Below are 111684 nucleotides of genomic sequence, written 5' to 3' on the forward strand. Positions count from 1 at the left end.
GGCGCGCAGGACTGGCGCCGCGCGCGCCGCACCGCGCGGCTGGGGATGAGCCTCGCGCTCGGCTTCTCGCTGCTGGTGGGTGCGCTGCTGTGGATGCTGCGCGAGCCGCTGGTGGCGTTCTCGTCCGCCGACCCGGCGGTGCAGGCGGTCGCGCTCGGGCTGGTGGTATGGCTGCTGCTCTACCAGTGCTTCGACGCCCTGCAGACCGTCGCCGCCCACGCCCTGCGCGGCTACAAGGTCACGCTGCTGCCGATGCTGGTGCACAGCCTGTGCTTCTGGGGCATCGGGCTGGCGGGCGGCTACTGGCTCAGCTTCCACGCCCCCTGGCGCGCCAGCGCGCCGACGGTGGCCGGCTTCTGGGAAGCCTGCGTCCTGGCGACGCTGGCCGCCACCCTGCTCTTCGGCGCCCTGCTGCGCGCGGTCTCCCGCCGCCACGTGCGCGAAGCAACCGTGCAGGAGCGCCGCGAGGCGCGAATGCGGCGGCGGTGATTGCGACGTGCGTCGAGTGCCGAGCCGCCGTGTTCGCGGCTGGCGCCGCGCCTGCATGGGAGAATCCTGACGCGCGGGGGGACGATTTGGCGACAATGGAGCTTGGTGACTTCCCCCGGCATCCCCTGGAAAGAACGATGACCAAGCACACTCCCCTGTCCGATCTGCGCAAGAGCTACGAACAAGGCACGCTGGAAGAGCACGACTCGGCGAGCGAGCCCTCGAGGCAGTTCGAGGCCTGGCTGTCGCAGGCGCTCGAGCGCGGGCTGCCCGAACCCAACGCGATGACCGTGGCCACCGTCGGCGAGGATGGCCGGCCGTCGACCCGGCCGGTGCTGATCAAGGGCTGCGACGCGCGCGGCATCGTGTGGTACTCGAACTATCACAGCCGCAAAGGGCGCGAGCTCGAGGTACACCCCTTCGCCGCGCTGCAGTTCCACTGGGTGGAGATGGAGCGCGTGGTGCGCATCGAGGGCCGCGTCGAGAAGGTGTCGGCGGAGGAGTCCGACGCGTACTTCGCCAGCCGTCCGCTCGCCCACCGCATCGGCGCCTGGGCCTCGCCGCAGAGCGAGGTCATCGACGGGCGCACCACGATCGTCTCGCGCGCCGCCGAGTACGGCCTCAAGTTCGGTCTCAACCCGCCGCGCCCGCCGCACTGGGGCGGCTACCGCCTCGTGCCGGACTACTGGGAGTTCTGGCAGGGCCGCAGTTCGCGCCTGCACGACCGCATCGCCTACCGCCTGCAGGCCGACGGCAGCTGGACGCGGCAACGCCTGGCACCGTAGCAGGACATCGGAGCGTGTCGTGGAAGGGCGCGAGCCGCGATCGGGCCTGGCAAGCACGGTGCGGGGATCGGATGCAGTATCGCGACTTGCGTCGCTCCCACGGGCCAGCCGAAGCCGAGTCGCTTCCCGCAGGCGCGACGCGAGTCGCGATCACGGCGGATGAGCCAGCGCGGCGCGGGGTGCGGGCGCTGTATCGCGACTTGCGTCGCTCCTACCGGCCAGCCGAAGCCGCGTCGCTTCCCGCAGGCGCGACGCGAGTCGCGATCACGGCGGATGAGCCGGCGCGGCGCGGAATCCGGGCGCGGCGCACTCAAGCGGCGGGCAGATCCTCCACGACCACCACATGCAGATACCGCGGCCCGTGCGCGCCGAGCACCAGGCTGCCCTCGATGTCGGTGGTGCCGCTCGCGCCGGTGATGATGTTGACGTTGCGCGGCGGGCGCTGGCCGGCGGTGGCCTTCGCGTAGTCGTCGAGGTAGGCGAGCACCGTGCTTGCGCGCACCATCACCAGGTGGTGCAGGGGCAGGAAGTTGGCGAGGATCGGCGTCTCGGCATCCGAATGGAAGACCAGCGAGCCGGTCTCGGCGATGCCCCAGCGCGCGCAGCCCACCGCCAGGGTCTCGTCGGGCGCGACGCGCTCGTGCAACTCGAAGCCCGACCAGTCGAGCGCCTGCAGCACCGCCGCCGGCTGCAGCGCGATCGCCGCGGGCAGGCCGCGCGCCTCGAGATAGCGCGCCACCGCGGCCGGCAGCTCGCGCGCGTCGGCGATGCGCTCGGCGGTGGCCGCGACCTTGGGGGTGACGAGGCGCGCGATGAAGGCCTCCACCAGGTCGTCGGCGAGCAGGCCGGGGCGGATCGCCGGCAGGTCCTCGAGCAGGGCGTCGGCCTCGCGGCGCAGCGCAGCGGGGTCGACCGTGCGGTGACCGAGGCCGCCGCGCACGGCGTTGAGAATGGCTTCGCGCGCGCTCATCGTGCGTTCTCCTGATCCTTGACCATCTCCATGAAGGTGCGCTTCGCCGGCGCGGGGAACTCGCGGTACGCGGTCCACGCGCCCAGCCCCGGCATGCCGCGCACGAGCCCGCCGCGGCTGAAGAGCCGCATCACCCGCACGGCGATCGCCGTGCCCAGGCGGTAGAGCCGCGGGTGGCTGGCGACGAAGGTGTGGATGCCCAGGCCGAAGCGCACCACCGCGGGCTCCAGCCCCTCGCGCCACGAGCGGTCGCGCCAGCCGCGCAGCAGCGTGGGCAGCGGGATCGCCACCGGGCACACCTCCTGGCACTTGCCGTTCATCGTGCACGCGTGCGGCAGGTCGCGGGACTTCTCCAGGCCGTCGAACACCGGCGTCAGCACCGCGCCCATCGGGCCCGGGTAGGTACCGCCATAGACGTGACCGCCGAGCTGGCGGAACACCACGCAGTGGTTCATGCAGGCGCCGCAGCGGATGCAGCGCAGCATCTCCTTCATGCCCTCGCGCAGCATGCGGCTGCGGCCGTTGTCGACCAGCACGATGTGGAATTCTTCCGGCCCGTCGCGATCGCCCGCCTGCTTCGGCCCGCAATGGAAGGTGGTGTATTGGGTGACGTCCGCGCCGGTGGCCGAGCGCACCAGCAGGCGCAGCATGGCGATGGCGTGGCCCATGCTGGGGACGAGCTTCTCGATGCCCGCGGTGACGATATGCACCCGCGGCGGCGTGGTGGTGAGCTCGGCGTTGCCCTCGTTGGTGACGGTGCAGGTGGCGCCGGTGTCGGCGAGCAGGAAGTTGGCGCCCGAGATGGCGACGTCGGCCGACAGGAACTTGTCGCGCAGCTCGCGCCGGGCGCTGTCGACCATGGCCTCGATGGTCTCCTCCTGGTGCGGCGCGCGGTGCAGGCGCTTGAACATTTCCGAGACCTGCTCGCGCGTGCGGTGCATCGACGGCCACACGATGTGCGAGGGGCGATCGCCGCCGAGCTGCACGATGTGCTCGGCGAGGTCGGTCTCGACGCGCTCGATGCCGGCTTCATCCAGGGCGTGCGGCAGGCCGATCTCCTCGCCCAGCATCGACTTGACGCGCGTCACGCGCTTCGCGCCCGCCTCCTTGCACAGGCGCACGACGATCTGCGAGGCCTCCTCGGCGGTCGCGGCCCAGTACACCTTGGCGCCCGAGGCAATGGCGTTGCGCTCGAACTCGAGCAGGTAGTGGTCGAGGTTGGCGATCACGTGATCCTTGATGCGCTTGCCGCGCTCGCGCGCCGCCTCGAACTGCGGGAACTGGCTCATCGCCAGCGCGCGCTTGCGCTCGGCGGTGCCGGTGGTACGGTCGATGGCGATCTTGAGCGTGGGGTCGGCGAGCGCACGCTCGGCGCGCGCCTTGAAGGAGAGCGTGGCCTCTTCCATGACTCAGCCCTCCTCGCCGATGGCCGGACCGCCGCCCATGCCGGCGAGCACCTCGGCGGCGTGGAAGGCGCGCACGCTCGAGCCCTTGCGCTTGAGCTTGCCGGCCATGTTCATCAGGCAGCCAAGGTCACCGCCGAGCAGCAGCTGCGCGCCGCTGCGCTCGATGGCCTCGGCCTTCTCGCCGACGACCGCGTTGGAGATCGCCGCGTACTTGACACAGAAGGTGCCGCCGAAGCCGCAGCACACGTCGTTGCCTTCGAGCGGCTTCAGGGTGAGCCCGGCGACCTGACCGAGCAGCGCACGCGGCTGGTCGTGCACGCCGAGCTCGCGCAGGCCCGAGCAGCTGTCGTGGTAGGTGAAGCTGGTGTCGAGCTTCACGTCGGGGGGGGCGTAGCCCATCACGTCGACCAGGAAGCTCATCAGCTCGAAGCTGCGCTCGCCCAGGCGGCGTGCGCGCTCGGCCCAGGCCGGGTCGTCGGCGAGCGCCTCGGCGTAGTGCACCTTGGTCATGCCGATACAGGAGCCCGAGGGCGCGACCACGTAGTCGTAGCCCTCGAAGGTCTCGATGAAATGGCGTGCCAGCGTGGCCGCGTGCGCGGTATCGCCGCTGTTGAAGGCGGGCTGGCCGCAGCAGGTCTGCGCTTGCGGGATCTCGACCCGGCAGCCGGCGTCGCGCAGCAGCTTGAGCGCGGCGAAGCCGACGCTGGGGCGCATCGCGTCCACCAGGCAGGTGGCGAACAGCGCGACGCGCGGCGAGACCGGGCGCGAATCGGAGCGCGAATCGGAGCGCGAGACGCTTGGGGGTGCGTTCATGGGGGTCTTCCTCCAGGTTGTCCGGGCGATCGTCCGCGGGCGTTCGGCGCACCGCAAAGGGGCCAGGCCCCGGCAGCACCGCCTCCTCGCCACGTCGGACAGAATACGATTGTTTTTCGTGGTGCGGCGCGGATTCGGGACCGGTCTACGGGCAAACCCTGAAGGGCCCCGGCGTCACGCCTGCAAGGCCGTCGCGACCTCCAGCGGAGGGTGGTTTCTGCATGTCCGGCTTGCATTCGGCACGCTACTGCGCCGATCATCGCGTGCGCTTTTCCATCCAGAGACAACATGAACACCCAAGCCATCGAACTGCCGCCCTCGGGCGAAGCCGCCGCCGTCCTCCTGCCCGATCCGGGCACCGTCTTCCTCGCGCGTGCCGAGCGTTTCGACGCCCTCGCGCTGCACCACGGCCTGGGCGAGTGGCTCGCCTTCCTCGGCAGGCTGTCGCATGCCCAGCATGCGGCGCTGCAAGCCTCGGCACAGGACATCACGCCCCCGGCGGAAGACGTCCTCGAACGCGCAGCCAAGCACCGCATGCCGCCGATCAGCGTGGCCTCGTACCAGCGCCCCGCGGTGTGGCGCGAGATCCTGCGCAACCTCGTCGGCGACCTGCTGGAGAACGCGCCAGTGGGCGCGCGCGAGACGCTCGACGGGCTGCTCGTCACCAGCGCCGAGGAGCTCGACAAGCTGGGCGAGAAGCTGCTCAACGGCGAACCCGAGGGCGCCGACATGGCCCGTCTGCCCTACGTCGCGGCGGCGATGCAGGTGGTGTTCACCGCGCTCGCCAGCAAGCTCGACGCCGGCGCGCTGCCGCTGATGGAAGCCCACAGCACCTGCCCGGTGTGCGGCAGCCACCCGGTGGTCAGCGTGATCCGCAGCGACGGCCCGACCGCCGGCCTGCGCTACGTGCATTGCACGCTGTGCAACACCGAGTGGCACGTCCCGCACGCCACCTGCGTGAGCTGCGGCGACCGCGACAAGATCACCCTGCACGAGATCGACGGCGACGACGGCATCGCGCGCGCGGAGTCCTGCGGGTCCTGCGAGAGCTACACCAAGCTCATCGTCCAGCCGAAGAACGTGCGCGTCGACCCGATCGCCGACGACCTCGCCTCGGTGGCGCTGGACATGCTGGTCGACGACGCGGGTTTCGTCCGCAGCGGGCCGAATTACCTGCTCATCGGCGCCGGGGAGTCGTAACAACGCCAAGGCAGTGCGGGGGCGGCGGCGCGGGTTTCGGGCGTGGAGGATCGCGACTTGCGTCGCTCCTACCGCTAGGACCGACCGCCAGCCGCGGCGGTTTTGCAGGAGCGACGCGAGTCGCGATTGCGGCGGTACGGCGACGATGGCGCGGGTTTCGGGCGCGGAGGATCGCGACTTGCGTCGCTCCTACCGCTGGGGCCGACCGCCAGCCGCGGCGGCCTTGTAGGAGCGACGCGAGTCGCGATTGCGGCGGTACGGCGGCGATGGCGCGGGTTTCGGGCGCGGAGGATCGCGACTTGCGTCGCTCCTACCGCTGGGGCCGACCGCCAGCCGCGGCGGTTTTGCAGGAGCGACGCGAGTCGCGATTGCGGCGGTACGGCGGCGATGGCGCGGGTTTCGGGCGCGGAGGATCGCGACTTGCGTCGCTCCTACCGCTGGGGCCGACCGCCAGCTGCGGCGGTGCTGTAGGAGCGACGCGAGTCGCGATTGCGGCGGTACGGCGGCGATGGCGCGGGTTTCGGGCGCGGAGGATCGCGACTTGCGTCGCGCCTACCGCTGGGGCCGACCGCCAGCCGCAGCGGTTTTGCAGGCGCGACGCGAGTCGCGATTGCGGCGGTACGGCGGCGATCGCGCGGGTTTGGGGCGCGGAGGATCGCGACTTGCGTCGCGCCTACCGCTGGGACCGACCGCCAGCCGCGGCGGTTTTGCAGGAGCGACGCGAGTCGCGATTGCGGCGGTACGGCGACGATGGCGCGGGTTTCGGGCGCGGAGGATCGCGACTTGCGTCGCTCCTACCGCTGGTGCCGACCGCCAGCTGCGGCGGTACTGTAGGAGCGACGCGAGTCGCGATTGCGGCTGCGGCGAGTCTGCCCTTCAGCCGAAGAAGGCCTCCACCTCTTCGCGGCCGACCTCCGCCACCGTGCGATGCCGCCAGCGCGGGTTGCGGTCCTTGTCGATCAGCAGCGCGCGAATGCCCTCCATGGTGTCGCCGTGCGCGAAGCTGTACTCCATCATCGTCCGCTCCATGCGGAAGCAGTCCTCCAGGCCCAGCCGGCGTCCGCGCTGCAGCTGCGCGAAGGTCACGCACAGCATCAGCGGCGAGCGCTGCGCCAGCAGCCCCTGCGTGCGTTCCACCCACGGCCGCAGCAGCGGATCGGTCTCGCCGGCGAGCGAGGCGAGGATCTCTTCCACGCTGCCATGGCCGAAGTGGCGCTCCACCGCGGCGAGCACCGGCGCGGTCAGCAGCGAGGGGATCTTCGTCTGCGTCGGCGCCGCCGGCCAGGCCTCGGCATCGATCGCGGCGATCAGCGCCCGGAGGTCGGCGAACAAGGCGCTCGGCACCAGGCGGTCGGCGAGGCCGCTCGCCACCGCGTCGGCGCCGCTCAGGGTGTCGCCGACCACCCCGATGTAGACGCCCAGCGCCGGCGGCAGGCGCGACAGGAAGTAGCTCGCGCCCACGTCGGGAAAGATCCCGATCGCCGTCTCCGGCATCGCCATGCGCGTGCGCTCGGTGACCAGGCGGTGCGTGCAGCCCTGCGAGATCCCCATGCCGCCGCCCATCACCACGCCGTCCATGAGGGCGATCGTGGGCTTGGGGTAGCGGTGGATGCGGCAGTCGAGCGCGTATTCCTCGTCGAAGTAGCACACCAGCTCCGGCGCACCCTGGCGCTGCAGCTCGTACAACGCACGCACGTCGCCGCCGGCGCAGAACGCACGCTCGCCGCTGCCGCGCAGCAGCACCGCGCGGATCGCCGGGTCGTGCGCCCAGGCGTCGAGCTGGCGGGTGAGCGCGCGCACGGTGGCGAGATCGAGCGCGTTGAGCACGGCGGGACGATTCAGGGTGAGCACGCCGACGCCGTCGATGAGGTCGACCAGGACGTTGGCGGGCGACGCGGTCTCGGGGAGCAGCATGTCTACGCGGACACGCCCGCCGCGCGTGCCCGCGCCCGGTGCAGCTTGCGGTAGCTGTCGATCAGGCGCTGGTGGCGGTCGAGCCCTTCGAGCTTCATGCTCGTCGGCGTCAGGCCATGGAAGCGCACGCGGCCCTCCACCGAGCCGATCACCGCGTCCATGCGCGCGTCGCCGAACATGCGGCGGAAGTTGGCCTCGTAGTCTTCCAGCGCCAGCTCGTCGTCCAGCATCACCTCCAGCACCACGTTCAGGGCCTGGTAGAACAGCACGCGATCGACCGTGTTGTCGTTGTATTGCAGGAAGGCCTCGACGCGCTCCTTCGCCTCTTCCAATTGCTGCAGGGCGAGATGGATCAACAGCTTCAGCTCCAGGATCGTGAGCTGACCCCACACCGTGTTTTCGTCGAACTCGATGCCGATCAGCTCGATGATGTCGGTGTAATCGTCGAGTTCGCTTTCTTCCAGGCGCTCGAGCAGGGCTTCGAGGGCCTCATCGTCGAGGCGATGCAGGTTGAGGATGTCGGCGCGGAAGGCCAGCGCCTTGTTGGTGTTGTTCCAGATCAGGTCATCCACCGGATAGACCTCGGAATACCCCGGCACGACGATGCGGCAGACGGTGGCGCCGAGCTGGTCGAACACCGCCATGTACACTTCCTTGCCCATGTCCTCGAGGATGCCGAACAGGGTCGCGGCTTCCTCGGCGTTGGACCTTTCACCGTGGGAAGAGAAATCCCATTCGACGAACGGGTAATCGGCCTTGGCGCTGAAGAAGCGCCACGACACCACGCCGCTCGAATCGATGAAGTGCTCGACGAAATTGTTCGGCTCGGTGACCGCGTTGCTCTCGAAGGTGGGCGCGGGCAGGTCGTTGAGGCCCTCGAAGCTGCGCCCCTGCAGCAGCTCGGTCAGGCTGCGCTCGAGCGCCACCTCCAGGCTCGGGTGCGCCCCGAAAGAGGCGAACACGCCGCCCGTGCGCGGGTTCATCAGGGTCACGCACATCACCGGATACTTGCCGCCCAGCGACGCATCCTTCACCAGCACCGGAAAGCCCTGCGCCTCCAGCGCCTCGATGCCGGCGAGGACGCCGGGATACTTCGCCAGCACCTCCGGCGGCACGTCGGGCAGCGCAATCTCGCCTTCGATGATCTCGCGCTTGACCGCGCGCTCGAAGATCTCCGACAGGCACTGCACCTGCGCCTCGGGCAGCGTGTTGCCGGCGCTCATGCCGTTGCTGAGGTAGAGGTTGTCGATCAGGTTGGTGGGGAAATACACCACCTCGCCGTCCGACTGGCGCACGTAGGGCAGCGCGCAAATGCCGCGCGCCACGTTGCCGGAGTTGGTGTCGTACAGATGCGAGGCGCGCAGTTCGCCCTCGGGGTCGTAGATCTCCAGGCAATACTCGTCGAGCAGCCCGGCCGGCAGCGCATCCTTGCGGCCGGGCTTGAACCAGCGCTCGTTGGGGTAATGCACGAACGCCGCGTCGGCGATGTCCTCGCCCCAGAACTGGTCGTTGTAGAAGTGGTTGCAGTTGAGGCGCTCGATGTATTCGCCCAGCGCCGACGCCAAGGCGCTCTCCTTGCTCGCCCCCTTGCCGTTGGTGAAGCACATCGGCGAATGCGCATCGCGGATGTGCAGCGACCACACGTTGGGCACGAGGTTGCGCCACGACGCGATCTCGATCTTGATGCCGAGGTCCGCCAGCAGCTTCGACATGTTGGCGATCGTCTGCTCCAGCGGCAGATCCTTGCCGAGGATGTAGGTGTGGGCGTCCGGATCCGGATTCAGCGTCAGCAGGGCCTGCGCATCGGCGTCCAGGTTCTCCACCTCCTCGATGACGAACTCCGGCCCGGTCTGCACCACCTTCTTCACGGTACAGCGCTCGATCGAGCGCAGGATCCCCTGGCGGTCCTTGGCGGAAAGGTCCTCCGGCAGCTCGACCTGGATCTTGAAGATCTGCTTGTAGCGGTTCTCGGGGTCGACGATGTTGTTCTGCGACAGGCGGATGTTGTCGGTGGGGAGGTTGCGGGTGTCGCAGTACAGCTTCACGAAGTAGGCCGCGCACAAGGCCGACGAGGCCAGGAAATAGTCGAACGGCCCCGGCGCCGAGCCGTCGCCCTTGTAGCGGATCGGCTGGTCGGCGATCACCGTGAAGTCGTCGAACCGGGCTTCGAGACGAAGCTTGTCGAGGAAGTTGACCTTGATTTCCATGAGGGGGCGGAATCCTGAAAGGGCCTAAAGACGCGTCGGCCGGCATTATCGCCGGTTTCGCGCGGGCCGACCGGGTTCGGGGCCGGTCTGGTCTTCCGTAGGAGCGCCGCAAGGCGCGAACACGGCGCTCATCCGCGTCAGCCCCGTCGATCGGAGAACGGCGGCGCTCGTCTGCGCCAGCCGCGTCGATCGAAGAAAGGCCGCATTCGCGGCTTGCGCCGCTCCTACACCGTCCCCGTCACCGCGACGATCCATGTCACGCCCCCCGAAAGCGCGACGGTCGATGCAGGAGCGCCGCAAGGCGCGAACACGGCCGCGCCGAGACGCCTACGTGGGCTTCGTGCGCTTCGACTGTGGCAGCTCGACGAAGGCGATGCAGTTCACCAGGTTCCACACCGCCAGCATCGCGTACTTGTCGGACTCGTCGGCCGCGACCTCGCCCAGCCACTTCGACGTATCGCTCGCCACGTAGGCTGCCAGCCCCTTCTCGGGGTGCGCGGCGATATAGCGCCGAAGCGCGCGACTGCGCAGCGACGGGGCGATGTCCTCGCCGAGGCGCGTCGCCGCCACGAAACGCGCGAGCTGGCGCTCCTGCTCGTCCTCCGTGATGACCGGCCAGGCCAGCCCGGACTCCTTCATCGCCTGGAAGCAGACCAGCAGCACCCCGACGGCGAACTCGACCTTCTCCATCGGCACCCCGAGCCGGGGCAGCACCAGGATCGAGCCCAGCATGTTCGGCTGCATGCGGAAGATCTCGTCAGCGAGACGCTCTTTCTGCGCGCGGTCCATCGCCTGAACGGCATCGACGACCTTCGCCACCGACTCGGTGGGTGGCGGCGTAGCGTATTCGTCGGCATCCTTTGCTGGCGCAACGGCAATCGTCGTTCGAGCGGAGCGGCTCTTGGTCGGCCTGCTCCGTCCTTCGATTCTGCTCGGTTGCATGCGGAGGGGATGACCGCTCGCCGGAATCCTCAATTCACCCTAACGACCAGTTGCCGACGCTCGCCCCAGACTCAGGGATCGCAGCAGTGAGGACCGAGAGCGGACGTCGACAGCGATCGCGATCACGCCAGGGATGACATCTTCAGGCCGATGATGCCGGCGATGACCAAGCCAAGGCTGATCAATCGGGGGAGGGACACGGGCTCGCCCAACAGCGCCATGCCCACAATGGCGGTGCCCACCGCGCCAATGCCGACCCACACCGCATAGGCTGTGCCCACGGGGAGGTCTCGCATTGCCCAGCCGAGCAGCCCAATGCTTGACAGGAAGGCCAAGGCCGTGCCCACAGAGGGCCAGAAGCGCGTGAAGCCTGCGGTGTACTTGAGCCCAACGGCCCACACGACTTCAAGCAGGCCGGCGACGAATAGAGCGATCCAGTTCATCAGGTTTCCCAATCGTTTTGGGGGCCGTCCCCGATGAAGTACGCGAAGCAAAGTCGTCCCTGCTTCCGCCCACCGCCCGCATGACGGAGGGAAACGAAGATTGCGGCTCTGAGACTCGCCGCCGCATGGTGTGCCATGTGCGTCTTCATGACTCGCGGCGAGCCAGCGCCAGGCAAACGCCGAGCGTCATCATCGTGCAGCCGGATACACGGGTCAGAAGCCGCGCCCGGGTCACCCGCGCGGCGTTCGACTGCAACAGGCGATCGGCACCGAATACCGCCAGAACGTCGACGAAGGTGTTCAGTGCCACGCAGATGCTCCCCAGCAGGGCAAGCTGCGGAGCCAGCGAAGCGTCCGACGTGGTGAATTGGGGGAGAAAGGCGAGAAAGAAGAGCGCGGTCTTGACGTTCATGGCCTCGACCATGATGCCCTCCATGAAGGCGCGGCGAGCGCCTTGGGCGCGGACCTGTCCTGCCGCGACGGACGGCTCCTTGTGCGTCAGCATGCGAATGCCCAGATAGACCAGGTACGCGGCCCCAAGGTACTTGACCAGGTTGAACGCCAAGGCCGATTGGGCGATGAGCAGCGACAGGCCCAAGGCGGCCGCTGCCACATGAACGAGGCCACCGAGGCCGGTTCCCAGACAGGAGGCCAAGCCTTCGGCGCGACCGCCGGCAACGGTTCGGGCCACGACATACGCAATGCCAGGGCCAGGGGTGATCGCCAGGACCAACGCCGCGAAGATGAAGGCGAGAAGCGACATGGAGTGGACCGGCTCAGGGTTGTGGGTTACCGTTGGTGCCAAAGGCCTCGCCGGTCATGCGCGGCTCGGATGAGAGCGGATGCGGGGTGCGGCCATCGCCGTACGACCTGATAACCCGGCCGACAACGATGTGGTACCCGTTTATCCACTTCGCTTGCTTCTGCTTCGCGGCAAGGTGCATCGGGTGATCGATGAGCTGCTGGAGCGCTTCGAGCGAGCGCCAGTAGTAGACGGTCGAGATCAGCCCGGACGCAGGGTTCTCCCATGCCTCTTCGCCCAAGTACCCAGGGATCGCCTTCGCAACCTCAGCGATGGCTTGATCCAGCTGGTGAAACTCGTCGTCGTACTCGCCCTTGGCGAACGTGAACGTGGCGGTATACAAGTCGGTTTGTTCCATCGTCATGCCGATTGCGTCGTTGTTTCTTGCATCGCCTGCGCGAGGCCGAGATTTCCCTGCTCTTCCAGGCCGCGAATGGCACCTTCCCGATCGCGGGCCTGATGATGCTGGCTGAGTTTGCGCTTGCCGTCCAGCCGAGTGAGACGGACCTCGATTCCGACGATCTGGCTCAGCTGTTCCGCCATGAAGTCCGGCGGCGCATCACTCATCTTCCACGGTTCAGGCTGGTTCGCTTCGTGCTGGCGCGTCAGTCGGCCAACGACCGCACGGACGAACTTCGCCTCGTCCCGGACATGAATCGTCCCGTGCGCGTGCACGACCTCGTAGTTCCAGGTCGGCACGCGGCGGTGGGTCTCATGCTTGCCCGGGTACCAGTTGGGCGAGATGTATCCCTGAACGCCCCGGAAAACGACGAGGACGGGGGCGCCGTCGCTCACTTCGCTCCAGACCGGATTTGCCCGCGCAACATGGGCCTGAAGCACGCCGCAGGGGCCTTGTTGTGCGTCGAGCAAGAATGGCAGGTGGTGCGCTTCCAGGCCGGCTGCGGTGTGCGTCACCAGCATGCCCAGGGAATGCTCTCGAACGATGCGGTGAAGTTCCTCAACCCGCGGCTCGGCGAATTGCTTGGGAAGATACATGGGGCGCTCCTGTCCGGATCAAGTGCCGGCACACCCGGCGCGTGCGCTCACTATGCAGGGCAGCCTGCCTGTATAAAATAGCCAGTTCTTGACTATCTGACTGGACCAGTTGCAGCGATGGATAGGGATGAGAACCGACAACGGGGTTCCAGCCGCGCGCTCTACGAGGAAATCAGGGCGCGGATCGCAGATGGCACGTACCGGCCAGGCGCAGCCCTACCGTCGACGCGGGCGCTCGCGGCCGAGCGTGGGCTTTCACGCACGACCGTGTCGCTCGTATACGAGCAACTGGCGTCCGATGGCTTCATCGAAACGCGCGCCGGTGCCCCCAGCCGAGTCGCGGCCGGAGCGGCTCCTGCCGCCCGGCCGGAGCGCGACGCACGAATCAGCGCCGAGGACGGGGGCGGACATCGCCCTGCCGGGCGGCTGTCCGCAATCGGAGCACGCGTGGCCGCCTTGGGACTGCATGAACCGGTCCCGACCGCCGCGGATGAAATCGACTTCGTCTACGGGCCATTGGCCGGACGCGACTTCCCGATCTTGCCCTGGCTGAAGGCGCTGCGCGCGGTCGAACGTCGGCGAAGCGCGCGCCTGGCTTACGAAGACCCGCGTGGCAACCTCGATCTTCGCAAGGCGCTGCAGACGCACCTCAGTCAGTCGCGCGGCTTGTCGTGCTCGGTTGACCAGTTGCTGATCGTAAACGGCTCGCAGCAGGCACTCGACCTCTGCGCACGGCTGCTCATCAGTACCGGCGATCCGGTCGTCGTCGAGAACCCCGGCTATCGGATGGCGCACCACGTCTTTGAAAGCTATGGCGCGCGCCTTCTCCCCGTCGAGGTGGACGGCCACGGGCTGCGGACCGACCTGCTCGCTCAAGTCCCTCGGGCACAGATGGCCTACGTGACACCTACACATCAGTTCCCGCTCGGGGCATTCCTGCCGATCGGACGACGACGTGCGCTCCTGGCCTGGGCTGCCGAACGGGATGCCTGGATCATCGAGGACGACTACGACAGCGAATATCGCTATTCGGTTCGACCAGAACCCACGCTGCAGTCGCTGGATAGCAGTGGCTGCGTGATCCACGTCGGTACGTTCTCGAAGACACTGTCGCCACAGCTCCGTCTGGGCTACATGGTGCTGCCGCCGCGACTGGTGGACGTGTTCTGTGCTGCGAAGCGGCTGGCTGACCGGCACGTGATGACCGGCATTCAGCGGGCGTTGGCGGTGCTGCTGGAGGACGGTAGCTATGACCGTCACGTCCGGCGAATCCGTCGTCTGCAGCATGCACGACAGGCAGCACTCGTTCACGCGCTCACTTCCCACTTGGGCGAGCGCGTCGAGATCCAGGGAGCTGCCAGTGGGCTGCACCTGGTGGTGTGGTTTCGCGCGCTTGCCGCCAAGAAGGAGCCGGTCCTGGTCGAGGCAGCCCGCCAGAAAGGCGTTCGCGTGTATCCGGTCAGCCAGTTCTTTCATCCCGCAGGCCGGGCGGATGCTTCAATTCGTCCGGCTGGTCTGGTCATGGGTTACGCGCTGCTGGAGCGAGATCAGATCGAAGAGGGTGTTCGGCGCCTGGCAGCTGCGCTGCGGGAGCTCGGAAGCGATCGCTTCTGACATCAACTGGCGCCGCTGGCGGGGCGCGCCCACCCTCAGTGTCCGTTTCCATGTCCGATTCCACAATGAAGCGGCCTTAGATCGTGCAAGACTCAGGGGCCGCTCCTGGCCGCATGCCGCTATTGGCAGACACATCCTGATAGCTGTCATTGATCGGCGGTCGAAAGGGATGATGGGTGTCGGGTCTGGCGGAACAACGCCATCCCAAGACTGCGCGGACCAGACCGGTCAACCTGGACGCCCGCGAGAATGAATGCCACGGATCGAACTCCGTCCTGACCTTCGTACCCTTCACCACCGTGATCAACACGAACGCCGGACCCGCGTCGCGTCACAAACATCCGCCTCGCCCGCGGGCGTTCTGCGGCCGTGGTCTTGTGAGGCTAACCCCTCACCCGAACAGCCGCCGATCCCACACCACCGCCTCCGGCGCACCCACCCTCACCCTGGAAAAATCCGGGTGCGCCGGGTTCACGACCGCATTGAACTCCAGCCGCGCCACCACCGACGGCACCACCAGCACCAGGCTTCGCCTCGACGCCAGCCAGTCGTCGCCGAACTGCCGCGCCGCGCCGCTATCTTCTGCATCCCAGCCGTCGGGCAAGCTCGCCTGCTCATGCCGCTCGACCAGCGCATCCTCGTCGGGCACCTCGGCGATCACGATCTGCTGCGTGCCGGGAATGCGTCCGATGCCGGCATGGGCGAGGATCTCGAGCATCGCGCAGGCGGAACTCAAAGAACCATAGATGGCGGGATGCCCCGGGCTGTTCCAGCGCCCGCCCAGCAGCGCGGCGCCGGTTCCGTCCCAGATCGGGTGACGCCGGTCGGCGATGCGGTAGACGCGCATCAGGCGGCGATGCCGTAGAAGAACCTCCACAGCAGGGTCTCGACCCGGCGCGCGCCCAGCTCGGTCATCGCGACCTCGAGCGGAGGCTGCCCGCCCAGCATCGCGTGCGGTGCGTGCAGGAAGGCGAGCGCGTCCTCGTCCGAGTTCCAGACGTGGCGGGCGGTGGCATAGACGCGGGCGAGGCGCTCGATCTTTTCGGATTCGGTGGGGCTGAGACGGTCGCGGCGGCGCTTGAAGGTGGCTTCGGGAACGACGCGGTGGAGCAGGATGCGGCGCTCGTCGGGGTTGCGCCCCAGGCGCTCGACGCCTGCCTTGAGGGCGGCCTTGGGGAGGCCTTCGGCGACTTGCTCGTCGAGTTCGGCAAACGAGTGCGGCGCCGGCGCGAGCGCCATCACTGCGGCGATCTGCTCAGGGGTGACGAGTTGCACGGCGGCGGCTCCGGTATCACATGACGACCTGAATATGGATCATGTGATACCGGATATCAAGTACTACGTCTTCACTCGACAGTGACCGACTTCGCGAGGTTGCGGGGCTTATCCACGTCCGTCCCCTTCACCAGCGCCGCGTGGTACGACAGCAGCTGCAGCGGGATCACGTGCAGCACCGGCGACAGCATGCCGTAGTGCTCGGGCATGTGCAGGATGTGCACGCCTTCCGACTCGGGGATCTCGCTGCCCGCGTCGGCGAAGACGTAGAGCTCGCCGCCGCGCGCGCGGACTTCCTGCAGGTTGGACTTGAGCTTTTCGAGCAGCTCGTCGGCCGGGGACACGGCGATCACCGGCATGTCCTTGTCCACCAGGGCGAGCGGGCCGTGCTTGAGCTCGCCGGCGGCGTAGGCTTCGGCGTGGATGTAGGAGATCTCCTTGAGCTTGAGCGCGCCTTCCATGGCGATCGGCCAGTGGCTGCCGCGGCCCAGGAAGAGCGCGTGCTCCTTGCCGGCGAAGCGCTGCGCCCACTGCTCGATCTCGGGCTCGAGCTCGAGCACCTTCTGCACCGCGACCGGCAGGTGGCGCAGCGCGGCGAGGCGGCGCTCCTCGTCTTCGGCGGACAGGCGGCCGTTGATCTTGGCGAGCGCGAGCGTGAGCAGCGCGAAGGCGGCGAGCTGGGTGGTGAAGGCCTTGGTGGAGGCGACGCCGATCTCGGGGCCGGCGCGGGTGATGAAGCGCAGCGCGGTCTCGCGCACGATGGCGGATTCGGGCACGTTGCAGATCGCCAGCGTGCGCTGCATGCCGAGCGCCTTGGCGTGCTTGAGCGCGGCCAGGGTGTCGGCGGTCTCGCCCGACTGCGAGATGACCACGACCAGGGTGTCGGGGTCGGGGACGGACTCGCGGTAGCGGTATTCGCTGGCGATCTCGACGGTGACCGGCAGCTTGGCGATGGATTCGATCCAGTAGCGCGCGACCAGGCCGGCGTGGTAGCTGGTGCCGCAGGCGAGCACGAGCACGCGGCGCACACCGTCGAAGACTTCGCCCGCGCGCGCGCCGAAGTGCTGCGGGGTGATGCCGGCACCGCCGGCGATCAGCTCCAGCGTCTGCGCCAGGGCCTGCGGCTGCTCGAAGATTTCCTTCTGCATGTAGTGGCGGAACTTGCCGAGTTCGACCGCGTCGGCCGACAGGCTGGAGATGTGCACCTCGCGCTCGACCGGGCTGCCGTCGGAGCGGATGACGATGTAGCTGTCGCGGCGCAGCTCGGCGAGGTCGCCGTCTTCCAGATAGACGATCTTGCGCGTGACCTGCAGCAGCGCGGCGGTGTCGGAGGCGGCGTACATGCCGTCCTCGCCGATGCCGAGCAGCAGCGGCGAGCCGCGGCGCGCGACGATGACGCGGAAGGGGTCGGCCTCGGCGACCACGCCGATGGCGTAGGCGCCGACGAGCTCGTTGGTGGCCTGGCGCACGGCCTCGAAGAGGTCGGTGTTGGCCTGCAGCTTGTAGTGGACGAGGTGGGCGATGGCCTCGGTGTCGGTCTCGGACTCGAAGACGTAGCCCTTGCCCTGCAGGTCGGCCTTGATGGATTCGAAGTTCTCGATGATGCCGTTATGCACCACGGCGAGGCCGCCCGAGATGTGCGGGTGGGCGTTGCGCTCGGAGGGCACGCCGTGGGTGGCCCAGCGCGTGTGCGCGATGCCGATGTGGGCGGAGAGCTGGCGCGCATCGGCGAGCGCAGCGAGCTCGGCCACGCGGCCGCAGGAGCGCAGGCGGGTGAGCTCGCCGGCGAGCACGGCGAGGCCGGCCGAGTCGTAGCCGCGGTACTCGAGCTTGCGCAGGCCCTCGAGCAGGACCGGGACGACGTTGTTGGTTGCGATTGCGGTGACGATGCCACACATGGCGGGGCTTCCTTGTCGGTCTTTGGATTCGGTGCGGAGGGCGGGGCGGGCGAATCGGCTGGCGGAGGGGCTCAGCGCGGCTGCTTGACCGGGCGCTTCCAGTGTTCGAGGCTGATCTGCTTGCTGCGCGACACGGTGAGCTGGCCGGCGGGGGCGTCCTTGGTGAGCGTGGTGCCGGCGCCCAGGGTGGCGCCGCGGCCCACGCGCACCGGCGCGACGAGCTGGGTGTCGGAGCCGATGAAGACCTCGTCCTCGATGATGGTGCGGTGCTTGTTGGCGCCGTCGTAGTTGCAGGTGATGGTGCCGGCGCCGATGTTGACCTTGCTGCCGACGTCGGCGTCGCCCACGTAGGCCAGGTGGTTGGCCTTGGAGTGGTCGGCGATGACGCTGTTTTTGACCTCGACGAAGTTGCCCAGATGCACGTCGGCGCCGAGCACGGTGCCCGGGCGGGTGCGGGCGTAGGGCCCGATCACGCAGGCCTGGCCCATGGTGGTGCTGTCGACGTGGCTGAAGGGCTCGAGCCGGGTACCGGCGCCGATGCGGGCGTCGCGGACGACGCAGTTGGCGCCGATGCGTACGCCGTCGCCGAGCTCGACCTCGCCCTCGAAGACGCAATTGACGTCGATCTCGACGTCGCGCCCGACCGTGAGCGTGCCGCGCACGTCGATGCGCGCCGGGTCGATCAGGGTGACGCCCTCTTCCATCAGGCGGCGGGCGATGTTGCCCTGGTGGATGCGCTCGAGCTCGGCGAGCTGCATCTTGTTGTTGACGCCCAGCGTCTCGGCGAAGGCGTCGGGCTGCACGGTCGTCACCTCGACGCCGTCGGCCACGGCCAACCCGATGATGTCGGTGAGGTAGTACTCGCCCTGGGCGTTGTCGTTGCCGATGCGGCCGAGCCAGGCGCGCAGGTGGCGGACCGGGGCGACCAGGATGCCGGTGTTGACCTCGCGCACCTTGCGCTCCGCGTCGGAGGCGTCCTTCTCCTCGACGATGCGCACCACCTTGCCGGCGGCGTCGCGCAGGATGCGGCCGTAGCCGGTCGGGTTGTCCATCTCGACGGTGAGCAGCGCCAGGCGCGCGTCGCCGGCGGCGGCGACCAGGCGGCGCAGCGTGGGCACGCCGATCAGCGGCACGTCGCCGTACAGCACCAGGGCCACGTGCTCGTCGTCGAGGTGGGGCAGCGCCTGCTGCACCGCATGACCGGTGCCGAGCTGCGGCTCCTGCCGCGCCCAGGCCAGGTCGACGGCATCGAGGCGCTCGCGCACCACTTCACCCCCATGGCCGTACACCACGCAGATGCGCTGGGCGTCGAGCGTGCGGGCGGCATCGAGCACGTGGGCCAGCATCGGCTTGCCGGCGATGGGTTGGAGGACCTTGGGCAGCACCGAGCGCATGCGCTTGCCCTGGCCGGCAGCGAGAACGACGACTTGCATGGTTGATTCCGTGGCGAAATGAGGAGATTCGACAGGTTTCGGGCGCACAACCGACCCCATCCGCGCCCGCAGATCGTAAAAACGCGCGGAGTCTAGCACGCGACCCGCGCAGCCAATCGTGAGCAATCGCATGGTGCGGGCATGAAAAACATCCGCGCCGCAAGGAAACGTGCGTCTGATTGACGCATTGCACAATTCGATTGTTTTAGCGCATGTGGCAGTCACATACAAGGTCTAGAATCGCGTGTTGCAATGCATCCAAGAACGAGAGTTGCCATGAAAGCTCCTGCCGCACAACAGATGATCCAGAACCGCACCTTCGACGAGATCCAGGTGGGCGACTTCGCCCAGCTCGTCCGCACGCTGCGCCCCGAGGACATCCACCTGTTCGCCGCCATGTCGGGCGACGTCAACCCGACCCACGTCGATCTCGAATACGCACGCTCCAGCCAGTTCCGCGAGGTCGTCGGCCACAGCATGTGGGGCAGCACGCTGATCTCCACCGTGCTCGGCACCGAGTTCCCCGGCCCCGGCACGGTGTACGTGTCGCAGGGGCTGAACTTCTGGCGCCCGATCACGATCGGCGACACGCTGACGATCACGGTCACCTGCAAGGAAAAGTTCGAGCACAACCACCACATCATCTTCGACTGCCTGGCGGTGAACCAGGACGGCCTCAAGGTGATCGACGGCATCGCCGAGGTGATGGCGCCGACCGAGAAGATCTCGCGCGCGCGCGTCGTGCTGCCCGAGGTCACCGTGTCCGACCGCGAGCTGCGCTACCGCCACCTGCTGTCGGTGTCGGCCGGCCTGTCGCCGATCCCGATCGCGGTGGCCCACCCCTGCGACCGCGAATCCCTGCTCGGCCCGGTCCAGGCGGCACGCGCCGGCCTGGTCGAGCCGATCCTGGTCGGCCCCGAGTCGCGCATCCGCGCCGTGGCCGAAGAACACGAGATCGACATCAAGGGCCTGCGCATCGTCGACACCGAACACAGCCACGCCTCGGCCGAGGTGGCCGTCGCCCTGTGCCGCGACGGCGGCGCCGAGGCGCTGATGAAGGGCTCGCTGCACACCGACGAGATGATGAGCCAGGTGATCAAGCACCTGCGCACCGGCCGCCGCATCAGCCACGTCTTCCTCGCCGACGTGCCGACCTACCCGCACCCGCTGATGATCACCGACGCGGCGATCATGATCGAGCCCACGCTCGAGGATAAGGTCGACATCATCCAGAACGCGATCGAGCTCGCCCACATCCTCGGCCTGCCCGAACCCAAGGTGGCGATCCTGTCGGCGGTCGAGACCGTGACCTCGAAGATCCGCTCGACGATCGACGCCGCCGCGCTGTGCAAGATGGCCGACCGCGGCCAGATCAAGGGTGGCCTGCTCGACGGCCCGCTCGCCTTCGACAACGCGGTGTCGCTGGTCGCCGCCAAGACCAAGGGCATCAAGTCGGTGGTGGCCGGTAACGCCGACATCCTGGTGGTGCCCGACCTCGAGTCCGGCAACATGGTCGCCAAGCAGCTCGAATATCTCGCCAACGCGCTGATGGCCGGCGTGGTGCTGGGCGCGCGCGTGCCGATCGTGCTGACCAGCCGTGCAGACACCGCCGAGACGCGCACCGCGTCGTGCGCGGTCGTACAGCTGATGGCCCACAAGAAGCGCGAGGCCCTGAACGCATGAAGGCCGTCCTCGTTCTCAATGCGGGCTCGTCGAGCCTGAAGTTCGCGCTCTACCCGGTCGACGGTGACGTGGCCGCCGCGCCGGCGGTGTCCGGCCAGGTCGAAGGCATCGGTGCCAGACCCGAGGTCACCTTCAAGACCGCCGCGGGCGAACGCATCCAGGAGCCGGTGGTGACCGGCGGCAGCCAGGGCGAGCAGCATCGCGACGCGCTCGAGCACGTCTTCGCGCTGCTCGTCCGCCACAACCCGGCGCTCGACATCGTCGCCGCCGGCCACCGCATCGTGCACGGCGGCGAGCACTACAGCGCGCCGACCCGGCTCGACGAGGCGGTGCTGCGCACGCTCGACACCTTCGTGCCGCTCGCCCCGCTGCACCAGCCGCACAACCTGCGCGCGGTGCGCGCGGTCGCCACGCTGATGCCGCAGGTGCCGCAGGTGGGCTGCTTCGACACCGCCTTCCACCGCACCCAGCCGGCGGTCGCGCAGGCCTTCGCGCTGCCGCGCAGGCTGTCGGCCGAGGGCATCAAGCGCTACGGCTTCCACGGCCTGTCCTACGACTACGTCGCGCGCCAGCTGCCGGAAGTGGTCGGCGAGCGCGCCCGCGGCGCGGTGGTGATCGCCCACCTCGGCAACGGCGCGTCGATGTGCGCGCTGCGCGACGGTCGCAGCGTCGCGTCGACGATGGGCTTCACCGCGGTCGAGGGCCTGATGATGGGCACCCGCACCGGCAGCCTCGACCCCGGCGTGATGCTCTACCTGATGGAGCAGAAGGGCATGGACGCCAAGGCGCTCACCAGCCTGCTGTACAAGGAATCGGGCCTGCTCGGCGTGTCGGGCATCAGCCAGGACATGCGCACCCTGCTCGCCTCCGACGCCCCCGAGGCCAAGGAAGCGGTGGACCTGTTCTGCTACCGCATCGCGCGCGAGCTCGGCTCGCTGGCTGCGGCGGCGGGCGGGCTGGACGCGCTGGTGTTCACCGGCGGCATCGGCGAGCACGCCGCGCCGGTGCGCGAGAAGGTGGCCGCGCTGGCGGCGTGGATGGGCATCGAGGTCGACCCCGCCGCCAACGCCGACCACGCCCGCCGCATCGACACCGCGGCCAGCCGCGTCGCGGTCGCCGTGGTGCCGACCAACGAAGAGCGCATGATCGCGCGCTACACGGCGGAGACGCTGGGGCTGTAGGCGGCGCGGGCGGCGCGCATCGGCCAGCGCCGGCGCGCCGCGCTTCATCCATCGGCCGGATCGCGACTTGCGTCGCTCCCACAAGACCCTCGCCGGATCGCGACTCGCGTCGCTCCTACAAGACCCTCGCCGGATCGCGACTCGCGTCGCTCCTACAAGACCCTCGCCGGATCGCGACTTGCGTCGCTCCCACAAGACCCCGCCGGATCGCGACTTGCGTCGCTCCTACGCCCCGCATGCGGGCACGGGGGTCGGGGGCGCTGTGGGAGCGACGCAAGTCGCGATCGCGGCCTCTCGACCCGCGCAGTCCGCCCTCCCCGCGCGATCCTTTCGCCCCAATCCACCCGGGTATTCCCGCCTTGGGCATACCCTGCGGCCGGTGCTACCGTCATGCTCCCCAGCACGACGGAGCACACCATGAAAAGGCAAACCCTCCTCGCCACCGCGCTCATGATGGCGGCGTTCGGCGCCCTGGCGAAGCAGCCGGTCGACACCGGCCACGGCGGCGCGGTCGCCACCATCTCGCACGAGGCCAGCCTGGCCGCGATGCAGATCCTCGATGCCGGCGGCAACGCCATCGACGCCGCGGTGGCCGCGGCGGCCGCGCTCGGCGTCACCGACCCGTTCAGCTGCGGCATCGGCGGCGGCGGCTTCATGCTGATCTACTCCGCGAAAGACCGGCGCGTGATCGCCATCGACCACCGCGAGGTCGCCCCGGCGAGCTTCCACCCCGGCGTCTTCCTCGACGCCGAGGGCAAGGAGATGGACTGGAAGGCCACCGTGCCCAACGGCATCTCGGTCGGGGTGCCCGGCACGGTGCGCGGCTGGCACGAGGCGCTGACGCGCTACGGCACGATGGGCTTCGACAAGGTGCTCGCGCCCGCCATCCGGGTGGCCGAAGAAGGCTTCGCGGTCGGCCCCAACTTCCACCGCATCAACAAGATCAACGAGGCCAAGTTCGCGCGCTTCTCCACCGCGTCGGCGCTCTACCTGCAGGACGGCAAGGCGCTGCCGGTGGGCACGCGTTTCCGCAACCCCGAGCTCGCGCAGACCTACCGCGATATCGCGCGCGGCGGGGTGAAGGCCTTCTACGAGGGCCCGATCGCGGCGAGCATGGTGGCGGCGGTGAACCACCCGCCGGTCACGCCCGGCACGAGCGTGATCGCCGGCGGCCTCACCATGGCCGACCTGAAGGACTACGAGGCGCGCATCCGTCCGCCGATCCGCTCGACCTATCGTGGCTACGAGATCCACGGCATGCCTGCGCCCTCGAGCGGCGGCATCGCGATCGCGCAGGCGCTCAACCTGCTCGAGACCTTCGACCTCGCCGGCAAGCCGCGCGCCGAGATCGAGCACCTCTACCTCGAGGCCTCGCGCCTGGCCTTCGCCGACCGCAACGCCTACGTGGCCGACGAGGAGTTCGTGGATGTGCCCAGGGACGGCCTGCTGTCGAAGGCCTACGCGCGCGAGCGCGCGCGGCAGATCGGCGCCCGCGCGGCGCCGGGCAAGGTCGCGGCGGGCGACCCCTACCCCTTCGAGGACGACCGCTCGGTGCCGCTGCGCCCGCAGCCGAAGCCGCTCGCGCAGGAGTCGATGCATACCACCCACCTCACGGTGTCCGACCGCGAGGGCAACGTGGTCGCCTACACCTTCACCATCGAGGACTGGGGCGGCAGCGGCATCGTGGTGCCGGGGCGCGGCTTCCTGCTCAACAACGAGCTCACCGACTTCGACTTCAGCGGCCCCCACCCCAACCTGCCCGAGGCCTTCAAGCGCCCGCGCTCGAGCATGAGCCCGACCATCGTGCTGAAGGACGGCGCGCCCGCGTTCACGATCGGCTCGCCCGGCGGCTCGACCATCATCACCACCGCGCTGCAGACCATCGTCAATCACGTCGACCTGGGCATGAGCCTGGCCGACGCGCTCGCCGCCCCGCGCATGAGCCAGCGCAACGGCGAGACGACCCTGGTCGAGACCCTGCTTGGCTTCCCGGGCAGCGAGCAGGCCAAGGCGCTGGAGGCGAAGGGCCACAAGTGGCGCGAGACCGACCAGATCGGCGCCGCCAACGCCATCCGCTTCAACCCCGACGGCACGGTGACCGCGGTCAGCGAGCCGCTGCGCCACGGCGGCGGCAGCGCGATCGTGCAGAAGCAGTGAGGCGGCACCGGCCCGGGCGCGAAGACCAGGCCGCGCGGCGCGAATCGCGGCCGCGGCCTGCCGGGGGCGCCTGCAGGGCCGGCGTCCTTGTCGAAACCGAACCTTCAGGCCGGCTCGCCGTGGAAGCGGAAGCCGCCGCGGCCATCGTGCTTGACGGCATAGAGCGCGGCGTCCGCGCGGCGCTGCAGTTCCCCGGCGTCGGCGTCGTCCTGCGGACCGAGGGCGATGCCGACCGAGGCGCCGATGTGCGCGACGCCCTCGCCGAGCTCGAAGGGCAAGGCCATGGCGGCGCAGATGCGCTCGGCCACCTCGGCGGCATCCTCGCGGCCGCCGACCTCGCCGAGGATCACCGCGAACTCGTCGCCGCCCAGGCGCGCCACCGTGTCGGAGGCGCGCACGCACAGTTCCAGGCGGCGGCCGACCTCGACCAGCAGCGCGTCGCCGGCGAGGTGGCCGAAGCGGTCATTGACGCCCTTGAAGTGGTCGAGGTCGACCAGCATCAGCGCGAAACGCTCGCCATGGCGTAGCGCGCTGGCGATCGCCGACTGCAGCCGATCCTCGAACAGGCGGCGGTTGGGCAGGCCGGTGAGCGCATCGTGGTTGGCGCGGAAGCGCAGCTTCTCCTCGGTCTGCTTGCGCGAGGTGATGTCGGTCATCGTGGCGACGAAGCCCTCGGGCGCGTCGGCCTCGCCGATCCGCACCGCCGACATCCACTGCACGTACAGGTCGCCGTCCTTGCGCCGGTTCCACACCTCGCCCTGCCAGCGTCCGGCGGCGGCCAGCGTGGCGAGGAGCTCGCGGAAGAAGGCCCGGTCGTGGCGCCCCGAGCCGAGCATGGACGGCTTGCGGCCAAGGACTTCTTCGGCCGCGTAGCCGGTGATTTCGCAGAAGGCGGGGTTCACCTGGACGATGCGCAGCGCGGCGTCGAGCAGCATGATGCCCTCGGCGGCACTGTCGAAGATCGCGCGGTAGCGCGACTCGCTCGCCGCCAGGCGCTGCTCGCTGCGCCGGTGCAGGTCGACCTCGCCGGCGAGGCGGCGGTTGGCCTCGGCGAGTTCGACGGTGCGCCGCTCGATCAGACGCTCCTGCTCGGCGTTGATCCGCCGCACCTGGACGACATGGCGCCGGTTGGCACGCAGCAGGCCGTGCATCAGGCCGGCGGCGAGCAGCCCGGCGAGCAGATAGACGAAGACCGCGCGCATGCGCAGCTGATCGCGCCGGGCGATCAGCACCTCGGCAGGCATCGTCACCGAGATGCCGCCGCGGATGTCGCCCACCTGGTAACCCTGCTCTGCATGACACTGCAGGCAGGGCTCGCGCACCAGCAAGGGTGCCATGTAGCGATGCGCCGGGCCGCTTCCGCCCTCGCCGCCGCCCTCCACCAGCGCCAGCACCTCGGTCTCGCCGGCCTCGAACCGCGCGAGCGCCATCGCCTCCCAGGCGTCGGGACGGTTCTCGGGTCGGATCGGCTTGAGGCTGGTGAGGTGCAGGCTCGCGCCCTCCGCGTGCAGGGCGAGGTCGGCGATCTGCCGCGTCATGTAGGCCGGGTTGACCATGGTCAGGCGCACGCCGTCGGTGGTCTGCAGGTCGCGCGCCGGGTGCTTCAGCCAAGGGTTCGGCTGGGTGCTCTCGTCCACCACGACATACACCCCGCCATGCCTGGCGTTCCACTCGCGGGTGGTCTGGATCAGCGAGAACAGCGCCGCACCGCGTTCGCGGGCGATCGCGACGACGCTGCGGTCGATCAGCCGCCATTCGAGCACCAGCAACGTTCCGAACAGCAGCGCGCCGCAGAGGTAGATGAGCGCGACGACGCGCAGGGGATGCGCATCGCCGGATGCGGACTCCGACGCCATGTCATCGCCTCCGGTGGTCATGCTTCATTCTATGGAGAAAGCGCGCATGGAAGCGTGACACCTTTCCTCACGCGGGGCAGGCGGGATGAAGCGGCGTGCCGTCCTCGGCCTCCTCGCCGAGGAAGCCGCCGCTCTGGTGCGCCCACAGCCGCGCATAGAGGCCGCCGCGGGCGAGCAGGCTGTGGTGGTCGCCCTCCTCCACGATGCGGCCCTTGTCCATCACCACCAGGCGATCCATCGCCGCGATGGTGGACAAGCGGTGCGCGATCGCCACCACGGTCTTGCCTTCCATCAGGCGATACAGGCTGGCCTGGATGGCGGCCTCGACCTCGGAGTCGAGCGCGCTGGTGGCCTCGTCGAGCAGCAGGATGGGCGCGTCCTTCAGCATCACGCGCGCGATCGCGATGCGCTGGCGCTGGCCGCCGGAGAGCTTCACGCCGCGCTCGCCGACGTGGGCGTCGTAGCCGCTGCGACCCTTGGGGTCGGTAAGGCCGAGGATGAACTCGTGCGCCTCGGCCCGCTTCGCGGCGGCGATCATGTCGGCGTCGGTGGCGTCGGGGCGGCCGTAGAGGATGTTGTCGCGCACCGAGCGGTGCAGCAGCGAGGTGTCCTGGGTGACCATGCCGATCTGCGCGCGCAGGCTGTCCTGCGTCACGCCGGCGATGTCCTGGCCGTCGATCAGGATGCGGCCCTGCTCGAGATCGTAGAAGCGCAGCAGCAGGTTCACCAGGGTCGACTTGCCCGCGCCCGAGCGCCCGACCACGCCGATCTTCTCGCCCGGACGGATGGTCAGCGTGAAGTCGTCGATCACCCGCCGCGCCTGCGGCCCGGTGGCGCCGTAGGCGAACACGAGCCGCTCGAAGCGCACCTCGCCGCGGCTCACCACCAGCGCCTTGGCGTCGCTGCGGTCGACCACCGCATGCGGGCGCGACAAGGTGTTGATGCCGTCCTGCACGGTGCCGACGTTCTCGAACAGCGAGGCCATCTCCCACATCACCCAGTGCGACATGCCGTTCAGGCGCAGCGCCATCGCGGTCGCCGCCGCCACCGCGCCGACCCCGACCTCGCCCTGGCTCCACAGCCACAGCGTCGTGCCGCCGGTGGCGAGGATCAGCCCCATCGACAGGCTGTGATTGACGATCTCGATGCCGCTCACCAGGCGCATCTGCGCATGCACGGTGCCGAGGAACTCCTGCATCGCGCCGCGCGCGTAGCCGGCCTCGCGGCCGGCGTGGGAGAACAGCTTGACGGTGGCGATGTTGGTGTAGGCGTCGGTGATGCGCCCGGTCATCAGCGCGCGCGCGTCGGCCTGGGCGCGCGACACCTTCGACAGGCGCGGCACGAACCAGCGCAGCGCCAGCACATAGAGCGCCAGCCAGCCGAGGAAGGGTGCGAGCAGCCAGGCGTCGAAGCTCGCCACCACCGCGGTCATGGTGAAGAAGTAGATGCTCACGAACACCAGGATGTCGGTAAGGATCAGGCAGGTGTCGCGCACCGCGAGCGCGGTCTGCATGACCTTGGCCGACACCCGGCCGGCGAACTCGTCCTGGTAGAAGCTCATGCTCTGGCCGAGCATCAGGCGGTGGAAGCGCCAGCGCAGCCGCATCGGGAAGTTGCCCGCCAGGCTCTGGTGCTTGAGCAGGGTCTGCACCGCCACCAGCACGATGCTGCCGAGGATGATGGCCGCGAGCAGCAGCAGGGTTCCGCCTTCGTCCGCCCACAGGCGCGCGGGCTCGACCGCGGCCAGCCAGTCGACCACGCGGCCGAGCATGGCGAACAGCAGGGCCTCGAAGGCGCCGATGGTCGCGGTGAGCAGCATCATGCCGAGGATGAAGGGCCGCATGCCCTCGGTGCCCGCCCACAGGAAGGCGAAGAAGCCGCGCGGCGCGGGGCCGGGGGCGGCTTCGGGATAGGGGTCGACGCGGCGTTCGAACCAGCTGAAAGGCACGGCGGCTCTCCGTGATGGGTCCGGCCTGTGACCGGCCGGATGGGCCGCGGGTGCCCGCGGCAAAGCAAAAAGCCCCGCGCGTGGCGGGGCGGGGTTCGCGGCTGCCGCCACCCGCGCAGGAGGGCGGCGGGCCGGGCTTACATGGTCGGCGCGCTGCTGCGGATCAGGTGGTCGAAGGCGGACAGCGAAGCCTTGGCACCTTCGCCCATGGCGATGATGATCTGCTTGTACGGCACCGTGGTGCAGTCGCCGGCGGCGAAGATGCCCGGCACCGAGGTCTGGCCCTTGGCGTCCACGATCACCTCGCCGAAGCGCGACAGTTCGAGCGTGCCCCTGAGGAAGTCGGTGTTGGGCAGCAGGCCGATCTGCACGAAGATGCCTTCGAGCTCGAGACGGTGCTCGGCGTTGGTCTTGCGATCCTTGTACACCAGGCCATTCACCTTGTCGGCACCGGTGACCTCGGTGGTCTGCGCGCTCTTGATCACGCTGACGTTGGGCAGGCTGTAGAGCTTCTTCTGCAGCACGGCGTCGGCGCGCAGGTCGTCGGCGAACTCCAGCAGGGTCACGTGGGCGACCACGCCGGCGAGGTCGATCGCGGCCTCGACGCCGGAGTTGCCGCCGCCGATCACCGCCACGCGCTTGCCCTTGAACAGCGGGCCGTCGCAGTGCGGGCAGTAGGCCACGCCCTTGCCGCGGAACTCCTTCTCGCCGGGCACGTTCATCTCGCGCCAGCGCGCACCGGTGGCGACGATCACGGTCTTGGCCTTGAGGCTGGCGCCGTTCTCCATCTTCACCTCGTGCTGGTTCTCGCCCGGCACCACGCCGGCAACGCGCTGCAGGTTCATGACGTCGACTTCGTATTCCTTGACGTGCTCCTCCAGGCTGGCGACCAGCTTGGGGCCTTCGGTGTACTTCACCGAGATGAAGTTCTCGATCGCCAGCGTGTCCATGACCTGGCCGCCGAAGCGCTCGGCCACCACGCCGGTGCGGATGCCCTTGCGCGCGGCGTAGATCGCCGCCGCCGCGCCGGCCGGTCCGCCCCCCACGACGAGCACGTCGAAGGCCGGCTTCTCGGAGAGCTTCCTGGCGTCGCGCGCCGCGGCGCCGGTGTCGACCTTGGCGAGGATCTGGCCGAGCTCGAGGCGGCCCTGGTCGAACTCCTCGCCGTTCAGGTACACCGTCGGCACCGCCATGATCTGGCGCTCCTCGACTTCCTTCTGGAACAGCGCGCCATCGATCATGGTGTGGCGGATCTTCGGGTTGAGCACCGCCATCAGGTTGAGCGCCTGCACCACGTCCGGGCAGTTGTGGCAGGACAGCGAGATGTAGGTCTCGAAGTTCAGCTCGACGTCGAGGTTCCTGATCTGCTCGATCACCTCGGCCTCGACCTTGGGCGGGTAGCCGCCGGCCTGCAGCAGGGCGAGGATCAGCGAGGTGAATTCGTGGCCCATGGGCAGGCCTGCGAAGCGCACGCGCGCCTCGCCGCCGCGCGGTCCGACCGAGAACGAGGGCTTGCGTTCGTCGTCATCGCGACGCTCGACCAGGGTGATCAGCTTCGACTGCTCGGTGACGTCGTGCAGCAGCTCGAGCAGTTCCTTCGACTTCGGACCATCATCCAGCGACGCCACGATCTCGATCGGCTGCGTCACCCGCTCCAGGTAGGCTTTCAGTTGAGTCTTGATGTTGGCGTCCAGCATGATGGTCACTCCCCTTCTGTTTTGCGACCGCCGCTGTTTACGGCAGTCCGGATACGACGCAGCCGGCGCGTGGCCGGCTGCGGAGCTTGCGCCCCGGACCACGGCGGTCCGGGGAAAGGTGCAGCACTGCCTTAGATCTTGCCGACCAGGTCGATCGACGGGGCCAGCGTGGCTTCGCCTTCCTTCCACTTCGCCGGGCACACTTCGTTCGGGTGCGAGGCGACGTACTGGGCGGCCTTGAGCTTGCGCACGGTCTCGGTCACGTCACGGGCGATGGCGTTGTCGTGCACTTCCATCGTCTTGATGACGCCTTCCGGGTCGATCACGAAGGTGCCGCGCAGGGCCAGGCCGGCTTCCTCGATATGCACGCCGAAGGCGCGGGTCAGCTGGTGGGTCGGATCGCCGACCAGCGGGAACTTGGCCTTGCCGACGGCCGGCGAAGTCTCGTGCCAGACCTTGTGCGAGAAGTGGGTGTCGGTGGTGACGATGTAGACCTCTGCGCCGGCCTTCTGGAACTCGGCGTAGTGCTCGGCCGCGTCCTCGATCTCGGTCGGGCAGTTGAAGGTGAAGGCGGCCGGCATGAAGATCACCACGGACCACTTGCCCTTCATGCTCGCATCGGAGACTTCGACGAACTTGCCGTTGTGGAAGGCCTGGGCTTTGAACGGTTGAACCTGGGTGTTGATCAGCGACATCTGTAATCCTCCAGAAGGGTTGTTGGAACGGTTCGGTGCAACTCGATGGAGCAAAGTTTAGACCGGTTCCTTGAATTGCTCTAATTGATTATGGAGATCCAGTCGATTGGAGGTCCCTATGGACTCGCGATTACCGGAGTGCATCGTCGATCGCGCCGCCACCGCCCGGGACAACGTCCGCGGGCAGCGTGCAAACGACGATCGAATGTAACTGGGGACGGATGACGAAAGTTCAAGTGCCGGCGAGATGCCGCCGCACCGAGATCGCCGCGCCCAGCCAGCCGAGGAAGGCCGCGAAGGCGACGATCGCCAGGCTGGCCTCGGGCTCGGGCCCGCTCAGCGCGAAGACGGCGCCGTAGGTCTCGGCGAGCCGCGCCACCGGGGCGGCGAGCGCCTCGATGCCGAGCGCCATGGTGCCGAGCGCGACGAGACCGCCGAGCGCGCCCTGCAGGCCGCCGAACCAGTAGAAGGGGCGGCGGATGAAGGGATCGGTGGCGCCGAGCAGCCGGCTCACCGCGATCTCCTGGCGCTGGGTGAGGATCTGCAGGCGAATGGTGTTGAAGGTGACCACCACCAGCGCGAAGCCGAGCAGGCCGGCGAGCATCAGCACCGCCGAACGTCCAAGCCCGAGCAGCGCATGCAGGCGCTCGACCCAGGCCGAGTCGAGCTGCACGTGCGCCACCTTGGGCCAGGAGCGCATGCGCTCGGCCATGCGCTCGAACAGCGCCGGATCCTCGCGGCGCGGCGCGAGCACGAAGGCGTCGGGCAGCGGGTTGGCCTTGAGCCCGCCGAGCACGTCGCCCAGGCCTGCAGCCTCGAGCTGGCGCAAGCCCTCGTCGCGTGGCACGAAGCGGTAGCTGGCGAGTTCGCTCTCGCCTTTCAGGCGCTGCTCGATCGCGGCGACCTCGGCCGCGCCGGCGTTCATGTCCAGGAACAGGCTGATCTCGGGCGTGCCGGAGACGCCGCGCGCCAGCGAGCCGAGGTTGTCGAGGAGCAGGTAGCCGCCGCCCGGCAGCGACAGCGCGATGCCGACCACCAGTGCCGACAGCAGGGTGCCTACGGGCTGCGACACCAGCCGGTGCAGTGCGTGACGGATCGCACGCAGGTGCAGGTAGAACCAGTTGATCACGCCGCAACCTCCTCCTGCGCCGGCCGTCCGCCCGGGCGCGAGTCCTCGACCAGCTGCCCCTTGGCCAGCACGAGCCGGCGCGGCCGGCTGGCGGCGAACAGGCTGGCGTCGTGGGTGGACACGAGCACGGTGACGCCGGCCTGGTTGAAGGAGCGGAACAGTGCCGCGATGTCGGCGGCGTAGGCGGGGTCGAGGTGGGCGGTGGGCTCGTCGGCGATGAGGATCGACGGCCGGTTGACGATCGCGCGCGCGATCGCCACGCGCTGCTGCTCGCCGCCCGACAGACCCGCCGGCATCTCCTTGCCACGCCCGTCCAGGCCCACGCGCTCGAGCGCGGCCGCCACCCGCTTCGCGGCGTCGGCCGCGGGGTGGCCGGTGATCACCAGCGGCAGCATCACGTTGTCGTAGACGTTGCGGTCGAACAGCAGCCGGCTCTCCTGCAGCACCAGGCCGAGGTTGCGGCGCAGGTAGGGGATGGCCGTGCGCGGCAGGTGCGACACGTCCTGACCGTTGATCAGCACACGACCGGCGGTCGGGCGCTCGATGACCGGGATGAGCTTGAACAGCGTGCTCTTGCCCGCGCCGGAATGGCCGGAGAGCACGACCAGCTCGCCATGGCGGATCTCGAAGCTGACGCCCGCCAGCGCCGTGTAGCCGCCCGCATAGCGCTTGGCCACGTCCTCGAAGACGATCATCTGCGCGCTTCCGCTCCCGCCTTGACCGCACCGGCACCCGGCTCGAAGAGCGCATCGACGAACTCGCGCGCCTTGAACGGCTGCAGGTCGTCGATGCCCTCGCCGACGCCGATGAAGCGCAGCGGCTTGGGGCACTGGCGCGCGATCGCCGCCAGCACGCCGCCCTTGGCGGTGCCGTCGAGCTTGGTGACCACCAGGCCGGTGACGCCGATCGCCTTGTCGAAGGCCTTCACCTGGGCGAGCGCGTTCTGGCCGATGTTGGCGTCGAGCACCAGCAGCACCTCGTGCGGCCCGCTCGGGTCGGCCTTGGCGATCACCCGGCGCACCTTGGCGATCTCTTCCATGAGGTGGAGCTGGGTGGGCAGGCGGCCGGCGGTGTCGGCGAGCACGACGTCGATCTTGCGCGCACGTGCGGCGTTGATGGCGTCGAAGATCACCGCCGCGGCGTCGCCGCTGTCCTGCGCCACCACGGTGACGTTGTTGCGCTCGCCCCAGGTCATCAGCTGCTCGCGCGCGGCGGCGCGGAAGGTGTCGCCCGCGGCGAGCAGCACGCTCTTGCCATGGGCCTGGAAGTACTTGGCCAGCTTGCCGATCGAGGTCGTCTTCCCGGAGCCGTTGACGCCCGCGATCATGATGATGAAGGGGCGATGACCTGCGACCTCGAGCGGCGCTTCGAGCGGCGCGATGATCTCGTGCAGGCCGTCGGCGAGCGCCTTCTGCAGCTGGTCGGCGGTCTCCAGGCGGTCGCGCTTCCAGCGCCGGCGCAGGTCGTCGATCAGGTGCTGGGTGGCGTCGACGCCGCAGTCGGCCATCAGCAGGGTGGATTCGAGCTCCTCGAGCAGGTCCTCGTCGATCTTGCGCAGGCCGAACAGGCTCGCCAGCCCTCCGCCGATCTGGTTTCGAGTGCGCGCGAGGCCGGCCTTGAGGCGCTCGGTCCACGACTTCTTCGCGACCGCGGCGGCGGCCGCGGACGGCTCCGGCTCCGGCTCCGGCTCCGGTTCGGCTTCGGGTTCGGGTTCGGCTTCGGGTTCGGACTCGGCTTCGGGTTCGGACTCGGCTTCGATCGCCGGCTCGACCGCGACGGGGGCTTCGGGCGTCGGCTCGCCCGAGGGCTCCGGCTGCGGCTCGGGCACGGCTTCGGCTGGCGCCTGCGCAGCGGGCTCCGGCTCGGCAAGGGCCGCCGCCTCGGCGGCCGGCTGCGCAGGGGATTCGGGCAGCGCAGCGGGCTCGACGGGCTCTGCGGTCGCGTCGATCTCCGCCGCGTCGCGACGCGCAGCCTCGGCCACCGAGGCCTCCGCGGGCGCTTGCGGCGCCGGCGCGCCGGCGAGGTCTTCGGCGCGGACCTCGGAGGCAGTCTGCTCCTCGGCAGCCTGCTCGGCGGGCCTGGCCTCGTCGACAGACTTGCCGAACTTCTTCTTCAGGAAACCAAACATGAAACGCTCGGGTCAGAGGGGACGTTTTGCGTCGGCGCACGCGGCCCGGCAAGCATGGGCGCGCACCGCCGATCACGCTAAGATGCGGCTCCCCGGCACTGGCTGCGCCATGCGCAGCGGGCCTCGCGGAGTGCCGCGGATTCTAACAGATGCAGGACAACTCCATGTTTCGCCTCCCCCCCGCCCTCCGCCTCGCCCGCCTGCCCGGAAGCCGCTTCGCACGCGGGCTCCTCCTCGGCGCGACGCTCTCCGCCGCGCTCGCCCCGCCCGTCCTCGCCAACCCCTTCGAGACCACGCTCGCCAACGGCATGAAGCTGATCGTCAAGGAGGACCGCCGCGCCCCCTCGGTGGTGCACATGGTGTGGTACCGCACGGGTGCGATGGACGAGCCGGACGGCGTCTCGGGCGTGGCCCATGTGCTCGAGCACATGATGTTCAAGGGCACGAGGGAGGTCGGCCCGGGCGAGTTCAACCGCCGCGTGGCCGCCGTCGGCGGGCGCGACAACGCCTTCACCGGCAAGGACTACACGGCCTACTTCCAGCAGGTGCCGCCCGCCCACCTGCCGGCGATGATGGCGCTCGAGGCCGACCGCATGAAAAACCTCGTGCTCACCGACGAGGAGTTCGCGCGCGAGATCGAGGTGGTCAAGGAGGAGCGCCGCCTGCGCACCGACGACCAGCCGCGCGCGCTCGTGTTCGAGCAGCTGATGGCCACCGCCTACCAGGCCCACCCCTACCGCCGCCCGGTGATCGGCTGGATGCCCGACCTCGAGGCCATGCGGCCGGAAGACGCGCGCACCTGGTACCGGCGCTGGTACGCGCCCAACAACGCGTACCTGGTGGTCGTGGGCGACGTCGACCACCGCGAGGTGTTCCGCCACGCCGAGCAGACCTACGGCGCCCTCCCCGCCGGCGAGCTGCCCGCCCGCCGCATCTCCCCCGAACCGGCGCAACGCGGCCCGCGCGCCTCGACGGTGAAGGCCCCCGCCGAGCTGCCCTATCTCGCCATGGCCTGGCACGTGCCCGCGCTGCGCGATCCCGCCAACGACCGCGAGGCCTTCGCGCTCGACGTGCTCGCCGCCGTGCTCGACGGCTACGACGGCGCCCGCCTCACCCGCGGCCTGGTGCGCGACCAGCGCATCGCGGTCAGCGTCGGTGCCAGCTACGACACCGGCAACCGCGGCCCGGCGCTGTTCTACCTGCACGGCGTGCCCGCCGCCGGCACCAGCCCGGAGGCGCTCGCCGAGGCCTTGCGCGCCGAGCTGCGCCGTATCGCCGACGAAGGCATCAGCGCCGCGGAGCTCGCGCGCGTGAAGACGCAGGCGATCGCCGCCCAGGTATATAAGCGCGACTCGCTGATGGGCCAGGCGATGGAGATCGGCCACCTCGAATCCGCGGGCCTGTCCTGGCGCGACGAGGACAGGCTGCTCGATGGCCTGCGCGCGGTCACCGCCGAGGAGGTGCAGGCGGTAGCAAAGCGTTACTTCGACGACGCCAGCCTCAACACCGCCCGCCTCGATCCGCAGCCGCTCGGCGACAAGCGCCCGCGCTCGTCCTTCGCCGCCCCGCGCCACTGAAGCGCAACGCCCACGAAATGCCCGCCATGACCGCAGAAACCCCCAGCCTCGAGCGCTCCCCCACCCGCCCCCGCCGCCTCCATCTCCTGCGCACCGCCGCGTTCGTACTTGGTGCCGGCGCGGCGGCCGGCGCGCTCGCCGCCCCCGAGATCGTCGAATGGACCGCGCCCACCGGCGCGCGGGTGCACTTCGTCGAGAGCCGCGCGCTGCCGCTGGTCGACATCCAGATCTCCTTCGCTGCCGGCGGCGCGCTCGACCCCGAGGGCAAGGCCGGGCTGGCGAGCATGACCCAGGCCCTGCTCGACGCCGGCGCCGGCGGGCTCGACGAGCAGACCATCGCCGACCGCAAGGCCGATCTCGGCATCGAGCTCTCCGGCGGCACCGACAACGACCGCGCCAGCATGGCGCTGCGCAGCCTGTCCTCGCCCGCCGAGCTCGACGCCGCAGTCGAGCTCGCCGCCACCCTGCTCGCCCGCCCCGACTTTCCCGCCGCGGTGCTCGAGCGCGAGCGCAGCCGCGCGATCGCCGGCCTGCGCGAGGCGCTGACCAAGCCCGCCACGCTCGCCGCGCGCCAGTTCAACGCCGCGCTCTACGCCGGCCACCCTTATGGCCACGACAGCACGCCGGAGTCGCTCGCCGCGATCGGGCGCGACGACCTGGTCGACTTCCATCGCCGCCACTACGGCGCCAACCGCGCCACGGTGGCGATCGTCGGCGACGTGGACCGCGCCGCCGCCGAGCGCATCGCGGTCCGCCTCACCGCGGGCCTGCCCGCGACGCAGGCCGCCATGCCGCTGCCGGCGCCCGCGCCCACCACGGCCCGGACCTTGCGCATCCCGCACCCCTCGGCGCAGGCCCACATCCTCGTCGGCCAGCCCGGCATGGCGCGCGAGGACGCCGACTACTTCCCCTTGCTGGTGGGCAACTACGTGCTCGGCGGTGGCGGCTTCGTGTCGCGGCTGACCGCCGAGGTACGCGAGAAGCGCGGTTTTGCCTACAGCGTGTACAGCGCGCTGTCGCCACAGCAGGTCGCCGGCCCCTTCCAGATCGGCCTGCAGACGCGCGGCAGCCAGGCCGAGGAAGCGCTCGCGGTGGTGCGGGCGACGCTCGCGGGCTTCCTCGCCGAGGGCCCCAGCGCCGAGGAGTTGCAGGCCGCCAAGGACAACCTGATCAATGGCTTCGGCCTGCGCCTCGACTCCAACGCCAAGCTGCTCGACTACGTGTCGATGATCGGCTTCTACCGCCTGCCGCTCGACTGGCTGGAGCGCTACCCGCAGCAGGTCGCCGCGGTCGACGTCGCCGCGGTGCGCGCGGCCTGGCAACGCCGCATCCGCCCGGAACAGCTCGTCACCGTGATCGCCGGCGGCGACGGCGACCGTCCCGCCGCGGCGGGTACGTCCGCCACGCCCCCCGCGGAAGCCCCGCAGTGAGCCGGGTCCGCATCGTCGGCGGACAGTGGCGCTCGCGCCTGCTCGACGTGGCCTCGGTGCCAGGCCTGCGCCCGACGCCCGACCGCGTGCGCGAGACCCTGTTCAACTGGCTGGGCCAGGACCTCGACGGCCACGCCTGCCTGGACCTCTTCGCCGGCACCGGCATCCTCGGCTTCGAGGCCGCCTCACGCGGCGCCGCCCGCGTCGTCCTGGTCGAGCACGACGCGCGCGCGCTCGACGCACTGCACAAGGCGGCAAAGACCCTACAGGCGGCGCAAGTAGAGATCGTGCGCGGCGATGCGGTAAGATTCGCGCAATCCACGCCGCAGCGTTTCGACGGCGTGTTCCTCGATCCGCCCTACAAGCAGGGCTGGATCGAGCGGGTGTCGCCTTGGCTGGACCGGCTGGTCCGTCCCGAGGGATGGCTCTATGTCGAATCCGAAGTCGCCGTGGACAGCCTCGGCGCATGGCGCGCGGTCAAGCAGGGCCGCGCCGGGCAGGTCCATTTCCATCTCATGCGCAGGAGCGAGGAATGAAGGAAGCGATCGCGGTCTATCCGGGCACCTTCGACCCGTTCACCCGCGGCCACGAGGATCTCGTGCGGCGCGCCTCGATCCTGTTCGAGAAGGTCGTCGTCGCGGTCGCGCGCAGCAACAGCAAGAACCCGATCTTCGGACTGGAGGACCGGGTCGACATCGCACGCGATGCCGTCTCAGCCTTTCCCAACGTCGAAGTGGTCGGCTTCGACTGCCTGCTGATGGAGTTCCTCCAGCAGCAGGATGCGCGCGTGATCATCCGCGGGCTGCGTGCGGTATCCGACTTCGAATACGAATTCCAGATGGCAGGGATGAACCGCAAGCTTTATCCGGACGTCGAGACGGTGTTCCTGACGCCCGGTGAAGAATTCATGTTCATCTCCGCCACGATGGTGCGGGAGATCGCCCGCCTCGGCGGCGACGTGAGCAAGTTCGTGCAGCCCAGGGTGCTCGCACGGCTGCAGGAAAGACTCAAATCAAAGTAAACGCAAGGAAGCGAAGACCATGGCTCTGATGATTACCGACGAATGCATCAACTGCGACGTCTGCGAACCGGAGTGCCCCAACGGCGCCATCTACCAGGGCGAAGAGATCTATGAGATCGACCCCAACAAGTGCACCGAGTGCGTCGGCCACTTCGACGAGCCGCAGTGCCAGCAGGTGTGCCCGGTGGACTGTATCCCGCTCGACCCCAAGCGCGAGGAGACCAAGGACCAGCTGATGGCCAAGTTCCTCAAGCTGACCGGCAAGGCCTGATCACACCCGGCGGGAGCCCATCCCGCCGCACGAGACGACGGGGGCGGCCATCGGCGCGCCCCCGTCCGCTTTATTGCATGCGCGCGCCGCTCAGGCGGCCGCACGCACGCCCGTCACAGGCGTGTTGGCGGGCACGTCGAGCGCGTCGGCGACCGCGGCCTCGAGGTTGTCGAGCTCGTCCAGCAGCGCGCGCAGCGCCTCCTCGCCCTGCATCAACTCCTCCACGCGGCTCTCCAGCGTGTCGGTGGCCTCGTGGATGCGCTTGACGCTCTCGAGCCGGCGCTTGAGCTGGATCTGGTACTCGCGCACCTGGGTCTCCAGCGGCGACATCACCGCGCGCAGCCACTGCTCGACGTCGCGGTTGGCGAGCTCGAAGGTCTGCCGCGCCTGCACCGCGACGGTCTCGAAGAACTTCTGCGTGAGCGCGTGCTTCTCGGTGGTGACCAGGGTCAGCGCGGTGTTGATCTGGCGGTTGAAGGCCGTCTCCAGGCGCTCGAGCTCCTTCTCGTAGCGCAGCGTCGAGAAGCCTTCGGGTGCGGTGAGCTTGAGGCCGTGCTCGACGCTGAAGCGCTTGTACATGGCGTCGAGCATGCGGGTGATCTCGCCGATCTCCTCGGTAGAGCGCTGCAGGTTGCCACGCAGGCTGCGGAAATAGCCCTGCATGGCGTTGCGCAGCCCGCGCGTGAAGCTGGATTCGAGCATCGCCTCGCGCGTGCGCCGCGTCTCGTCGCGCACCGCGTCCAGGCCCATGTGCGCGAACAGGTTGTTGGCGAGGTCGGTGAACACCGTACGCACCGCGTAGTACTTCTGCAGACCCTGCTCGAACTCCTCCTTCTCGCTGCGGATCTTGCGCATCATGTATTCGATGACGCTCTGGTTCTTGCCGCGCAGGTCGGTAAGTTCCTGGAGCTGTTCGCGCAAGCCGGCCAGGCGCGCCTCGAGCAGGCTGCGCGTGGCGGCGGCGACCTCGGCGGACTCGGCGAGGATGTCCTCGCGCACGATCTCCTGCTTGGCGGGCAGCAGCCCCTCGGCGAGCGCACGCTCGAGCTGTGGCACACGGCTGCGCGCGAGCAGGGCCTCGTCGCCCTGGATGCGCGCCACCAGGCCCTTCTGCGCCGACACCGGGAACACTGCGGCGGGCTCGACGCCGAGGGTCGCGGCGACCGAGTCGACCTGGCGGCCGATCTCGGCTTCGATGCGCGCTTCGTCGCGCAGCCCGTCCCACAGCCCGTCGATCTTGTTGAGCACGACCAGGCGCCCGCGCTGGCGCTCGCTGCCAGCCTGCACGTAGTTGCGCCACACCGCGAGATCGCTCTGGGTGACGCCGGTGTCGGCGGCGAGGATGAACAGCACCGCGTGCGCATTCGGCAGCATCGACAGGGTGAGCTCGGGCTCGGCGCCGATCGCATTGAGGCCCGGCGTGTCGAGCACCACCAGGCCCTGCTCGAGCAGGGGATGCGGGAACTGGATCACGGCATGGCGCCAGCGCGGGATCTCGATGCGACCCTCGGCATCGGGACGGATGCCGTCGTCCCCTGCGGCATCGACGCGGAAGCCGAGCGCCTGCGCTTCGGCGACCTCGACCCGCTCGGTCTCGCCCACGCGCGCGAGCGCGGCCTGCAGGCCGGGGGCGTCGACCGCGTCGAGCGCGATCACGGTCCATTCTTCCGGATAGCGCTTGAGCTCGCTCACCGGCGTCTGGCGCGCGCGGCTGCGGATCGGCAGCAGACGCAGCTCGGGCTGCGCCCCCTTCTGCCACTGCAGCTCGGTCGGGCACATCGTGGTGCGGCCCGCGCTGGAGGGCAGGATGCGGTCGCCGTGGTCGGCGAAGAAAATCGCGTTGATGAGCTCGGATTTGCCACGCGAGAACTCGGCGACGAAGGCCACCGTGAGCTTGTCGTCGCGCAGGCGGTCGAGCAGGTATTGCAGGCGCATGTCCGCCTGGGCGTTGCCCACGTCGTTGCGCGCCAGCCACGCGCGCAGGCGGGCCACCGCGTCGCTGGCGTGGCCGCGCCAGCGGCTGTAGGCGGAAAACTGTTCGGTGAGATCGGTCATCGGCGTGCTCGTCCGGCAGGCGGGGGGGCGTCGGGCGCGCGCGAGGGCAAGGCCTCGCCGGCCCGCAGCGCAGAACATTATTCACCATAACCCGCTTCGCGGTTCGCGAGCGTGCCAAATTGCACGCCGCCTGCATGCCCCCCACCGGGGCATCGCCGTCCTTTCAGCTGCGGCGCTGGCAGCGCGGACAGAAGAAGCTCGCGCGTTGGGCGCTGACGATGCGCCGCACCGGCGTGCCGCACACCCGGCAGGACTCGCCGTCGCGACCATAGACGAAGTACTGCTGCTGGAAATAGCCTGGCCGGCCGTCGCCGCCGACAAAGTCGCGCAGCGTGCTGCCGCCGGCCGCGATCGCGGCGGCGAGCGTCTCGCGCACACAATCGACCAGGCGCGCGCAGCGTCGCGGCCCGAGCCGGCCGGCGGGCTCGAGCGGATGGATGCGGGCGCGGAAGAGGCTCTCGGAGGCGTAGATGTTGCCCACGCCGACGAGCTTGCGGCTGTCCATCAGCACATGCTTGATCGGCGCGCGCAGACCGCGCGTGATGCGCAGCAGCCAGTCGGCGTCGAAGCCGTCGCCGAGCGGTTCCGGCCCCAGGCCGGCGAGCAGCGGATGCGCCGCCACGTCGCCGGGCTGCCACACCACCATGCCGAAGCGGCGTGGGTCGCGCAGACGCAGCGCGCACTCGCCGAAGACAAAATCGACGTGGTCGTGCGCGCCCGCCGGCTCGGCCGCCGCGACCACGCGCAGGCTGCCCGACATCCCGAGATGCACGATCACCGTGCCCGCGGGAAAACGCAGCAGCAGGTACTTGGCACGCCGGTCGACCGCCTCGAGCCTGGCGCCCTCGATGTGCGCGGGCAGGTCGGCGGGCACCGCCACGCGCAGGCGCGGATTGCGCACCACCAGCCGGCTCAGGCTGCGGCCCTGGACGTGCGGCCGGATTCCACGGCAGGTGGTCTCGACTTCGGGCAGTTCGGGCATCGGGAAAGGAATCCGTGGGCTGCCCGCGCGCGGGCGCACACGGGGAACGGGTTGCGGCAGGGGCGGCGATCTGCCTACCATGGCATGAACCGAATTGTAGCCGAGCACTCGAAGCTTTCGCGGCACCCCCCGGCGGGTGCCAGGCGTTTCTTGCGCCGCGGCTCTGGCGCAACCCATCGAAGGTCCCGGAATTCCTCCCATGAAAACCCAGCTCGCCCGCATCGCCCGCTCCCTCTGCCTGGCCTTCGCGCTCGGCGCCGGCGGGGTCGCGACGGCGGCCAGCGGCGAGGCCGGCGAGGGCAACCTGCCCGCGCAGGAACTCACTCCGCGCACGCTGTACCACTTCCTGCTCGCCGAGATCGCCGGCGCGCGCGGCCAGATCGGCCTGTCGGCACAGCTCTATCTCGACCTCGCGCGCAGCACGCGCGACCCGCGCATCGCCCGCCGCGCCACCGAGATCGCGATGTACTCGCGCAACCTCGTGATGGCGCGCGGCGCCGCGGAGATCTGGACCGAGGTCGCCCCCGACTCGGACGAGGCGCGCCGGGTACTCGCCGGGCTGAGCGGCGCCGGCCGCGGCGAGGACATCAACCTCGAGGCCATCCAGTTCCAGCTCGCGCGCGTGCTCGCGCAATCGAACGGCCGCCTCGCGCAGAACCTGCTGAGCCTCGGCCATACCCTCGCCCGCGTACCCGACAAACAGGCGGTGCGCGGCATCGTGATGCGCCTGACCGAACCCTACGTCGAGATGCCCGAGGCGCACATCGCCCGCGCGCAGGCGGCACAGGCGGTCGAGGACAGGATGGGCGCGCTCGCTGCGGTGGATCGCGCCCTCGAGCTGCGCAGCGGCTGGGAACCCGCGGTGCTGCTGAAGGTGCAGATCCTCCAGCAGGCAGGCGCGCACACGGAGGCCCTGCGCGTGCTCGAGGCCGAGGCCGCGCGCGCGCCGGCGAGCCGGTCGCTGCGCCTGGCGAAGGCGCGTGCGCTGGTGAGCGCGCAGCGCTTCGGCGAGGCACGCGCGGCCTTCAACCAGTTGCTCGAAGCCTCGCCGCAGGATCCCGAACTGCTCTATGCGGTGGGCCTGCTGTCGATGCAGCTCGAGGACTTCGCCGCGGCCGAGCTGCACTTCGCACGCGCGCTCGCCGCGGAGCACCCGCAACCCGACCTCATCCGCCTTCACCTGGGCCAGATCGCCGCCGACCGCGGCGAGGGCGAGCGCGCACGCAAGTGGTTCGGCGAGATCGAGAGCGAGGACCTCCGTCCCGAGGCGGACATCCGCAGCGCCCTGAGCCTCGCGCACGAAGGACGCATCGAGGAGGCGCGCGCCCTGTTACGCAACGACGTCGAGGATCCCGACCTCGCCCGCCGCTACCTGCTCGCCGAGGCGCAGATCCTGCGCGACGCCGAGCGTCCGACCGAGGCCCTCGCGCTGCTCGATGCCGCCCTGCGCGAGAACCCCGAAGACACCGGCCTGCTCTACGAGGCCGCCATGCTCGCCGAGCGCATCGGTCGCATGGACCTGCTCGAAGCGCGCCTGCGCCGCGTGCTCGAGCTGCAGCCCGATCATGCGCATGCGCTCAACGCGCTCGGTTATTCGCTCGCCGACCGCGGCCTGCGCCTGGACGAAGCCGAGGCGCTGATCGCACGCGCGCATGCGCTCATGCCGCAAGACCCCTTCATTCTCGACAGCCTCGGCTGGGTGCGCTTCCGCCGCGGCGACCAGGTCGGCGCGCTCGTCCACCTGGAGCGCGCCTATGGCATGCGCAAGGACGCCGAGATCGCCGCCCACCTCGGCGAGGTGCTATGGACACTCGGCCGTCGGGACGAGGCCCGACGGATCTTCGCCGAGGCGCTCGCAGCCCACCCCGACAACCGTCTGCTGACGGACACCGGCCGCCGACTGGGCATCCAGTGAGCCGACGCCCCCCGCATCGCTCGCAAGGCCTGCGCCGGACCCTGCTGGGCGGCGCCTGCGCACTGCTGCTTGCGGCATGCACGCCGACGCTGGTGCGCGACGGCGCTCAGCCCGCCTCGCGTCCCTTCCTGCCCGCGTTCGCGGTCGAGGGGCGGCTGTCGGCAACCGACGGCCGTAACGCGGCGAGCGGGCGCTTCGAATGGGTGCATGACGACGAGCAGGACCGCCTCACCTTGTTCAGCCCCCTCGGCCAGGTCGTCGCCCTGCTCGAGGGCGATCCTGCGGGCGCCAGCCTGGAGGCTGCCGACGGCAGCCGGCGCGAGGCCGCCGACGTGGACGCGCTGCTGCCCGAGGCGCTCGGCGTCGACCTGCCCGCCGCGCGCCTGCCGCGCTGGATCCAGGCCGCCCCGGCGGCCGACGCCGAGGTGCGCATCCTCGACGCCGCCGGTCGTCCGCAGCTCGTCTTCGACCAGGGCTGGCGCATCGACTACGCCGGCTATGCCGACGACACCGCCGCGGCCGCACCGCAACGCCTCGAAATCTCGCGCGGCGATGCCCGCGTGCGTCTGATCATCGATTCATGGACCGCCCTGCCCTGAACACCCTGCACACCCCCGACTGCAGCGATCCCGCGCGACTGGCCGCCTGCCCCGCGCCGGCCAAGCTCAACCTCTTCCTCCACGTCGTCGGCCGCCGCGCCGACGGCTACCACCTGCTGCAGACCGCGTTCCGCCTGCTCGACTGGGGCGACACGATCGACTTCGCCGTACGCACGGACGGCGCGATCCACCGCCGCAACGAGGTGCCCGGCGTACCCGAGGCCGCGGACCTGGTAGTGCGCGCCGCCCGCCTGCTGCAGGCGCACACCGGCTGCGCGCTCGGCGCCGACATCACGGTGCACAAGGTGCTGCCGATGGGCGGCGGGATCGGGGGCGGCAGTTCGGACGCGGCGACCACGCTGATCGCGCTTAACCGCCTTTGGGGCACCGGGCTGTCACGCGCGCAACTCCAGGCGCTCGGGCTGCAGCTCGGCGCCGACGTGCCGGTGTTCGTGTACGGCCGCGACGCCTTCGCCGAAGGCGTGGGCGAGGCGCTGCAGGCGCTCGAACTGGCGCCGGCCTGGTACGTGGTGATCTCGCCCGGGGTCCAGGTGCCGACCGCTGAAATTTTTTCGGCGAGGGACTTGACGAGAAATACGCCCCCCATCAGAATGGCGGACTTCGCAGCAAGCACTACGCGAAACGACCTGCAGCCGGTTGCGTGCAGTCGCTACCCCGAAGTCTTGCGTGTGATCGAGTGGCTGGATGTGCATGCACCAGCCCGCATGACAGGCTCGGGCGCCTGCGTGTTCGCGGAAGTCTCCTCGGAAGAAGAGGCCGACCGCATCACGAAAGATTGTCCGCCACGCTGGAAGGCTTGGAAGGCGCGCAGCATCGCTCGCCATCCGCTTTACGAGTGGTTACAATAGCGCCCGCGCAGCACTCGACGCGCAGCGAAAAAGGTTTCTTGGGGAGTCGCCAAGTCGGTTAAGGCACCGGATTTTGATTCCGGCATTCGAGGGTTCGAATCCTTCCTCCCCAGCCATACAACGACGGGCAGACCATGGGTCTGCCCGAGTCGTTTTTACGCGCCGAATATTCGCTCGTCGTTCCTTACGGCACTCGGAGTAGCAGAAATGCCCCACGGCAGCCTGATGGTCTTCACCGGCAACGCCAACCCCAAGCTTGGCGCCGACGTGACGCGACGCCTGGGGATCTCCCTCGGCTCGGCCACCGTCGGCCGCTTCTCGGACGGCGAGGTCAATGTCGAACTGCTCGAGAACGTGCGCGGCAAGGACGTCTTCGTCCTGCAGCCCACCTGCTCCCCGACCAACGACAATCTGATGGAACTGCTGGTGCTGGTCGACGCCCTCAAGCGCGCCTCCGCCGGCCGCATCACCGCCGCCATCCCCTATTTCGGCTACGCCCGCCAGGATCGCCGCCCGCGCTCGGCGCGCGTGCCGATCACCGCCAAGGTGGTCGCCAACATGCTGCAGGCGGTGGGCGTCCAGCGCCTGCTGACCATGGACCTGCACGCCGACCAGATCCAGGGCTTCTTCGACATCGCGGTCGACAACGTATACGCCGCGCCGGTGCTGCTCGCCGACCTCGACAAGCAGAAGTACGACGACCTGCTCGTCGTCTCGCCCGACGTCGGCGGCGTGGTGCGCGCGCGCGCCTTCGCCAAGCGCATGGAGTGCGACCTGGCGATCATCGACAAGCGCCGCCCCAAGGCCAACGTCTCCGAGGTGATGAACATCATCGGCGAGGTCGAGGGCCGCACCTGCGTGATCATGGACGACATCGTCGACACCGCCGGCACCCTGTGCAAGGCTGCCGCCGCGCTCAAGAAGCACGGCGCCAAGCGTGTGCTGTCCTACTGCACCCACGCGGTGCTGTCGGGCGCGGCGGTCTCGCGCATCAACGAGTCCGAGCTCGACGAGCTGGTCGTCACCGACACCATCCCGCTGCGCGACGACGCCAAGGCGTGCCCGCGCATCCGCCAGATCTCGGTGGCCTCGCTGCTCGCCGACACCATCCTGCGCATCAGCAACGAGGAGTCGGTCTCCTCGCTGTTCATGGAATAAGGCTTTCGCCCTTCCGGCCCCGCGTCGGACGGGCATCCACCGTCTCCGCCTGGTCGCGGGCGGGGACAACCCACTCAGGAGCATCACATGCAAATCGAATTCAAGGCCACCAAGCGTGACGCGCAGGGTACGGGTGCGAGCCGCCGCCTGCGTCGCGCCGGCCGGATCCCGGGCATCCTCTACGGCGGTGCGGGCGAAACCCAGCCGGTGTCGATGGACCACAACGAGCTCTACCACCTGCTGCGCAAGGAAGCCTTCCACGCTTCCGTGCTCTCGATCGAGGTCGATGGCGCCAAGCAGAACGCCGTGCTGCGCGACGTGCAATGGCACCCGTTCAAGCAACAGGTGCTGCACCTCGACTTCCAGCGCATCGCCGCGGGCGAGAAGATGCACCTGAAGGTGCCGCTGCACTTCGTCGGCGCCGACGTCGCCCCCGCCGTCAAGCTCGGCGGCTGCATGATCTCGCACACCATCAACGAACTCGACGTGCAGTGCCTGCCCACGGACCTGCCCGAGTTCATCGAGGTCGACCTGTCGGCGCTGGAAGCCGGCCAGTCGGTGCACGTCTCGCAGATCAAGCTGCCGGCCGGCGTCGAGCTGGTGCAGCACGGCGAAGGCGACCCGGTGGTCGCGACCGCGCTGCAGGTGAAGGGTGCCGCCGAAGCCGAAGGCGAAGGCGAGCAGGCCTGATCGCCCGGCCCGGATGCAGGAGACCGACGACCGATGAGCAACGCCGCCGCGCGTCCGCCCCGTCTGATCGTCGGCCTCGGCAATCCGGGCGCCGAATACTCCGAAACCCGGCACAACGCCGGGTTTTGGTTTTGCGAGCGGCTCGCCGACCAGCTCGGCGCGCGCTACTCGTTCGAATCGCGTTTCCATGGCCTGGTGGCCAACGCGCGTGAAGCGGGCATGTGGCTGCTGATGCCGCAGACCTTCATGAACCGCTCCGGCCAGGCGATCGGTGCGCTCGCGCGCTTCTACCGCATCGAACCGGCCGAGATCCTCGTCGTGCACGACGAGCTCGACATCCCCCCCGGCCAGCTGCGCCTCAAGTTCGGCGGCGGCCTCGGCGGCCACAACGGCCTCAAGGACACCTCCGCCCATCTCGGCACCAACGACTACTGGCGCCTGCGCATCGGCATCGGCCATCCGGGCGACCGCAACGAGGTGGTGAACTTCGTGCTCAAGCCCGCGCGGCGCGAAGAACAGCAGCAGATCGACGAAGCGCTCGACAAGGCGCTCGCGGTCTGGCCGCAGATCGTGCGCGGCGAGCTCAATGCCGCGGCGACCCGGCTCAACGTACGTCCCGCGCCGCCCAAGCCCCCGAAGCCTCCCAAGACCCCCAGGCCCGCGCAACCCGACGCCGGCACGGAACCGCCCGCGACGGACGGCTCCGCCGCCTGATCCCGCTCAGCAGCCCACCGCCGCCAGCGCGCGCAGCGGCCCGACCGCGCGGATCGCCTCGATCTGCTCGCGATGGCGTGTGTACAGCGTGCCACCGAAGCACACCGCGCTCATCGAGATCCCCTCGAAGTGCTCCCGGCTGCGCGGAATCGCCAGCAGCCAGCCATCGCCCGCGAGCAGGTTGAAGGGTGGCAGCAGCCCGTCCTCCCCCGCTCCCAGGCCGAGCTCGGCACACGCACGCTCGAAGCCGGCCTGCAGGCTGTCGGCCGCAGTCTCCACCGCCTCGCCGCGACCGCAGCGCACGCGCACGAAGCAATGCCGCATCGGCAGCGCCGGATGCGTCGCCATCCCCTGCTCCGCCAGCCCTGCGGGCAGCCCGGGCGCGAACAGCCGCAGGCTGGCGTTGCCGGCATCGTCGGGCATCCACTGCACGTGCTTGTGGCGCTGGCTCGCCCCCGCAGCGGTGCCGCCGTTGTAGAGCCCGATCCCGCCCGCCTCGCCCATCAGCTCGGCGAGCGCGGCAAAGTCGCTGCGCGCGAGCGGCCGCAGCTGCTCCTCGAACTCCCGCCGCGCCAGCACCAGGTGGCGCGCGCACAGGGGGAACTTGTTCAGGATCGCCACATGGGCATCACCCACCCGTCCGACGGTGAGCGCCGGGTCGGGATTCAGGAAAGGATTGAAGTTCGGATCGCGCGGCCCGCCGGGGATCGCCACCGTCCTGTCGTCCTTGGTCACCTTGCCATTGACCACCCCACCTTGCACGCCTTCGGCCTTGCCCGCCCTGTCGCCAGCGGCGTCGGCCTGCGCCGGCGCGGCGCTCCTGCTCGCATCCTTGGCCGCGAGCGAGGACACCCAGCGCACGATGAAGCGCATGCCCGCGTCTTCCATTTCGACCTGCTCGGCCTGCACCGGCACCAGCGCCCCCGACGCCAGCGCCGCGTTGCTGCACGCATCGATCGCCTCGATCCAGTTGATGTTCATCCCTTCTCCTCCGGTGTGTTTTTGGGCAAATGCAGGATGGGCGATTGTAGGCCGGCAGCGAACCGAATGGCTCCTGGCCGCAAATGGCGAGGATGGCCGCAGGAGCCGCGACGACGCGGTCGGCCAGGCCACGGTGGATGCGGAGGTGGCGATCGCGACTCGCGTCGCTCCTACGGAAACCGGCACGGCTGCGGAAATGCACCAAGAGATCGTGCCCCGCCCCGGCCCCGCGGTCGGATCGAAGCCGCACCCAACCGCGGCACCCCACCGCCGCCCTACCCCGCAGTCCGCGCACGGACCGACCCCGCGCCCGCTTTGGAGCCCTACCCCGCGACACGGTACAATCTCCGGCTTTCCATACCGGATCAAGGCCGTAGCCCCCGATGCGGCGACGCAGCCCCCGGAACGATCAAGGATTCACATGAGCCTGAAATGCGGAATCGTCGGCCTGCCCAACGTCGGCAAGTCGACCCTCTTCAACGCGCTGACCAAGGCCGGCATCCAGGCCGAGAACTACCCCTTCTGCACCATCGAGCCCAACGTCGGCATCGTCGAGGTGCCGGACCCGCGCCTGGCCGCGCTGTCCGAGATCGTCAAGCCGCAGAAGATCCAGCCCGCCATCGTCGAGTTCGTCGACATCGCCGGCCTGGTTGCCGGCGCCTCCAAGGGCGAAGGCCTGGGCAACCAGTTCCTCGCCAACATCCGCGAGACCGACGCCATCGTGCACGTCGTGCGCTGCTTCGCGGACGACAACGTGATCCACGTCTCCGGCAGCGTCGACCCGATCCGCGACATCGAGGTCATCGACACCGAGCTCGCCCTCGCCGACATGGCCACCGTGGAGAAGGCGCTCAACCGCTACAAGCGCCCTGCCGCCTCGGGTGACAAGGAGGCCAAGATCCTCGTCGCCGTGCTCGAGAAGTGCTTCGCCCAGCTCGACCAGGGCAAGGCCGTGCGCGCGCTCGACCTGTCGAAGGAAGAATGGGCCAGCCTCAAGCCCTTCTGCCTGATCACCGCCAAGCCGGTGCTCTACGCCGCCAACGTCGCCGAGGACGGCTTCGACAACAACCCGCACCTCGACGCCGTGCGCGCCCACGCCGCCGCCGAGGGCGCCGAAGTGGTCGCGCTGTGCGCCGCGATCGAGGCCGAGATCGCCGACCTCGAGGACGCCGACAAGAAGGAATTCCTCGAGACCATGGGCCTGGAAGAACCCGGCCTCGACCGCCTGATCCGCGCCGGCTACACGCTGCTCGGCCTGCAGACCTACTTCACCGCCGGCGTCAAGGAAGTGCGCGCGTGGACCATCCACGTCGGCGACACCGCGCCGCAGGCCGCCGGCGTCATCCACACCGACTTCGAGCGCGGCTTCATCCGCGCCCAGACCATCGCCTACGACGACTTCATCCAGTACAAGGGTGAGGCCGGCGCCAAGGAAGCGGGCAAGATGCGCGCGGAAGGCAAGGAATACGTGGTCAAGGACGGCGACGTGCTGAACTTCCTGTTCAACGTCTGACCGGCGCCCCCTTCGGCGTCGAGGAAGTCGGCGGAGGCTGGCGGCTGTGCGCCCGCCGTCGGCGGCAGCGCAATGGTGACCGGCGCCACCATGCCGGCACGGATGAGCAAACTCGAACGCATGGGGGGCAGCGAAGGCGCCGCTCAGGGCAGCAGGTTCTTGTAGATGCGCCCGTTCTTCATGATGAGGACGAAGCTCGACTCGGGACGCTTGATGAGCGACAGGTCCGCCGTCGGGTCGCCATCGACAAGCAACAGGTCGGCGAGCGCGCCCTCGGCGACGACCCCGAGCGGCTTGCGATACGGGTTGCGCTCGCCGGTAAGCTCGAGCAGGGCGCCGTTGTGGCCGGTCGCGATCTGCAGGACCTCGCCGGGGGGATACCAGCGCTCGAGCGAGACCAGGCGTGCGTTCTGCACCTCTCCGTTGTCCCCCGAGAACAGGATGTCGGTGCCGAAGGCCACCTTCACCGCGTGCTTGCGCGCCAGCGCGTAGGCGCGATCGGTGCCGGCCGCCACCATCAGTTGCTTGACCCGGTTGGCCCCGGCCTGCGGGTTGGCGAGCTCGTTGTCGAGGAAGGGCTGGAGCGACCACCAGATCCCCTTCTGCGCCATCAGCCTGACCGTCTCCTCATCGACCAGCTGGCCGTGCTCCACCGCCTTGACCCCGGCCTCGATGGCGACCTGAACCGCACGGCTGGTGTAGGCGTGCACCGTAACGTAAGTGCCCCAGTTCTCTGCCGCAGCCACTGCGGCGCGGATCTCGTCCAGGGTGTATTGGGTGGCGTCGATCGGGTCGTAGATCGACGTCACCCCACCGCCAGCCATCAGCTTGATCTGCGTCGCGCCGAGCATCAGCTGTTCGCGGGTGCGCCGCAGCACCTCGTCGGCGCCATCGGCAATGGCGGCGGTGCGGGTAAGTTCGGTATGACTGAGACCCTGGCTGGCGGCGCGCGGCACCTCGTGCGGCAGACGGAAATCGCCATGGCCGCCGGTCTGCGAGATCATCGCGCCCGACGGGAAGATGCGCGGCCCGGGGAAACGCCCCTCCTCGATCGCACGCCGCAGGCCCTGCACCGGCCCGCCCATGTCGCGCACCGTGGTGAAGCCGCGCATGAGCGTCGCCTCGGCGACCTGCGCCGCACGCAGATTGGTATAGCCGACGTCGCTGGTCATGGCATCGACCAGCTTCTGGCCGATCAGCATCGAGTGCCAGTGCGCATCGATCAGGCCGGGCATCAGCGTGCGCCCCCCGCCGGCGACACGCGTCAGCTCGGCGTCCGCGGGCGGCGCGATCGGCGCCGCCGAGATGGTCTGGATGGTGTCGCCCACCACCAGCACGTTGACCGGCGAGCGGCCTCGCTCGCTGCTCCTGCCATCGAAGACGAAGACATTCTCGAACAGGACGGCCTTGTCCGCCGCATGCGCCAGCGACAGCCACAGCGATGCGAGCACGACGACCCCGCAACCGAGACAGGTTTTCAGCCTCATCGGACGACCCCTCTGGACGTGATCGAAACAATCATCAGGATAGCAGTCCGGACCGCCACCCCCGTCCTGGGGATAAAGCCAGGCCTTGGCTATCCCCGCAGCTCCGGAAACAGCACGTCCGTAAACCCGAAGCGGCGGAAATCCCGCACCCGCATCGGATACAGCACGCCGGCGAGGTGGTCGCACTCGTGCTGCACCACGCGCGCATGGAAGCCCTCGGCGAAGCGCTCGATCGGCTCGCCCGCGGGCGTGTAGCCGGTGTAGCGGATGCGCGTGGCGCGCGGCACCATGCCGCGCAGCCCGGGCACCGACAGGCAGCCCTCCCAGCCCTCCTCGCGCTCTTCCGTGAGCGGAACGATCACCGGGTTCAGCAGGATGGTGCGCGGCACCGGCGCGGCGTCCGGGTAGCGCTCGCTGCGCTCGAAGCCGAAGATCACCACCTGCAGGCCGACGCCGATCTGCGGCGCGGCCAGGCCCACACCGCCGTGCGCGGCCATGGTGTCGAACAGGTCCTCGATGAGCGCGGCGAGCGCAGGCGTGCCGAATTCGCCGACCGGCGCGGCCGGCTGCAGAAGGCGCGCATCACCCATGCGCAGAAGGGTACGGACAGCCATGGAATCTCTCTCCCCGATCGTTCAGCCGCGCCCGCCGAAGAGGCCGCGGATCCACGCCCAGCGGCTCACCACGAGGGCAAGGAAGATCAGCCCGCAGCCGGCGAGTTGCAGCGTGCTCATGGTCTCGGCGAACCACCACGCCGCGGCGAGCGCGGTCCACACCGGCTCGAGCATCATGATCAGCGCCGCGTGGCTGGGCGTGGTCAGGCTCTGGCCGTGGAGCTGGAGCAGGAAGCGCAGCGTGGTGGCGAGCAGCGCGCTCGCGAGCAGCCAGCCGAGCACCGGCGCGCTCCAGGCCTGCGGCCAGGTCTCGATCAGCAAGGCCGGCGGCAGCACCAGCACGCCGACGGCGAGCATCTGCACCACGCTGAGCGCGCGTACCGGCACGTTGCGTACGATGTGCGAGTTGACGTTGAACATGAGCGCGAACACCAGCGCCGCGCCGAGGAAGAACCACTGCCCGAGCTCGACCTCGAAGCCGCCGTCGAGCGACAGGCAGGCGAAGCCGGCGAGTGCGAGCGGCAGCGCGAACCAGGTGCTCGCCGGCGGACGATCGCCGAAGAACAGGCGCGCGAACACCGGCACCATGACGATGCCCATGCTGGAGATGAACGAGGCTTCGCCGAGGTGGCTGCTGTGCGACAGGCCGAGGATCCACAGCACCATGCCGCCGGCGAACAGCGCGCCGACGAGCAGGCTGTTGCGCAGTCCGCGCCGATCGAGCGCGCGCAGCTGCGGCAGCGAGAACAGTGCCAGCACCAGCCCGGCGATGGCGAAGCGCAGGCCGATGAAGATCAGCGGCGGCATGCCGGTGAGCGCCTCCTTGGAGAAGATCCAGCCCGCCGCGGCGATCAACGTGGTGAGCACGAGCAGGAGGTCGGCCTCGAGGCGGTGCGGCGGCGTACCGGCGGGAGCCTGTGCGCTCATCGGCTCTCCGTGTCGCGCCGGCCGCGGCGGAAGGTCCACAGGGCGTTGCCGGCGTAGTGCCACAGCAGCAGCAGCGCGGTCGTCAGCACCTGGGCGAGCAGGTAGTGCAGGCCGAGCAGCTCCATGAAGAAACTCATCAGCAGCGCCGTCCACGCCAGCCCGGCCAGCGCCACGGCGAAGAAGCGCGGCAGGGCCTGGGCGTGGCTGCGCGTGGACGCGAACACCAGCCGGCGCGCGAGGGCGTAGTTGACCAGCGCGCCGAGCATGAATCCGGCGATGGCCCCCGCCAGCGGCGGCGCATCCGCGCCCTCCACCAGCGCGAGCAACAGCGCGTAGTGGGCGAGCGTACCCACGGCCCCCACCGCGGCAAAGCGCAGGAAACGCGCGCATCCGCCGGACGGGCTCATCGGGGCCGCCGCTCCTCGCCAACCAGCGCGCGCCGATCCTTGACCACCGCCAGCACCAGCCCCGCACGCTCGACCTGCGCCACCACGCGGCCCCGCATGGCCTCGTCGCAACCCATGTGGGTGGGGGAGAGGTAGAAGTCCGCCCCCCACCAGTCGCGCGTCGCGCGCAACCCGGGCGCGAGCCACACCTGGGCTTGCAGCGGCTCGGCGCACACGGCCACGGAATAGTGTCGCCCTGCCCCCCCCTCGCGCGCGACCAGGGCGTTGAGGGCGTGCACCGCCTCGCGCAAGCTGCTCGCCCAGTAGTCCTGCTCCCAGCGCCCGACCGCCCCCTGCACGCCGCCCGCGAGGCGGTTGTAGGCGAGGTACTCGTAGGGATGCAGGCGGGCGAGCTGGCCGAGTTGGCCGAGGACCGCCAGGGCGCACGCGCCCAGCACGGCGCGGCGCAGCAGCGGCGGACGGACGCTCAGGCCGTGCCACGCGCGCACGAGCCCCATGCCCGCCAGCACCGCCAGTGGCGGCAGCACGAAGCTGAAATGGCGCAGCCCGTTGTACAGCGGCGGCGCCGCAAGCAGGGTGTAGACGAGCGGGAACAGCGCTGCCAGCACCACCGGCAGCCACGGCAGGGCCGCGCGCAGGGCCTGCTCGCCAGCGAGCGCCGGCACGGCGCGCACGCCGAGCAGCAGCGCGAGCGCGAGCCCGGCGAGGAAAAGCTCCGGCAGGCGCACCAGCAGGTAGGCCGCGAGGTAATGCCCCGGGACCTCGCCGACGTTCATCACGCGCCCGGCCAGCACGGTGTCGAGCTCGAAGCTGAAATGCGAGAACGCGCGCATCGCCGTGAGCACGTTACCCGGCTCCATCGCCGCCCACGGCCAGAACAGCGCGCCCAGCGCCAGCGCGATCGCCGCCGCCGGCAGCAGCGCCAGCACGCCGCGAAGCAGGAAACGCACCCGCCCGCCCGGCTGCAAGGCCGTCGCCGCGAGCACGCCGACGCCAAGGTAGAACACCGCGAACACCGCACCGATGCGCAGGCCGAAGGCGCAGCCGAGCGCCACACCCAGCCCCGCGAGCACGCGCCACGGCGGCGCGGGAAGCGTGTCGAGCACGCGCACGCTGAAGTACAGCGCCCACAGCATCGTAGTGGCGAAGGGGATGTCCTTGGTGTGGGTGAACATCGCGCCCGACCACGAGCCGGTGATCGACAACAGCACGAGCGCCGCCAGCCCCGCCCACTCGCCCGCGAGCCGGCGCGCGAGCAGCCAGGTGCCGGCCAGCCCGAGGAGACCGAAGACGGCCGAGATCAGGTGGCGCAGGTCCCACAGCGCCGGCCCTTCGGCCACCCCGGCGCGGTCGAAGGCCGCCGCGAGGAGGTCGAAGAAGCCCCCGTAAAGATAGAGGTTCTTGTATTCGAAGGCCTGGCGGTCGGCGAAGCCGGAGGCGTAGAAGTCGAGCAGCAGGCGGCCGTAGACATGCTGGACCTCCTCGTCGTTGCTGATGCCGTGCTGGTCGAAGGTGAGCAGCACGAACACCCCGGCCAGCGCCAGCACGGCGAGGGCGAGCCCGCGCGCGATCGCGCCATGCGCCCCGACGGATGCCGCCGCGGCCGGCGCACCCGCCGTCCCGCCTGGCGGGATCATCGATCGCGCTCCGGCCTGCGTTCGAAGCCGAGCCGTTCCGACACCAGGAACAGCGGCCGGCCCTTGACCTCGGTGAAGATGCGCCCCACGTACTCGCCGAGCACCCCCAGGCTGATGAGCTGGATGCCGGACATGAACAGCCCCGACACCATCAGCGACACGTAGCCGGGCAGGTCGATGCCGAACAGCATCGTGCGCAGCACGAGGAAAAGTCCGTACAAGCCCGAGAGCCCCGCCATCATCAGGCCGATCACCGACCAGACCCGCAGCGGCAGGGTGCTGAAGGCGGACAGGCCGTCGATCGCATAGCGCAGCAGGCGCAGCATCGACCACCCGGAGACGCCGCCGGCGCGCTGCGCGGGCTCGAACTCGACCACCTCCTGGCGGAAGCCCACCCAGCTGGTGATCCCCTTCATGAAGCGGGTGCGCTCGGGCAGGCTGTTGATCGCGTCGACCACCGCGCGATCGAAGACGCGGAAGTCGCCCCCGCCCTCGGCGAGCTCGACCTCGGAGACCTTGCTGAAGAAGGCGTAGAAGCCGCGAGTCAGCTTGCGCCGCAGCCAGGGATCGGTGACGCGCGAGCGCCGCACTGCGGTGACCATCATCGCCCCGCCACGCCAGCGCGCAAGCATCTCGGGGATCAGCTCGGGCGGATGCTGCAGGTCGCCGTCCATCAGCACGATCACGTCGCCCCCAGCCGCCTGCAGCCCGGCGGCCATCGCCGCCTCCTTGCCGAAGTTGCGCGCGAAGCGGATCGCCTTGAGGTGGGGGTCACCCGCGCACAGGGCGGCCACGCGGGCATAGGTGTCGTCGCGGCTGCCGTCATCGACGCAGACGATCTCCCAGTCGGACAGCTCCAGCGCCGCAAGCACCTGCGACAGGCGCCGATGCAGCGCCTCCACCGTTTCGCCCTCGTTGTAGAGCGGGACCACGACCGAGAGTCGGGGGTGTGCCGAGGAGGCGGGCGGCACATGGGGGTGGGCATCGAGCGAGTCGGAGTGCGACACGATGGAACAACCGGCGAGTGGGCTCCGCAGCCGGAGCGAAGGCGTCCACGATAAACCATTCGCGCCCTGCCCGGCGCGCCCGGAGCACGGCTGGCTCGCAGGGACGGGCAACGCCGCACGGACTGCACCGCGGGAGGACCGGGTGCGGGATACTGCGGGCTTTCCGCCCGCAGCGCCGATCACATGCAAGCCCCCTCCCGCCCTGCCGCTCCAGGCACCCGTCCGATCGTGGTGTGCGCCGACGACTACGGCCTCGCCCCCGGTGTCAGCGAAGCCATCGCCGCGCTCGTCGAGACCGGCCGGCTGTCGGCCACGAGCTGCATGAGCGCGCTGCCCGACTGGCGCCGCGCCGCGCCGCCGTTGCGCGCACTGATGACACGCGCGCCGGCCGACGTCGGCCTGCACCTGACCCTGACCGACCAGCCTCCGCTCAGCGCCGCGGCACGGCGGGCCTGGGGCGAGCGCCTGCCGCCGCTCGGCCGCCTGCTCGCCGCCGCCCTCGCCCGCCGCCTGCCGGCGGACGCCGTGGCGGACGAGATCCGCGCCCAGTTCGACGCCTTCGAGGACGCCTGGGGCGACGCACCCGACCATGTGGACGGCCACCAGCACGTGCATGTGCTGCCTGGCGTGCGCGAAGCGCTGATCGCCGAGCTGCTGCGCCGCCACCCGCGCGGCCGCGTGTGGGTGCGCGACTGCGTCGAGCCGCCGCTGCGCTGCCTGCGACGCCGCGAGGCGGTGGACAAGGCCTGGTTCATCTCCGCCCTCGGGCGCGGGCTCCACCGCCGCCTGCGCGAGGCCGGCCTGCCCTGCAACGCGGGCTTCAGCGGCCTGCATGATTTTTCCACGGAGCGCCCGTTCGCGCCGAAGATGCGCCGCTTCCTCGCCGCCACCGGCCCGCGCCCGCTGGTGCACGTACACCCCGGCCGGATGGACGCCGCGCTGCGCGCCTGCGATCCGCTCACCACCCCGCGCGAGGCCGAGCTCGCCTACCTCGCCTCCACCGAGTACCTCGCCGACCTCGCCGCCGCCGGCCTGCATCCTGCGCGCTTCGCGGCGTTCGATGCACTCGATGGCGGGACGACCACTCCGCCCCCCTGACGCGATCCACCGCAGCCGGGGCTTAGGCTCCGGATACCGCGCCGCAGCCACCCTTGGCGCGAGACGCCGCCGAACGGGTCGGCGGCCTCGAATGTCGGTCCCGCGAATCTGGCCGCCGCGCGTTGCACAAGCGCCCGCCCGGTCGATACGATCCTCGCCATGCAGCAGCCCCTCCCTTCCCCCTGCCCCGGTACAGGCCACCCCGCCGCCCCCTGCGTCGGTCGCTACGTCGGCCGCTTCGCCCCCTCGCCCAGCGGCGCGCTGCACTTCGGCTCGCTGGTCGCCGCGGTCGGCAGCATCCTGGATGCGCGCGCCCACGGCGGACGCTGGCTGCTGCGGATCGAGGATGTCGATACCCCGCGCACGGTCCCCGGCGCTGCCGAGGGCATCCTCGCCACGCTGGAACGCTTCGGCTTCGAATGGGACGGCGCGGTCGTGCGCCAGAGCGAACGCGGCGACGCCTACGCGGCCGCGCTCGCGCGCCTGTGCGCCGCCGGCCTCGCCTATCCCTGCGCCTGCACCCGACGCGAACTCGCCGACCAGCCGCTCGCGCGCGACGGCTCGCGCCGCTACCCGGGCACCTGCCGCGGCGGCCTGCCGCCGGGGCGCGCGGGCCGCGCCTGGCGCGTGCGTGCGGAAGGGGTGGTGCGTTTTTGCGACGCGGTACAGGGCGAGCAGGAGATCGACCTCGCCGCCGACGCCGGCGACTACGTGGTCAAGCGCGCCGACGGGCTCTTCGCCTATCAGCTCGCCGTGGTGGTGGACGACGCCGAGGCGGGCGTGACCCACGTCGTGCGCGGCGCCGACCTGCTCGATTCGACCGCGCGTCAGATCCACCTGCTCGGCCTCCTCGGCCAGCCGGTGCCCGCCTACGCCCACCTGCCGCTGGCCACCAACGCCGCGGGCGAGAAGCTCTCCAAGCAGACCCTGGCGCGCGCGATCGACGCGCATCCGCCGCAGGTCGCCCTGATGGCCGCGCTGCGCTTTCTCGGCCACAATCCACCCGACATGCTCGCCACCGCGCCGCTCGCCGAAACGTGGGCGTGGGCGCGGGCCCACTGGTCGCTCGCTGCCGTGCCGCGCCGTCGCCAGGCGGTGGCCGGCGGCTTCTCCTGAGGAAACCCCATGCATCCGAACGACATCAGCACGCAACCCGAGGCCATCCGCGGCCTGCTGCAGCAGGCGCGCACGATCGCCGTGGTCGGCATCTCGGCCAAGCCGGACCGCCCCAGTCACGAGGTCGCGCACTACCTGCAGCGGGCCGGTTACACCATCGTCCCGGTCAACCCGGCCTACGGGGAGGTGCTTGGTCAGAAGTGCTATCCCAGCCTGCACGAGGTGCCGGGGAAGATCGACATCGTCGACGTGTTCCGCAAGCCGGCGGAGGTGATGGCGGTGGTGGACGAGGCCATCGCAGTGGGCGCCGGCAGCGTGTGGCTGCAGCTCGGGGTGATCGCGCCCGCAGCCGCGGACAAGGCCGCCGCCGCCGGCCTGAAGGTGGTGAGCGACCGCTGCACCAAGATCGAGCACCGCCGCCTGATCGGCTGAAGCCGCGCACGCCGCGCCCGGCATTCGCGCCAGCGTCGTCGCGAGCTCAGTGCGCGCCGCCGTAGCCGGCGATGCCGATCGCCAGGCGCACGAGCTGGTAGGCGAGCCAGCTCAGGCCGCGGCGCAGCAAGGGCAGGCGCCGCCAGTCCGAACGCCGGAGTTCGCGCGCGCCGGCGCACAGCGCCGTCTCCAGGCTCGCGCGCAGTTCCGCCGCGAAACCGCGATCGTCCACGAAGACGTTGGCCTCGCGCGCAAGCAGCAGGCTGAAGGCGTCGATGTTGCTCGAACCGACGGTGGCCCACTGGTGGTCGATGACCGCCACCTTGGCGTGCAGATGGCTGCGGTGGTATTCGAACAGGCGGATGCCGGCGTCGAGGAAGATCGGATACAGCGCGCGCGTCGCATACACCTGCATCGGGTGATCGGACACGCCCTGCAGCAGCAGGGTCACCCGCACGCCGCGCCGCGCAGCGTCGATCAGCGCCTGGCGGAAGCGCCGCCCCGGGAAGAAGTACGCATTGGCGAGCACGATCTCCTCGCGCGCGCCGGCAATCGCATCGAGATAGGCCTCCTCGATCGCATGGCGGTGGCGCAGGTTGTCGCGCACGACGAAAGCGGCGCGGATCGAGCCCGCCGCGTCGGTCAGCGGCGGCGCCAGCAGCGGCTGGGCGGCGCGCCTGCGAAAGCTCGCCCACGCCACCAGCCGCCACAGGCGCTGCGCCGAGGCCACCACCGGCGCGAGCACCGGCCCCTCGACGCGCACCGCGTAGTCGTAGCGCGGGTGCGGCAGCGCGCCCGCATCGAAGTCGTCCACCACGTTGATGCCACCGACGAAGGCCACGCGGCCGTCGATCGCCACCACCTTGCGGTGCAGCCGGCGCAGGCGATGGCGGCGCAGCGACAGGGTACGCAGCTCGCGGCGGTAGATCAGCACCTGCACGCCGGCCTCGCGCAGGCGCGGCATCAGCCGCGAGACGAAGCTGCGCCCGCCGAAGCCGTCCACCATCACCCGCACCGCGACCCCGCGGCCCGCCGCGCGTGCGAGTGCAGCGGCGATGCGCGCGCCGGTACCGTCGTCCTCGAAGATGTAGCTCTGCAGGAAGATCTCGCGCTCGGCACGGTCGATCTCGGCTTCCAGCGCCGGGAAGTACTGCCCGCCGTTCTCCAGCAACGCGACCGCGTTGCCCGCGAGGAACTGCATCAGCCCACCGGCTCCAGGTCGGCGGTCAGTGCCGCATGGTCGGAGATGCGCGCCCACGGCGCGCCGTAATGCACCTGCGCCTGGCGCACGCGGAAGCCGCGCACGTAGATGCGGTCGAGGCGGAAGAAGGGCAGCGTGCTCGGGTAGCTGCGCGCCGGTCGCCCGCGTCCGCTGCCGAAGGCCTCGGCAAGCCCGAGCCGGCGCCCGAGCAGGTCGTCGGCGCGGTTGCGCCAGTCGTTGAAGTCGCCGGCGATGATCAGCGGCGCGTTGCCCGGGGCGAGCTCTTCCATGCGCTCGGCGAGCGCCTCCATCTGGCGCCGCCGGCTGCCCGCCATCAGGCCCAGATGCACGCACACGCAATGCACCGGCACGTCGAACTCGGGCAGCTGCACCTCGCAGTGGAGCAGGCCGCGGCGCTCGAAGCGATGGTCGGAGACGTCCTGGTTGGCGGTGCTGAGGATGAGGTGGCGACTCAGGATCGCGTTGCCGTGGTGGCCATGGTCGTAGATCGCGTTGCCGCCATAGGCGATCTGCTGCCAGGCGTCCTCGGCGAGGAACTCGTGCTGCGGCAGCGCGGGCCAGTCGGGGTGGCGTGCCGGATGGCCCAGGTGCAGGCCCTGCACCTCCTGCAGAAAGACGAGGTCGGCATCCAGGCTGCGCAGGCGGTCGCGCAGCTCATGCACCACCATGCGGCGGTTGAACTGCGAGAAACCCTTGTGGATGTTGTAGGAGCAGATACGCAGGGGCATGAGCGGAGGCGACTCCGGCCGGGGTGAAGACCACGCGACATCATATGCGGGCGGGAAGCGGATGTTAAAGCCTCCGGCGCACGATCGACGGCACGGATTCGTCGGCCGCCCGCCCCGGCTCGCCACCGTTCGCCGAGGCTTTCACCGCCTGTCTCATCCGCCCACACCCGCGGCGCAGGCCCACGACGGCAGCGGCTGCAGCCGCTGCTGCAACGCATCCATGAAGACGCGCACCTTGGATACCCCCACCCTGCCCGGCGTGTAGCAGGCGTACAGGTCGCGGCCGGCGTCGAACGCGGGCTCCCAGCCGTCGAGCACGGTGCGCAGGCTGCCGGCCTGCAGCGCCGGCTCGCACAGGTAGGCGGGCAGGATGGCGATGCCGTGGCCGGCGAGGACCGCGTCGAGCGTGCAATCGAGGCTGTCGAAACGGACGCGGCTGCGCACCGCAACGCGGGCCTGCGCGCCAGCCGCGGCGACCAATCCCCAGGGGGCGGCGCCGATCGCGGGGTGGCCGATGCACGCATGCTGCGCCAGCTCGGCCGGCTCGCGCGGGCTGCCGTGGCGCTCGACATAGGCGCTCGCCGCGCAGAGCACCCAGCGCAGGCGCAGCAGGTGGCGCGCGACCGCATCCTCCGGCGGCCGCGCGGTCATGCGCAGCGCGAGGTCGATGCGGTCGTCCACCAGGTCGACCAGGCGGTCGGTGAGCACCAGCTCGATCTCCAGCCCGGGGTTCGCCGCCGTGACGACGGGCAGCAGGGGCGCGACGAAGTGACGCCCGAAGGCGAGCGTCGCGCTCACCCGCAGCGTGCCGCTCGGGCGCTCGCCGAGGTTGCGCACCGCGATCTCGCTGCTGTCCACGGCCTCCAGTGCGCGCGCCGCGTGGCGCAGGAACACCTCCCCGGCGGGGGTGAGGACGAGCCGCCGGGTGGAGCGCTCGAAGAGGGCGGCGCCGAGGCGGCGTTCGAGCTCGGCGACCTGCTTGCTGACCTGGGCGCGCGTGCAGCCGAGCGTGCGCGCAGCGGCCGCCATGCTGCCGCCCTCGACCACGCGGACGAAGCTCTCCCAGGCCGGTAACCAGCTCATGTCAATGATCCGTTGACGCAACGAACAAGATTATCGACTTATCCGGAAGCAATAAGAAGACTATCCTCATCAACGCTTTCCATTGCGAGTCTTTATGAAGGAGCCCCAGATGAGCGCACTGCGTCCCGAAGTCAGCATCCACACCCTGAACGAGGCCGGCGGCGAGTACCTGCCCGGCTACCTCGGCATCGAGATGCTGGCGCTCGACGAGCGCCGGCTGAACAGCCGGATGCCGGTAAAGAAGCTGCACGCGGCACCGAACGAGTTCCTCCACGCCGCAAGCGTCGTCGCGCTGGCCGACACCACCTGCGGCTACGCGACCATCGCCCACCTGCCCGCGGGCGCGGACTCCTTCACCACCATCGAGCTCAAGAGCAACCACCTGGGGACGGTGCGCGAGGGCGCGATCGCATGCAGCGCGACCGCCCAGCACCTCGGACGCACCACCCAGGTGTGGGACGCGACCGTCACCGACGAGGCCAGCGGGCGGGTGATCGCGCTCTTCCGCTGCACGCAGATGGTCCTCTGGCCGCGCGGCTGAGGCGGCTACGGCGCCCGGTGGACGCAACGGGGGCGCCCCCTCGCGGGAGACGCCCCCGGTTCTTGCGAGCGCGGATCGCGTGTTCAGGACACCGCGAGCATGCGGTCGAGCGCGATGCGCGCGAGCTCGGCCTCGTGCGCGGGCACCTTGATCTGATTCACCACCTTGCCCTCGGCGAGGTTCTCCAGCGTCCACGCCAGGTGTTGCGGGTCGATGCGCTGCATGGTCGAGCACATGCACACCGTGGGCGCCATGAACTGCACCACCTTGCCCTGCGGCTTCATCTCCTCGGCGAGGCGGCTCACCAGGTTGAGCTCGGTGCCCACCAGCCAGTGCGTGCCGGGCGGCGCCTGGGTGATGGTGTTGAGGATGAACTCGGTGGAGCCGACGTAATCGGACTTCTGACACACCTCGAGCATGCTCTCGGGGTGGGAGATGACGAAGCCGTGCGGGTGCTTCTCGCGCCAGCGGTCGATGTGCACCGGCTGGAACATCTGGTGCACCGAACAGTGCCCCTTCCACAGCAGGATCTTCGCCTTGCGGATCTGCTCGGGGGTGAGGCCGCCGTACTCGAGGTCGGGGTCCCACACCACCATCTCGTCGAGCGGGATGCCCTTCTTGAAGCCGGTCCAGCGCCCGAGGTGCTGGTCGGGGAAGAACAGCACCTTCTCGCGCTTGGAGAAGGCCCAGTCGAGGATGGTCGGCGCGTTGGTCGAGGTGCACACGATGCCGCCGTGCTCGCCGCAGAAGGCCTTGAGGTCGGCCGCCGAGTTGATGTAGGTGACCGGGGTGATGAGCTCGTCGGGCTTTCCGAGCACCTCGGCGAGCTCGCGCCAGCAGCGCTCGACCTTGGCCAGGCTCGCCATGTCGGCCATCGAGCAGCCGGCGGCGAGGTCGGGCAGGATGGCGATCTGGCTGGGCTTGGACAGGATGTCGGCGACCTCGGCCATGAAGTGCACGCCGCAGAACACGATGTACTCGGCATCGGTCTGCGAGGCCAGGCGCGCGAGCTTGAGCGAGTCGCCGGTGAGGTCGGCGTGCTGGTACACGTCGGCGCGCTGGTAGTGGTGGCAGAGCAGCACCGCCCGCTCGCCGAGGCGTGCGCGGGCGGCGCGGATGCGCTCCTGCGCCTCGTTGTCGGCGAGCACGTTGAAGCGGTCGAAGCTGATGGTGGAGACTTGCATTGTTTCGGTATCCGGATCCGTTGGGAGGGGGCAATCCCGGGGTTGCGGGCGTCGGACCCCGCATGCCGCCGCGGGTTCGACCGCGGCGGGCGGGGCCGGGTAAGGATTTGTTGCCGCTCAGCCCTGGTACCAGGGCAGGCCGGCGAGGCGCCAGCCGCCAATGCGGTTGCGCTGGTTGTTGGCGTCCTTGTCGCCTTCGAAGCCTTCGAGCACGTTGTAGCAGTTGGCGTAGCCGTTGGCGCCGGCGAGCCGCGCGGCGGAGTCCGAGCGCACGGCGGAACGGCACAGGAACAGCACCAGCGCCTCGGGGTCGACCTGGTGCTTCAACTGGGCGAGGAAGTTGGGGTTCTCCTGCATCGAGGGATAGCTCTTCCACTCGATCTCGATCGCGCCGGGCACGCGCCCCACCCAGTCGAGCTCGGCGCGCGTGCGCACATCGACCAGCTTGGCACCGGGGGCGAGCTGCATCACCTGCCAGGTTTCGGCGGGGGTGAGCGCGCCCTGGTAGGGCAGCCCGAGGCTTTCGGCGCGCTCGTGGGCGAGCGTCAACAGTTCCGACAGGGTTCCCATGCGAACATCCGTCTAAAATGAGGGCGGTCGAAGTATAGCGCGTCCGCCGCGCCCCCCTCATGCACTCCCGCCAAGCCTCCTCCCCGGTTGCGCGTCCCTCTGCGGGCGCGGACGACCTCGCCCGCAGCCGTGGCATCCAGCGTGCCACCCTGGTGGCCATCGTGACCAACACGGTGCTCACCATGGGCCAGGTCGTCATCGGCCTGTTCGCCGGCGCGTTCAGCCTGGTGGCCGACGCCGCCCACACCCTCTCCGACCTGATCACCGACCTGCTGGTGCTGCTCGCCGGCCGCCACAGCGCCGATCCGGCCGACACCAACCATCCATACGGACACGGCCGCATCGAGACCGTCACCACGCTGGTGCTCGGCTCCGTCCTGGCGGCGGTGGGCGTCGGCTTCCTGTGGAGTTCGGGGATCCGCCTGCAGAACATCGGGGCCTTGCCGGTACTGCATCCGGCGGCCCTGGGAATGGCACTGCTGACCCTCGCCGCGAAGGAAGGCCTGTTCCGCTTCTCGCTCGCCGCCGCACGCCGCCTCAACGCGCCGATGCTCGAGGCCAACGCCTGGCATGCACGCTCGGACGCGGCGTCCTCGCTGGTCGTGGCCGCCGGCATCGGCGGCAGCCTGGCCGGCTACCCCTTCCTGGAGCCGCTCGCCGCGGCGGTGGTCGGCTTCCTGATCCTGCACATGGGCATCCGCCTGGCGTTGAAGTCGGTGCGCGAACTGATCGACACCGGCCTGCCGGAGGAGGAGCTCGAGCGCCTGCGCACGACGATCCGCGAGACGCCGGGCGTGATCGGCCTGCACGAAATGCGTACCCGGCGGATGGCCGACCGCGTGCTGTGCGACGCCCACGTCCAGGTCGATCCACGGCTGACCGTCTCCGAGGGGCACCGCGTGTCCGACGCGGTGTACCTGCGCGTGCGCGCCGCCCACCCCGAGGTGCGCGACGTGCTGGTGCATATCGACCCCGAGGACGATGGCGAGCTGCAGGCGGTGCCGCCCGGCCCCCTGCCCGAGCGCGACGAAATCCTCGCGCACATGCGCAAGCTCCTCGGCCCCGGCTTCGCCGACCCTCGGCGGGTGCAGATCCACTACCTCGGCCAGCGCGTGGAAGTGGAAATCATCCTGCCCTCCCTCCCCGATGCGGACGCGCTCGATGCACTGCGATCGCACCGCCAGACTTGGCTCGCGGAACATCCGCACTACCGCAACATCCGCGTCTTCGTGGAGCTCGCACCATAGTAGTGCATTCAGGGAGCACATCCGCACCATTGAAGTGCATCCGCACCGGGCCGAGGCACCGATTTCGGGCTCGCAGCCTTGTGGCACAATGCCCTGCGCGCTGACATAGGGCTGGCACGCTAAGTGCTTAGCCCTGCTCACACGAATCCGGCGCATCGACCCCAGGCCGCTGCACCACCCGCTCAACGCAACAACGCCTCATCTCACCAGGAGTCAAAATGAACGCCCAAGACGTCATGAAGATGATCCAGGAAAACGAAGTGCGCTTCGTGGACCTGCGCTTCACGGATATTCGCGGCAAGGAGCATCACGTCGGCCTGCCGGTGTCGGCCTTCGAGGAAGAGCACTTCGAGCACGGCCACCCCTTCGACGGCTCCTCGCTGGCCGGCTGGAAGGGCATCCAGGCCTCGGACATGATCCTCATGCCGGAGCCGTCGACCGCATACATCGACCCCTTCTTCGACGAGACCACGCTGGTCATCACCTGCGACGTCATCGAGCCCTCCGACGGCAAGGGCTACGACCGCGACCCGCGCTCGATCGCCAAGCGCGCCGAGGCCTACCTGAAGAGCACCGGCATCGGCGACACCGCCTTCTTCGGCCCCGAGCCCGAGTTCTTCATCTTCGACTCGGTCGAGTGGTCGGTCGACATGTCGGGCGTGTATAGCAAGATCATCTCGGAAGAGGCCGCCTGGTCGACCGCCGACAAGTTCGAAGGCGGCAACACCGGCCACCGTCCGCGCGTCAAGGGCGGCTACTTCCCGGTTCCGCCGGTCGACAGCCTCAACGACGTGCGCGCCGCCATGGTGCTCGCGCTCGAGGCCTGCGGCGTGCCGGTCGAGGTGCACCACCACGAAGTGGCCAACGCCGGCCAGTGCGAGATCGGCACCAAGTTCAGCACGCTGACCCAGCGCGCCGACTGGACCCAGGTGCTCAAGTACATCGTGCACAACGTCGCCCACCAGTACGGCAAGACCGCCACCTTCATGCCCAAGCCCATCGTCGGCGACAACGGCTCCGGCATGCACGTGCACCAGTCGATCTGGAAGGACGGCAAGAACCTGTTCGCGGGCAACGGCTACGCCGGCCTGTCCGAGACCGCGCTGTACTACATCGGCGGCATCATCAAGCACGCCCGCGCGCTCAACGCGATCACCAACCCGGGCACCAACTCGTACAAGCGCCTGGTGCCGCACTACGAGGCCCCGACCAAGCTCGCCTACTCGGCGCGCAACCGCTCGGCCTCGATCCGCATCCCCTACGTCGCCAACCCGAAGGGCCGCCGCATCGAGTCGCGCTTCCCGGATCCCCTGGCCAACCCGTACATGTGCTTCGCCGCGCTGATGATGGCGGGCCTGGACGGCATCCAGAACAAGATCCACCCGGGCGACCCGGCCGACAAGAACCTGTACGACCTGCCGCCGGAAGAGGACGCGCTGATCCCGACCGTGTGCACCAGCCTCGAGCAGGCGCTGGAGTACCTGGACAAGGATCGCGAGTTCCTGACCCGCGGCGGCGTGTTCTCGAACGACTTCATCGACGCCTACATCGCGCTCAAGATGGAAGAGGTCGATCGCATGCGCATCACCACCCACCCGGTGGAATTCGACATGTACTACAGCCTGTAAGCCGGGAAATCCTGCGCAGGACGGAAGGGACGGGCGTTGCCCGTCCCTTTTTTCTGGGGTCTAATCGGGCCTGACCCGCAAGGATGACGGCATTGCAGCCCGTTACTGCCGTCCCCGCGCCCCTCCGGACCTGCGCATGCGACCGTATCGAATCCTCCCGCTGCTCCTGCTCGCCGGCCTTGCCGCGCCGGCCCATGCCGAAATCTACAAGTGCACCGATGCCGACGGCAGGGTGACCTACACCAACGATCGCGCACTCGCGCGCGGTTGCGTGCGCCTGCAGTCCGACCAGCCGGTGTCCTCGGTGCCCGCCCCCGTGCGCCGTCCCGCCGCTCCGGCGGCACGCGAGACGCCCACGGGCGGCGACTTCCCGCGCGTGAGCCCCAACGAGCAGCGCGGCCGTGACGACGCCCGCCGCCAGGTGCTGCAGGAAGAACTGCGCACCGAGGAGCAGAAGCTGGCCGAGGCCGAGAAGGCGCTCGCCGAGCAGGAATCCATCCGTCTCGGCGACGAGCGCAACTACCAGAAGGTGCTCGACCGCGTGCGACCCTTCAAGGACCGCGTCGAATTGCACAAGCGCAATGTCGATGCACTGCGCCGGGAGATCTCCGGCCTGCGATGACCCGGACCTGGCGCGCTTCTTGCATGTCCTCGACCGAACAACAGGACGCGCCCATGCCATCGCACCCCACCCACGCCGCCAGCAGCCCCAGCAGCCCGTTCGCCGGACTCGACCTGCTGTCTTCGGCGGTCGTGCTCGTCGACGCCGGGCTGGTGATCCGCTACCTCAACGCGGGCGCGGAGAACCTGTTCGCGATCAGCCGGCGCAAGCTGCTCGGCCAACCGCTCGAACGCCTGCTCGGCAGCCCGCCCGGCCTGGCCGCGGCGCTCGACAACGCGCTGCGCACCAACTGGAGCTACACCGGCCAGGACATCAGCGTGCAGCGCGGCGACGCCGAGCCGCTGCGGCTCGACTGCACGGTGACGCCGGTCGACACCGCAAGCGTGCGCCTGCTGCTCGAATTCCGCCCGATCGACGCGCAGCTGCGCGTCGCGCGCGAGGAGCAGCTGCTGCACCAGCAGCAGGCCAACCGCGAGCTCATCCGCAACCTCGCGCACGAGATCAAGAACCCGCTCGGCGGCATCCGCGGCTCGGCCCAGCTGCTGCAGCACGAACTCGACGACCCGCAGCTGCGCGAATTCACCGACGTCATCATCGCCGAGGCCGACCGCCTGCAGGACCTGATGAACCGCCTGCTGAGTTCGCATTGCATGATGCGCCCGGCCTCGATCAACCTCCACGACGTGCTCGAACGCGTGCGCCGCCTGATCCTCGCCGAGTTTCCTTCGATCGGCATCGTCCCCGACTACGACCTCAGCCTGCCCGAGCTCACCGCCGATCGCGAGCAGCTCATCCAGGCCGTGCTCAACATCGTGCGCAACGCCGCACAGGCGCTGGGCGGCCACGGCGAGATCCTGCTGCGCACCCGCATCGCGCGCCAGGTCACGCTCGCCAAGCGCCGTCACAAACTGGCACTCAAATTGCAAGTAATCGACGACGGCCCCGGCATCCCCGAGGAGATCCGCGATCGCATCTTCTATCCGCTGGTTTCGGGGCGGGAGGGCGGCAGTGGTCTGGGCCTGTCGCTCGCACAGAGCTTCATCGAGCAACACCAGGGCATGATCGAGGTGGATAGCCGTCCCGGGCGCACCTGCTTCACGATCCTGCTGCCGATTACCGAGCGTGCCTGAGCGCGCACCAGAATAGTGCATACGATATGAACACCGTCTGGATCATCGACGACGACCGCTCGATCCGCTGGGTGCTGGAAAAGGCGCTCGGCCGCGAGGGCATCGACCACGCCAGCTTCAGCTCCGCCGGCGACGCGCTCGCCGAGCTCGAGCGCGCACCGCAGCCGCCGGCCGCGCTGCTATCCGACATCCGCATGCCCGGCGAGTCCGGGCTGGACCTGCTGCAGAAGGTGAAGGAGCGCCACCCGCAGCTGCCGGTCATCATCATGACCGCCTACTCCGACCTCGACAGCGCAGTCGCGGCCTTCCAGGGCGGCGCCTTCGAGTATCTGCCCAAGCCCTTCGACGTCGACCAGGCGGTCGCGCTCGTCCGTCGTGCGCTGGAGCAGACCGCGCACCAGAACGGTGCGAGCGAAGAGGCCACCCTGGCCCCCGAGATCCTCGGCCAGGCCCCGGCGATGCAGGAGGTTTTCCGCGCCATCGGGCGGCTCGCCCACTCGCACGCCACCGTGCTGATCAACGGCGAGTCGGGCAGCGGCAAGGAACTGGTCGCGCGCGCCCTGCACCGCCACAGCCCGCGCCGCGACGCGCCCTTCATCGCCATCAACACCGCGGCCATCCCGCGCGACCTGCTCGAATCCGAACTCTTCGGCCACGAGCGCGGCGCCTTCACCGGCGCCGCCACCCAGCGCCGCGGCCGCTTCGAGCAGGCCGACGGCGGCACGCTGTTCCTCGACGAGATCGGCGACATGCCGGCCGAGCTGCAGACACGGCTGCTGCGCGTGCTCTCCGACGGCCACTTCTACCGCGTCGGCGGCCAGCAACCGATCCGCGCCAACGTGCGCGTGATCGCCGCCACCCACCAGGACCTGGAGGAGCGCGTGCGCCAGGGCCTGTTCCGCGAGGACCTCTTCCACCGCCTAAACGTCATCCGCCTGCGCCTGCCGCCGCTGCGCGAGCGCCATGAGGACATCCCCTTGCTGGTGCGGCACTTCCTGCAGAAGAGCGCGCAGGAGCTCGGCGTCGAGCGCAAGCGCATCTCGGAGGCCACGCTCGAATACCTGCAGGCTCAGCCTTTCCCGGGCAACGTGCGCCAGCTCGAGAACCTGTGCCACTGGCTCACCGTGATGGCGCCGGCGCAGGTGGTGGAGGTCGCCGACCTGCCACCCGAGATGCGCGAGCAACCCGGCCGCGAGTCGCCATCGAACTGGATGGAGGGCCTGGGCAGCGAGGCCGACCGCCTGATCGCCTCGCGCCCCGGAGAGGTGTTCGACCGCCTCACGCGCGATTTCGAGCGCACCCTGATCCGTCGTGCGCTGGCCGCCACCGGCGGCCGCCGCATCGAGGCCGCGCAGCTGCTCGGCATCGGCCGCAACACCATCAGCCGCAAGATCCAGGAGCTGGGCATGGACGAGGAGCGCGCGCCGGAGACGGAGGAAAGCGGGCGCTGATCGCCCCGGTCGCCTCGATGCGGGGGCGCGTTGGCGCGGCCGGCGCACGGGGCGCAGCGCATCCATGCCGCGGGAAGCGCATCCCCCACGGTCTTGGCGGATAATGCGGTTTTCGATCCGCCGCTTCCGCACTTGTCCTCCATCCGTCCATCCACGCCTTCGGCGCGCGCCTGCGCGACCGAACTGGCCTCCCTCCTCGGCGCGCGTGCGCGCGACTTCGCCCTCGAATGGGTGGAGTGCTGCGACTCGACCAACGCCCGTCTCGTGGATGCGCCGCCCGCCGACGACGGTCGTGTGCATGTGCTCGTGGCCGACCGCCAGACCGCCGGGCGCGGGCGGCGCGGGCGGCAATGGCTGTCCTGGGAGGGCGCCAGCCTCACCTTCTCGCTGCTGTGGCGCTTCGCGCCGGGTACCCCGGCGCCGGCCGGACTCTCGCTCGCCGCCGGGCTGGCGCTCGCGCGCGCGCTCGAGCAGCTCGGCGTCGAGGGGGTGCAGCTGAAATGGCCCAACGACGTGCTGGTGCACGGAGAGAAGCTCGCCGGCATCCTGGTCGAACTCCTCCCCGTGCGCGGTCGCCCGCCCGCGGCGGTGATCGGCATCGGTCTCAACCTGCGCCTGCCGGCCGACGCCGCCATTCCCGACCAGGCCGGCGTCACCGACCTCGCCGCTGCGCTCGGCGGCGAACCGCCCTCGCGTCCGGTCCTGCTGGCGGCCATCCTCGGCGAGTTCCACCGCCTCTTCGACACCTACGCGGCCGCGGGCTTCCCCGCCCTGCGCGGCGCCTGGGAGCAGCGCAACGCCTTCGCCGAGTTACCGGTGGCGGTCCGCGGGGAGTCCGCCACGCTGCAGGGTACCTGCGCCGGGGTGGACGACGACGGCGCCCTGTTGCTGCGCACCGGGGACGGCGTGCAGCGGGTGCTCGCCGGCGACGTGTCGCTGCGTCCGCTGCTGGACGGCTCGCGATGATCCTGCTCGTGGATGCCGGCAACACCCGGGTGAAATGGCGCGTGATCGCAGCGGACGCCCCCGCGCGAGCCCTCGCCGAGGGGGCAGTCGGCCACGCCGAGATCGACATGCTCGCCGCCGCCTGCCGCGCCTGGCCGGGACTCGCGCGCGTGTTCGGCTGTAACGTCGCCGGCACCAGCGTCGCCGCGCGCATCGCCACGGCCTGCGCACCGCTGCGGGTGGATTGGCTGCTGCCCACCGCCGCGCGCGCCGGCGTGCGCAACCTGTACGAGAACCCCGAGCGTCTCGGCGCCGACCGCTGGGCGGCGCTGATCGGTGCCCGCCACAGCCATGCCGGCCCCTGCCTGGTCGTCACCGCCGGCACCGCGACCACGGTGGACCTGCTCTCCGCGGCGGGCGACTTCCTCGGCGGCCTGATCCTGCCCGGGGTCGAGCTGATGCAGCAGGCGCTCGCCCGCGGCACGGCTCAGCTGCCGCTCGCCGAGGGTCACTTCGCGTGGCAACCGCGACGCACGGTAGACGCGATCCGCTCCGGCTGCCTGCAAGCCCAGACCGGCGCAGTCGAGCGCATGTTCCGCCAGATCGCGGAGCACCCCGGCGCGCTCTGCCTGCTCGGCGGCGGCGCCGCCGACAGCTTCGCCGACCTGCTCGAGATTCCGCTGCGACGAACCGACAATCTGGTGCTGACCGGCCTGGGCACGGTCGCCACCCTGCCCGCCCCGCCCACCCACTGACAAGAATCGAAAGGGAGAAAACAACGATGGAAGCCACCCGCATCCTGCTCGACGCCGCCGACATCCCGACGCACTGGTACAACGTCGCCGCCGATCTGCCGACGCCGCTCGCGCCGCCGCTCGGCCCCGACGGCCATCCGGCCACGCCGGAGCAGATGGGGGTCATCTTCCCGCCGGCGATCCTCGAACAGGAGATGAGCACCGAGCGCTGGATCGCCATCCCGCAGGAGGTGCGCGAGATCTACCGCCTGTGGCGGCCGAGCCCGCTGTGTCGCGCGGTGCGCCTGGAGCAGGCGCTCGGCACCCCGGCGAAGATCTTCTTCAAGTACGAGGGCGTCTCGCCCGCCGGCTCGCACAAGCCCAACTCCGCGGTGCCGCAGGCCTTCTACAACAAGCAGGCCGGCATCACCCGCCTGACCACCGAGACCGGCGCCGGGCAGTGGGGCTCGTCGATCGCCTTCGCCGGGCAGATGTTCGGGCTGGAGGTGCGCATCTACATGGTCAAGGTCAGCTACGACCAGAAGCCCTACCGCCGCCTGATGATGCAGACTTGGGGCGGCGAGGTCTTCGCCAGCCCCTCGCCGCACACCGAGACCGGCCGCCGCCTGCTCGCCGAGAACCCGGACAACCCCGGCTCGCTCGGCATCGCCATCTCCGAGGCGGTGGAAGAGGCCGCCGGCCGCGCCGACACCAACTACACCCTGGGTTCGGTGCTCAACCACGTGGTGCTGCACCAGAGCATCATCGGCCTGGAGGCGAAGAAGCAGCTCGACAAGGTCGGCCTCTATCCCGACGTCGTCATCGGCCCCTGCGGCGGCGGCTCGAGCTTCGCCGGCATCGCCTTCCCCTTCCTCGCCGACAAGGCCGCGGGCGACAAGCGCGCCGCCACGCTGCGCTGCGTGGCGGTGGAGCCGACCTCCTGCCCGACCCTGACCAAGGGCCAGTACGCCTACGACTTCGGCGACGCCTCCGGCTTCACCCCGCTGATGAAGATGTATACGCTGGGCCACGATTTCATGCCGCCCGGAATCCATGCCGGCGGCCTGCGCTACCATGGCGACTCGCCGCTGGTGTCGAACCTGCTGCACGCCGGCCTCATCGAGGCCGCCGCGGTGCCGCAGCTGGCGACCTTCGAGGCGGGGGTGCAGTTCGCACGCGCCGAGGGCATCATCCCGGCGCCCGAGTCCTGCCACGCCATCCGTCAGGCCATCGACGAGGCGCTCGCCTGCAAGGCGACCGGCGAGGCGAAGACCATTCTGTTCAACCTGACCGGCCACGGCCACTTCGACATGAGCTCGTACGAGCGCTACTTCTCGGGCAAGCTCGAGGACTTCGACTACCCGGCCGAGGCGGTGGCAACTTCGCTCGCCCACCTGCCCAAGGTCGGCTGAACGAGCTGGCGGTCGCGCTCGGCCGGCAAGGCCGGCGGAGCGCCCCGCCTTCCCCGCCCCCCCTGCGACACCAAGGCATGACGACCCTGCGCTTCCTGCTCATCCTGCTGCTCATCCTCAACGCCCTCGCCTTCGCGGCGATCGGCGGCTGGCTGGGTGGCGAGCCGCCGGCGGGCGAGGCGGGGCGCATCGCCGCGCAGTTGCATCCCGAGCGTATCCGGCTGGCAAACGAGACCGGCGCCACCGGCCTCGCGCCCGTCGCCGCCGAACCGCCCCCGCCCGCCGCGGTCGTCGCCCGCGCGCCTTCCGCGCCGGAGGCCACCGCAGCCGCGCCACCCGACACCACGACCGGCAACGCCCCGGCGCGAGCCGCCACGGACGACGCCACGCTCCCCGCAGCGCAGGTCGCACCCGAGCCGGCCCATCCCCCGGCAGCCGAAATCGCCCCCGCGACAGAGCCCCCGCCCCCCGAGCCTGCCCTGGTCCCCGCCCCCTCGCCGGCGCCGCCCGCCCTCTGCCACGTCTGGGCCGACCTCGGCGCGAGCGAGGCCGACCGCCTCGCCCAGCGCCTGCGCCGCATCGGCATCACCGCGGCGCGCAGCCGCAGCGAGACACCGGAGGCCTGGTGGGTGCGCATCCCGCCGCAGCGCAACCGCAGCGAGGCCGAGCGCCGCGTCGTCGAGCTCAACCTGCTCGGCGTCAGCGACACCTTCATCGTGCAGGAGTCCGGCCCCAACCAGAACGCGGTCTCGCTCGGCCTCTTCAAGACCGAGAACCGCGCCCGCATCCTGCTCGGCCAACTGCGTGCCAAGGGCGTCGAGAACGCCGGCATCGAGCCGCGCATGGGCACCAGCTACCGCATCCAGGCCAACGTCCCGGCCAACGAGCTGCGCATCGTCGAATCGGCCGCGCCCGGCCTGCGCGCCCGGCGCCAGGCCTGCACGCGCTGATTCGGAGAAGGAGATGAGCGCGAAGCGCCCCTACATCGTCGGCCTCACCGGCGGCATCGGCAGCGGCAAGAGCGCCGCCACCGACCGCTTCGCCGCCCTCGGCGCGAGCGTGGTCGACACCGACCGTATCGCCCACGAGCTCACCGCCCCCGGCGGCGGCGCGATCGAGGCCATCCACGCCGCCTTCGGCGACGCCATGATCGCGCCCGATGGCCGCCTCGACCGCGCCGCCATGCGCGCGCTCGCCTTCCGCGAGCCCGATGCCCGCCGCCGCCTCGAGGCCATCCTGCACCCGCTGATCCGCGCCGAGAGCGCCCGCCAGTGCCTGGCGGCCAGCGGCCCCTACGTGATCCTCGCAGTGCCGCTGCTGGTCGAGTCGGGCGGCTACCGCGAGCGCTGCGACCGCATCTGCGTGGTCGACTGTCCCGAGGCGCTGCAGGTCGCGCGCGTGCGTGCGCGCAGCGGGCTCGTCGATGAACAGATCCGCGCCATCATGGCCGCGCAGGCCAGTCGGGCGCAACGTCTGGCCGCCGCCGACGACGTGCTCGACAACGCCGGCACGCTCGCATCCCTGCACGCACAGGTCGATCGCCTGCACGCCGCCTACCTCGCCGCGGCGACGCACTGAAACCGTGCCTCGCCATGGTGGGAAGGGGGCCTGTGCTATCATCGGCGCGACTCTGAACAGGTGCGATACAGGCGGACACGCTGCGGTGATTAGCTACGAATATCCTCTCAACGAGCGCATCCGCACCTTGCTGCGCCTGGAGGACCTGCTCCTCAAGATTGCCCATTTCACCGCGGGCACGGCGCCGCAAGACCACCATGTCGCGCTGCTGACCATCTTCGAGACGCTCGAAGTGGCGAGCCGCGCAGACCTGAAGGTCGACCTGGTGCAGGAACTCGAGCGCCAGCGCCAGATCCTGATGTCCTTCCGCAACAACCCCGAGATCTCCGAGGAAGCGCTTGCCGGCGCGCTCTACGAGATCGAGCAGGCCTCCACCGGGCTGCTCGCGATGGCAGGCAAGATCGGCCAGTACCTGCGCGAGAACGAGTGGCTGATGAGCATCCGCAGCCGCGCGGCGATCCCGGGCGGAGTCTGCCAGTTCGACCTGCCGTCCTACCACTACTGGCTCAATCGCGACCCGGCCGTGCGCCGCGGCGACCTCGGCACCTGGATCCAGCCGATAGCGCCGATCCGCGATGGCATCGAGATCGTGCTGCGCCTGCTGCGCGCCAGCGGCCACCCCGAGCCGCTGCACGCACGTGCCGGCGCCTTCCAGCTCACCATGGCGGGGCGCACCGCACAGATGCTGCGCGTGCGTCTGGCGCAGTCCGAGACCGTGGTGCCCGAAATCAGCGCCAACAAGTACGCACTCAACGTGCGCTTCATGCTGCCCGAGACCGTCGCACGCCCACGCGTGGCCGAGCGCGACGTCGCCTTCGAACTGACCTTCTGCAGCCTGTGAACATGGACACCCGGGCCCGCACCGTGCGCTGCCCCACCTGCGGCAAGGACGTCGAATGGAAGCCGGAGAGCCGCTGGCGCCCGTTCTGCTCGGCGCGCTGCAAGCAGATCGACCTCGGCGAGTGGGCCTCGGAAGGCTACCGTGTGCCGAGTTCGCCGCCCGATGCGCCGCTCGACGAGATCGACTACCAGCCGCCCGGCGCGGGCGAGATGCCGCAGCGCTGAACGCCGCCGGCGCGGGCGGATTCGCCACCGCCTCGCGGCGCGTGCGCCTTCAATCCCGGACGGGCCTCCAGATCGCGCGGATCGCGGCGATGCCGTGCGCGCCGGCATCGCGCGCACGCTCCATGTCATCCGCTGCCAGCCCGCCGAGGGCGAACACCGGCAGCGGCAGGCCCGCCGCCGTGCTCGCGAACCCTTCCCAGCCCATCCCCGCCTGGCCGGGATGGGTCAGGGTCGGCTGCACCGGTCCGAGCAAGGCGTAGTCGAGCTCCAGCGCCGCGGCGCGCTCGAGCTCCGCGCGGTCGTGGCAGGACGCCCCCACCCAGGGGAAATCCGGTCGCGCCTGCACCGCCATCAGCCGGCGCGCCGGCAGATGCACGCCGTCGGCGCCGATGCGGCGCGCGAGCACCTCGTCCTCATTCACCACCAGCAGCCCGCCATGCGCCCGCACGCGCGCCAGCGCCGCGCGCGCGAAGGCCTCGCGTGCAGCATCGGGCAGCGTCGCCTCGCGCACCTGCACCAGGCGCAGACCGCCGGCGAGCGCACGCTCGAGCGCGTCGAGCTGGACCTCTACGCCGATCTCCGCCGCCTGGGTGATGCCCATCGTGCGCGGCAGGCGCAGAGCCTTCAGGATCGGTCCGTTGGCGGGCAGCATCGGCTCGCGCGCGGGGCCCTCGGGACGCACCCAGGCGAGGGCGCTGTGCACCCGGTCGGCGAGCTCGCCCTCCCAGGCCGCAACCTCTTGGAAGTGCAGGCGGACGTGGGCATGCTCGTAGAGGTGCTCGCGGCACAGCCAGGGCCGCAGCCGCGTGACGCGGATGCCGAGTTCCTCGTCGAGCTCGCGGACCAGAGCCTGCGCCGGGCTCTCGCCAGGCTCGACCTTGCCGCCGGGAAACTCCCAGTAGCCCGCATACACCGCATCCGGCGCGCGCTGGCCGAGCAGGTAACAACCGTCCTCGCGCAGCAGCACGCCGGCGGCGACCTCCACCCGCTTGCGCGTCATCGCGCGTCGTCCTGCAGGCGACCGGCATGGTCGCGGGCGAACTGCCAGGCGACGCGGCCCGAACGCGAGCCGCGCATCAGCGCCCACTGCAGCGCCTCCTGGCGGGCGGCGGAGATTTCGTCATCGCTCGCCCCGAAGCTGCGCAGCCAGTGCGCGACGATGTCGAGGTACTCGTCCTGGCTGAAGGGGTAGAAGGAGATCCACAGGCCGAAGCGCTCGGAGAGCGAGATCTTCTCTTCGACCGCCTCGCCCGGGTGCACCTCGCCATCGACATGGCGGGCCTGCAGATTCTCGTCGTGGTACTCCGGCATCAGGTGGCGGCGGTTGGAGGTGGCGTAGATCAGCACGTTGTCCGACATCGCCGACACCGAGCCGTCGAGCACGCTCTTCAAGGCCTTGTAGGCGTCCTCGCCCTCCTCGAAGGAAAGGTCGTCGCAGAAGAGGATGAAGCGCTCCGGCCGGCCGGCGACCAGTTCGACGATCTCGGGCAGGTCGACCAGGTCGGTCTTGTCCACCTCGATCAGGCGCAAGCCGCGCGCGGCGTATTCGTTGAGCAGGGCCTTGATCAGCGAGGACTTGCCGGTGCCGCGCGCGCCCGTGAGGAGCACGTTGTTGGCGCGCCGGCCGGCGAGGAACTGGCGGGTGTTGCGGTCGATGCGCGCCTTCTGCTCGTCCACGTCCTGGATGTCGGCGAGCATGATGCGGTGCGGCGCACGCACCGGGCGCAGCGCGGTACGGCCGTGGCGGCGCTGCCAGCGAAAGGCGACCGCGGCGTCCCAGTCGGGCGCGGCGGCAGGGCCGGGCAGCAGGGTTTCGAGGCGCGCCAGCACGCCTTCGGCGCGGGCGAGCAGCTCAGCGAGTTCCTTGGTCATCGGGGTTTCCGCAATCGTCCCGGTCGCGCGCGTGCGCGGACGACTGGCGCAGGGCGAGCCCTACGACCAGCAGCAGCGCGAGCGCGACACCGAGTTCGAGAAAGATCAGCCACACCTTCCGTCTCCGGCAGCCTGTGGGGGCCCGGTATACTGGCGGCAAAGACAGCCGAGTTCAACCAATGCCCCGCAAGATGCTCTGCCGCACCCGCAACGCCCTCTTCCCTTCCCTCTCCGCCCTGCTGGTGGCCGCTTGCGCCGCCCTGCCCGGCACGCCCGAACCCTCCGGAGAGCGCCCCTGCGTACCCTGTCCGAGCTGCGCGCCCTGCTCCGGCGCCGCACCAGCCGCCACGCCGGGCGCTCCGGCTGCCCCGGCCGCCCCAGCCGCAGCCGCGCTGCAGGCGAGCGACTGGGGCGCGATCGAAGGCTGGCAGCGCGACGAGCTGTCGGCGGCCTGGCCGGCGTTGCGCGCCTCCTGCGGCACCCTGGTGCGCCAGGCACCGTGGAAGGCAGCTTGCGAGGAGGCCGCCCGCCTGGGCGGAGCACCCGACGGCGGCACTGTGCGTCGCTTCCTCGAGAGCCGCTTCACGCCCTGGCAGGTGGTGAATCCCGACGGCAGCGCGAACGGGCTGGTGACCGGCTACTACGAGCCGCTGATCCGTGGCAGTCGCACGCGCGGCGGACGCAGCACCTGGCCGATCCATGGCGTGCCGCAGGACATGCTGACGATCGAGCTCGCCGACGTGTATCCGGAACTGAAGAGCCTGCGCCTGCGCGGCCGCCTCGTCGGCAACAAGGTGCTGCCGTACTGGAACCGCCAGCAGCTCTCCGAACGCGAGGTCCCGGCACCGGTGCTGCTGTGGGCGGACGATCCGATCGAACTCTTCTTCCTGCAGGTGCAGGGCTCGGGGCGGGTGCAGCTGCCCGACGGCAGCCTGGTGCGGGTCGGCTATGCCGACCAGAACGGCCATCCCTACCAGTCGATCGGGCGCTGGCTGGTCGCCCAGGGCGAGCTGACGCTGGACAAGGCCTCGATGGATGGGATCAAGCGCTGGGCGCAGGACAACCCGCGGCGCCTGCAGGAACTGCTCAATGCCAACCCGAGCTACGTCTTCTTCCGCGAGTTGCCCGCCTCGGGCGGCGGGCCGGTGGGCGCGCTCGGCGTGCCGCTCTCCGAGGGCCGCAGCATCGCGGTGGATCCGCGCTACGTGCCGCTGGGCGCACCGGTGTTCCTCTCGACCACGCAGCCGCTCAGCGAGCGCCCGCTCGAGCGCCTGGTCATGGCGCAGGACACCGGGGGCGCGATCAAGGGCGCAGTGCGTGCCGATTTCTTTTGGGGATTCGGTGCCGAGGCTGGCCGCGAGGCCGGGAAGATGCGTCAGCAGGGGCGGATGTGGGTGCTGCTGCCGAGGGGGATGAAGCCGCCCATGCCGCACTGACCCGATCCGCGGCGCGGGCGTGACCGTCCGCCCGCGCCCTGCGAGGGATCAGCGCTTGGCGGCGTCCATCGCCTTTTCGAGTTCGGCGCGCGGCAGGTAGCCGCCGATGCGCGAGCCGTCGGCGAGGAAGATCGTCGGCGTGCCGCTGATGCGGAGGCTCTGGCCGAGTTCGACGTTACGCGTGATGGTCGCGGTATCGCAGCTCGCCTTGGCGGGCTCCTTGCCATCGACCACCCAGTCGGTCCACGCCCTCCCCTTGTCCTTCGCGCACCAGATGTTGTCCGACTTGACACGCGAGTCCTCGCTCAGGATCGGATACAGGAAGGTGTACACGGTGACGTCGTCCATCTGCGCGAGCTCCTTGCCCAGGCGCTTGCAGTAGCCGCAGTTGGGATCCTCGAAGGTGGCGATCACGCGCGTGCCCTTGCCTTTCACGACCTTCACCGCGTGGTCGAGCGGCAGGGTGGAGAAGTCGATCGCGGAGAGCTGATTGAGGCGCGCCTGGGTCACGTCGCGGCGCGTGGCGGTATCGATGATGCTGCCGTCGATGATGAAGCTGTTCTTCGCATCGGTATACACGAGCTGGCCGTTCTTGAGCACGACCTCGTACAGCCCGGCATAGTCGGTACGAGTCACCCTCTCCACCGCCGGCGAGCCGATGAAGGCCTCCATGCTCTTCTTGACCCCGGCTTCGTCGGCGTGTGCGAACGTGGTCGCACCGAGCGCCAGGGCGAGGCCGAGGGGCCGGATCAGGGACGGGACGGAAAGGGCTTTCATCAAGTTCTCCACAGGGTTCAGAAGCGACCGTTGGCAGCGTAGCGCACCAGCGCATTTTTTAAGACCGGGACCCGCCCGGTCAGGTTCATCCCGAGATTGCGCAGGGTCGCCGAGAGGGGATCCTGGCGCCCGAACAAGCGACTCAGGGCATGCGTCGTGTACTGCAGCAGGAAGGGCTCTTCCGCACGCATGCGCGCATAGCGCCGCAGCACCGAAAGATCGCCTGCGTCCTGCCAGGACGGTAGCGCGTCGAGCACCTCCGCCAGCGCCTTCGCATCCTGAAAGCCGAGGTTGATGCCATGTCCCGAGAGCGGGTGGATCGCATGCGCGGCATCTCCGATCAGCGCCACCCTTGGGCGCACCGTCTCTTCCACGCGCATCAGACGCAGCGGAAAAGCGGCGCGCTGGCCGGCGAGCTCGAGCTTGCCGAGCGCGCGGCCGCCAGCCCCCTCCACGCGCGCGCAGAACGCCTCGGCCTCGAGCCCGAGCAGCTCGTCGGCGAACGCGTCGGGCGCGGACCACACCATGGACATGTGACGCCCGGGCAGGGGCAGCCAAGCCAACACGCCGTCGGCGCGGAACCACTGGTAAGCGACACCGCGACTGGGGCGCTCGCAGACGAAGTTGGCCACCACGCCGCGCTCGCCGTAGGGCGTGATCGTCGCGGCGATTCCGGCACGTTCGCGTACCCAGGAGTCGCGTCCGTCCGCACCGACGACCAACGCGGCTTTCAGGCTGCGACCGTCGCCCAGGCGCAACGTCGCCACATCTTCGTCGATCTCGAGCGCCTCCGGCGCCGCTGGACAGAACAGCGTGACGTTGTGCTGGCGCTTGAGGCTCTCCCAGATTTCGACATGAACCAAGCTGGACTCGCCGATCCAGGCAAGCTCCTCGAGTCCGCTGTCGTAGGCCGAAAATACGAGCTCGCCGCCCGCATCGCCGTGGATACGCATCTCGGCGACTTCAGCGAGGCGTTGGTGGTCCAGATGGGCCCACACGCCAAGCTGGTCCAGGAAGCGTGCGCTCACCGGGCTGTAGGCGTAGACGCGGGCGTCCCAGCCTTCGGGGCGGCGCGGCACAGCATGTTCGATCACGGCGATCCGCAGTGCGCTACGGCGCAGCGCTACCGCAAGCGCGGCCCCGGCGAGACCGCCGCCGACGATGATGAGGTCGAATTTCATCGCGATCCCCGGAAACTCGGTACAGCTTTGGATTGTGCCCGAGGGCGCGCCTTGCCGCCACGTACGCACTCGCGGAGTGCGGGGGGATCCGGCAGCTGTAAAGCACGACGCCCCAGGCACGGATGTGTGCGTGGGGCGTTGTGTTGGTGTGGTTAGTCTGACGATGACCTACTTTCACGAGGGCGGACCTCACTATCATCGGCGCATGTGCGTTTCACGGTCCTGTTCGGGAAGGGAAGGGGTGGTTCCACACAGCTATGGTCGTCAGACTTTGACTTGTTGCCTGCGTGGTTTGCAGGCCAAAGTTAGGAAGAAGTGTTGTGTGATTGTCTGGTTGCGTTGTTTTGGCAACCAGGGGGTTGAGTTCGTTTTGTTTTGAAGGTTATAGGATCAAGCCACACGGGCAATTAGTACCGGTTAGCTGAACGTGTTGCCACGCTTACACACCCGGCCTATCAACGTTGTGGTCTTCAACGACCCTTCAGGGGGCTCGAGGCCCCGGGGAAGTCTCATCTTGAGGCGAGTTTCCCGCTTAGATGCTTTCAGCGGTTATCTCTTCCGCACATAGCTACCCGGCGATGCGACTGGCGTCACAACCGGTACACCAGGGGTGCGTCCACTCCGGTCCTCTCGTACTAGGAGCAGGCCCTCTCAAACTTCCAGCGCCCACGGCAGATAGGGACCAAACTGTCTCACGACGTTTTAAACCCAGCTCACGTACCACTTTAAATGGCGAACAGCCATACCCTTGGGACCGGCTACAGCCCCAGGATGTGATGAGCCGACATCGAGGTGCCAAACTCCGCCGTCGATGTGAACTCTTGGGCGGAATCAGCCTGTTATCCCCAGAGTACCTTTTATCCGTTGAGCGATGGCCCTTCCATACAGAACCACCGGATCACTATGACCTGCTTTCGCACCTGCTCGACTTGTGGGTCTCGCAGTCAAGCCACCTTTTGCCATTGCACTATCAGTACGATGTCCGACCGTACCTAGGTGACCTTCGTACTCCTCCGTTACCTTTTGGGAGGAGACCGCCCCAGTCAAACTGCCCACCATGCACGGTCCCCGACCTGGATTCACAGGCCTGGGTTAGAACCTCGACGACACCAGGGTGGTATTTCAAGGTTGGCTCCACCGGAACTGGCGTCCCGGTTTCAAAGCCTCCCACCTATCCTACACAAGTCCCGTCAAAGTCCAATGCAAAGCTACAGTAAAGGTTCATGGGGTCTTTCCGTCTAGCCGCGGGGAGATTGCATCTTCACAAACATTTCAACTTCGCTGAGTCTCAGGAGGAGACAGTGTGGCCATCGTTACGCCATTCGTGCAGGTCGGAACTTACCCGACAAGGAATTTCGCTACCTTAGGACCGTTATAGTTACGGCCGCCGTTTACCGGGGCTTCGATCAAGAGCTTGCACCCCATCACTTAACCTTCCGGCACCGGGCAGGCGTCACACCCTATACGTCCACTTTCGTGTTTGCAGAGTGCTGTGTTTTTAATAAACAGTCGCAGCCACCGATTCTCTGCGACCCCGTTCCGCTCCGGCCGCGAGGGCCTTCACGTACCAGGGGCATACCTTCTCCCGAAGTTACGGTATCAATTTGCCGAGTTCCTTCTCCTGAGTTCTCTCAAGCGCCTTGGTATTCTCTACCAGCCCACCTGTGTCGGTTTGCGGTACGGTCACTCTTAGACTGAAGCTTAGAGGCTTTTCCTGGAAGCTGGGTATCACTCGCTTCGGATCCGAGGATCCTCGTCATCACGCCTCATCTAAGCCACGCGGATTTGCCTACGCGGCACGACTACACGCTTAAACCACCTATTCCAACAGATGGCCGAGCTAACCTTCTCCGTCCCCCCATCGCATCTAAGAGCGGTACAGGAATATTGACCTGTTTCCCATCGACTACGCATTTCTGCCTCGCCTTAGGGGCCGACTCACCCTGCGCCGATGAACGTTGCGCAGGAAACCTTGGGCTTACGGCGAGGGTGCTTTTCACACCCTTTATCGCTACTCATGTCAGCATTCGCACTTCCGATACCTCCAGCATCCCTTACGAGACACCTTCGCAGGCTTACGGAACGCTCCCCTACCACGTGTCAAAGACACATCCGCAGCTTCGGTTCATGGCTTGAGCCCCGTTACATCTTCCGCGCAGGACGACTCGACTAGTGAGCTATTACGCTTTCTTTAAAGGATGGCTGCTTCTAAGCCAACCTCCTAGCTGTCTATGCCTTCCCACCTCGTTTGCCACTTAGCCATGCATTTGGGACCTTAGCTGGCGGTCTGGGTTGTTTCCCTCTTGACACCGGACGTTAGCACCCGATGTCTGTCTGCCGTATATCACTTTGCGGTATTCGGAGTTTGCTATCGCGGGGTAGATCGCAATGACCCCCCCAACGATTACAGTGCTCTACCCCCGCAAGTGTCCGTACGACGCACTACCTAAATAGTTTTCGGGGAGAACCAGCTATTTCCGGATTTGTTTAGCCTTTCACCCCTATCCACAGCTCATCCCCTAACTTTTCAACGTTAGTGGGTTCGGACCTCCAGTACCTGTTACGGCACCTTCATCCTGGCCATGGATAGATCATCCGGTTTCGGGTCTACGCCCAGCTACTCTGACGCCCTTATCAGACTCGCTTTCGCTACGCCTCCCCTATTCGGTTAAGCTCGCAACTGAACGTAAGTCGCTGACCCATTATACAAAAGGTACGCAGTCACCCCTTTCGAGGCTCCCACTGTTTGTATGCATGCGGTTTCAGGATCTATTTCACTCCCCTCCCGGGGTTCTTTTCGCCTTTCCCTCACGGTACTGGTTCACTATCGGTCGATCACGAGTATTTAGCCTTGGAGGATGGTCCCCCCATCTTCAGACAGGATTTCTCGTGTCCCGCCCTACTTGTCGCACGCTCAGACCCGCCACCGGCTTTTCGCATACGGGACTATCACCCTGTATCGTCGGACTTTCCAGACCGTTTTGCTAAGCTGATGGTTTAGTCGTGCAGGCTCTTCCGTGTTCGCTCGCCACTACTTACGGAATCTCGGTTGATTTCTTTTCCTCGAGCTACTTAGATGTTTCAGTTCGCTCGGTTCGCCTCTACACACCTATGTATTCAGTGTGAGATGACCCTTGCGGGCCGGGTTTCCCCATTCGGACATCGTGGGATCAATGCTCTATTGCCAGCTCCCCCACGCTTTTCGCAGGCTTACACGTCCTTCATCGCCTGTGATCGCCAAGGCATCCACCACATGCACTTAGTCGCTTGATCCTATAACCTTGGACCCTCTTCGATGTTGCCATCCCGAAGGCCCGCGTACAGGAACGAACTCGTTTGTGCGATCCAGCCTGCGCTGACAAGCTCAGCCTGGATCGATGCAATCACACAACTTGCAGTACGCACCGGCTCGGTACGTACTACACTTCTTCCACTTTGTTAAAGAGCAAACCTCTACGCGCGACAGCCGAAGCTGCCGACCAAGAAGTAAGAGATGACGACGCCACGATCTTCGAGCGCCATCGACATCTCTTACTTCTCGAACCTGTTGCTTGGACAGTCCTGGTGGAGCTGGTCGGGATCGAACCGACGACCTACGGCTTGCAAAGCCGCCGCTCTCCCAGCTGAGCTACAGCCCCCCTGTCTCGAGCAACCCTTGATTGGTGGGTCTGGTTGGGTTCGAACCAACGACCCCCGCCTTATCAAGACGGTGCTCTAACCAGCTGAGCTACAGACCCTCATCCGAGGCTCTTCTCGCCTGAACAACCGATAAGTTGTGGATACTTGGCCATCATGGCCTGATCTCTTGAAAGGAGGTGATCCAGCCGCACCTTCCGATACGGCTACCTTGTTACGACTTCACCCCAGTCATGAATCTCACCGTGGTAAGCGCCCTCCCGAAGGTTAAGCTACCTACTTCTGGTGAAACCCACTCCCATGGTGTGACGGGCGGTGTGTACAAGACCCGGGAACGTATTCACCGCAGCATGCTGATCTGCGATTACTAGCGATTCCGACTTCACGTAGTCGAGTTGCAGACTACGATCCGGACTACGATCGGCTTTAAGGGATTGGCTCCACCTCGCGGCTTGGCAACCCTCTGTACCGACCATTGTATGACGTGTGAAGCCCTACCCATAAGGGCCATGAGGACTTGACGTCATCCCCACCTTCCTCCGGTTTGTCACCGGCAGTCTCACTAGAGTGCCCAACCAAATGATGGCAACTAGTGACAAGGGTTGCGCTCGTTGCGGGACTTAACCCAACATCTCACGACACGAGCTGACGACAGCCATGCAGCACCTGTGTTCTGGCTCCCGAAGGCACCCTCGCCTCTCAGCAAGGTTCCAGACATGTCAAGGGTAGGTAAGGTTTTTCGCGTTGCATCGAATTAATCCACATCATCCACCGCTTGTGCGGGTCCCCGTCAATTCCTTTGAGTTTTAACCTTGCGGCCGTACTCCCCAGGCGGTCGACTTCACGCGTTAGCTGCGTCACTCAGTGCATTGCTGCTCCGAACGACTAGTCGACATCGTTTAGGGCGTGGACTACCAGGGTATCTAATCCTGTTTGCTCCCCACGCTTTCGTGCATGAGCGTCAGTACAGGCCCAGGGGGCTGCCTTCGCCATCGGTGTTCCTCCTGATCTCTACGCATTTCACTGCTACACCAGGAATTCCACCCCCCTCTGCCGTACTCTAGCCTTGCAGTCACAAACGCAGTTCCCAGGTTAAGCCCGGGGATTTCACATCTGTCTTACAAAACCGCCTGCGCACGCTTTACGCCCAGTAATTCCGATTAACGCTCGCACCCTACGTATTACCGCGGCTGCTGGCACGTAGTTAGCCGGTGCTTCTTAGTCCGGTACCGTCATCCATGGCCTATGTTAGAGACCACGATTTCTTCCCGGCCGAAAGAGCTTTACAACCCGAAGGCCTTCTTCACTCACGCGGCATGGCTGGATCAGGCTTGCGCCCATTGTCCAAAATTCCCCACTGCTGCCTCCCGTAGGAGTCTGGGCCGTGTCTCAGTCCCAGTGTGGCGGATCATCCTCTCAGACCCGCTACGGATCGTCGCCTAGGTGAGCCTTTACCTCACCTACTAGCTAATCCGACATCGGCCGCTCCAATCGCGCGAGGTTCCGAAGAATCCCCCGCTTTCCCCCTCAGGGCGTATGCGGTATTAGCGTAGCTTTCGCTACGTTATCCCCCACGACATGGGCACGTTCCGATGCATTACTCACCCGTTCGCCACTCGCCGGCAGGCCGAAGCCCCCGCTGCCGTTCGACTTGCATGTGTAAAGCATGCCGCCAGCGTTCAATCTGAGCCAGGATCAAACTCTTAAGTTCAATCCAGCAAAGTACTCAAAATACTGACTTACATCAGCATGAGCACCAATCATTGTGATACCTATGCGACCAAAGTCGCCGACCACAACAACCAAGCACCCACACTTATCGGTTGTCCAAGTTTTTAAAGAATCGCTGCGTTGCCGCAGCGAAGAAGCGAGATTATGTAGAACCTACATCGCCCTGTCAAGCATCTCGCGAATCTTTTTTTGCGCCGCCCCGCCAAAAACACGGAACAACAAGACCCGCAACACCCGACTGCCTCTCCCTTCCCGCCCCGCTGCGCCTGAACTCAAGCACCGCTGCGCTGGAAGAGGTGCGCATTATAGACAACCAAATCCTGACGTCAAGAAAAAACAACAAAGATTCCGATGGAAGCATGCGAGCAACGCCGACGGGACCCCGGGACCGATCACCGAGCACAACACACCTCTGGCGCCAGCGTCTCTACGGGCCTCCCGCAGGGCCCGACGCAGGAACAATCGCTTGGTGACGACCGCCGATCTTCCTGCGCAAACCGCAAAATCGCGACCATCCTGCGATAGGGCTCAGTACATGCCGGGGGCGGCGGCGTAGTTCTCGAAGCGCGTATTCTCCCCGATGAAGGTGAGGCGCACGGTGCCGGTGGGACCGTTACGATGCTTGCCGATGATCAGTTCGGCCGTCCCCTTGTCGGGCGAATCGGGGTTGTAGACCTCGTCGCGATAGATGAACATGATGATGTCCGCGTCCTGCTCGATGGCACCGGACTCGCGCAGATCGGACATCACCGGGCGCTTGTTGGGACGCTGCTCGAGGCTGCGGTTGAGCTGGGAAAGCGCCATGATCGGCACGTTCAACTCCTTGGCCAGCGACTTTACCGAACGCGAGATCTCGGACAGCTCGGAGGCACGGTTGTCGCCCTCGCGCGTGCCGCTCATCAGCTGCAGGTAGTCGATCACGATCAGACCGAGCCTGCCGCACTGGCGCGCCAGGCGACGCGCACGGGCGCGCAGGTCGATCGGGTTGAGGCCGGGCGTCTCGTCGATGTAGAGCGGCGCGTCGTAGAGCTTGCCCATCGCCATGGTCAGACGCTGCCAGTCGTCGTCGGTCAGGCGTCCACTGCGGATCTTCTGCATGTCGATGCGACCCACCGAGGAGATGAAGCGAGTCGCGAGCTGCGTGCCGGGCATCTCCATCGAGAAGATCGCAACCGGCAGGCGCTGCTCGATCGCGATGTGCTCGGCAAGGTTGAGCGCGAAGGTGGTCTTGCCCATCGCCGGACGGCCGGCGACGATGATCATGTCGGACGGCTGCAGGCCGGAGGTCTTCTCGTCGAGGTCGACCAGGCCGGTCGGCACGCCGGTGACCTCGGAGGGGTTGTCGCGATCGTAGAGTTCCTGCACGCGATCCACGACCTGCTTGAGGATTGGCTGGATCGAGACGAAACCGCTGGCGTGGCGCGCGCCGGCCTCGGCGATCTCGAAGACCTTGGCCTCGGCCTCGTCGAGCAGCGCCTTGGCGTCCTTGCCCGACGGACTGAGCGCACTGGCAGCGATCTCGTCTCCCACCGCCACGAGCTTGCGCAGGATCGCGCGCTCGCGGACGATCTCCGCGTAGCGCCGGATGTTCGCCGCCGACGGCGTGTTGTTGGCGAGCTCGGCGATGTAGGCGAGACCGCCGGCCTGCTCGGCCTCGCCGTTCTTCTCCAGCGACTCGAACACGGTGACCGCATCCGCCGGTCGCCCCTGGTCGATCAGCTTGGTGATGTGGCGATAGATGCGGCGGTGGTCGTCGCGATAGAAATCGGCCTCGTTCACCAGGTCGGCGACACGCTCCCAAGCCTGGTTGTCGAGCAGGATGCCGCCGATCAGCGACTGCTCGGCCTCCAGCGAGTGCGGCGGCAGCTTGATCTGCGCGAGCTGCGGATCGGCGGAGAAATCGGAGAAACGGGAAGACGCGGAACTCATCGGATGCACCATCGGGGCCGGACCGCACATTGTAGCGAGCCGGACCGCGAGACGTTGGCGAAGGGAACGCGCCGCAGGGGCGCAGGAAACAAAAAGGGCTGCCAGCGGCAGCCCTCTTCGTGATGCACGTACAGATCGCGATTACTGCTCGGCAGCCACCACGACGGTGATGTTCGCGAGCACGTCGGCGTGCAGCGACACTTCGAGCTGGGTCTCGCCGACCTGCTTGAGCGGGCCGTCCGGCATGCGGATGGCGGAACGCTCGATGTCGAAGCCCTTGGCGGCGAGCGCCTCGGAGATGTCGGCATTGCCGACCGAGCCGAACAGACGGCCGTCCATGCCCGCCTTGCGAGCAACTTCGACGCTGACGCCTTCGAGCTTGCCCGCCAGCTCCTGGGCCGCAGCCAGCTTTTCGGCCTGGACGCGCTCGAGCTCGGCACGACGCGCTTCGAACTCGGCCAGATTGGCCTGGGTCGCGCGCTTCGCCTTGCCCTGCGGGATCAGGAAGTTGCGGGCGTAGCCGTCCTTGACCTTGACGACGTCGCCGAGACCACCGAGGTTCACGACTTTCTCGAGAAGAATGATCTGCATGGGTTCGTTCTCCTCTTACTGGTGCAGGTCGGTGTAAGGCATCAGGGCCAGGAAGCGGGCGCGCTTGACCGCGACCGACAGCTGACGCTGGTAACCCGCCTTGGTGCCGGTGATGCGCGCCGGCATGATCTTGGCGTTTTCGGTGATGAAGTCCTTGAGGATGTCCACATCCTTGTAGTCGACTTCCTCGATCTTCTCCGCGGTGAAGCGGCAGAACTTGCGACGCTTGAACAGACCACGACCGCCGCGATCGTCCTTCTTCTTGAACTTGGATTTGGGCTTGAAGGCCATTTTCAGTTTCCTTCGAGAAATTCGATTGTGTTCAGGTGCAGAACCGGAGTTCGGCTGCGCAGGCTCTTCGCGGCGAGGAATCCGGTGGCGCGCAGCGCACTCCCGGGAACCGCCACAGCCAGCACCGCCGCCAGATCGCCCAGCGCCACCGCCTGCACTTCCACCGAAACCTCGCGGGTCAGGCCCGCTTCGACTTGTTTCGATTCGTGCGCCAGCACACAGCTGGCGACCGGTATTCCGGCAGGGGTTCGACGCAGCGGCAGCACTTCGGCCACGCGCGCATCGAGGCGCAGTTCGTTCAGACCCGGCTCAGGCAACTCAGGCGGCAGCGGCTTCGCTGTCGGCCGGCTTGGCGTCGTCGGCACCGATGTTCATCGAGCGCGACTTCTCTTCCTTCATCATCGGCGAAGGCGTGGTGACGGCCTTCTTCATCTTGATGGTGAGGTGACGCAGCACGGCGTCGTTGAACTTGAACGAGTGCTCGAGTTCGGCCAGCGTCTCGCCGTCGCACTCGATGTTCATCAGCACGTAGTGGGCCTTGTGCACCTTTTGGATCGGGTAGGCCATCTGACGACGCCCCCAGTCTTCCAGGCGGTGGATCTGGCCGTTGCGGGTGGTCACGATGGACTTGTAGCGCTCGACCATCGCCGGCACCTGCTCGGACTGGTCCGGGTGCACGATGAAGACGATTTCATAATGTCGCATGCAAACTCCTTGCGGTTGGTTGTTGCAGCCCCCCGGCATGCGGTCCGGTGGAGCAAGGGAAGCTCGCCAGTCTAACAAGAAAACCCGGAAAATCAAAGACACTGAAGAAGCCCGGAAGTCGGGAGCGCGGTTGCAAAAGCCCGCTTACACTCTGCGACTGCCTCGTGGCGTCCGCCTCGCCTAGTATCCGGATCACCGGGGCCCTGCCCTGCAACGAAGAAATCGAACGAGGCAGACCATGAACACGACCCTGACCCGCAAGATCGCCACCGCCCTGCTCTGCGGCAGCGTCCTCGCCGCTGCCGCGCCTGCCGCCTACGCCGACCGGGACGACCGCGGCCCGCGCTGGGGCCACCACAAGCACCACTACAAGCACGATCATCGCCGCCACTGGGACGAGCGCACGGTGTATCGCGAGAAGGTCATCATCCGTGAACGCCCGCGCTACTACCGCGAGGCGGAGATCCACAACCACTACTACGAGCGCCCCTACCGCTCTTACAGCTACAGCCGCTCGCCCGCCGTGGTCATCGGCGTGGATATCCCGCCGCTGGTGATCCCGCTGCGCTGAACACCCCCCGCTCCATCCCCGTTCGCAGGGCGCGGCCTCACTCCCCTGACGGCACGCCCGGCCGAGCCGGTCGCGCGACTCAGCGCGGCCGGCTCTCCCAGATCTTCTGCAGACGCTTCACCGACACCGGCATCGGCGTCCTAAGCTCCTGCGCGTACAAGCCCACGCGCAACTCCTCCAGCAGCCAGCGGAACTCTTCCAGCGCCGGATCTTCCACGCCCGCGCGCCGGCGGGCGAGGCGCTCGCGCTCCCAGGCCTGGGCGAGCTGCTTCCACTCCGCCATGGCCTGGGCGTCGCGCGCCGGATTGTTGCGGAGTTTGTCGAGCCGCACCGCGGCACCCTTGAGATAGCGTGCGAAGTGCGCCAGCTTGTCCCACTCGAAGGCGACGAGGAAGTCCTTCGGCAGCAGCGCACCGAGCTGGCCCTGGATATCAGCCACCACCTCGGGAAAGGTCTTCAGCCCGGACAGGCGCTTCTGCAGCGCCGCATGCTCGACCAGCAGCTGGCCGGTCAGGCGCATGAACTCCTGCGCAACCAGGCTCACCCGCGACTTGGCCTCGGCGCAGCGCTTCGCGAACGCGTCGGCATCCGTAGGCAAAGGCTCGAGCAGGCAGCAGCGGCCCAGCGTCGCCTCGATCAGGCGCGCCTTCAGCTCGGCCTCGGTGCCGAAGCCCATGTACTGCAGCGCGAGCTCGCGCAAGCCGGGCAGACGCTCGACCGCGCGCACCTGGTCCTTGAGGTTGAGCGCGAACAGGCGGGCGAGGCCGCGGCGATGCACGCGCGACGCCTCCTCGGGCGTGTCGTGGGGGCGTAACGAGACGCTGTCGCCGTCGTCGTGCAGCGCAGGAAAACCGATCACCTCACGGCCGGCGACGCGCACCTCGAGCAACTCGGGCAGGGCGCCGAAAGTCCACGCAGTGAAGCCGGACAGCACCTGCGCCGGGAGTTCGGCAGGCGCAGCGCTCCGGCCTGCCGGGTCGCCCGCCGCCTTGCCGCTCCCTTTGCCCCCCGGCTGCCCCGCCCCGGCACGGCCACCCACATCCGCCGCGGCATCACGCGCATCCGCGCCGGAGCGCGCACGGCCGGCGACCTCGCCCGCAACGGAGTCGGATCCGCCCCCCCGCGCGCTGACGCCCGCTCCGCCGGCACCGACGCCTTGGCCACCACCCGCGCCCCCGACGCCCACCACCGACAGCGCCCCCGCGAGCGCGCCGCCGATCTTCGCCGCCGAGAAGCGCGCCGCCACCTGCTCGCGGAAGCGCGCACGCAGCTCCATCAGGTTGCGCGACTGCCCCATCAAGCGGCCGTGCTCGTCGATCACGCGGAAGTTCATGAAGCAGTGCGGCTTCAGGTTCTCCGGGCGGAAGCTCTCCAGCGGCAGCTTCAACTGCACGCGCTCCTCCACGAAGCGTTGCAGCATCTTCAGCAGCGGCTCGTCGGTGTCGAACTCGCCGGCCTCGAAGACCGCCATGAAGGCCGCCGCGCTCTCGGCCACCGGCTGCAGGCGGTGGCGGTGCTTCTGCGGCACGGTCTTCATCAGCGCCGCAACCTTCTCTTCGAGCAGTCCCGGCACCAGCCACTCGCAGCGGTTGGCGGGGATCTGGTTGAGCATCGCCAGCGGCACCGCGAGCGTCACGCCGTCGTCGGCCTCGCCAGGCTGGTGCAGATAGGCGAGCTTCAACTTCTGCCCGAGCACCTCCAGCGTCGGCGGGAAACGGTCGGTGGTCACCCCTTCCGCGTCGTGGCGCATCAGTTGCTCGCGCGACAGATGCAGCAGCTTGGGCTCGGCCTTCTCCGCCGGCTTGCGCCACGCCTCCAGCCCCGCCAGGTCGCAGACCTCCGCGGGGAGCTTGCTGTCGTAGAAGGCCTCGATCAGGGTCTCGTCCACCAGCACGTCGGGGCGGCGCGACTTGTGCTCGAGGCGCTCGATCTCCGCCACCAGGCGCTGGTTATGGGCGAGGAAGGCCATCGCGCGCGCCGGCCCCTCGGCGATCTCGCCCTGCACCAGGCCCTCGCGGATGAAGAGCTCGCGGCACAGCGCGGGGTCGATGTCGCGATAGGCCACGCCGCGGCGCGGATAGATCACCAGTCCGTACAGCGTGCCGCGCTCCCAGGCGCGCACCGCGCCGGACGCCTTCGACCAGTGCGGCTCGAACACCTGGCGCTTGATCAGGTGGCCGCCGACCTCCTCCACCCACTCCGGCTCGATGCGCGCGATGCAGCGCCCGAACAAGCGGCTGGTCTCGACCTGCTCGGCGGCCATGATCCACTTTCCGGCCTTCTTCGCCAGCGCGGAGCCCGGGTGCGGCCAGAACTTGATCCCGCGCGCGCCGAGGTAGGCGCCGGCCTGCGGCCCCGAGGCATCCTCGACCTTGCAGCCGATGTTGCCGAGCAGCCCGGCGAGCAGCGCCTTGTGGATCGCCTCGTAGTTCGCCGGCTGTTCGTTCTCCTTCCAGCCGTGCTCGGCGCACAGGGTGTGGAGCTGGGCGAACACATCGCGCCACTCGCGCATGCGCATGTAGTTGAGGAAGTGCTTCTTGCACCAGGCCTTCTGCTTGCTGGAGGACTCGTGGCGCTGGACCTCGTCCCAGGCCTTCCACAGGTGCCAGTACCACAGGAACTCGGACTTCTGATCCTGCTCCCCGCCGCGGAACCTGGCGTGCGCCTGGTCGGCGGCACCCGGGCTGTCCTGCGGGCGCTCGCGCGGGTCCTGCACCGACAGCGCGGCGGCGATCACCAGCAACTCGGCGAGCGCGCCACGGTCGCGCGCGGCCAGGATCATGCGGCCGATGCGCGGGTCGAGCGGCAGCTTGGCGAGCTCGACGCCGGTCGGGGTGAGCTTGCGTTCATCGTCGTCGCTGACCGCGCCCAACTCGGCCAGCAGCGCGTAGCCGTCGCCGATCAGGCGCGCGCCGGGCGCGTCGATGAAGGGGAAGTCCTCCACCGCGCCGAGCTTCAGGGCCTTCATGCGCAGGATCACGCCGGCGAGCGACGACCGCAGGATCTCGGGATCGGTGTGCGCCGGGCGGCGGTTGAAGTCGTCCTCGTCGTAGAGGCGGATGCAGATGCCGTCCATGACACGACCGCAGCGCCCGGCGCGCTGCTGCGCGGCCGACCGGGCGATCTTCTCGACCTGCAGCTGCTCGACCTTGTTGCGCGGCGAGTAGCGCTTGATGCGTGCGAGTCCGGTGTCGACCACGTAGCGGATGCCCGGCACGGTCAGCGAGGTCTCGGCGACGTTGGTCGACAGCACCACCCGGCGGCCGTTGGAGGCCGAGAACACGCGCGCTTGCTCCTGCGCCGACTGGCGCGCGAACAGCGGCAGGATCTCGGTGCCGGGCAGGTGGTGCGCCTTGCGCAGCGCCTCGGCGGCCTCGCGGATCTCGCGCTCGCCGGGCAGGAAAACCAGCACGTCACCCGGGCCGCAGCGCTGGGCCTCGTCGACCGCATCGACCAGCGCGTCCATGAGGTCGCGGCTCCTGTCCTTGGCGGCCTCCCTGCCACCCTTGGCGGCGCTGCGCGCGGCCGCGGCGGGGTCAATCCCCTCGCTCTCCACCGGCCGGTAGCGCATCTCGATCGGATACAACCGGCCCGACACCTCGATCACCGGCGCCGGCTTGCCCGCGGCATCGGCAAAGTGCCGGGCGAAACGCTCGGCATCCAGCGTCGCCGAGGTCACCACCACCTTCAGATCCGGCCGGCGTGGCAGCAGGGTCTTCAGGTAGCCGAGCAGGAAATCGATGTTGAGGCTGCGCTCGTGCGCCTCGTCGATGATCAACGTGTCGTAGGCGGCGAGCAGCGGGTCGGTCTGGGTCTCGGCGAGCAGGATGCCGTCGGTCATCAGCTTGACGTGGCTGCGCTCGCCGGTCTTGTCGGTGAAGCGGATCTTGTAGCCCACGACCTCGCCGAGCGGGCTCTTGAGCTCCTGCGCGATGCGGCTCGCGGTGGCGCGTGCGGCCAGGCGACGCGGCTGGGTGTGGCCGATGAGGCCGGCGACGCCGCGGCCTAGCGTCATCGCGATCTTCGGCAGCTGGGTGGTCTTGCCCGAGCCGGTCTCGCCGCACACGATGATGACCTGGTGGGCGGCGAGGGCCGTGGCGATCTCGTCGCGGCGCCCGGACACTGGCAGCTCGGGCGGGAAGTCCGGCACCGGCAACGCGGCGCGGCGTGCGCGCAGCGCGGCGCGCGAGCGTTCGAGCAGGGCATCGAAGTCCGCCTGCAGGCGCAGGCGCTGCGCCGTGGCGCGCTCGTCCGCGCATGGCGGGTGGGAGAGGTCGCGCGCCATGCGGCGCAGGCGCGGGCGGTCGCCGCTCAGACAGTCATCGAAGTTCGGCAGCGCGGACGGGCGGCGCGCGCCCTTGTGTTCAGCCCTCATGGATCCGTTTCGGCTTCGTCGAGCCGCGCATTATCTCCCGCATCTTCGCCTTGTTGGCGCCGCAGTGCGACAATGACGCCCATCCACGAACGAGCCGCCCGCCGAGCCCGACCATGCCCGCACACGCCATCGCCGCCGTCGTCTACAAGCCCACCGACAACATCGAGGCCCTGCTCGCCCGCGCCGCGCGCGCCCTGGGCGAGCGTGGCGTGCGCCTGGGCGGCGTGCTGCAGCACGACATCGCCACGGTGATCGAGGACCCCTGCGCGATGCAGCTCGAGAACCTGGAGACCGGCGAGAGCATCCCGCTGTCGCAGGAGCTCGGCCGCGGCTCGATCTCCTGCCGGGTCGACCCGGACGCGCTCGCGCAAGGCTCGATGGCGGTGCGCGGCGCGATCGAACGCGGCGTCGAGCTCGTCATCATCAACAAGTTCGGCGCGCAGGAAGTGTCGGGCGCCGGCCTGCGCGACGAAATGGCCGAGACGGTCGTGGCCGGCGTACCCCTGCTCACGGCGGTAGGCGAGCGCTTCCTCCCCGAGTGGAAGGAATTCACCGGCGGCGAGGGCGTGCTGCTCGAACCCACGCTCGACGCCATCCTCGCCTGGTGGTCGGCGCCACGGGCAGGCTGAGGCATGGACTGCCGCCCCGGCTGCGCCGCCTGCTGCATCGCGCCCTCGATCTCCTCGCCCATCCCCGGCATGCCGCACGGCAAACCCGCGGGTGTGCGCTGCGCGCAGCTCGACGAGGCCGGGCACTGCCGCCTGTTCGGCGACCCGCGTCGGCCGGCGGTGTGCGCCAGCCTGCGCCCCGGCGCCGAGATGTGCGGCACCGACCGCGAGCATGCCCTGCTTTTTCTCGCCACCCTCGAAGCGATGACGGCGACCTGAGCGGGCAAACCTACCCCGCAGTGCAACATCCCGCCGGCTATAATCCGGCCTCCGATCCCTCCACCCTTCCCCCACTTCCAGCCCGGCCGCATGGACCTCTCCCTCCTCCTCGTCGCGCTCGTCCTCGGCATCGTCGAAGGCCTGACCGAATTCCTCCCGGTGTCCTCCACCGGCCACCTCATCATCCTGGGCGACCTGCTCGGCTACAACGACGACACCAGCAAGGTGTTCAAGATCGTCATCCAGCTCGCCGCCATCCTCGCCGTGTGCTGGGACTATCGCGAGCGCCTGATCAAGGTCGCGAGCGGGATCACCACCGAACCGAGCGCGCAGCGCTTCGTCGGGCTGCTGTTCATCGGCTTCCTGCCCGCGGCGGTGCTCGGGCTGATGTTCCACTCCACCATCAAGGGCCTGCTGTTCAACCCGATCACGGTGGCCATCGCGCTGGTGGTCGGCGGCCTGATCATCCTCTACGTGGAAAAGCGCGCCTACCACCCGCGCCTGAATTCGGTGGATGAACTGCGCTGGACAGACGCGCTCAAGGTGGGCTTCGCCCAGGCGCTGGCGATGATCCCGGGCACTTCGCGCTCGGGCGCGACCATCATGGGCGGCGTCATCTTCGGCCTGTCGCGCAAGACGGCGGCGGAGTTCTCCTTCTTCCTGGCGATCCCGACCATGTTCGCCGCCACCGCCTACGACCTGTACAAGAACTGGGCGCTGCTGCGGGTGGAAGACCTGCCGGTGTTCGCGGTCGGCTTCATCGCCTCCTTCGTCGCCGCGATGTGGGCGGTGAAGAGCTTCATCAAGTTCATCTCCAACCACACCTTCGTCGCCTTCGCCTGGTACCGCATCGTCTTCGGCATCTTCGTGCTCGCCACCTGGTACTTCGGCTGGGTCGAGTGGTCCGAGCCATGATCGAGGCAGCACGATGATCCTCTACCTGCACGGCTTCCGTTCCGCCCCGGCGTCGATCAAGGCGCGCGCCCTGAAGGCACGCATGGTCGAGCGCGGCCTGGCCGAACGCTTCTGGTGCGCGCAGCTGCCGGTGTCGCCGCGCGCCGCGATCGCGCTCGCCGAAACGGAGATCGCGCGCATCCGCGCCGCCGGCCTCGAGCCCACCGTGGTCGGCAGCTCGCTCGGTGGCTACTACGCCACCTGGCTCGCCGAGCGCCACGACTTGCGCGCGGTGCTGATCAATCCGGCCGTGGTCGCGCCGCTCTCGCTCGAGGCCTATGTCGGCGTGCAGGACAACCTCTACACCGGCGAGCGCTTCGAATTCACCCGCGGCCACATCGACGAGCTGCGCGCGATCGAGGTGCCGACGATCACCCGGCCGGAGCGCTTCTGGCTGCTGGTGGAGACCGGCGACGAGGTGCTCGACTACCGCCACGCGGTGGACAAGTACGCTGGTGCCCGCCAGACCGTGCTCGAAGGCGGCGACCATGGCTTCTCGCGCTGGAACGACTACCTGGACGAGGTGCTCGCCTATGCGGGGCTGGGCGATACCCGCCCCTGACCCGACCGAACACGGAGTGCCGCCGATGAGCCGTCCCACCGATCCCGCCCAACCCGGCTTCGATGCCCGCCGCTTCAAGGCCATGGAGCGCGCCGGCTTCAACCGCATCGCCGCGCGCTACGCCGAAGGCGCCCACCTGCGCGCCGAACTCGCCGAAGCCCTGCTCGAGGCCGCCGCGCTCGCCCCCGGCCAGCGCGTGCTCGACCTCGCCAGCGGCCCCGGCCTGCTCGCCGGCCAGGCCGCGCTGCGCGTCGCCCCCGGCGGCAGCGTGCTCGCCACCGACATCGCCGAGGGCATGCTCGCCGAAGGCGCGCGTCGCTGCGGCGAACACGCCGACGCTCCGTGCTTCGCCGCCGCCGACGCCGAACAGCTGTGCCTCGCCGACGCCAGCATGGACCGCGTGCTCGCCGGGCTGGCGCTGTTCATCTTCCCGCACCCCGAGCGCGCGCTCGCCGAAATGCACCGCGTGCTCATGCCCGGCGGACGGGTGGCACTGTCGGTGTGGGGCGTGCGCGAGTCCGTGCCGCTGATCCACCGCGCTCAGGACACCATCGCCCGCCTGCTGCCGCCGCCCAAGGTGTCGCGCCCCTCGGTGTTCCGCTACGGCGAGGCGGAGGTGCTGTCCGCCACGCTCGCGGCGGCCGGCTTCGACGACATCGACATCCGCCCCTGCACCTTCTCCTGCCACTTCGCCGACGCCGAAGCCTACTGGCAGGCCTTCCTCGACCTCGCCGGCGGTGCCGCGGAGGCGCTCGGCCGCCTGCCCGAGCCCATCCAGGCGGACCTGCGCGCGGCGGTCGCGGACGACCTCGCCGATCACCGCTGCGACGACGGCCGCGGTGGCTTCCTGGTGCCGGCCCTGACCCTGGTGGCGAGCGCCCGCCGTCCGGGCTGACCCCCCGGGCCGAGCCCTGCCGCCCGCGCGGCCGGGGGCCGCACTGCGGCCCGCCGCCGATTTCCCGGCGCCCCCGCCTTCCTACTTCCACCCCCTGCCCCGTCCGGATCCCGACTTGTCCCGCTTCCAAACCCGCGCACCGACCGCGGCACTCCCCGCTTCCGCAGTCGAAGGCGACACCCGCGCCGTGCGCCAGGGCATGTTCGCCGCCCTCGCCGCCTTCGTGACCTGGGGTCTGGCGCCGCTCTACTTCCGCGCCCTCGGCAGCGTACCGCCCTTCGAGATCGTCGCCCACCGCGTGCTGTGGTCGGCGCTGCTGCTCGCGCTGATGCTGGCCACGCTGCGCTTCACCGGCGGCTTCGAACGCGTGGGCGCCGTGCTGCGGCAGCCCCGCCTGCTCACCCTGCTCGCGCTCACCTCGCTGCTCACCAGCAGCAACTGGCTGGTCTTCATCTGGGCGATCGACGCCGGGCGCCTGCTCGAGGCCAGCCTCGGCTACTTCATCAACCCGCTGGTCAGCGTGGCGCTCGGCGCGATCTTCCTCGGCGAACGCCTGCGCCCGCTGCAGGCCGCCGCGGTGGGCATCGCCTGCGCCGGCGTGACCTGGCGGGTCTGGCAGCTCGGCAGCCTGCCGTGGATCCCGCTCTTCCTCGCCGGCACCTTCGGCCTCTACGGCCTGCTGCGCAAGCGCGCCCCGGTGGACGCCGTGGGCGGACTCTTCATCGAGACGCTCGTCGTCGCGCCCCTCGCGCTCGCCTGGCTGCTGTGGCTGCACGCCCAGGGCAGCCTCGCCTTCGGCAGCGGCAACCCGGCCGAATGGCTGCTGCCGCTCACTGGCGTGATCACCGCGATCCCGCTGATGCTGTTCGCGGTCGGCGCCCGCCGCCTGCCGCTGGCCACGGTCGGCTTCCTGCAGTACATCGCGCCCAGCCTCAATTTCCTGGTCGCGGTGCTGCTCTTCCGCGAGCCCTTCGACACCACCCAGCTCGTCGGCTTCGCGCTCATCTGGCTCGCGCTCGCGGTGTATTCCGCGGACATGGTCAGGGCCGGGCGGCGGACGGCACGGCGAGCCCGCTGACGGAAGCGGTGCGCGCCAGCCGCGTCGGGTGACGGCCGCGCAGATCGACGGGGCACCCAATGGCAGCGTCGGCGGTCGCATCCCCGCCAGGATCGCGACTTGCGTCGCTCCTACGGCGCACCCCGGTGCCACGGCTCGCTGCCGGCGCGATCGGCCCCGAATGCGCGAGGCCGCGGGGCAGGGGATGGCGGGGGCCAACTTCAGGAGCGCCGAGGTGGAGGGCGTCGCGGGGGAAACAAGGCGACGCATGTCCGAGGCGCGCAGCGACGAGTTTGCGTCGCCGCCCCCGCGGCGTCCTCCACCGCGGGAAGCCCCGAGCGCAGCGAGGGGCCGCGAGTGCAGGCGGCCCCCGCCATCCCCGGCCCCGCGGCCGAATCGAAGCCGCACCGACTCCGAACCACGCCGACGCCGAACCGCACCGCACTGGAGCCGCACCGAATCGGTGCCAGCCCCGATCGGAGCCGCGCCGGATCGCCCCCCGCGCGGCATCGCCCCCTCATTCGCACCCCGCGATAGGGCCGGCGGCCCGAATCCAGTAAACTAGCGCGCTTGCTTTCTTCAGGCGGATGCCGATGTTCGTGCTGTATGAAGAGGACGGGGCCTTCAAGGCCGGAACCATCCTCGCCGATAACGACGCCACGCTGCAGGTCGAGAACACCCACGGCAAGCGGGTGAAGCTCAAGCGCGCCCATGTGCTGATGGAGTTCCGCGAGCCGGGGCCTTCCGACCTGCTCGCGCGCGCCGAGGCCGAGGCCGAAGGCCTGGACGTCGAATTCCTCTGGGAAGTGTGCGGCGACGACGAGTTCGCCTTCGCCGACTTCGCCGCCGAATATCACGGCCATGTGCCGAACGCGGTCGAATCGGCCGCCCTGCTGCTGCGCCTGCACTCGGCGCCGATCTGGTTCCACCGCAAGGGACGCGGGCGCTTCCGCAAGGCCCCCGCCGACATCCTCCAGGCCGCGCTCGCCGGCCTCGAGAAGAAGCGCCAGCAGGCCGCCGCGATCGAGCACATGCGCGCCGAACTGGTCGCCGGGCGCCTGCCGCCCGAGCTCGCCGCGCTGCTGCCGCAGGCGCTCTACCGCCCCGACCGCAACCGCCCCGAGATCAAGGCGCTCGAGGCCGCCTGCGTCGACAGCGGGCTGTCGGCCGCGCGCCTGCTGCTGGCCTGCGGTGCGCTCGCCTCGAGCTACGACTTCCATTACAACCGCTTCCTCTTCGAGCACTTCCCCGAAGGCACTGCCTTCCCCGCCATCGAGCCCCCTGTGCTGCCGACCGCGCTGCCGCGTGCCGAGGTTGCCGCATTCTCGATCGACGACGCCTCCACCACCGAGATCGACGACGCCTTCTCGGTGACGCCGCGCGCCGAGGGCGGCTGGCGCATCGGCATCCACATCGCCGCACCCGCGCTCGGCTTCGCGCGCGGCTCGACGCTCGACGCGGTCGCGCGCCGGCGCCTGTCCACCGTCTACATGCCGGGCAACAAGATCACCATGCTGCCCGACGAGATCGTGCAGACCTTCACCCTCGGCGAGGGCCGCGACTGTCCGGCGGTGTCGCTCTACCTCGACATCACCCCGGGGCTGGCGATCGTCCACCAGGAGAGCCGGGTCGAGCTCGTGCCGATCGTGGCCAACCTGCGCCACCACGACATCGAGCCGGTGTTCAACGACGACACCGTCCACAACGGCGGCCCCGACTTCCAGTGGAAGCGCGAACTGACCCTGCTGTGGGACCTCGCCACCGTGCTCGAGGCTGGACGCGGCAAGGCCGCCGGCAACGAGGACCGCATCGACTTCGGCTTCAGCGTGGACTGGACCGAGGAGACCGCGGACGGCCCGGGACGCGTCAGCATCGGCCGGCGCCTGCGCGGCTCGCCGATGGACAAGCTCGTCGCCGAGCTGATGATCCACGCCAACATGACCTGGGGCAAGCTGCTCGATACCTCGGGCATCCCCGGCCTGTATCGCGCCCAGGGCGGCGGCAAGGTGCGCATGACCACGGTCGCCGCGCCGCACGAAGGCCTCGGGGTGGACTGCTACGCGTGGTCGAGCTCGCCGCTGCGGCGCTACGTCGACTTGGTGAACCAGTGGCAGATCATCTCGGTGCTGCAGGGCACCCCGCCCGCGTTCGCGCCCAAGTCGGCCGAGCTGATGGCGGCGATGCGCGACTTCGAGCTCACCTACGCCGAGTACGCCGAGTTCCAGCGCGGCATGGAGCGCTACTGGTGCCTGCGCTGGCTGCGCCAGCACGGCCGCGGCGAGGTCGAGGCCACGGTGCTGCGCGAGAACGTGGTGCGCCTCGCCGAGATTCCGCTGGTGATCCGCGTACCCTCGATGCCGCTGCAGATGCCCGGCAGCCGGGTCAAGCTCGTCGTCGAGCGCACCGACCTGCTCGACGTCGAGGTGGAGGCACGCTTCGTGCAGACGCTCGCCGAACCCGATCCCGAGACGGTGGACGAGGCCGGCTTCGGTTTCGCGTGATCTGCGCATGACTCCGCCCGCCGCCCCCGTCCTGCCCGCCGGCGCCCTGCCGGGGGTCTGGAGCGGGCGCCTGCGGCGCTTCGGCGGACCGCGGCTGGTGGCGGCCTTCGTCATCTCGATCAGCCTGCACGCGCTGCTGCTGCTGATCCACTTCCGCCTGCCCGAGGCCAAGCCCGCGCGCGACAAGGGTCTGGAAGTGGTGCTGGTCAACGCCCGCCACGCCCGGGCACCCGACAAGGCCGAGGTGCTCGCGCAGGCCAACGTCGATGCCGGCGGCAACACCGAGCAGGAGGTGCGCGCGAGCACACCGCTGCCACCGCAGCCCAACCGCCAGGACGGCGACGCCCTGGTCGAGGCCAAGCGCCGCACGCCCGAGCCGGTGCGCGAACAGAAGCAGGTGATCACTCGCGACAAGGCCCCTGCCAAGGTCGCCGCGGCGCCCAAGAAGACCGAGCAGCCCACGCCGACACCCGAGCCGCAGCGCGAGATCAGCGGCCTCGACCTGCTCGACAGCGCCGCCGCGGTCGCCCGCATCGAGGCCCAGATCGACCGCGACCTCAAGGAGCTCGCCAAGCGTCCGCGCAAGAAGTTCATCGGCGCGCGCGCGCAGGAATACCGCTTCGCGCAGTACGTCGAGGACTGGCGGCAGAAGGTCGAGCGCATCGGCACGCTGAACTACCCCGATGCGGCGCGCGGCCGGCTCTACGGCAGCCTGCTGCTGTCGGTGACGATCCGCTCCGACGGCACGGTGGAGCGGATGGGCGTGCATCGCAGCTCGGGCCACAAGGTGCTCGACGACGCCGCGCTGCGCATCGTCAAGATGGCCGCGCCCTACGCCCCCTTCCCGCCCGACATCCGCAAGGACTACGACGTGATCGAGATCACCCGCACGTGGACCTTCACCAACAGCGACCAGGTGCGCGCCAACTGAGACCCCGCCCATGGACCGTTACGCCGTCGTCGGCAACCCGATCGCCCACAGCAAATCGCCCTGGATCCACGCCGCGTTCGCTCGCCAGACCGGGCAGGCGCTCACCTACGAGGCCCTGCTCGCCCCGCCCGACGATTTCGCCGCGACGGTGGCGCGCTTTCGCGCCGAGGGTGGGCGCGGCCTCAACGTCACCGTGCCCTTCAAGCTCGAGGCCTTCGCCCTCGCCGACCGCCGCACGCCGCGTGCCGAGGCGGCCGGTGCGGTCAACACGCTCGCCTTCGGCACGGACGGCATCCTCGGCGACAACACCGACGGCGCCGGCCTGGTGCGCGACCTCGCGAGCCATCTCGGTTGCCCGCCCCGCGGGCGGCGCATCCTGCTGCTGGGCGCCGGCGGCGCCACCCGCGGTGCGCTGTTGCCGCTGCTCGACACCGCACCCGCTGACCTGTGCATCGCCAACCGCACGGCGCACAAGGCGGTGGAGCTGGCGCAGGCCTTCGCCGCCCACGCCGGCACGGTGCGCATCGAGGGCTGCGGCTTCGAGGCGCTCGCCGACCAGCGCTTCGACCTCGTGATCAACGCCACCTCCGCCAGCCTGTCCGGCGAACTGCCGCCGCTGCCGCCCGGCCTCTACGCCCAGGGCGCGCTCGCCTACGACATGATGTACGGCCGCGGCCATACGCCCTTCCTGCGCGCCGCGCTCGCCGACGGTGCGGCGCGGGTGGCCGACGGGCTGGGCATGCTGGTCGAGCAGGCCGCCGAGAGCTTCGCGCTGTGGCGCGGCGTGCGCCCCGACTCCGCGCCGGTGCTGGCCGAGCTGCGCCAGCTCATCGAAGCCGGCTGAGGCCAGCGTGCCGATCCCCGCGCCGCGCCGCATCCTCGGCTGGGTCGCCCGCGGGCTGGGTGTCGCGCTGCTGTTGGCGCTGTTCTGGCAGGCGGTGCTGCTGACCCAGGTGGTGTGGTGGAGCCGCTTCGATCCCGGCAGCACGAGCTTCATGCGCATCCGCCTCGCCGAGTTGCGCGAAGCCGACCCGCGGGCCGAACTGCGCCAGCAATGGGTGCCCTACGAGCGCATCTCGATCCACCTCAAGCGCGCGGTGGTCGCTGCCGAGGACGATCGCTTCCTCGACCACGACGGCTTCGACTGGGAGGGCATCGAGCGCGCCCTGGAGCGCAACGCCGAGGAGGGCCGCGTCACCGCCGGCGGCTCGACGATCAGCCAGCAGCTCGCCAAGAACCTCTTCCTGTCGTCCTCGCGCTCCTGGCTGCGCAAGGGCCAGGAGGCGGCGATCACCCTGATGATCGAGGCGACCTGGGACAAGCGCCGCATCCTCGAGGTGTACCTGAACGTGGCCGAATGGGGCAACGGCGTGTTCGGTGCCGAGGCCGCCGCGCGCCACTACTACGGCCGCCCGGCCGCCAGCCTGGGCCCGGCCGAGGCCGCGCGCCTGGCGGTGATGCTGCCCAACCCGCGGCGCTACGAGAAGACCTTCGGCCCCCGCCTGGCCGCGCACGCGGCGCGGGTGCAACGGCGGATGGCGAATTCGCAGGTGCCTTGAGCGCGACGCGCAAGGCGCGAGGGGCGGGAATGGCCCTCCGCCGATTTTTCGCCTTCTGTCACATGATCGGGGTCGCGTGCGCGGGGGGGAGTCCGTAGAATTCGCGACTTGCCCCTCCGCCGGCCTTGCGCGCGATGACCGAGCCCGAAGAACTCCACGCCGACGACGTCCAGCAGCACCTCAAGGAGGTGCAGGATCTGCTCGCCCGCCAGAAGGTGGTGGAGGGTCTCGTCCATCGCCAGGACATGCCGCGCCACGAGCTGGTGGAAAACCTCGTGCACAAGCAGCACGAGGCCGGGCTGCGCGCCAAGCTCGACAGTCTGCACCCGGCCGACATCGCCTACATCCTCGAGGCGCTGCCGCGCGAGGAGCGTCTCTATGTCTGGGACCTGGTCAAGGCAGAGCGTGACGGCGAGATCCTGCTCGAGGTCTCCGACGCGGTACGCGAGTCGCTCATCGAGACGATGGACCCCGAGGAGCTCAAGGCGGCGGCAGGTTCGCTGGATGCCGACGAGCTCGCCGACCTCGCCCCCGACCTGCCGCCCGAGGTCATCGAGGACGTCTTCCAGTCGCTCGACAGCGAGGGCCGCGAGCAGCTGCGCGCGGCGATGTCCTACCCGGAGGATTCCGTCGGCGCGCTGATGGACTTCGACATGGTGACGGTACGCGACGACGTCACCCTGGAGGTCGTGCTGCGCTACCTGCGCCGCTTCGACGAACTCCCCGACCACACCGACAAGCTCTTCGTGGTCGACCGCGAGGACCACCTCGAGGGCATCCTGACCCTGGAGACGCTGCTGATCAGCGACCCGGAAAGGACCGTGGCCGAGGTGATGCGCTCCGAGCCGGTGATCAGCTTCACCCCCGAGGACGAGGCCGACGACGCCGCCCAGGCCTTCGAGCGCTACGACCTGGTGTCGGCGCCGGTGATCGATTCCGAGCGGCGGGTGATCGGCCGCATCACCGTGGCCGACGCGGTGGACTTCATCCGCGAGGAGTCCGAGGCCGAGATCCTGTCCCAGGCCGGCCTGCGCGAGGAGGAGGACATCTTCGCCTCGGTGTGGAGCTCGGTGAAGAACCGCTGGGCCTGGCTGGCGATCAACCTCGTCACCGCCTTCGTGGCCTCGCGCGTGATCGGCCTGTTCGAGGAGTCGATCGAGAAGCTGGTCGCGCTCGCGGCGCTGATGCCGATCGTCGCCGGCATCGGCGGCAACTCGGGCAACCAGACCGTGACGATGATCGTGCGTGCGATCGCGATGGGCCAGGTCGAGCCCTCGGCGATGACCCGCCTGCTGCGCAAGGAGCTCGGCGTGGCGCTGATCAACGGCGTGGTGTGGGGCGGACTGCTCGGCGTGCTGGCGTGGTGGCTCTACGGCAACGTCGATCTCGGGCTGGTGATGACCGGTGCGATGACGCTGAACCTCCTGCTGGCAGCCTGCGCGGGCGTGCTGGTCCCGATGCTGCGCCAGCGCCTCGGCGCCGACCCCGCGCTCGGCGGCTCGGTGATGATCACCGCACTCACCGATTCGGGCGGCTTCTTCATCTTCCTCGGGCTGGCGACGCTTTTCCTGCTCTGACGGGCGAGATGTGAGGAATATGGCGCCAGGAGCGGGCGAGCCCGCTCCGCAGGCCTGCGGGAAGGCTCAGCCCAGTTGGGCGAAGACCGCGCGCGCCACGGCCACCGTGGCGTCGATCTCGGCCTCGCCATGCGCCACCGACACGAAGCCGGCCTCGAAGGCCGAGGGCGCGAAGTAGTGGCCGGCTTCCAGCATGGCGTGGAAGAAGCGGTTGAAGCGCTCCTTGTCCGTAGCCATCACCTGGGCGAAGGAGGCCGGCACCTTGTCGGCGAAATAGACGCCGAACATGCCGCCGACCGAGTCCGCGCTGAACGTGACGCCGGCATCCTTGGCCGCCGCGGCGAGACCCGCAACCAGTCGCTGCGTGCTCGCCGTCAGCCGCTCGTAGAAGCCGGCCTCACGCGTCAGCTGCAGCGACACCATGCCCGCCGCCACTGCCACCGGGCTGCCCGACAGGGTGCCGGCCTGGTAAACGCTGCCCAGCGGGGCGATCTTTTCCATGATGTCGCGACGACCGCCGAAGGCGCCCACCGGCATGCCGCCGCCGATCACCTTGCCGAGCGTGGTCAGGTCGGGGGTGATGCCGTAGAGGCCCTGCACGCCCTGCGGGCCGACGCGGAACCCCGTCATCACCTCGTCGAAGATCAGCACCGCGCCGTACTCGGTGCAGATGCGGCGCAGGCCTTCGAGGAAGCCGGGCTGCGGCTTGATCAGGTTCATGTTGCCGGCCACCGGCTCGACGATGATCGCGGCGATCTCGTCGCCGCGCGCCTTGAACACGTCCTCGACCTGCTGCAGGTCGTTGTAGTCGAGCACGATGGTGTGCTTGGCGAAGTCCGCCGGCACGCCACCCGAGGACGGGTTGCCGAAGGTCAGCAGGCCGGAGCCGGCCTTCACCAGCAGGCTGTCGGCGTGGCCGTGGTAGCAGCCCTCGAACTTCACGATCGCGTCGCGGCCAGTGAAGCCGCGCGCCAGCCGGATCGCGCTCATGGTCGCCTCGGTGCCCGAACTGACCAGGCGCACCATCTCCACCGAGGGCAGCATGGCGCAGATCAGCTCGGCCATGTCGACCTCGCTCTCGGTGGGCGCACCGAAGGACAGGCCCTTCAGCGCCGCCTCGCGCACCGCCTCGACGATCGCCGGGTGGGCGTGGCCGGCGATCGCCGGGCCCCAGGAGCCGACGTAGTCGATGTACTCCTTGCCATCCGCATCCCACACCCGGGCACCTTCGGCGCGCGCAAGGAAGCGCGGCGTGCCGCCCACCGAGCGGAAGGCGCGGACGGGCGAATTGACGCCACCGGGGATGCTGCGCTGGGCGCGCTGGAAGAGGGCTTCGTTACGGCTGGTCATGGCAGAGGGTTCCTGTGCTGCGTGCGAAAGCCGGCATTGTGGCGCCGCAAGGCCAAGCCGGTCCACCACCGGCATTCACACGACTTGCGCGGCAAGCGTCCGCATGAGCCGCCCGCCTTGGCCGCCGACCACAGAGAACCGATCACGCCCAGCCTGACGTGACGCCCCTTGTCGGAGCCCGAAAACGTCGATGGATGACCAGAGTTGCACGACAGCGAGATGAGACCTGGCGACCGTCTGGTCATCCCCCTCCGCCTGCCCCGGAGCCTGCGCCCGACTGCCCCCCGAAAAGCGCGTCGAGCACCTCGCGTTTCGGCTCGATCTGCTTCTTCGTGCCCACCCTATCGACGACGGAGAACGAAACCGACCAGGATTTTTCCGGGTCTTCACGCGTGATGCCGATCACGATGGGAGACCTATCGTATTGCGCGGGCGAGATTGTCTTTATGTTGGCTCCCGTCGTTGTGACGGTATATGGAGGCGTTCCCCCCGTCACCGACAATTCGAGCTCGCCCGGCTTTGCGCCACGCCGGACATCAAGCTCGAGTTGTTGCACATTTTCCACCCCCCCGGCCCCGCCCGTACCATTGTTGCCCGCTCCGAAATGAAAGCCGACGATGGTTGCAAATACCCCCGAGAACACCAGAAAGATTTCGCGCGCCATCCTGAAACGTTCTTCGAACTTCCCCTCGTTGGAGTACAGAGCGCTGAAAATCAGCCCGCCGCCATACGCCAGCGTCGCAATGATCGCCGCCACGGTAAGGATGGGTCGTGTGCCATCCACGCCCATGAGCGCCTTCCAGCCAACTGCGGAGGTGAACAACATGATCCCGGCGACGAGCAAGCCCAGTACAACCAGGAGCACGACCAGCCCGATGAGCCCCGCAATGCTGAAGTCTGCCAACCACTCCGAAATCTTCCTCTTCGGTGCTACGCCGCTCCAACGCTCGACATTTGCCCACAACTCCTGAACCGCCATCTCGATGTGATCGCGCATGGTCGCGTCGCCACTCGCCCTGGCCGAGGCGAAATCGCTCTGCAAGGCGGTAACGCGATCAGCCAGTGATCGGGTTCGGGTGTTGACCGCTGCAGCCTTGACGACCTTGTCGAGGCCGGTGATCAGAGCCTCCAGGTTTTTCCATTTTTCTTCATCCATGACCGTCTCCCTTTCTCACCTCACCACGGACACCTCCATCGACCCGATTGCGATTCGTGCAGCCTCCGTGAAGGCGGCAAAGCCGGATCAACCCGCCATCATGCGGACTCGCGAGACGGGAGGCTCACGCCCGGTCGACATGACATCCGCCAGACCCATGGAATGATTCCGGTATAGCACTGGCATTGCCACATACAAGCTCGACGCAGTCGCATGAAGGCGCAGCCTGTGCCCATCTTCTGCACCGGGGGGCTTGCCCGCGCAGGAGCGCCGCACGCCGCCCTTGCGCGGGCAGGCCCGCTCCCACGGGTTCCGCTCGGGCAGGTCATGCATTCGTGCGATCGCCCCGCATGCGGGCCCTCGGCCAGGATGAGGCGCTACCGCCCGCGTAGGGTCGTCGGGCGGGAGGTGCGGGGTTCAGAACAGCGCGCGATACATCCTCGCACGCGCCGCCGGATCGGCCGCGCCGAACACGTCGCCGACCACCGCGAGCAGGTCGGCGCCCGCGGCGATCACCTGCGGCGCACGCTCCAGCGTGATGCCGCCGATCGCCGCCACCGGCAGGCCGAGCTCGCGCCTGGCGCGTTCGACGAGCGCGAAGGGTGCGGGCGGCGCGTGGGGCTTGGTGGTGGAGGGGAACATCGCGCCGAAGGCGATGTAGTCGGCACCGATCTCGGCGCCCTCGGTCGCACGCGACCAGTCGGCATAGCAGGTGAGACCGAGGATGCGCTGTGGGCCGAGCGCAGCGCGCGCCGCGGCGGGCGGGCCGTCCTCGCGGCCGAGATGCGCTCCGTCGGCGTCGATGGCGAGCGCGAGCGCGAGGTCGTCATTGACGATGAAGGGCACGCCGGCGGCCCGGCAGGCGTCGCGCAGCGCCAGCGCCTGCTCGCGGCGCAGACCGGCGTCGGCGCCCTTGTTGCGGTACTGCAGCAGCGCCGGATGACCGGCGAGCACGGACTGCGCGAGCGCGAGCAGGCGGCCGGTGTCGGGTTCGTCGGGGGTGACCGCGTAGAGCCCGCGCAGCGTGCGCACCGGGAAACGCTCAGTCATCGCTCTCGCCCTTGCCGCGCGCCCAGAAGAAGCGGTCGGGCAGCGCCCGCCCCATGCCGGCGCGATAGGCGTGGCGCAGGGCCTGGCGGGTAAACTCCTGCGCCTCGCGCACCGCCTCGGGCAGCGCCATGCCGTGCGCCATCGCTGCCACCGCGGCGGCGGCGAGGGTGGTGCCGGCACCCAGGCAGGGCGCGGCCGGGCGCGGGCCGGCGTCGGTGCGCACGATGCCCTCGCTGCCGAAGAGGGTGTCGACGAGCTGCGGGCCGTGGTCGCCGCCGCCGGTGAGCAGCACGTACTCGGTACCGTTGCCGAGCAGGCGCTCGAGCGCCTCGTCGAGCTCGGCGCCACCCGTCTCGCCCTGGCCTCCCCCGCCACCGTCCTCCTCGTCGGACTCGGCCGCCTCGTCCCCGGCCAGGCCGGTCAGGCGCAGCAGCTCGTGGCGGTCGGCCACCAACAGCGTGGTCTGCGGCAGGATCAGGTCGGCGAGCGCCGCGGCGATCTCCTCGCCCGCCTCGCCGAGCAGCGCCGCGGCGTGCAGGCCGGGTTCGACCACCAGGGGAACGTCGGGATAGTCGGCGAGGATCTCCGCGATCACCGCGACGTTCTCGACGCTGCCGCAGAAGCCGAGCTTGAACGCCGCCACCGGCACGTCCTCGAGCACCGCGCGCGCCTGCATGGCGATCAGCTCGGGCGCGACCGGCCACAGCTCGTCGATGCCGCGGGTGTCGCGCACCAGCGCCGCGGTCTGCACCGGCAGCGGGTGGCAGCCCATGCTCGCCAGGGTCAGGATGTCGGCCGCGAGTCCTCCGCCGGCCGTGGCGTCACCCGCCGACAGGCACAGCACGCAGGGGGGAGTTTCCGGAATGGCGAGCGGCATGGGAGGTGGAAATGCAGCGCGGATGGGGTGCGCGCGGATGCGTTAAGATAGGCGGTCGATTCTACCCCCAACCCTCGAGTCACGCTGGAACATGGCCGATACCCCCTGGAAGACCTACATGTGCCTGATCTGCGGCTTCATCTACGACGAAGCGTCGGGCCTGCCCGACGAGGGCATCGCGCCGGGCACGCGCTGGGAGGACGTTCCGCCGAACTGGACCTGTCCCGAGTGCAACGCGCGCAAGGAAGACTTCGAGATGGTCGAGATCTAGGCCCGGACGCCACCGCCCGACAACCCACCAGGAATACAGCATGGACCTTGCCGGCCTGAAGGTGATGGTCATCGACGACAGCAACACGATCCGCCGCAGCGCCGAGATCTTCCTCGCCCAGGCGGGCTGCGAGGTCGTCCTCGCCGAGGACGGTTTCGACGCACTCGCGAAGATCGCCGACCACCACCCCGACGTCATCTTCGTGGACATCATGATGCCGCGCCTCGATGGCTACCAGACCTGTGCGCTGATCAAGAAGAACCCCCGCCTGTCGCCCACGCCGGTGATCATGCTGTCCTCGCGCGACGGCCTCTTCGACCGCGCGCGCGGACGCATGGCGGGCTCCGACGAATACCTCACCAAACCCTTCACCAAGGACAGCCTGTTGCGGGCGGTCGCCAGCCACGCACGGCGCGGCGGCGATGCGGCGCGCGCAGGCTGAGCCACGCCGGAGACGACCGATGCCGATCCGCAAGATTCTCGTGGTCGACGACTCTCCCGTCGAACGCCTCGCCCTCCAGGAGGTGCTGGGCCGCAACGGCTACCAGGTGCTGACCGCCGAGAACGGCGAGCAGGCCATCGCACGCAGCCGCAGCGACCACCCCGACCTCATCCTGATGGACGTGGTGATGCCGGGCATGAACGGCTACCAGGCCACGCGCACGATCTCGCGCGATGACGAGACGCGCGACATCCCGATCATCATGTGCACCAGCAAGGGCCAGGAGACCGACAAGATCTGGGGCATGCGTCAGGGCGCGCTCGACTACCTGGTCAAGCCGGTCGACCACGACGAACTGCTCGCCCGCATCCGGGCGATGGGCTGAGCTCGATGGCCCGCAGCAGCCTGCGCGAATTCCAGGAACGCCTCGCCCGTCGCCTCGCCGAGGCCGCCGGCGCCGAGCGCCGCGGCCTGCTCGGCTTCCAGTGCGGCAGCGACAACTGGTTGATCGAACTCGCCGAGGCCGGCGAGATCCTGCCCCCGCCGCCCTTGTCCGCGGTGCCGCTCACCCGCCCCTGGTTCCGCGGCCTCGCCAACGTGCGCGGCAGCCTGTACGGCGTGGTCGACTTCGCCGCCTTCAACGGCCAGCCGCCGATCAGCGCCGGCGGGCGGGCGCGCCTGCTGCTGATCGGTGCGCGCCACGGCATCCACAGCGCGCTGCTGGTGTCGTCCTCGAGCGGCCTGCGCAGCCACGAGGACTTCGAGCCCGCCCCGGGCGGCGATGCCCCGCCCTGGGTGGCACGCCGCCTGCGCGACATGCAGGGCCGCGCGTGGCTGCAGCTCGACCCCGCCCGCCTGCTCGCCCAACCCGCCTTCCTCGACGCCGGGCTGGAATGACGTACGCATCCACCCCGCAAGAACCCGACCGAAAAATCGAGCATCGACCATGGCATTGAACCCGTTCGGCAAGAAAGCCCCGGCCCCCGGCGCCGGCACCGAGGCCCAGACGATCATCGAGACCTCCGCGCCGGAGCAGACGGTCGCCAACAAGACTCCGTCTCCCCCCGCGCGATCCGGCGGCCGCCTCGGCATGCTCGGCGGACTCTTCGTCGCCTGCACGGCGATCAGCGCCGGACTGCTCGCATACCAGGCGCGGGATGCGAGCCTGTCCGCGCTCCAGCTCGGCGCGGCGAGCGAACTGCAGGTGCTGCCCGGACAG

At 69.2% G+C, this 111684-nt stretch carries 103 protein-coding genes, 3 tRNA genes and 3 rRNA genes (2 of these 109 cut by a window edge); 54 read left to right on the forward strand and 55 right to left on the reverse strand.

The features are described 5' to 3' along the window. Both ACZ5PP_RS09640 and pdxH read left to right on the forward strand, forming a co-directional pair. Window positions 1-489, forward strand: the end of a protein-coding gene (locus tag ACZ5PP_RS09640; RefSeq protein ID WP_464827000.1) for an MATE family efflux transporter. It extends 930 nt beyond the left edge of the window; only the last 489 of its 1419 coding nucleotides appear in the window; the start codon falls outside the window, past its left edge; it ends in the stop codon at window positions 487-489. A gap of 137 nt (window positions 490-626) precedes the next feature. Next, window positions 627-1274 (forward strand): pyridoxamine 5'-phosphate oxidase, encoded by a 648-nt coding sequence (gene pdxH, locus ACZ5PP_RS09645; protein ID WP_464827001.1) that lies wholly within the window; start codon window positions 627-629, stop codon window positions 1272-1274. 310 nt (window positions 1275-1584) lie between these two features. On the opposite strand, the gene ACZ5PP_RS09650 is transcribed toward pdxH, so the two are convergent. The 3 genes from ACZ5PP_RS09650 to ACZ5PP_RS09660 are packed head-to-tail and all read right to left on the reverse strand — an operon-like array spanning window position 1585 to window position 4463. After that, on the reverse strand, window positions 1585-2244 hold the full coding sequence (locus ACZ5PP_RS09650) for a LutC/YkgG family protein (RefSeq protein WP_464827002.1): 660 nt from the start codon (window positions 2242-2244) through the stop codon (window positions 1585-1587). After that, a complete protein-coding gene (locus ACZ5PP_RS09655) occupies window positions 2241-3650 on the reverse strand; it encodes a LutB/LldF family L-lactate oxidation iron-sulfur protein (RefSeq protein ID WP_464827003.1) in 1410 nt (469 codons plus the stop codon). Before ACZ5PP_RS09655 ends, ACZ5PP_RS09650 begins: the two co-directional genes overlap by 4 nt. Before the next feature lie 3 nt (window positions 3651-3653). Beyond that, window positions 3654-4463 carry a (Fe-S)-binding protein gene (locus ACZ5PP_RS09660; protein WP_276658022.1) on the reverse strand — a complete coding sequence of 270 codons (810 nt, stop codon included), beginning with the start codon at window positions 4461-4463 and terminating at the stop codon, window positions 3654-3656. 288 nt (window positions 4464-4751) lie between these two features. Between ACZ5PP_RS09660 and fdhE the strand changes: the two genes are divergently transcribed. Continuing rightward, window positions 4752-5663 carry a formate dehydrogenase accessory protein FdhE gene (gene fdhE, locus ACZ5PP_RS09665; protein ID WP_012586028.1) on the forward strand — a complete coding sequence of 304 codons (912 nt, stop codon included), beginning with the start codon at window positions 4752-4754 and terminating at the stop codon, window positions 5661-5663. 876 nt (window positions 5664-6539) lie between these two features. On the opposite strand, the gene ACZ5PP_RS09670 is transcribed toward fdhE, so the two are convergent. The 7 genes from ACZ5PP_RS09670 to ACZ5PP_RS09700 form a co-directional block, all read right to left on the reverse strand. Further along, the gene (locus ACZ5PP_RS09670) at window positions 6540-7577 is read right to left on the reverse strand and encodes an enoyl-CoA hydratase/isomerase family protein (protein ID WP_012586029.1); all 1038 of its coding nucleotides are present in this window, start codon (window positions 7575-7577) and stop codon (window positions 6540-6542) included. A gap of 2 nt (window positions 7578-7579) precedes the next feature. Next, entirely contained in the window at window positions 7580-9784 is a 2205-nt protein-coding gene (locus ACZ5PP_RS09675) for an OsmC domain/YcaO domain-containing protein (RefSeq protein WP_464827004.1), read from the reverse strand. Between the two features lie 327 nt (window positions 9785-10111). Beyond that, window positions 10112-10603, reverse strand: coding sequence for a hypothetical protein (locus ACZ5PP_RS09680; RefSeq protein ID WP_464827005.1), 492 nt, complete (start codon window positions 10601-10603; stop codon window positions 10112-10114). 245 nt (window positions 10604-10848) lie between these two features. Further along, window positions 10849-11169: a quaternary ammonium compound efflux SMR transporter SugE gene (gene sugE / locus ACZ5PP_RS09685; RefSeq protein ID WP_445334236.1), complete on the reverse strand. Its 321-nt coding sequence runs from the start codon at window positions 11167-11169 to the stop codon at window positions 10849-10851. Between the two features lie 145 nt (window positions 11170-11314). Further along, on the reverse strand, window positions 11315-11932 hold the full coding sequence (locus ACZ5PP_RS09690) for a LysE family translocator (RefSeq protein WP_445334235.1): 618 nt from the start codon (window positions 11930-11932) through the stop codon (window positions 11315-11317). Between the two features lie 13 nt (window positions 11933-11945). Then, window positions 11946-12335: an antibiotic biosynthesis monooxygenase family protein gene (locus ACZ5PP_RS09695; protein WP_445334234.1), complete on the reverse strand. Its 390-nt coding sequence runs from the start codon at window positions 12333-12335 to the stop codon at window positions 11946-11948. Next, on the reverse strand, window positions 12332-12967 hold the full coding sequence (locus ACZ5PP_RS09700; RefSeq protein ID WP_445334233.1) for an FMN-binding negative transcriptional regulator: 636 nt from the start codon (window positions 12965-12967) through the stop codon (window positions 12332-12334). The genes ACZ5PP_RS09695 and ACZ5PP_RS09700 overlap by 4 nt, the downstream gene beginning before the upstream one ends. Before the next feature lie 117 nt (window positions 12968-13084). Here ACZ5PP_RS09700 and pdxR point away from each other — a divergent pair, with 117 nt between their 5' ends. Next, window positions 13085-14581, forward strand: a complete 1497-nt coding sequence (gene pdxR, locus ACZ5PP_RS09705; protein ID WP_445334232.1) for a MocR-like pyridoxine biosynthesis transcription factor PdxR — start codon at window positions 13085-13087, stop codon at window positions 14579-14581. 391 nt (window positions 14582-14972) lie between these two features. Here pdxR and ACZ5PP_RS09710 read toward each other — a convergent pair whose 3' ends face one another. The 4 genes from ACZ5PP_RS09710 to glmU all read right to left on the reverse strand — a co-directional run bounded on the left by ACZ5PP_RS09710 (window position 14973) and on the right by glmU (window position 19187). Continuing rightward, window positions 14973-15428 carry an RES family NAD+ phosphorylase gene (locus ACZ5PP_RS09710; RefSeq protein ID WP_012586033.1) on the reverse strand — a complete coding sequence of 152 codons (456 nt, stop codon included), beginning with the start codon at window positions 15426-15428 and terminating at the stop codon, window positions 14973-14975. Beyond that, a complete protein-coding gene (locus ACZ5PP_RS09715) occupies window positions 15428-15856 on the reverse strand; it encodes an antitoxin Xre/MbcA/ParS toxin-binding domain-containing protein (RefSeq protein WP_004299248.1) in 429 nt (142 codons plus the stop codon). The genes ACZ5PP_RS09710 and ACZ5PP_RS09715 overlap by 1 nt, the downstream gene beginning before the upstream one ends. Window positions 15857-15927: 71 nt before the next feature. Continuing rightward, a complete protein-coding gene (glmS, locus tag ACZ5PP_RS09720) occupies window positions 15928-17754 on the reverse strand; it encodes a glutamine--fructose-6-phosphate transaminase (isomerizing) (protein WP_012586034.1) in 1827 nt (608 codons plus the stop codon). A 71-nt stretch (window positions 17755-17825) separates the two neighbouring features. Next, entirely contained in the window at window positions 17826-19187 is a 1362-nt protein-coding gene (gene glmU / locus ACZ5PP_RS09725) for a bifunctional UDP-N-acetylglucosamine diphosphorylase/glucosamine-1-phosphate N-acetyltransferase GlmU (RefSeq protein WP_464827006.1), read from the reverse strand. A gap of 276 nt (window positions 19188-19463) precedes the next feature. Here glmU and ACZ5PP_RS09730 point away from each other — a divergent pair, with 276 nt between their 5' ends. From ACZ5PP_RS09730 to ggt, 3 genes are all read left to right on the forward strand, one after another. Further along, on the forward strand, window positions 19464-20870 hold the full coding sequence (locus ACZ5PP_RS09730; protein WP_273423109.1) for a bifunctional enoyl-CoA hydratase/phosphate acetyltransferase: 1407 nt from the start codon (window positions 19464-19466) through the stop codon (window positions 20868-20870). After that, entirely contained in the window at window positions 20867-22051 is a 1185-nt protein-coding gene (locus ACZ5PP_RS09735) for an acetate/propionate family kinase (RefSeq protein ID WP_276660804.1), read from the forward strand. The genes ACZ5PP_RS09730 and ACZ5PP_RS09735 overlap by 4 nt, the downstream gene beginning before the upstream one ends. Before the next feature lie 417 nt (window positions 22052-22468). Continuing rightward, a complete protein-coding gene (gene ggt, locus ACZ5PP_RS09740) occupies window positions 22469-24208 on the forward strand; it encodes a gamma-glutamyltransferase (RefSeq protein ID WP_464827007.1) in 1740 nt (579 codons plus the stop codon). A gap of 104 nt (window positions 24209-24312) precedes the next feature. On the opposite strand, the gene ACZ5PP_RS09745 is transcribed toward ggt, so the two are convergent. From ACZ5PP_RS09745 to ftsY, 7 genes are all read right to left on the reverse strand, one after another. After that, window positions 24313-26064 carry a diguanylate cyclase domain-containing protein gene (locus ACZ5PP_RS09745; protein ID WP_464827008.1) on the reverse strand — a complete coding sequence of 584 codons (1752 nt, stop codon included), beginning with the start codon at window positions 26062-26064 and terminating at the stop codon, window positions 24313-24315. Window positions 26065-26131: 67 nt separating this feature from the next. After that, the gene (locus tag ACZ5PP_RS09750; RefSeq protein WP_004299304.1) at window positions 26132-28012 is read right to left on the reverse strand and encodes an ABC transporter ATP-binding protein; all 1881 of its coding nucleotides are present in this window, start codon (window positions 28010-28012) and stop codon (window positions 26132-26134) included. A 137-nt stretch (window positions 28013-28149) separates the two neighbouring features. After that, window positions 28150-29709: an alkyl hydroperoxide reductase subunit F gene (gene ahpF, locus ACZ5PP_RS09755; RefSeq protein WP_004299305.1), complete on the reverse strand. Its 1560-nt coding sequence runs from the start codon at window positions 29707-29709 to the stop codon at window positions 28150-28152. Window positions 29710-29840: 131 nt separating this feature from the next. Then, complete coding sequence (ahpC, locus tag ACZ5PP_RS09760) at window positions 29841-30404, reverse strand: alkyl hydroperoxide reductase subunit C (RefSeq protein ID WP_004299307.1); 564 nt, start codon at window positions 30402-30404, stop codon at window positions 29841-29843. Between the two features lie 232 nt (window positions 30405-30636). Then, a complete protein-coding gene (ftsX, locus tag ACZ5PP_RS09765) occupies window positions 30637-31533 on the reverse strand; it encodes a permease-like cell division protein FtsX (protein WP_004299309.1) in 897 nt (298 codons plus the stop codon). After that, entirely contained in the window at window positions 31530-32228 is a 699-nt protein-coding gene (locus ACZ5PP_RS09770; protein ID WP_004299311.1) for a cell division ATP-binding protein FtsE, read from the reverse strand. Before ACZ5PP_RS09770 ends, ftsX begins: the two co-directional genes overlap by 4 nt. Beyond that, entirely contained in the window at window positions 32225-33661 is a 1437-nt protein-coding gene (ftsY, locus tag ACZ5PP_RS09775) for a signal recognition particle-docking protein FtsY (RefSeq protein WP_346765743.1), read from the reverse strand. The genes ACZ5PP_RS09770 and ftsY overlap by 4 nt, the downstream gene beginning before the upstream one ends. A gap of 164 nt (window positions 33662-33825) precedes the next feature. Between ftsY and ACZ5PP_RS09780 the strand changes: the two genes are divergently transcribed. The 5 genes from ACZ5PP_RS09780 to ACZ5PP_RS09800 are packed head-to-tail and all read left to right on the forward strand — an operon-like array spanning window position 33826 to window position 37960. Beyond that, the gene (locus ACZ5PP_RS09780; RefSeq protein WP_464827009.1) at window positions 33826-35238 is read left to right on the forward strand and encodes a M16 family metallopeptidase; all 1413 of its coding nucleotides are present in this window, start codon (window positions 33826-33828) and stop codon (window positions 35236-35238) included. 26 nt (window positions 35239-35264) lie between these two features. Next, the gene (locus ACZ5PP_RS09785) at window positions 35265-36668 is read left to right on the forward strand and encodes a M16 family metallopeptidase (protein ID WP_287472072.1); all 1404 of its coding nucleotides are present in this window, start codon (window positions 35265-35267) and stop codon (window positions 36666-36668) included. Next, a complete protein-coding gene (gene rsmD, locus ACZ5PP_RS09790; RefSeq protein WP_012586042.1) occupies window positions 36665-37204 on the forward strand; it encodes a 16S rRNA (guanine(966)-N(2))-methyltransferase RsmD in 540 nt (179 codons plus the stop codon). Before ACZ5PP_RS09785 ends, rsmD begins: the two co-directional genes overlap by 4 nt. Beyond that, window positions 37201-37689 (forward strand): pantetheine-phosphate adenylyltransferase, encoded by a 489-nt coding sequence (coaD, locus tag ACZ5PP_RS09795; RefSeq protein WP_004308339.1) that lies wholly within the window; start codon window positions 37201-37203, stop codon window positions 37687-37689. Before rsmD ends, coaD begins: the two co-directional genes overlap by 4 nt. 19 nt (window positions 37690-37708) lie before the next feature. Continuing rightward, on the forward strand, window positions 37709-37960 hold the full coding sequence (locus ACZ5PP_RS09800; protein WP_004308341.1) for a YfhL family 4Fe-4S dicluster ferredoxin: 252 nt from the start codon (window positions 37709-37711) through the stop codon (window positions 37958-37960). A gap of 90 nt (window positions 37961-38050) precedes the next feature. On the opposite strand, the gene ACZ5PP_RS09805 is transcribed toward ACZ5PP_RS09800, so the two are convergent. After that, the gene (locus tag ACZ5PP_RS09805) at window positions 38051-40015 is read right to left on the reverse strand and encodes a dynamin family protein (protein WP_004308343.1); all 1965 of its coding nucleotides are present in this window, start codon (window positions 40013-40015) and stop codon (window positions 38051-38053) included. Window positions 40016-40178: 163 nt separating this feature from the next. Further along, complete coding sequence (mutM, locus tag ACZ5PP_RS09810) at window positions 40179-40997, reverse strand: bifunctional DNA-formamidopyrimidine glycosylase/DNA-(apurinic or apyrimidinic site) lyase (RefSeq protein WP_004308346.1); 819 nt, start codon at window positions 40995-40997, stop codon at window positions 40179-40181. Between the two features lie 199 nt (window positions 40998-41196). On the opposite strand from mutM, the gene ACZ5PP_RS09815 reads away from it, so the two are divergent. The 7 genes from ACZ5PP_RS09815 to pth all read left to right on the forward strand — a co-directional run bounded on the left by ACZ5PP_RS09815 (window position 41197) and on the right by pth (window position 46942). Next, window positions 41197-42912, forward strand: a complete 1716-nt coding sequence (locus tag ACZ5PP_RS09815; protein ID WP_004308349.1) for a tetratricopeptide repeat protein — start codon at window positions 41197-41199, stop codon at window positions 42910-42912. After that, entirely contained in the window at window positions 42909-43511 is a 603-nt protein-coding gene (gene lolB / locus ACZ5PP_RS09820; RefSeq protein ID WP_287472070.1) for a lipoprotein insertase outer membrane protein LolB, read from the forward strand. The genes ACZ5PP_RS09815 and lolB overlap by 4 nt, the downstream gene beginning before the upstream one ends. Further along, window positions 43493-44380, forward strand: a complete 888-nt coding sequence (gene ispE / locus ACZ5PP_RS09825) for a 4-(cytidine 5'-diphospho)-2-C-methyl-D-erythritol kinase (protein ID WP_004308354.1) — start codon at window positions 43493-43495, stop codon at window positions 44378-44380. The genes lolB and ispE overlap by 19 nt, the downstream gene beginning before the upstream one ends. A 39-nt stretch (window positions 44381-44419) precedes the next feature. Then, window positions 44420-44496, forward strand: a tRNA-Gln gene (locus tag ACZ5PP_RS09830). A gap of 91 nt (window positions 44497-44587) precedes the next feature. Continuing rightward, a complete protein-coding gene (locus tag ACZ5PP_RS09835) occupies window positions 44588-45538 on the forward strand; it encodes a ribose-phosphate pyrophosphokinase (RefSeq protein WP_004308356.1) in 951 nt (316 codons plus the stop codon). Between the two features lie 87 nt (window positions 45539-45625). Then, entirely contained in the window at window positions 45626-46228 is a 603-nt protein-coding gene (locus ACZ5PP_RS09840) for a 50S ribosomal protein L25/general stress protein Ctc (RefSeq protein WP_004308358.1), read from the forward strand. A 33-nt stretch (window positions 46229-46261) separates the two neighbouring features. Next, window positions 46262-46942, forward strand: coding sequence for an aminoacyl-tRNA hydrolase (pth, locus tag ACZ5PP_RS09845; RefSeq protein WP_004308360.1), 681 nt, complete (start codon window positions 46262-46264; stop codon window positions 46940-46942). A 6-nt stretch (window positions 46943-46948) separates the two neighbouring features. Here the strand turns inward: pth and ACZ5PP_RS09850 are convergent, their stop codons facing one another. Then, window positions 46949-47923 carry an ATP adenylyltransferase family protein gene (locus tag ACZ5PP_RS09850; protein ID WP_276659698.1) on the reverse strand — a complete coding sequence of 325 codons (975 nt, stop codon included), beginning with the start codon at window positions 47921-47923 and terminating at the stop codon, window positions 46949-46951. A 421-nt stretch (window positions 47924-48344) separates the two neighbouring features. On the opposite strand from ACZ5PP_RS09850, the gene ychF reads away from it, so the two are divergent. Beyond that, the gene (ychF, locus tag ACZ5PP_RS09855; protein WP_043743061.1) at window positions 48345-49436 is read left to right on the forward strand and encodes a redox-regulated ATPase YchF; all 1092 of its coding nucleotides are present in this window, start codon (window positions 48345-48347) and stop codon (window positions 49434-49436) included. Between the two features lie 143 nt (window positions 49437-49579). Here ychF and ACZ5PP_RS09860 read toward each other — a convergent pair whose 3' ends face one another. From ACZ5PP_RS09860 to ACZ5PP_RS09885, 6 genes are all read right to left on the reverse strand, one after another. Next, window positions 49580-50923 carry a metal-dependent hydrolase family protein gene (locus ACZ5PP_RS09860; protein ID WP_464827010.1) on the reverse strand — a complete coding sequence of 448 codons (1344 nt, stop codon included), beginning with the start codon at window positions 50921-50923 and terminating at the stop codon, window positions 49580-49582. A gap of 89 nt (window positions 50924-51012) precedes the next feature. Further along, the gene (gene def / locus ACZ5PP_RS09865; protein ID WP_276659703.1) at window positions 51013-51537 is read right to left on the reverse strand and encodes a peptide deformylase; all 525 of its coding nucleotides are present in this window, start codon (window positions 51535-51537) and stop codon (window positions 51013-51015) included. Window positions 51538-51558: 21 nt separating this feature from the next. Beyond that, window positions 51559-52464, reverse strand: coding sequence for a DMT family transporter (locus tag ACZ5PP_RS09870; protein WP_004308366.1), 906 nt, complete (start codon window positions 52462-52464; stop codon window positions 51559-51561). Next, a complete protein-coding gene (locus tag ACZ5PP_RS09875; protein ID WP_004308368.1) occupies window positions 52461-52871 on the reverse strand; it encodes a GtrA family protein in 411 nt (136 codons plus the stop codon). The genes ACZ5PP_RS09870 and ACZ5PP_RS09875 overlap by 4 nt, the downstream gene beginning before the upstream one ends. Next, window positions 52868-54508 carry an ArnT family glycosyltransferase gene (locus tag ACZ5PP_RS09880; RefSeq protein ID WP_464827011.1) on the reverse strand — a complete coding sequence of 547 codons (1641 nt, stop codon included), beginning with the start codon at window positions 54506-54508 and terminating at the stop codon, window positions 52868-52870. The genes ACZ5PP_RS09875 and ACZ5PP_RS09880 overlap by 4 nt, the downstream gene beginning before the upstream one ends. After that, on the reverse strand, window positions 54505-55440 hold the full coding sequence (locus tag ACZ5PP_RS09885) for a glycosyltransferase family 2 protein (RefSeq protein WP_004308373.1): 936 nt from the start codon (window positions 55438-55440) through the stop codon (window positions 54505-54507). The genes ACZ5PP_RS09880 and ACZ5PP_RS09885 overlap by 4 nt, the downstream gene beginning before the upstream one ends. A 258-nt stretch (window positions 55441-55698) precedes the next feature. Here ACZ5PP_RS09885 and ACZ5PP_RS09890 point away from each other — a divergent pair, with 258 nt between their 5' ends. From ACZ5PP_RS09890 to ACZ5PP_RS09900, 3 genes are all read left to right on the forward strand, one after another. Continuing rightward, the gene (locus ACZ5PP_RS09890) at window positions 55699-56613 is read left to right on the forward strand and encodes a ChbG/HpnK family deacetylase (protein WP_464827012.1); all 915 of its coding nucleotides are present in this window, start codon (window positions 55699-55701) and stop codon (window positions 56611-56613) included. A 159-nt stretch (window positions 56614-56772) separates the two neighbouring features. Beyond that, window positions 56773-57729 (forward strand): tRNA glutamyl-Q(34) synthetase GluQRS, encoded by a 957-nt coding sequence (gene gluQRS / locus ACZ5PP_RS09895; protein WP_464827013.1) that lies wholly within the window; start codon window positions 56773-56775, stop codon window positions 57727-57729. 9 nt (window positions 57730-57738) lie between these two features. Further along, entirely contained in the window at window positions 57739-58161 is a 423-nt protein-coding gene (locus ACZ5PP_RS09900) for a CoA-binding protein (protein ID WP_287472683.1), read from the forward strand. Window positions 58162-58207: 46 nt separating this feature from the next. On the opposite strand, the gene clsB is transcribed toward ACZ5PP_RS09900, so the two are convergent. From clsB to ACZ5PP_RS09915, 3 genes are all read right to left on the reverse strand, one after another. Further along, the gene (clsB, locus tag ACZ5PP_RS09905; RefSeq protein WP_464827014.1) at window positions 58208-59362 is read right to left on the reverse strand and encodes a cardiolipin synthase ClsB; all 1155 of its coding nucleotides are present in this window, start codon (window positions 59360-59362) and stop codon (window positions 58208-58210) included. Continuing rightward, window positions 59362-60111: an endonuclease/exonuclease/phosphatase family protein gene (locus ACZ5PP_RS09910; protein ID WP_004314434.1), complete on the reverse strand. Its 750-nt coding sequence runs from the start codon at window positions 60109-60111 to the stop codon at window positions 59362-59364. The genes clsB and ACZ5PP_RS09910 overlap by 1 nt, the downstream gene beginning before the upstream one ends. Before the next feature lie 153 nt (window positions 60112-60264). Continuing rightward, a complete protein-coding gene (locus ACZ5PP_RS09915; protein ID WP_273424383.1) occupies window positions 60265-61194 on the reverse strand; it encodes a LysR family transcriptional regulator in 930 nt (309 codons plus the stop codon). Window positions 61195-61303: 109 nt separating this feature from the next. Here ACZ5PP_RS09915 and ACZ5PP_RS09920 point away from each other — a divergent pair, with 109 nt between their 5' ends. Beyond that, the gene (locus ACZ5PP_RS09920) at window positions 61304-61735 is read left to right on the forward strand and encodes a PaaI family thioesterase (protein ID WP_004314437.1); all 432 of its coding nucleotides are present in this window, start codon (window positions 61304-61306) and stop codon (window positions 61733-61735) included. 83 nt (window positions 61736-61818) lie between these two features. Here the strand turns inward: ACZ5PP_RS09920 and nadA are convergent, their stop codons facing one another. Both nadA and ACZ5PP_RS09930 read right to left on the reverse strand, forming a co-directional pair. After that, window positions 61819-62919, reverse strand: coding sequence for a quinolinate synthase NadA (gene nadA, locus ACZ5PP_RS09925; RefSeq protein WP_043743002.1), 1101 nt, complete (start codon window positions 62917-62919; stop codon window positions 61819-61821). A gap of 117 nt (window positions 62920-63036) precedes the next feature. Further along, window positions 63037-63489: a rhodanese-like domain-containing protein gene (locus tag ACZ5PP_RS09930; RefSeq protein ID WP_004314441.1), complete on the reverse strand. Its 453-nt coding sequence runs from the start codon at window positions 63487-63489 to the stop codon at window positions 63037-63039. A 59-nt stretch (window positions 63490-63548) separates the two neighbouring features. Here ACZ5PP_RS09930 and ACZ5PP_RS09935 point away from each other — a divergent pair, with 59 nt between their 5' ends. The 12 genes from ACZ5PP_RS09935 to ACZ5PP_RS09990 all read left to right on the forward strand — a co-directional run bounded on the left by ACZ5PP_RS09935 (window position 63549) and on the right by ACZ5PP_RS09990 (window position 75301). Next, window positions 63549-64736 carry a cation diffusion facilitator family transporter gene (locus tag ACZ5PP_RS09935; protein WP_043742999.1) on the forward strand — a complete coding sequence of 396 codons (1188 nt, stop codon included), beginning with the start codon at window positions 63549-63551 and terminating at the stop codon, window positions 64734-64736. A gap of 218 nt (window positions 64737-64954) precedes the next feature. Continuing rightward, complete coding sequence (gene glnA / locus ACZ5PP_RS09940; protein ID WP_004314445.1) at window positions 64955-66364, forward strand: type I glutamate--ammonia ligase; 1410 nt, start codon at window positions 64955-64957, stop codon at window positions 66362-66364. Window positions 66365-66500: 136 nt separating this feature from the next. Continuing rightward, window positions 66501-66986 carry a DUF4124 domain-containing protein gene (locus ACZ5PP_RS09945; protein ID WP_004314447.1) on the forward strand — a complete coding sequence of 162 codons (486 nt, stop codon included), beginning with the start codon at window positions 66501-66503 and terminating at the stop codon, window positions 66984-66986. A 53-nt stretch (window positions 66987-67039) separates the two neighbouring features. Next, window positions 67040-68116: a nitrogen regulation protein NR(II) gene (gene glnL, locus ACZ5PP_RS09950; protein WP_004314448.1), complete on the forward strand. Its 1077-nt coding sequence runs from the start codon at window positions 67040-67042 to the stop codon at window positions 68114-68116. A 26-nt stretch (window positions 68117-68142) separates the two neighbouring features. Then, a complete protein-coding gene (gene ntrC, locus ACZ5PP_RS09955) occupies window positions 68143-69567 on the forward strand; it encodes a nitrogen regulation protein NR(I) (RefSeq protein ID WP_004314449.1) in 1425 nt (474 codons plus the stop codon). A gap of 132 nt (window positions 69568-69699) precedes the next feature. After that, the gene (locus ACZ5PP_RS09960; RefSeq protein ID WP_012586051.1) at window positions 69700-70533 is read left to right on the forward strand and encodes a biotin--[acetyl-CoA-carboxylase] ligase; all 834 of its coding nucleotides are present in this window, start codon (window positions 69700-69702) and stop codon (window positions 70531-70533) included. Then, the gene (locus ACZ5PP_RS09965; RefSeq protein ID WP_004314451.1) at window positions 70530-71267 is read left to right on the forward strand and encodes a type III pantothenate kinase; all 738 of its coding nucleotides are present in this window, start codon (window positions 70530-70532) and stop codon (window positions 71265-71267) included. Before ACZ5PP_RS09960 ends, ACZ5PP_RS09965 begins: the two co-directional genes overlap by 4 nt. A 26-nt stretch (window positions 71268-71293) precedes the next feature. Continuing rightward, window positions 71294-72658: a TrpB-like pyridoxal phosphate-dependent enzyme gene (locus ACZ5PP_RS09970; RefSeq protein ID WP_004314452.1), complete on the forward strand. Its 1365-nt coding sequence runs from the start codon at window positions 71294-71296 to the stop codon at window positions 72656-72658. A gap of 77 nt (window positions 72659-72735) precedes the next feature. Continuing rightward, the gene (locus ACZ5PP_RS09975) at window positions 72736-73608 is read left to right on the forward strand and encodes an SPOR domain-containing protein (RefSeq protein WP_464827015.1); all 873 of its coding nucleotides are present in this window, start codon (window positions 72736-72738) and stop codon (window positions 73606-73608) included. Between the two features lie 13 nt (window positions 73609-73621). Then, entirely contained in the window at window positions 73622-74236 is a 615-nt protein-coding gene (coaE, locus tag ACZ5PP_RS09980; RefSeq protein ID WP_273424726.1) for a dephospho-CoA kinase, read from the forward strand. Window positions 74237-74321: 85 nt separating this feature from the next. Beyond that, window positions 74322-75077 carry a cell division protein ZapD gene (gene zapD / locus ACZ5PP_RS09985; RefSeq protein ID WP_004326474.1) on the forward strand — a complete coding sequence of 252 codons (756 nt, stop codon included), beginning with the start codon at window positions 74322-74324 and terminating at the stop codon, window positions 75075-75077. Between the two features lie 2 nt (window positions 75078-75079). Continuing rightward, window positions 75080-75301, forward strand: coding sequence for a DNA gyrase inhibitor YacG (locus ACZ5PP_RS09990; protein ID WP_004326475.1), 222 nt, complete (start codon window positions 75080-75082; stop codon window positions 75299-75301). Between the two features lie 49 nt (window positions 75302-75350). Here ACZ5PP_RS09990 and ACZ5PP_RS09995 read toward each other — a convergent pair whose 3' ends face one another. Genes ACZ5PP_RS09995 through ACZ5PP_RS10005 form a run of 3 tightly spaced genes read right to left on the reverse strand, consistent with a single transcriptional unit; the run spans window position 75351 to window position 77288 of the window. Beyond that, a complete protein-coding gene (locus tag ACZ5PP_RS09995; protein WP_374615898.1) occupies window positions 75351-76301 on the reverse strand; it encodes a Nudix family hydrolase in 951 nt (316 codons plus the stop codon). Beyond that, the gene (locus ACZ5PP_RS10000; protein WP_004326477.1) at window positions 76298-77173 is read right to left on the reverse strand and encodes an ATP-binding protein; all 876 of its coding nucleotides are present in this window, start codon (window positions 77171-77173) and stop codon (window positions 76298-76300) included. Before ACZ5PP_RS10000 ends, ACZ5PP_RS09995 begins: the two co-directional genes overlap by 4 nt. Beyond that, window positions 77154-77288: a hypothetical protein gene (locus ACZ5PP_RS10005; protein WP_012586053.1), complete on the reverse strand. Its 135-nt coding sequence runs from the start codon at window positions 77286-77288 to the stop codon at window positions 77154-77156. Before ACZ5PP_RS10005 ends, ACZ5PP_RS10000 begins: the two co-directional genes overlap by 20 nt. A gap of 64 nt (window positions 77289-77352) precedes the next feature. Here ACZ5PP_RS10005 and mltA point away from each other — a divergent pair, with 64 nt between their 5' ends. Then, window positions 77353-78609, forward strand: a complete 1257-nt coding sequence (gene mltA, locus ACZ5PP_RS10010) for a murein transglycosylase A (RefSeq protein ID WP_012586054.1) — start codon at window positions 77353-77355, stop codon at window positions 78607-78609. Window positions 78610-78657: 48 nt separating this feature from the next. On the opposite strand, the gene ACZ5PP_RS10015 is transcribed toward mltA, so the two are convergent. From ACZ5PP_RS10015 to rpsF, 12 genes are all read right to left on the reverse strand, one after another. Next, window positions 78658-79386, reverse strand: a complete 729-nt coding sequence (locus tag ACZ5PP_RS10015; protein ID WP_004327259.1) for a DsbC family protein — start codon at window positions 79384-79386, stop codon at window positions 78658-78660. A 17-nt stretch (window positions 79387-79403) separates the two neighbouring features. Further along, window positions 79404-80567, reverse strand: coding sequence for a UbiH/UbiF family hydroxylase (locus tag ACZ5PP_RS10020; protein ID WP_464827016.1), 1164 nt, complete (start codon window positions 80565-80567; stop codon window positions 79404-79406). A gap of 155 nt (window positions 80568-80722) precedes the next feature. Further along, window positions 80723-80836, reverse strand: a 5S ribosomal RNA gene (gene rrf, locus ACZ5PP_RS10025). Between the two features lie 117 nt (window positions 80837-80953). Next, window positions 80954-83840 (reverse strand): 23S ribosomal RNA (locus ACZ5PP_RS10030). Window positions 83841-84129: 289 nt separating this feature from the next. After that, window positions 84130-84205, reverse strand: a tRNA-Ala gene (locus tag ACZ5PP_RS10035). A gap of 22 nt (window positions 84206-84227) precedes the next feature. After that, a tRNA-Ile gene (locus ACZ5PP_RS10040) sits at window positions 84228-84304 on the reverse strand. A gap of 71 nt (window positions 84305-84375) precedes the next feature. After that, window positions 84376-85914 (reverse strand): 16S ribosomal RNA (locus ACZ5PP_RS10045). Together the 16S, 23S and 5S rRNA genes with 2 tRNA genes alongside form the textbook arrangement of a ribosomal RNA operon. A 548-nt stretch (window positions 85915-86462) precedes the next feature. Continuing rightward, window positions 86463-87863, reverse strand: coding sequence for a replicative DNA helicase (dnaB, locus tag ACZ5PP_RS10050; protein ID WP_040829426.1), 1401 nt, complete (start codon window positions 87861-87863; stop codon window positions 86463-86465). Window positions 87864-88004: 141 nt separating this feature from the next. Continuing rightward, window positions 88005-88454, reverse strand: coding sequence for a 50S ribosomal protein L9 (gene rplI / locus ACZ5PP_RS10055; protein WP_004321663.1), 450 nt, complete (start codon window positions 88452-88454; stop codon window positions 88005-88007). A gap of 15 nt (window positions 88455-88469) precedes the next feature. Continuing rightward, window positions 88470-88745, reverse strand: a complete 276-nt coding sequence (rpsR, locus tag ACZ5PP_RS10060) for a 30S ribosomal protein S18 (protein WP_002933051.1) — start codon at window positions 88743-88745, stop codon at window positions 88470-88472. Window positions 88746-88747: 2 nt separating this feature from the next. Continuing rightward, entirely contained in the window at window positions 88748-89020 is a 273-nt protein-coding gene (gene priB, locus ACZ5PP_RS10065; RefSeq protein WP_231570744.1) for a primosomal replication protein N, read from the reverse strand. Window positions 89021-89063: 43 nt separating this feature from the next. Next, window positions 89064-89450: a 30S ribosomal protein S6 gene (gene rpsF / locus ACZ5PP_RS10070; RefSeq protein ID WP_004321668.1), complete on the reverse strand. Its 387-nt coding sequence runs from the start codon at window positions 89448-89450 to the stop codon at window positions 89064-89066. 238 nt (window positions 89451-89688) lie between these two features. Here rpsF and ACZ5PP_RS10075 point away from each other — a divergent pair, with 238 nt between their 5' ends. Next, complete coding sequence (locus tag ACZ5PP_RS10075; RefSeq protein ID WP_004321671.1) at window positions 89689-90021, forward strand: hypothetical protein; 333 nt, start codon at window positions 89689-89691, stop codon at window positions 90019-90021. A gap of 79 nt (window positions 90022-90100) precedes the next feature. Here ACZ5PP_RS10075 and hrpA read toward each other — a convergent pair whose 3' ends face one another. Then, window positions 90101-94306, reverse strand: coding sequence for an ATP-dependent RNA helicase HrpA (gene hrpA / locus ACZ5PP_RS10080; RefSeq protein ID WP_464827050.1), 4206 nt, complete (start codon window positions 94304-94306; stop codon window positions 90101-90103). A 203-nt stretch (window positions 94307-94509) separates the two neighbouring features. Here hrpA and ACZ5PP_RS10085 point away from each other — a divergent pair, with 203 nt between their 5' ends. The 11 genes from ACZ5PP_RS10085 to mgtE all read left to right on the forward strand — a co-directional run bounded on the left by ACZ5PP_RS10085 (window position 94510) and on the right by mgtE (window position 105319). Beyond that, window positions 94510-95025 carry a DUF2478 domain-containing protein gene (locus ACZ5PP_RS10085; protein WP_004321676.1) on the forward strand — a complete coding sequence of 172 codons (516 nt, stop codon included), beginning with the start codon at window positions 94510-94512 and terminating at the stop codon, window positions 95023-95025. 3 nt (window positions 95026-95028) lie between these two features. Further along, window positions 95029-95283, forward strand: a complete 255-nt coding sequence (locus ACZ5PP_RS10090; protein WP_004321677.1) for a YkgJ family cysteine cluster protein — start codon at window positions 95029-95031, stop codon at window positions 95281-95283. 90 nt (window positions 95284-95373) lie between these two features. After that, a complete protein-coding gene (locus ACZ5PP_RS10095) occupies window positions 95374-96198 on the forward strand; it encodes an undecaprenyl-diphosphate phosphatase (protein WP_464827017.1) in 825 nt (274 codons plus the stop codon). Between the two features lie 13 nt (window positions 96199-96211). Further along, the gene (locus ACZ5PP_RS10100) at window positions 96212-96799 is read left to right on the forward strand and encodes a YqiA/YcfP family alpha/beta fold hydrolase (protein WP_374615825.1); all 588 of its coding nucleotides are present in this window, start codon (window positions 96212-96214) and stop codon (window positions 96797-96799) included. A gap of 25 nt (window positions 96800-96824) precedes the next feature. Continuing rightward, on the forward strand, window positions 96825-97694 hold the full coding sequence (locus tag ACZ5PP_RS10105) for a class I SAM-dependent methyltransferase (protein ID WP_012586059.1): 870 nt from the start codon (window positions 96825-96827) through the stop codon (window positions 97692-97694). A 199-nt stretch (window positions 97695-97893) separates the two neighbouring features. After that, window positions 97894-98772 (forward strand): EamA family transporter RarD, encoded by an 879-nt coding sequence (gene rarD / locus ACZ5PP_RS10110; protein ID WP_464827051.1) that lies wholly within the window; start codon window positions 97894-97896, stop codon window positions 98770-98772. A gap of 572 nt (window positions 98773-99344) precedes the next feature. After that, a complete protein-coding gene (locus ACZ5PP_RS10115; protein WP_012586061.1) occupies window positions 99345-101252 on the forward strand; it encodes a ribonuclease catalytic domain-containing protein in 1908 nt (635 codons plus the stop codon). A 7-nt stretch (window positions 101253-101259) separates the two neighbouring features. Further along, window positions 101260-102183, forward strand: a complete 924-nt coding sequence (locus ACZ5PP_RS10120; protein WP_464827018.1) for an energy transducer TonB — start codon at window positions 101260-101262, stop codon at window positions 102181-102183. A gap of 10 nt (window positions 102184-102193) precedes the next feature. Then, window positions 102194-103027 (forward strand): shikimate dehydrogenase, encoded by an 834-nt coding sequence (aroE, locus tag ACZ5PP_RS10125; protein WP_464827019.1) that lies wholly within the window; start codon window positions 102194-102196, stop codon window positions 103025-103027. Window positions 103028-103034: 7 nt separating this feature from the next. Next, window positions 103035-103742: a monofunctional biosynthetic peptidoglycan transglycosylase gene (gene mtgA / locus ACZ5PP_RS10130; protein ID WP_004321314.1), complete on the forward strand. Its 708-nt coding sequence runs from the start codon at window positions 103035-103037 to the stop codon at window positions 103740-103742. A gap of 134 nt (window positions 103743-103876) precedes the next feature. Next, window positions 103877-105319, forward strand: coding sequence for a magnesium transporter (gene mgtE, locus ACZ5PP_RS10135; RefSeq protein WP_464827020.1), 1443 nt, complete (start codon window positions 103877-103879; stop codon window positions 105317-105319). Between the two features lie 66 nt (window positions 105320-105385). On the opposite strand, the gene hemL is transcribed toward mgtE, so the two are convergent. The 4 genes from hemL to thiD all read right to left on the reverse strand — a co-directional run bounded on the left by hemL (window position 105386) and on the right by thiD (window position 109752). Next, window positions 105386-106669 (reverse strand): glutamate-1-semialdehyde 2,1-aminomutase, encoded by a 1284-nt coding sequence (gene hemL, locus ACZ5PP_RS10140; protein ID WP_043745062.1) that lies wholly within the window; start codon window positions 106667-106669, stop codon window positions 105386-105388. 241 nt (window positions 106670-106910) lie between these two features. Next, window positions 106911-107825 (reverse strand): SprB repeat-containing protein, encoded by a 915-nt coding sequence (locus ACZ5PP_RS10145; protein WP_464827021.1) that lies wholly within the window; start codon window positions 107823-107825, stop codon window positions 106911-106913. 417 nt (window positions 107826-108242) lie between these two features. Beyond that, window positions 108243-108875 (reverse strand): thiamine phosphate synthase, encoded by a 633-nt coding sequence (gene thiE / locus ACZ5PP_RS10150; RefSeq protein ID WP_012586064.1) that lies wholly within the window; start codon window positions 108873-108875, stop codon window positions 108243-108245. Then, the gene (gene thiD, locus ACZ5PP_RS10155; protein WP_012586065.1) at window positions 108868-109752 is read right to left on the reverse strand and encodes a bifunctional hydroxymethylpyrimidine kinase/phosphomethylpyrimidine kinase; all 885 of its coding nucleotides are present in this window, start codon (window positions 109750-109752) and stop codon (window positions 108868-108870) included. The genes thiE and thiD overlap by 8 nt, the downstream gene beginning before the upstream one ends. Window positions 109753-109870: 118 nt before the next feature. Between thiD and ACZ5PP_RS10160 the strand changes: the two genes are divergently transcribed. The 5 genes in view from ACZ5PP_RS10160 to ACZ5PP_RS10180 are tightly spaced (at most 49 nt apart) and all read left to right on the forward strand, a layout consistent with a single transcriptional unit that may run on beyond the window. Then, entirely contained in the window at window positions 109871-110023 is a 153-nt protein-coding gene (locus ACZ5PP_RS10160; RefSeq protein WP_049766948.1) for a rubredoxin, read from the forward strand. A 40-nt stretch (window positions 110024-110063) separates the two neighbouring features. Beyond that, window positions 110064-110465 carry a response regulator gene (locus ACZ5PP_RS10165; RefSeq protein ID WP_004327486.1) on the forward strand — a complete coding sequence of 134 codons (402 nt, stop codon included), beginning with the start codon at window positions 110064-110066 and terminating at the stop codon, window positions 110463-110465. Window positions 110466-110484: 19 nt separating this feature from the next. Beyond that, on the forward strand, window positions 110485-110850 hold the full coding sequence (locus ACZ5PP_RS10170) for a response regulator (RefSeq protein WP_012586067.1): 366 nt from the start codon (window positions 110485-110487) through the stop codon (window positions 110848-110850). Window positions 110851-110855: 5 nt separating this feature from the next. Then, the gene (locus ACZ5PP_RS10175; RefSeq protein ID WP_004327492.1) at window positions 110856-111362 is read left to right on the forward strand and encodes a chemotaxis protein CheW; all 507 of its coding nucleotides are present in this window, start codon (window positions 110856-110858) and stop codon (window positions 111360-111362) included. Between the two features lie 49 nt (window positions 111363-111411). After that, a protein-coding gene (locus ACZ5PP_RS10180) for a methyl-accepting chemotaxis protein (RefSeq protein WP_464827022.1) crosses the window boundary here: on the forward strand, window positions 111412-111684 show its start. The gene runs 1842 nt beyond the window's last position; the window shows 273 of its 2115 coding nt (coding positions 1-273); the start codon lies at window positions 111412-111414; its stop codon lies off the right edge, out of view.

This window comes from Thauera sp. DNT-1 (assembly GCF_055393985.1).

What these genes read in the sequence shown, in the direction of transcription:
- pdxH (WP_464827001.1), top strand. Translation starts at nt 627, where the DNA reads ATGACCAAGCACACTCCCCTGTCCGATCTGCGCAAGAGCTACGAACAA.
- ACZ5PP_RS09650 (WP_464827002.1), bottom strand. Translation starts at nt 2,244, where the DNA reads ATGAGCGCGCGCGAAGCCATTCTCAACGCCGTGCGCGGCGGCCTCGGT.
- ACZ5PP_RS09655 (WP_464827003.1), bottom strand. Translation starts at nt 3,650, where the DNA reads ATGGAAGAGGCCACGCTCTCCTTCAAGGCGCGCGCCGAGCGTGCGCTC.
- ACZ5PP_RS09660 (WP_276658022.1), bottom strand. Translation starts at nt 4,463, where the DNA reads ATGAACGCACCCCCAAGCGTCTCGCGCTCCGATTCGCGCTCCGATTCG.
- fdhE (WP_012586028.1), top strand. Translation starts at nt 4,752, where the DNA reads ATGAACACCCAAGCCATCGAACTGCCGCCCTCGGGCGAAGCCGCCGCC.
- ACZ5PP_RS09670 (WP_012586029.1), bottom strand. Translation starts at nt 7,577, where the DNA reads ATGCTGCTCCCCGAGACCGCGTCGCCCGCCAACGTCCTGGTCGACCTC.
- ACZ5PP_RS09675 (WP_464827004.1), bottom strand. Translation starts at nt 9,784, where the DNA reads ATGGAAATCAAGGTCAACTTCCTCGACAAGCTTCGTCTCGAAGCCCGG.
- sugE (WP_445334236.1), bottom strand. Translation starts at nt 11,169, where the DNA reads ATGAACTGGATCGCTCTATTCGTCGCCGGCCTGCTTGAAGTCGTGTGG.
- ACZ5PP_RS09690 (WP_445334235.1), bottom strand. Translation starts at nt 11,932, where the DNA reads ATGTCGCTTCTCGCCTTCATCTTCGCGGCGTTGGTCCTGGCGATCACC.
- ACZ5PP_RS09695 (WP_445334234.1), bottom strand. Translation starts at nt 12,335, where the DNA reads ATGACGATGGAACAAACCGACTTGTATACCGCCACGTTCACGTTCGCC.
- ACZ5PP_RS09700 (WP_445334233.1), bottom strand. Translation starts at nt 12,967, where the DNA reads ATGTATCTTCCCAAGCAATTCGCCGAGCCGCGGGTTGAGGAACTTCAC.
- pdxR (WP_445334232.1), top strand. Translation starts at nt 13,085, where the DNA reads ATGGATAGGGATGAGAACCGACAACGGGGTTCCAGCCGCGCGCTCTAC.
- ACZ5PP_RS09710 (WP_012586033.1), bottom strand. Translation starts at nt 15,428, where the DNA reads ATGCGCGTCTACCGCATCGCCGACCGGCGTCACCCGATCTGGGACGGA.
- glmS (WP_012586034.1), bottom strand. Translation starts at nt 17,754, where the DNA reads ATGTGTGGCATCGTCACCGCAATCGCAACCAACAACGTCGTCCCGGTC.
- glmU (WP_464827006.1), bottom strand. Translation starts at nt 19,187, where the DNA reads ATGCAAGTCGTCGTTCTCGCTGCCGGCCAGGGCAAGCGCATGCGCTCG.
- ACZ5PP_RS09730 (WP_273423109.1), top strand. Translation starts at nt 19,464, where the DNA reads ATGAAAGCTCCTGCCGCACAACAGATGATCCAGAACCGCACCTTCGAC.
- ACZ5PP_RS09735 (WP_276660804.1), top strand. Translation starts at nt 20,867, where the DNA reads ATGAAGGCCGTCCTCGTTCTCAATGCGGGCTCGTCGAGCCTGAAGTTC.
- ggt (WP_464827007.1), top strand. Translation starts at nt 22,469, where the DNA reads ATGAAAAGGCAAACCCTCCTCGCCACCGCGCTCATGATGGCGGCGTTC.
- ACZ5PP_RS09745 (WP_464827008.1), bottom strand. Translation starts at nt 26,064, where the DNA reads ATGGCGTCGGAGTCCGCATCCGGCGATGCGCATCCCCTGCGCGTCGTC.
- ahpF (WP_004299305.1), bottom strand. Translation starts at nt 29,709, where the DNA reads ATGCTGGACGCCAACATCAAGACTCAACTGAAAGCCTACCTGGAGCGG.
- ahpC (WP_004299307.1), bottom strand. Translation starts at nt 30,404, where the DNA reads ATGTCGCTGATCAACACCCAGGTTCAACCGTTCAAAGCCCAGGCCTTC.
- ACZ5PP_RS09770 (WP_004299311.1), bottom strand. Translation starts at nt 32,228, where the DNA reads ATGATCGTCTTCGAGGACGTGGCCAAGCGCTATGCGGGCGGCTACACG.
- ftsY (WP_346765743.1), bottom strand. Translation starts at nt 33,661, where the DNA reads ATGTTTGGTTTCCTGAAGAAGAAGTTCGGCAAGTCTGTCGACGAGGCC.
- ACZ5PP_RS09780 (WP_464827009.1), top strand. Translation starts at nt 33,826, where the DNA reads ATGTTTCGCCTCCCCCCCGCCCTCCGCCTCGCCCGCCTGCCCGGAAGC.
- ACZ5PP_RS09785 (WP_287472072.1), top strand. Translation starts at nt 35,265, where the DNA reads ATGACCGCAGAAACCCCCAGCCTCGAGCGCTCCCCCACCCGCCCCCGC.
- coaD (WP_004308339.1), top strand. Translation starts at nt 37,201, where the DNA reads ATGAAGGAAGCGATCGCGGTCTATCCGGGCACCTTCGACCCGTTCACC.
- ACZ5PP_RS09800 (WP_004308341.1), top strand. Translation starts at nt 37,709, where the DNA reads ATGGCTCTGATGATTACCGACGAATGCATCAACTGCGACGTCTGCGAA.
- ACZ5PP_RS09805 (WP_004308343.1), bottom strand. Translation starts at nt 40,015, where the DNA reads ATGACCGATCTCACCGAACAGTTTTCCGCCTACAGCCGCTGGCGCGGC.
- mutM (WP_004308346.1), bottom strand. Translation starts at nt 40,997, where the DNA reads ATGCCCGAACTGCCCGAAGTCGAGACCACCTGCCGTGGAATCCGGCCG.
- ACZ5PP_RS09815 (WP_004308349.1), top strand. Translation starts at nt 41,197, where the DNA reads ATGAAAACCCAGCTCGCCCGCATCGCCCGCTCCCTCTGCCTGGCCTTC.
- ispE (WP_004308354.1), top strand. Translation starts at nt 43,493, where the DNA reads ATGGACCGCCCTGCCCTGAACACCCTGCACACCCCCGACTGCAGCGAT.
- ACZ5PP_RS09835 (WP_004308356.1), top strand. Translation starts at nt 44,588, where the DNA reads ATGCCCCACGGCAGCCTGATGGTCTTCACCGGCAACGCCAACCCCAAG.
- ACZ5PP_RS09840 (WP_004308358.1), top strand. Translation starts at nt 45,626, where the DNA reads ATGCAAATCGAATTCAAGGCCACCAAGCGTGACGCGCAGGGTACGGGT.
- pth (WP_004308360.1), top strand. Translation starts at nt 46,262, where the DNA reads ATGAGCAACGCCGCCGCGCGTCCGCCCCGTCTGATCGTCGGCCTCGGC.
- ACZ5PP_RS09850 (WP_276659698.1), bottom strand. Translation starts at nt 47,923, where the DNA reads ATGAACATCAACTGGATCGAGGCGATCGATGCGTGCAGCAACGCGGCG.
- ychF (WP_043743061.1), top strand. Translation starts at nt 48,345, where the DNA reads ATGAGCCTGAAATGCGGAATCGTCGGCCTGCCCAACGTCGGCAAGTCG.
- ACZ5PP_RS09860 (WP_464827010.1), bottom strand. Translation starts at nt 50,923, where the DNA reads ATGAGGCTGAAAACCTGTCTCGGTTGCGGGGTCGTCGTGCTCGCATCG.
- def (WP_276659703.1), bottom strand. Translation starts at nt 51,537, where the DNA reads ATGGCTGTCCGTACCCTTCTGCGCATGGGTGATGCGCGCCTTCTGCAG.
- ACZ5PP_RS09870 (WP_004308366.1), bottom strand. Translation starts at nt 52,464, where the DNA reads ATGAGCGCACAGGCTCCCGCCGGTACGCCGCCGCACCGCCTCGAGGCC.
- ACZ5PP_RS09875 (WP_004308368.1), bottom strand. Translation starts at nt 52,871, where the DNA reads ATGAGCCCGTCCGGCGGATGCGCGCGTTTCCTGCGCTTTGCCGCGGTG.
- ACZ5PP_RS09880 (WP_464827011.1), bottom strand. Translation starts at nt 54,508, where the DNA reads ATGATCCCGCCAGGCGGGACGGCGGGTGCGCCGGCCGCGGCGGCATCC.
- ACZ5PP_RS09890 (WP_464827012.1), top strand. Translation starts at nt 55,699, where the DNA reads ATGCAAGCCCCCTCCCGCCCTGCCGCTCCAGGCACCCGTCCGATCGTG.
- gluQRS (WP_464827013.1), top strand. Translation starts at nt 56,773, where the DNA reads ATGCAGCAGCCCCTCCCTTCCCCCTGCCCCGGTACAGGCCACCCCGCC.
- ACZ5PP_RS09900 (WP_287472683.1), top strand. Translation starts at nt 57,739, where the DNA reads ATGCATCCGAACGACATCAGCACGCAACCCGAGGCCATCCGCGGCCTG.
- clsB (WP_464827014.1), bottom strand. Translation starts at nt 59,362, where the DNA reads ATGCAGTTCCTCGCGGGCAACGCGGTCGCGTTGCTGGAGAACGGCGGG.
- ACZ5PP_RS09910 (WP_004314434.1), bottom strand. Translation starts at nt 60,111, where the DNA reads ATGCCCCTGCGTATCTGCTCCTACAACATCCACAAGGGTTTCTCGCAG.
- ACZ5PP_RS09915 (WP_273424383.1), bottom strand. Translation starts at nt 61,194, where the DNA reads ATGAGCTGGTTACCGGCCTGGGAGAGCTTCGTCCGCGTGGTCGAGGGC.
- ACZ5PP_RS09920 (WP_004314437.1), top strand. Translation starts at nt 61,304, where the DNA reads ATGAGCGCACTGCGTCCCGAAGTCAGCATCCACACCCTGAACGAGGCC.
- nadA (WP_043743002.1), bottom strand. Translation starts at nt 62,919, where the DNA reads ATGCAAGTCTCCACCATCAGCTTCGACCGCTTCAACGTGCTCGCCGAC.
- ACZ5PP_RS09930 (WP_004314441.1), bottom strand. Translation starts at nt 63,489, where the DNA reads ATGGGAACCCTGTCGGAACTGTTGACGCTCGCCCACGAGCGCGCCGAA.
- ACZ5PP_RS09935 (WP_043742999.1), top strand. Translation starts at nt 63,549, where the DNA reads ATGCACTCCCGCCAAGCCTCCTCCCCGGTTGCGCGTCCCTCTGCGGGC.
- glnA (WP_004314445.1), top strand. Translation starts at nt 64,955, where the DNA reads ATGAACGCCCAAGACGTCATGAAGATGATCCAGGAAAACGAAGTGCGC.
- ACZ5PP_RS09945 (WP_004314447.1), top strand. Translation starts at nt 66,501, where the DNA reads ATGCGACCGTATCGAATCCTCCCGCTGCTCCTGCTCGCCGGCCTTGCC.
- glnL (WP_004314448.1), top strand. Translation starts at nt 67,040, where the DNA reads ATGCCATCGCACCCCACCCACGCCGCCAGCAGCCCCAGCAGCCCGTTC.
- ntrC (WP_004314449.1), top strand. Translation starts at nt 68,143, where the DNA reads ATGAACACCGTCTGGATCATCGACGACGACCGCTCGATCCGCTGGGTG.
- ACZ5PP_RS09965 (WP_004314451.1), top strand. Translation starts at nt 70,530, where the DNA reads ATGATCCTGCTCGTGGATGCCGGCAACACCCGGGTGAAATGGCGCGTG.
- ACZ5PP_RS09970 (WP_004314452.1), top strand. Translation starts at nt 71,294, where the DNA reads ATGGAAGCCACCCGCATCCTGCTCGACGCCGCCGACATCCCGACGCAC.
- ACZ5PP_RS09975 (WP_464827015.1), top strand. Translation starts at nt 72,736, where the DNA reads ATGACGACCCTGCGCTTCCTGCTCATCCTGCTGCTCATCCTCAACGCC.
- coaE (WP_273424726.1), top strand. Translation starts at nt 73,622, where the DNA reads ATGAGCGCGAAGCGCCCCTACATCGTCGGCCTCACCGGCGGCATCGGC.
- ACZ5PP_RS09990 (WP_004326475.1), top strand. Translation starts at nt 75,080, where the DNA reads ATGGACACCCGGGCCCGCACCGTGCGCTGCCCCACCTGCGGCAAGGAC.
- ACZ5PP_RS09995 (WP_374615898.1), bottom strand. Translation starts at nt 76,301, where the DNA reads ATGACGCGCAAGCGGGTGGAGGTCGCCGCCGGCGTGCTGCTGCGCGAG.
- ACZ5PP_RS10000 (WP_004326477.1), bottom strand. Translation starts at nt 77,173, where the DNA reads ATGACCAAGGAACTCGCTGAGCTGCTCGCCCGCGCCGAAGGCGTGCTG.
- mltA (WP_012586054.1), top strand. Translation starts at nt 77,353, where the DNA reads ATGCCCCGCAAGATGCTCTGCCGCACCCGCAACGCCCTCTTCCCTTCC.
- ACZ5PP_RS10015 (WP_004327259.1), bottom strand. Translation starts at nt 79,386, where the DNA reads ATGAAAGCCCTTTCCGTCCCGTCCCTGATCCGGCCCCTCGGCCTCGCC.
- ACZ5PP_RS10020 (WP_464827016.1), bottom strand. Translation starts at nt 80,567, where the DNA reads ATGAAATTCGACCTCATCATCGTCGGCGGCGGTCTCGCCGGGGCCGCG.
- dnaB (WP_040829426.1), bottom strand. Translation starts at nt 87,863, where the DNA reads ATGAGTTCCGCGTCTTCCCGTTTCTCCGATTTCTCCGCCGATCCGCAG.
- rplI (WP_004321663.1), bottom strand. Translation starts at nt 88,454, where the DNA reads ATGCAGATCATTCTTCTCGAGAAAGTCGTGAACCTCGGTGGTCTCGGC.
- rpsR (WP_002933051.1), bottom strand. Translation starts at nt 88,745, where the DNA reads ATGGCCTTCAAGCCCAAATCCAAGTTCAAGAAGAAGGACGATCGCGGC.
- rpsF (WP_004321668.1), bottom strand. Translation starts at nt 89,450, where the DNA reads ATGCGACATTATGAAATCGTCTTCATCGTGCACCCGGACCAGTCCGAG.
- ACZ5PP_RS10075 (WP_004321671.1), top strand. Translation starts at nt 89,689, where the DNA reads ATGAACACGACCCTGACCCGCAAGATCGCCACCGCCCTGCTCTGCGGC.
- hrpA (WP_464827050.1), bottom strand. Translation starts at nt 94,306, where the DNA reads ATGGCGCGCGACCTCTCCCACCCGCCATGCGCGGACGAGCGCGCCACG.
- ACZ5PP_RS10085 (WP_004321676.1), top strand. Translation starts at nt 94,510, where the DNA reads ATGCCCGCACACGCCATCGCCGCCGTCGTCTACAAGCCCACCGACAAC.
- ACZ5PP_RS10090 (WP_004321677.1), top strand. Translation starts at nt 95,029, where the DNA reads ATGGACTGCCGCCCCGGCTGCGCCGCCTGCTGCATCGCGCCCTCGATC.
- ACZ5PP_RS10095 (WP_464827017.1), top strand. Translation starts at nt 95,374, where the DNA reads ATGGACCTCTCCCTCCTCCTCGTCGCGCTCGTCCTCGGCATCGTCGAA.
- ACZ5PP_RS10100 (WP_374615825.1), top strand. Translation starts at nt 96,212, where the DNA reads ATGATCCTCTACCTGCACGGCTTCCGTTCCGCCCCGGCGTCGATCAAG.
- ACZ5PP_RS10105 (WP_012586059.1), top strand. Translation starts at nt 96,825, where the DNA reads ATGAGCCGTCCCACCGATCCCGCCCAACCCGGCTTCGATGCCCGCCGC.
- rarD (WP_464827051.1), top strand. Translation starts at nt 97,894, where the DNA reads ATGTTCGCCGCCCTCGCCGCCTTCGTGACCTGGGGTCTGGCGCCGCTC.
- ACZ5PP_RS10115 (WP_012586061.1), top strand. Translation starts at nt 99,345, where the DNA reads ATGTTCGTGCTGTATGAAGAGGACGGGGCCTTCAAGGCCGGAACCATC.
- ACZ5PP_RS10120 (WP_464827018.1), top strand. Translation starts at nt 101,260, where the DNA reads ATGACTCCGCCCGCCGCCCCCGTCCTGCCCGCCGGCGCCCTGCCGGGG.
- aroE (WP_464827019.1), top strand. Translation starts at nt 102,194, where the DNA reads ATGGACCGTTACGCCGTCGTCGGCAACCCGATCGCCCACAGCAAATCG.
- mgtE (WP_464827020.1), top strand. Translation starts at nt 103,877, where the DNA reads ATGACCGAGCCCGAAGAACTCCACGCCGACGACGTCCAGCAGCACCTC.
- hemL (WP_043745062.1), bottom strand. Translation starts at nt 106,669, where the DNA reads ATGACCAGCCGTAACGAAGCCCTCTTCCAGCGCGCCCAGCGCAGCATC.
- ACZ5PP_RS10145 (WP_464827021.1), bottom strand. Translation starts at nt 107,825, where the DNA reads ATGGATGAAGAAAAATGGAAAAACCTGGAGGCTCTGATCACCGGCCTC.
- thiE (WP_012586064.1), bottom strand. Translation starts at nt 108,875, where the DNA reads ATGACTGAGCGTTTCCCGGTGCGCACGCTGCGCGGGCTCTACGCGGTC.
- thiD (WP_012586065.1), bottom strand. Translation starts at nt 109,752, where the DNA reads ATGCCGCTCGCCATTCCGGAAACTCCCCCCTGCGTGCTGTGCCTGTCG.
- ACZ5PP_RS10160 (WP_049766948.1), top strand. Translation starts at nt 109,871, where the DNA reads ATGTGCCTGATCTGCGGCTTCATCTACGACGAAGCGTCGGGCCTGCCC.
- ACZ5PP_RS10165 (WP_004327486.1), top strand. Translation starts at nt 110,064, where the DNA reads ATGGACCTTGCCGGCCTGAAGGTGATGGTCATCGACGACAGCAACACG.
- ACZ5PP_RS10170 (WP_012586067.1), top strand. Translation starts at nt 110,485, where the DNA reads ATGCCGATCCGCAAGATTCTCGTGGTCGACGACTCTCCCGTCGAACGC.
- ACZ5PP_RS10175 (WP_004327492.1), top strand. Translation starts at nt 110,856, where the DNA reads ATGGCCCGCAGCAGCCTGCGCGAATTCCAGGAACGCCTCGCCCGTCGC.